This window comes from Hoyosella altamirensis, from assembly GCF_014191505.1.
In the GTDB taxonomy this organism is placed as follows: Bacteria; Actinomycetota; Actinomycetes; order Mycobacteriales; family Mycobacteriaceae; genus Hoyosella; species Hoyosella altamirensis.
This window is the reverse complement of the sequence record NZ_JACHWS010000004.1, coordinates 56,399-171,741: the sequence shown is the minus strand read 5'-3', so window position 1 is coordinate 171,741 and position 115,343 is coordinate 56,399. Positions and strand designations below refer to the sequence as shown.

102 protein-coding genes (2 of these 102 running past the window's edge) are annotated in these 115,343 nt (G+C 62.1%); 57 read left to right on the top strand and 45 right to left on the bottom strand.

Annotation, left to right across the window (positions count from 1 at the left end; translation table 11 throughout):
• Positions 1-177, bottom strand: partial view of a hypothetical protein gene (locus tag FHU29_RS19935; RefSeq protein ID WP_064438389.1) — the 5' portion only. The gene continues 90 nt to the left of window position 1, outside the view; 177 of the gene's 267 nt are visible here — the first part of the coding sequence; it begins with the start codon at positions 175-177; the stop codon falls past the left edge of the window.
• 201 nt (positions 178-378) lie between these two features.
• Between FHU29_RS19935 and FHU29_RS19930 the strand changes: the two genes are divergently transcribed.
• The 4 genes from FHU29_RS19930 (at position 379) to FHU29_RS19915 (ending at position 4,744) form a co-directional block, all read left to right on the top strand.
• Complete coding sequence (locus FHU29_RS19930) at positions 379-1,560, top strand: hypothetical protein (RefSeq protein WP_341478985.1); 1,182 nt, start codon at positions 379-381, stop codon at positions 1,558-1,560.
• 192 nt (positions 1,561-1,752) lie between these two features.
• A complete protein-coding gene (locus FHU29_RS19925) occupies positions 1,753-2,214 on the top strand; it encodes a hypothetical protein (protein ID WP_157094859.1) in 462 nt (153 codons plus the stop codon).
• 152 nt (positions 2,215-2,366) lie between these two features.
• Positions 2,367-2,951: an MmpS family transport accessory protein gene (locus FHU29_RS19920; RefSeq protein WP_064438390.1), complete on the top strand. Its 585-nt coding sequence runs from the start codon at positions 2,367-2,369 to the stop codon at positions 2,949-2,951.
• A gap of 407 nt (positions 2,952-3,358) precedes the next feature.
• Entirely contained in the window at positions 3,359-4,744 is a 1,386-nt protein-coding gene (locus FHU29_RS19915) for a hypothetical protein (protein WP_064438391.1), read from the top strand.
• A 30-nt stretch (positions 4,745-4,774) separates the two neighbouring features.
• On the opposite strand, the gene dcd is transcribed toward FHU29_RS19915, so the two are convergent.
• Positions 4,775-5,338, bottom strand: coding sequence for a dCTP deaminase (gene dcd / locus FHU29_RS19910; RefSeq protein WP_013808885.1), 564 nt, complete (start codon positions 5,336-5,338; stop codon positions 4,775-4,777).
• Positions 5,339-5,455: 117 nt separating this feature from the next.
• Positions 5,456-5,689: an endonuclease domain-containing protein gene (locus FHU29_RS19905; RefSeq protein WP_083962062.1), complete on the bottom strand. Its 234-nt coding sequence runs from the start codon at positions 5,687-5,689 to the stop codon at positions 5,456-5,458.
• 103 nt (positions 5,690-5,792) lie between these two features.
• On the opposite strand from FHU29_RS19905, the gene FHU29_RS19900 reads away from it, so the two are divergent.
• The 6 genes from FHU29_RS19900 (at position 5,793) to FHU29_RS19875 (ending at position 12,615) form a co-directional block, all read left to right on the top strand.
• The gene (locus FHU29_RS19900; RefSeq protein WP_064438393.1) at positions 5,793-6,032 is read left to right on the top strand and encodes a lipopolysaccharide assembly protein LapA domain-containing protein; all 240 of its coding nucleotides are present in this window, start codon (positions 5,793-5,795) and stop codon (positions 6,030-6,032) included.
• Between the two features lie 58 nt (positions 6,033-6,090).
• On the top strand, positions 6,091-6,336 hold the full coding sequence (locus FHU29_RS19895) for a hypothetical protein (protein WP_064438394.1): 246 nt from the start codon (positions 6,091-6,093) through the stop codon (positions 6,334-6,336).
• Positions 6,337-6,394: 58 nt separating this feature from the next.
• Positions 6,395-7,741 (top strand): lipopolysaccharide biosynthesis protein, encoded by a 1,347-nt coding sequence (locus FHU29_RS19890; RefSeq protein ID WP_157094861.1) that lies wholly within the window; start codon positions 6,395-6,397, stop codon positions 7,739-7,741.
• 140 nt (positions 7,742-7,881) lie between these two features.
• Positions 7,882-9,717, top strand: a complete 1,836-nt coding sequence (locus FHU29_RS19885; RefSeq protein WP_064438396.1) for an acyl-CoA dehydrogenase — start codon at positions 7,882-7,884, stop codon at positions 9,715-9,717.
• A 135-nt stretch (positions 9,718-9,852) separates the two neighbouring features.
• Positions 9,853-10,581, top strand: coding sequence for a P-loop NTPase family protein (locus FHU29_RS19880; RefSeq protein ID WP_064438397.1), 729 nt, complete (start codon positions 9,853-9,855; stop codon positions 10,579-10,581).
• A gap of 21 nt (positions 10,582-10,602) precedes the next feature.
• Complete coding sequence (locus FHU29_RS19875) at positions 10,603-12,615, top strand: YhgE/Pip domain-containing protein (protein WP_064438398.1); 2,013 nt, start codon at positions 10,603-10,605, stop codon at positions 12,613-12,615.
• Positions 12,616-12,621: 6 nt separating this feature from the next.
• Here the strand turns inward: FHU29_RS19875 and FHU29_RS19870 are convergent, their stop codons facing one another.
• From FHU29_RS19870 to FHU29_RS19860, 3 genes are all read right to left on the bottom strand, one after another.
• Positions 12,622-13,629, bottom strand: a complete 1,008-nt coding sequence (locus FHU29_RS19870; RefSeq protein ID WP_064438399.1) for an oxidoreductase — start codon at positions 13,627-13,629, stop codon at positions 12,622-12,624.
• 7 nt (positions 13,630-13,636) lie between these two features.
• Positions 13,637-15,484 carry a VanW family protein gene (locus FHU29_RS19865; RefSeq protein ID WP_064438400.1) on the bottom strand — a complete coding sequence of 616 codons (1,848 nt, stop codon included), beginning with the start codon at positions 15,482-15,484 and terminating at the stop codon, positions 13,637-13,639.
• Positions 15,485-15,757: 273 nt separating this feature from the next.
• Positions 15,758-17,068 carry an acetyl-CoA C-acetyltransferase gene (locus FHU29_RS19860; protein WP_064438401.1) on the bottom strand — a complete coding sequence of 437 codons (1,311 nt, stop codon included), beginning with the start codon at positions 17,066-17,068 and terminating at the stop codon, positions 15,758-15,760.
• A 222-nt stretch (positions 17,069-17,290) separates the two neighbouring features.
• On the opposite strand from FHU29_RS19860, the gene FHU29_RS19855 reads away from it, so the two are divergent.
• Both FHU29_RS19855 and FHU29_RS19850 read left to right on the top strand, forming a co-directional pair.
• Positions 17,291-18,631, top strand: coding sequence for a 3-oxoacyl-ACP reductase (locus FHU29_RS19855; RefSeq protein WP_064438402.1), 1,341 nt, complete (start codon positions 17,291-17,293; stop codon positions 18,629-18,631).
• Positions 18,631-19,509, top strand: a complete 879-nt coding sequence (locus tag FHU29_RS19850) for a MaoC/PaaZ C-terminal domain-containing protein (RefSeq protein WP_064438403.1) — start codon at positions 18,631-18,633, stop codon at positions 19,507-19,509. The genes FHU29_RS19855 and FHU29_RS19850 overlap by 1 nt, the downstream gene beginning before the upstream one ends.
• 119 nt (positions 19,510-19,628) lie before the next feature.
• Here the strand turns inward: FHU29_RS19850 and FHU29_RS19845 are convergent, their stop codons facing one another.
• Positions 19,629-20,225, bottom strand: a complete 597-nt coding sequence (locus tag FHU29_RS19845; RefSeq protein WP_064438680.1) for a TetR/AcrR family transcriptional regulator — start codon at positions 20,223-20,225, stop codon at positions 19,629-19,631.
• Positions 20,226-20,313: 88 nt separating this feature from the next.
• Positions 20,314-21,531, bottom strand: a complete 1,218-nt coding sequence (locus tag FHU29_RS19840; protein ID WP_064438404.1) for a glycoside hydrolase family 3 N-terminal domain-containing protein — start codon at positions 21,529-21,531, stop codon at positions 20,314-20,316.
• Between the two features lie 148 nt (positions 21,532-21,679).
• Between FHU29_RS19840 and FHU29_RS19835 the strand changes: the two genes are divergently transcribed.
• The 4 genes from FHU29_RS19835 to FHU29_RS19820 all read left to right on the top strand — a co-directional run bounded on the left by FHU29_RS19835 (position 21,680) and on the right by FHU29_RS19820 (position 27,848).
• Positions 21,680-22,162 carry a universal stress protein gene (locus FHU29_RS19835; RefSeq protein WP_064438405.1) on the top strand — a complete coding sequence of 161 codons (483 nt, stop codon included), beginning with the start codon at positions 21,680-21,682 and terminating at the stop codon, positions 22,160-22,162.
• 53 nt (positions 22,163-22,215) lie between these two features.
• The gene (locus FHU29_RS19830; protein ID WP_074390679.1) at positions 22,216-23,325 is read left to right on the top strand and encodes an isochorismate synthase; all 1,110 of its coding nucleotides are present in this window, start codon (positions 22,216-22,218) and stop codon (positions 23,323-23,325) included.
• A 105-nt stretch (positions 23,326-23,430) separates the two neighbouring features.
• Complete coding sequence (locus FHU29_RS19825) at positions 23,431-23,601, top strand: DUF2613 domain-containing protein (RefSeq protein WP_013808901.1); 171 nt, start codon at positions 23,431-23,433, stop codon at positions 23,599-23,601.
• A 59-nt stretch (positions 23,602-23,660) separates the two neighbouring features.
• The gene (locus FHU29_RS19820) at positions 23,661-27,848 is read left to right on the top strand and encodes a DUF3367 domain-containing protein (RefSeq protein WP_083962063.1); all 4,188 of its coding nucleotides are present in this window, start codon (positions 23,661-23,663) and stop codon (positions 27,846-27,848) included.
• On the opposite strand, the gene FHU29_RS19815 is transcribed toward FHU29_RS19820, so the two are convergent.
• The gene (locus FHU29_RS19815) at positions 27,767-29,035 is read right to left on the bottom strand and encodes an acyltransferase family protein (RefSeq protein WP_074390681.1); all 1,269 of its coding nucleotides are present in this window, start codon (positions 29,033-29,035) and stop codon (positions 27,767-27,769) included. The genes FHU29_RS19820 and FHU29_RS19815 overlap by 82 nt on opposite strands.
• A 175-nt stretch (positions 29,036-29,210) precedes the next feature.
• Between FHU29_RS19815 and pgfA the strand changes: the two genes are divergently transcribed.
• Positions 29,211-30,422 (top strand): cell envelope lipid trafficking protein PgfA, encoded by a 1,212-nt coding sequence (gene pgfA / locus FHU29_RS19810; RefSeq protein WP_064438409.1) that lies wholly within the window; start codon positions 29,211-29,213, stop codon positions 30,420-30,422.
• A 35-nt stretch (positions 30,423-30,457) separates the two neighbouring features.
• Here the strand turns inward: pgfA and FHU29_RS19805 are convergent, their stop codons facing one another.
• Entirely contained in the window at positions 30,458-31,678 is a 1,221-nt protein-coding gene (locus tag FHU29_RS19805; RefSeq protein WP_064438410.1) for a polysaccharide biosynthesis protein, read from the bottom strand.
• Between the two features lie 58 nt (positions 31,679-31,736).
• Between FHU29_RS19805 and FHU29_RS19800 the strand changes: the two genes are divergently transcribed.
• Positions 31,737-33,494 carry an MmpA family trehalose lipid delivery protein gene (locus FHU29_RS19800; protein ID WP_064438411.1) on the top strand — a complete coding sequence of 586 codons (1,758 nt, stop codon included), beginning with the start codon at positions 31,737-31,739 and terminating at the stop codon, positions 33,492-33,494.
• Here the strand turns inward: FHU29_RS19800 and FHU29_RS19795 are convergent.
• Positions 33,462-34,658: a glycosyltransferase family 4 protein gene (locus FHU29_RS19795; RefSeq protein WP_064438412.1), complete on the bottom strand. Its 1,197-nt coding sequence runs from the start codon at positions 34,656-34,658 to the stop codon at positions 33,462-33,464. The genes FHU29_RS19800 and FHU29_RS19795 overlap by 33 nt on opposite strands.
• 166 nt (positions 34,659-34,824) lie before the next feature.
• Between FHU29_RS19795 and FHU29_RS19790 the strand changes: the two genes are divergently transcribed.
• Positions 34,825-35,619, top strand: a complete 795-nt coding sequence (locus tag FHU29_RS19790; protein ID WP_064438413.1) for a class I SAM-dependent methyltransferase — start codon at positions 34,825-34,827, stop codon at positions 35,617-35,619.
• Here the strand turns inward: FHU29_RS19790 and FHU29_RS19785 are convergent.
• Positions 35,616-35,831: a dodecin gene (locus tag FHU29_RS19785; protein ID WP_064438414.1), complete on the bottom strand. Its 216-nt coding sequence runs from the start codon at positions 35,829-35,831 to the stop codon at positions 35,616-35,618. The genes FHU29_RS19790 and FHU29_RS19785 overlap by 4 nt on opposite strands.
• 264 nt (positions 35,832-36,095) lie before the next feature.
• The gene (locus tag FHU29_RS19780) at positions 36,096-36,281 is read right to left on the bottom strand and encodes a hypothetical protein (RefSeq protein WP_083962064.1); all 186 of its coding nucleotides are present in this window, start codon (positions 36,279-36,281) and stop codon (positions 36,096-36,098) included.
• Between the two features lie 45 nt (positions 36,282-36,326).
• On the opposite strand from FHU29_RS19780, the gene FHU29_RS19775 reads away from it, so the two are divergent.
• Both FHU29_RS19775 and FHU29_RS19770 read left to right on the top strand, forming a co-directional pair.
• Positions 36,327-36,737, top strand: a complete 411-nt coding sequence (locus FHU29_RS19775; RefSeq protein ID WP_083962065.1) for a hypothetical protein — start codon at positions 36,327-36,329, stop codon at positions 36,735-36,737.
• Positions 36,701-37,012, top strand: coding sequence for a hypothetical protein (locus FHU29_RS19770; RefSeq protein WP_083962066.1), 312 nt, complete (start codon positions 36,701-36,703; stop codon positions 37,010-37,012). Before FHU29_RS19775 ends, FHU29_RS19770 begins: the two co-directional genes overlap by 37 nt.
• A 91-nt stretch (positions 37,013-37,103) precedes the next feature.
• Here the strand turns inward: FHU29_RS19770 and FHU29_RS19765 are convergent, their stop codons facing one another.
• The 4 genes from FHU29_RS19765 to FHU29_RS19750 all read right to left on the bottom strand — a co-directional run bounded on the left by FHU29_RS19765 (position 37,104) and on the right by FHU29_RS19750 (position 42,323).
• Positions 37,104-38,936: a phosphoenolpyruvate carboxykinase (GTP) gene (locus FHU29_RS19765; RefSeq protein ID WP_064438415.1), complete on the bottom strand. Its 1,833-nt coding sequence runs from the start codon at positions 38,934-38,936 to the stop codon at positions 37,104-37,106.
• Positions 38,937-39,257: 321 nt separating this feature from the next.
• Complete coding sequence (locus FHU29_RS19760; RefSeq protein WP_064438416.1) at positions 39,258-39,566, bottom strand: DUF6802 family protein; 309 nt, start codon at positions 39,564-39,566, stop codon at positions 39,258-39,260.
• A 115-nt stretch (positions 39,567-39,681) separates the two neighbouring features.
• Positions 39,682-41,298, bottom strand: a complete 1,617-nt coding sequence (locus FHU29_RS19755) for a hypothetical protein (protein WP_064438417.1) — start codon at positions 41,296-41,298, stop codon at positions 39,682-39,684.
• Positions 41,295-42,323: a hypothetical protein gene (locus tag FHU29_RS19750; RefSeq protein WP_064438418.1), complete on the bottom strand. Its 1,029-nt coding sequence runs from the start codon at positions 42,321-42,323 to the stop codon at positions 41,295-41,297. Before FHU29_RS19750 ends, FHU29_RS19755 begins: the two co-directional genes overlap by 4 nt.
• Positions 42,324-42,435: 112 nt before the next feature.
• Between FHU29_RS19750 and trmB the strand changes: the two genes are divergently transcribed.
• The 11 genes from trmB (at position 42,436) to FHU29_RS19695 (ending at position 53,884) form a co-directional block, all read left to right on the top strand.
• Complete coding sequence (gene trmB / locus FHU29_RS19745) at positions 42,436-43,194, top strand: tRNA (guanosine(46)-N7)-methyltransferase TrmB (RefSeq protein ID WP_064438419.1); 759 nt, start codon at positions 42,436-42,438, stop codon at positions 43,192-43,194.
• Positions 43,191-43,889: an NYN domain-containing protein gene (locus tag FHU29_RS19740; protein WP_064438420.1), complete on the top strand. Its 699-nt coding sequence runs from the start codon at positions 43,191-43,193 to the stop codon at positions 43,887-43,889. The genes trmB and FHU29_RS19740 overlap by 4 nt, the downstream gene beginning before the upstream one ends.
• 82 nt (positions 43,890-43,971) lie before the next feature.
• Entirely contained in the window at positions 43,972-46,194 is a 2,223-nt protein-coding gene (locus tag FHU29_RS19735; protein WP_064438421.1) for an MMPL family transporter, read from the top strand.
• A gap of 2 nt (positions 46,195-46,196) precedes the next feature.
• On the top strand, positions 46,197-46,637 hold the full coding sequence (locus FHU29_RS19730) for a fluoride efflux transporter FluC (RefSeq protein WP_064438422.1): 441 nt from the start codon (positions 46,197-46,199) through the stop codon (positions 46,635-46,637).
• Positions 46,634-46,978 carry a DUF190 domain-containing protein gene (locus FHU29_RS19725; protein ID WP_064438423.1) on the top strand — a complete coding sequence of 115 codons (345 nt, stop codon included), beginning with the start codon at positions 46,634-46,636 and terminating at the stop codon, positions 46,976-46,978. The genes FHU29_RS19730 and FHU29_RS19725 overlap by 4 nt, the downstream gene beginning before the upstream one ends.
• Positions 46,975-47,346: a fluoride efflux transporter CrcB gene (gene crcB, locus FHU29_RS19720; RefSeq protein ID WP_064438424.1), complete on the top strand. Its 372-nt coding sequence runs from the start codon at positions 46,975-46,977 to the stop codon at positions 47,344-47,346. Before FHU29_RS19725 ends, crcB begins: the two co-directional genes overlap by 4 nt.
• A 202-nt stretch (positions 47,347-47,548) precedes the next feature.
• The gene (locus FHU29_RS19715; RefSeq protein WP_064438681.1) at positions 47,549-49,060 is read left to right on the top strand and encodes an adenylate/guanylate cyclase domain-containing protein; all 1,512 of its coding nucleotides are present in this window, start codon (positions 47,549-47,551) and stop codon (positions 49,058-49,060) included.
• 51 nt (positions 49,061-49,111) lie between these two features.
• Complete coding sequence (locus FHU29_RS19710; RefSeq protein WP_083962067.1) at positions 49,112-50,341, top strand: lysylphosphatidylglycerol synthase transmembrane domain-containing protein; 1,230 nt, start codon at positions 49,112-49,114, stop codon at positions 50,339-50,341.
• Between the two features lie 21 nt (positions 50,342-50,362).
• Entirely contained in the window at positions 50,363-51,895 is a 1,533-nt protein-coding gene (locus FHU29_RS19705; protein ID WP_083962068.1) for an adenylate/guanylate cyclase domain-containing protein, read from the top strand.
• Complete coding sequence (locus tag FHU29_RS19700) at positions 51,892-53,430, top strand: adenylate/guanylate cyclase domain-containing protein (RefSeq protein WP_083962069.1); 1,539 nt, start codon at positions 51,892-51,894, stop codon at positions 53,428-53,430. The genes FHU29_RS19705 and FHU29_RS19700 overlap by 4 nt, the downstream gene beginning before the upstream one ends.
• A 46-nt stretch (positions 53,431-53,476) precedes the next feature.
• The gene (locus FHU29_RS19695; RefSeq protein WP_064438683.1) at positions 53,477-53,884 is read left to right on the top strand and encodes a DUF3054 domain-containing protein; all 408 of its coding nucleotides are present in this window, start codon (positions 53,477-53,479) and stop codon (positions 53,882-53,884) included.
• On the opposite strand, the gene FHU29_RS19690 is transcribed toward FHU29_RS19695, so the two are convergent.
• Positions 53,865-55,778, bottom strand: coding sequence for a penicillin-binding transpeptidase domain-containing protein (locus FHU29_RS19690; RefSeq protein ID WP_083962071.1), 1,914 nt, complete (start codon positions 55,776-55,778; stop codon positions 53,865-53,867). The genes FHU29_RS19695 and FHU29_RS19690 overlap by 20 nt on opposite strands.
• A gap of 104 nt (positions 55,779-55,882) precedes the next feature.
• Here FHU29_RS19690 and FHU29_RS19685 point away from each other — a divergent pair, with 104 nt between their 5' ends.
• The gene (locus tag FHU29_RS19685) at positions 55,883-56,920 is read left to right on the top strand and encodes a hypothetical protein (protein WP_064438427.1); all 1,038 of its coding nucleotides are present in this window, start codon (positions 55,883-55,885) and stop codon (positions 56,918-56,920) included.
• 4 nt (positions 56,921-56,924) lie between these two features.
• Here the strand turns inward: FHU29_RS19685 and FHU29_RS19680 are convergent, their stop codons facing one another.
• Positions 56,925-57,779: an alpha/beta hydrolase gene (locus tag FHU29_RS19680; protein WP_064438428.1), complete on the bottom strand. Its 855-nt coding sequence runs from the start codon at positions 57,777-57,779 to the stop codon at positions 56,925-56,927.
• A 168-nt stretch (positions 57,780-57,947) separates the two neighbouring features.
• Between FHU29_RS19680 and FHU29_RS19675 the strand changes: the two genes are divergently transcribed.
• Positions 57,948-58,715 carry a pirin family protein gene (locus tag FHU29_RS19675; protein ID WP_064438429.1) on the top strand — a complete coding sequence of 256 codons (768 nt, stop codon included), beginning with the start codon at positions 57,948-57,950 and terminating at the stop codon, positions 58,713-58,715.
• 11 nt (positions 58,716-58,726) lie between these two features.
• Here the strand turns inward: FHU29_RS19675 and FHU29_RS19670 are convergent, their stop codons facing one another.
• On the bottom strand, positions 58,727-59,338 hold the full coding sequence (locus tag FHU29_RS19670; RefSeq protein ID WP_232322834.1) for a Crp/Fnr family transcriptional regulator: 612 nt from the start codon (positions 59,336-59,338) through the stop codon (positions 58,727-58,729).
• 405 nt (positions 59,339-59,743) lie between these two features.
• On the opposite strand from FHU29_RS19670, the gene FHU29_RS19665 reads away from it, so the two are divergent.
• Both FHU29_RS19665 and FHU29_RS23890 read left to right on the top strand, forming a co-directional pair.
• On the top strand, positions 59,744-60,223 hold the full coding sequence (locus tag FHU29_RS19665) for an RNA polymerase sigma factor (RefSeq protein ID WP_232322835.1): 480 nt from the start codon (positions 59,744-59,746) through the stop codon (positions 60,221-60,223).
• A gap of 5 nt (positions 60,224-60,228) precedes the next feature.
• The gene (locus tag FHU29_RS23890; RefSeq protein ID WP_221195250.1) at positions 60,229-60,513 is read left to right on the top strand and encodes a zf-HC2 domain-containing protein; all 285 of its coding nucleotides are present in this window, start codon (positions 60,229-60,231) and stop codon (positions 60,511-60,513) included.
• A 5-nt stretch (positions 60,514-60,518) separates the two neighbouring features.
• Here the strand turns inward: FHU29_RS23890 and FHU29_RS19655 are convergent, their stop codons facing one another.
• On the bottom strand, positions 60,519-61,169 hold the full coding sequence (locus FHU29_RS19655; RefSeq protein WP_083962072.1) for a class I SAM-dependent methyltransferase: 651 nt from the start codon (positions 61,167-61,169) through the stop codon (positions 60,519-60,521).
• A gap of 149 nt (positions 61,170-61,318) precedes the next feature.
• Here FHU29_RS19655 and FHU29_RS19650 point away from each other — a divergent pair, with 149 nt between their 5' ends.
• Together FHU29_RS19650 and FHU29_RS19645 are read left to right on the top strand one after the other, a co-directional pair.
• Complete coding sequence (locus FHU29_RS19650) at positions 61,319-62,767, top strand: dihydrolipoyl dehydrogenase family protein (protein ID WP_083962073.1); 1,449 nt, start codon at positions 61,319-61,321, stop codon at positions 62,765-62,767.
• 120 nt (positions 62,768-62,887) lie between these two features.
• Positions 62,888-63,178: a hypothetical protein gene (locus FHU29_RS19645; RefSeq protein ID WP_064438432.1), complete on the top strand. Its 291-nt coding sequence runs from the start codon at positions 62,888-62,890 to the stop codon at positions 63,176-63,178.
• Between the two features lie 36 nt (positions 63,179-63,214).
• Here FHU29_RS19645 and FHU29_RS19640 read toward each other — a convergent pair whose 3' ends face one another.
• The 3 genes from FHU29_RS19640 to FHU29_RS19630 are packed head-to-tail and all read right to left on the bottom strand — an operon-like array spanning position 63,215 to position 64,830.
• Entirely contained in the window at positions 63,215-63,520 is a 306-nt protein-coding gene (locus FHU29_RS19640) for a hypothetical protein (protein WP_064438433.1), read from the bottom strand.
• A 22-nt stretch (positions 63,521-63,542) separates the two neighbouring features.
• On the bottom strand, positions 63,543-64,178 hold the full coding sequence (locus tag FHU29_RS19635; RefSeq protein WP_232322836.1) for a CDP-alcohol phosphatidyltransferase family protein: 636 nt from the start codon (positions 64,176-64,178) through the stop codon (positions 63,543-63,545).
• A complete protein-coding gene (locus FHU29_RS19630; RefSeq protein ID WP_064438434.1) occupies positions 64,147-64,830 on the bottom strand; it encodes a TVP38/TMEM64 family protein in 684 nt (227 codons plus the stop codon). The genes FHU29_RS19635 and FHU29_RS19630 overlap by 32 nt, the downstream gene beginning before the upstream one ends.
• 144 nt (positions 64,831-64,974) lie before the next feature.
• Here FHU29_RS19630 and FHU29_RS19625 point away from each other — a divergent pair, with 144 nt between their 5' ends.
• Genes FHU29_RS19625 through FHU29_RS19605 form a run of 5 tightly spaced genes read left to right on the top strand, consistent with a single transcriptional unit; the run spans position 64,975 to position 70,342 of the window.
• Complete coding sequence (locus tag FHU29_RS19625) at positions 64,975-66,207, top strand: ABC transporter substrate-binding protein (protein WP_064438435.1); 1,233 nt, start codon at positions 64,975-64,977, stop codon at positions 66,205-66,207.
• On the top strand, positions 66,207-67,046 hold the full coding sequence (locus FHU29_RS19620; RefSeq protein WP_064438436.1) for an ABC transporter permease: 840 nt from the start codon (positions 66,207-66,209) through the stop codon (positions 67,044-67,046). Before FHU29_RS19625 ends, FHU29_RS19620 begins: the two co-directional genes overlap by 1 nt.
• Positions 67,037-67,813, top strand: coding sequence for an ABC transporter permease (locus FHU29_RS19615; protein WP_064438437.1), 777 nt, complete (start codon positions 67,037-67,039; stop codon positions 67,811-67,813). The genes FHU29_RS19620 and FHU29_RS19615 overlap by 10 nt, the downstream gene beginning before the upstream one ends.
• On the top strand, positions 67,810-68,877 hold the full coding sequence (locus FHU29_RS19610; protein WP_183377626.1) for an ABC transporter ATP-binding protein: 1,068 nt from the start codon (positions 67,810-67,812) through the stop codon (positions 68,875-68,877). Before FHU29_RS19615 ends, FHU29_RS19610 begins: the two co-directional genes overlap by 4 nt.
• A gap of 52 nt (positions 68,878-68,929) precedes the next feature.
• Positions 68,930-70,342 carry a hypothetical protein gene (locus tag FHU29_RS19605; protein WP_064438439.1) on the top strand — a complete coding sequence of 471 codons (1,413 nt, stop codon included), beginning with the start codon at positions 68,930-68,932 and terminating at the stop codon, positions 70,340-70,342.
• On the opposite strand, the gene FHU29_RS19600 is transcribed toward FHU29_RS19605, so the two are convergent.
• The 7 genes from FHU29_RS19600 to FHU29_RS19570 all read right to left on the bottom strand — a co-directional run bounded on the left by FHU29_RS19600 (position 70,339) and on the right by FHU29_RS19570 (position 82,758).
• A complete protein-coding gene (locus FHU29_RS19600; RefSeq protein WP_064438440.1) occupies positions 70,339-71,799 on the bottom strand; it encodes a type III PLP-dependent enzyme domain-containing protein in 1,461 nt (486 codons plus the stop codon). The two genes, FHU29_RS19605 and FHU29_RS19600, sit on opposite strands and share 4 nt — an antisense overlap.
• On the bottom strand, positions 71,796-73,376 hold the full coding sequence (locus FHU29_RS19595) for an FAD/NAD(P)-binding protein (RefSeq protein WP_064438441.1): 1,581 nt from the start codon (positions 73,374-73,376) through the stop codon (positions 71,796-71,798). Before FHU29_RS19595 ends, FHU29_RS19600 begins: the two co-directional genes overlap by 4 nt.
• Positions 73,367-74,365 carry a pyridoxal-phosphate dependent enzyme gene (locus FHU29_RS19590; protein ID WP_064438442.1) on the bottom strand — a complete coding sequence of 333 codons (999 nt, stop codon included), beginning with the start codon at positions 74,363-74,365 and terminating at the stop codon, positions 73,367-73,369. The genes FHU29_RS19595 and FHU29_RS19590 overlap by 10 nt, the downstream gene beginning before the upstream one ends.
• 118 nt (positions 74,366-74,483) lie before the next feature.
• On the bottom strand, positions 74,484-75,104 hold the full coding sequence (locus FHU29_RS19585; protein ID WP_064438443.1) for a DedA family protein: 621 nt from the start codon (positions 75,102-75,104) through the stop codon (positions 74,484-74,486).
• 25 nt (positions 75,105-75,129) lie between these two features.
• Positions 75,130-80,091 (bottom strand): DNA repair ATPase, encoded by a 4,962-nt coding sequence (locus FHU29_RS19580; RefSeq protein ID WP_064438444.1) that lies wholly within the window; start codon positions 80,089-80,091, stop codon positions 75,130-75,132.
• On the bottom strand, positions 80,088-82,088 hold the full coding sequence (locus tag FHU29_RS19575; protein ID WP_064438445.1) for a flotillin family protein: 2,001 nt from the start codon (positions 82,086-82,088) through the stop codon (positions 80,088-80,090). The genes FHU29_RS19580 and FHU29_RS19575 overlap by 4 nt, the downstream gene beginning before the upstream one ends.
• Positions 82,089-82,101: 13 nt before the next feature.
• Positions 82,102-82,758 carry a hypothetical protein gene (locus FHU29_RS19570; RefSeq protein WP_064438446.1) on the bottom strand — a complete coding sequence of 219 codons (657 nt, stop codon included), beginning with the start codon at positions 82,756-82,758 and terminating at the stop codon, positions 82,102-82,104.
• A 146-nt stretch (positions 82,759-82,904) separates the two neighbouring features.
• Between FHU29_RS19570 and FHU29_RS19565 the strand changes: the two genes are divergently transcribed.
• Positions 82,905-84,863 carry a M13 family metallopeptidase gene (locus FHU29_RS19565; RefSeq protein ID WP_064438688.1) on the top strand — a complete coding sequence of 653 codons (1,959 nt, stop codon included), beginning with the start codon at positions 82,905-82,907 and terminating at the stop codon, positions 84,861-84,863.
• Between the two features lie 72 nt (positions 84,864-84,935).
• Positions 84,936-85,496 carry a hypothetical protein gene (locus FHU29_RS19560; RefSeq protein WP_064438447.1) on the top strand — a complete coding sequence of 187 codons (561 nt, stop codon included), beginning with the start codon at positions 84,936-84,938 and terminating at the stop codon, positions 85,494-85,496.
• Between the two features lie 9 nt (positions 85,497-85,505).
• Here FHU29_RS19560 and FHU29_RS19555 read toward each other — a convergent pair whose 3' ends face one another.
• The 3 genes from FHU29_RS19555 to FHU29_RS19545 all read right to left on the bottom strand — a co-directional run bounded on the left by FHU29_RS19555 (position 85,506) and on the right by FHU29_RS19545 (position 89,274).
• Positions 85,506-86,438, bottom strand: a complete 933-nt coding sequence (locus FHU29_RS19555; protein ID WP_074390702.1) for a L,D-transpeptidase — start codon at positions 86,436-86,438, stop codon at positions 85,506-85,508.
• 86 nt (positions 86,439-86,524) lie between these two features.
• Positions 86,525-87,733, bottom strand: coding sequence for an acyltransferase family protein (locus tag FHU29_RS19550; protein ID WP_064438449.1), 1,209 nt, complete (start codon positions 87,731-87,733; stop codon positions 86,525-86,527).
• Between the two features lie 146 nt (positions 87,734-87,879).
• Positions 87,880-89,274 carry a WS/DGAT/MGAT family O-acyltransferase gene (locus tag FHU29_RS19545; protein WP_064438450.1) on the bottom strand — a complete coding sequence of 465 codons (1,395 nt, stop codon included), beginning with the start codon at positions 89,272-89,274 and terminating at the stop codon, positions 87,880-87,882.
• A 154-nt stretch (positions 89,275-89,428) separates the two neighbouring features.
• On the opposite strand from FHU29_RS19545, the gene FHU29_RS19540 reads away from it, so the two are divergent.
• Positions 89,429-90,496: an alpha/beta hydrolase gene (locus tag FHU29_RS19540; protein WP_064438451.1), complete on the top strand. Its 1,068-nt coding sequence runs from the start codon at positions 89,429-89,431 to the stop codon at positions 90,494-90,496.
• Here FHU29_RS19540 and FHU29_RS19535 read toward each other — a convergent pair.
• From FHU29_RS19535 to FHU29_RS19525, 3 genes are read right to left on the bottom strand one after another with little or no spacing between them, the layout of a single operon-like run.
• Positions 90,460-91,488 (bottom strand): DNA polymerase domain-containing protein, encoded by a 1,029-nt coding sequence (locus FHU29_RS19535; protein WP_064438452.1) that lies wholly within the window; start codon positions 91,486-91,488, stop codon positions 90,460-90,462. The genes FHU29_RS19540 and FHU29_RS19535 overlap by 37 nt on opposite strands.
• Entirely contained in the window at positions 91,485-92,543 is a 1,059-nt protein-coding gene (locus FHU29_RS19530) for an ATP-dependent DNA ligase (RefSeq protein ID WP_064438453.1), read from the bottom strand. Before FHU29_RS19530 ends, FHU29_RS19535 begins: the two co-directional genes overlap by 4 nt.
• Positions 92,544-92,584: 41 nt before the next feature.
• Entirely contained in the window at positions 92,585-93,292 is a 708-nt protein-coding gene (locus FHU29_RS19525; RefSeq protein ID WP_064438454.1) for a KOW domain-containing RNA-binding protein, read from the bottom strand.
• Positions 93,293-93,401: 109 nt separating this feature from the next.
• On the opposite strand from FHU29_RS19525, the gene FHU29_RS19520 reads away from it, so the two are divergent.
• A complete protein-coding gene (locus FHU29_RS19520; protein ID WP_157094863.1) occupies positions 93,402-94,841 on the top strand; it encodes a glycosyltransferase 87 family protein in 1,440 nt (479 codons plus the stop codon).
• On the opposite strand, the gene FHU29_RS19515 is transcribed toward FHU29_RS19520, so the two are convergent.
• Positions 94,838-97,090, bottom strand: a complete 2,253-nt coding sequence (locus FHU29_RS19515) for an ATP-dependent DNA ligase (protein WP_064438456.1) — start codon at positions 97,088-97,090, stop codon at positions 94,838-94,840. The two genes, FHU29_RS19520 and FHU29_RS19515, sit on opposite strands and share 4 nt — an antisense overlap.
• Before the next feature lie 52 nt (positions 97,091-97,142).
• On the opposite strand from FHU29_RS19515, the gene ku reads away from it, so the two are divergent.
• Genes ku through puuE form a run of 4 tightly spaced genes read left to right on the top strand, consistent with a single transcriptional unit; the run spans position 97,143 to position 101,082 of the window.
• Entirely contained in the window at positions 97,143-97,928 is a 786-nt protein-coding gene (gene ku / locus FHU29_RS19510; protein ID WP_064438457.1) for a non-homologous end joining protein Ku, read from the top strand.
• Positions 97,925-99,133, top strand: a complete 1,209-nt coding sequence (locus FHU29_RS19505; protein ID WP_064438458.1) for a DUF6986 family protein — start codon at positions 97,925-97,927, stop codon at positions 99,131-99,133. Before ku ends, FHU29_RS19505 begins: the two co-directional genes overlap by 4 nt.
• A gap of 19 nt (positions 99,134-99,152) precedes the next feature.
• A complete protein-coding gene (alc, locus tag FHU29_RS19500; RefSeq protein ID WP_064438459.1) occupies positions 99,153-100,160 on the top strand; it encodes an allantoicase in 1,008 nt (335 codons plus the stop codon).
• Between the two features lie 7 nt (positions 100,161-100,167).
• Positions 100,168-101,082: an allantoinase PuuE gene (puuE, locus tag FHU29_RS19495; RefSeq protein WP_064438689.1), complete on the top strand. Its 915-nt coding sequence runs from the start codon at positions 100,168-100,170 to the stop codon at positions 101,080-101,082.
• A 6-nt stretch (positions 101,083-101,088) separates the two neighbouring features.
• On the opposite strand, the gene FHU29_RS19490 is transcribed toward puuE, so the two are convergent.
• Positions 101,089-101,727 carry a DUF5701 family protein gene (locus FHU29_RS19490; RefSeq protein ID WP_083962074.1) on the bottom strand — a complete coding sequence of 213 codons (639 nt, stop codon included), beginning with the start codon at positions 101,725-101,727 and terminating at the stop codon, positions 101,089-101,091.
• A 171-nt stretch (positions 101,728-101,898) separates the two neighbouring features.
• Between FHU29_RS19490 and FHU29_RS19485 the strand changes: the two genes are divergently transcribed.
• Positions 101,899-103,320, top strand: coding sequence for an NCS1 family transporter (locus FHU29_RS19485; RefSeq protein WP_064438460.1), 1,422 nt, complete (start codon positions 101,899-101,901; stop codon positions 103,318-103,320).
• Complete coding sequence (locus FHU29_RS19480; RefSeq protein WP_064438461.1) at positions 103,317-104,048, top strand: aspartate/glutamate racemase family protein; 732 nt, start codon at positions 103,317-103,319, stop codon at positions 104,046-104,048. Before FHU29_RS19485 ends, FHU29_RS19480 begins: the two co-directional genes overlap by 4 nt.
• A 99-nt stretch (positions 104,049-104,147) precedes the next feature.
• Here FHU29_RS19480 and FHU29_RS19475 read toward each other — a convergent pair whose 3' ends face one another.
• Positions 104,148-104,507, bottom strand: coding sequence for an Rv2640c family ArsR-like transcriptional regulator (locus FHU29_RS19475; RefSeq protein ID WP_064438462.1), 360 nt, complete (start codon positions 104,505-104,507; stop codon positions 104,148-104,150).
• Positions 104,508-104,606: 99 nt separating this feature from the next.
• On the opposite strand from FHU29_RS19475, the gene FHU29_RS19470 reads away from it, so the two are divergent.
• Complete coding sequence (locus FHU29_RS19470) at positions 104,607-105,041, top strand: ArsI/CadI family heavy metal resistance metalloenzyme (RefSeq protein ID WP_064438463.1); 435 nt, start codon at positions 104,607-104,609, stop codon at positions 105,039-105,041.
• Between the two features lie 205 nt (positions 105,042-105,246).
• Here the strand turns inward: FHU29_RS19470 and FHU29_RS19465 are convergent, their stop codons facing one another.
• Positions 105,247-105,696 carry a hypothetical protein gene (locus FHU29_RS19465; protein ID WP_157094864.1) on the bottom strand — a complete coding sequence of 150 codons (450 nt, stop codon included), beginning with the start codon at positions 105,694-105,696 and terminating at the stop codon, positions 105,247-105,249.
• On the opposite strand from FHU29_RS19465, the gene FHU29_RS19460 reads away from it, so the two are divergent.
• A complete protein-coding gene (locus tag FHU29_RS19460) occupies positions 105,683-106,411 on the top strand; it encodes a MerR family transcriptional regulator (RefSeq protein ID WP_232322838.1) in 729 nt (242 codons plus the stop codon). The two genes, FHU29_RS19465 and FHU29_RS19460, sit on opposite strands and share 14 nt — an antisense overlap.
• A gap of 370 nt (positions 106,412-106,781) precedes the next feature.
• Here the strand turns inward: FHU29_RS19460 and FHU29_RS19455 are convergent, their stop codons facing one another.
• From FHU29_RS19455 to FHU29_RS19440, 4 genes are all read right to left on the bottom strand, one after another.
• Positions 106,782-109,418, bottom strand: coding sequence for a molybdopterin-dependent oxidoreductase (locus FHU29_RS19455; RefSeq protein WP_423785894.1), 2,637 nt, complete (start codon positions 109,416-109,418; stop codon positions 106,782-106,784).
• Positions 109,418-110,218, bottom strand: coding sequence for an FAD binding domain-containing protein (locus FHU29_RS19450; RefSeq protein WP_064438467.1), 801 nt, complete (start codon positions 110,216-110,218; stop codon positions 109,418-109,420). The genes FHU29_RS19455 and FHU29_RS19450 overlap by 1 nt, the downstream gene beginning before the upstream one ends.
• A gap of 4 nt (positions 110,219-110,222) precedes the next feature.
• Positions 110,223-111,578 (bottom strand): 8-oxoguanine deaminase, encoded by a 1,356-nt coding sequence (locus FHU29_RS19445; protein ID WP_423785892.1) that lies wholly within the window; start codon positions 111,576-111,578, stop codon positions 110,223-110,225.
• Positions 111,579-111,644: 66 nt separating this feature from the next.
• A complete protein-coding gene (locus FHU29_RS19440) occupies positions 111,645-113,048 on the bottom strand; it encodes an MFS transporter (RefSeq protein WP_064438469.1) in 1,404 nt (467 codons plus the stop codon).
• Between the two features lie 69 nt (positions 113,049-113,117).
• Between FHU29_RS19440 and FHU29_RS19435 the strand changes: the two genes are divergently transcribed.
• Entirely contained in the window at positions 113,118-113,981 is an 864-nt protein-coding gene (locus FHU29_RS19435) for an SDR family oxidoreductase (protein WP_064438470.1), read from the top strand.
• Positions 113,982-114,021: 40 nt separating this feature from the next.
• Positions 114,022-115,343 carry the 5' portion of an amidohydrolase family protein gene (locus tag FHU29_RS19430; RefSeq protein ID WP_064438471.1) on the top strand. The gene runs 94 nt beyond the window's last position, so the window shows 1,322 of its 1,416 coding nt (coding positions 1-1,322); it begins with the start codon at positions 114,022-114,024; its stop codon lies off the right edge, out of view.

Sequence of the window (115,343 nt, the reverse complement as noted above, 5' to 3'; positions counted from 1 at the left end):
GGCATCGGCATGGATCACCGTGCGCAGGTTCACGTACGGGTTGCCCACACTGTGGCAAAACGCCACGACGTCTTCCCGGGTGAGTACCGGCAATTCAGGATCATAATTCGGTGCTCGCATTGCGGCTAGAGGCACCGCGTCCTCGTGCGGCACCAGCGCAGGATGTACACGTCCCATTTCTTCCCTCTCTTTATCTGGAATCAAGAAAGGCCACAATTAGCGCAGGAGCGGTAAGTGTGGCCACCCATCAAATTACACCCACTGGCACAGAATTACCACCGTTTGTTTATTGATGGCGCTAAATGGTGTACGCAACCCTCATTGCCGCGTTTTCGGGAATACAATGAATGCAAACAGATAACGCAATAAGGGAGTAATATGATGCAACTAGACGCGAATTTTCTCAGCGCTGCACTCCGCCCCATTTACGGCGGTGACAGCGGCTACAACGACCAGGGCGACGTACTAGTCAATCAGACCGCGGACGGCGTTGATCTCAACACTATCTGGGCGGAAATCGCGCAGGTGCTCAACTTGTTCAACAAAGAGCGCAGCACACTCGCCAGCCTTATCAGCCATCCCACTATCGCCGTGGCCGAGCCGATCCCGCAGGCCCTGCATAGCGAGAGCTTCGACCTCGCCAGCGAATACGGCGAACCTACTGGCGTGCGCGAGCCCGCCAACGCGCTGTTAGTCGGCTACGACTTTAAGGATTTCGATAAAGCTAGCCGTTTCACGTGGAGATTCCTGCGTGACGCCACTGCCGAGCAGGTTACCGCCGTATTTACGCGCATAATGGAAGCCGACAATAAACTGGTCAACACGACGCTTTTCGACCGATTGTTGAATCCTGAAGAACGCCGCAACGAACATCAGCACCGCGTGTTCGGCCTCTATTCCGGCGACGATGGTGTCACTCCGCCGCCCTATTTGGGTAAGACATTCCCGCAAACCACCACGCACTACCTGGCCAGCGGCGCGAGCGTGATCGACAGCGACGACCTCGAAACACTGATCCGCCTCGTCACCGAGAAGGGCTACGGGCGCGGCACCGGCAGCCAATTGCTGATACTCGCCAATCCCCAAGAAGCCGAAGCGATCACCACGTTTAAGGCCGGAGAGCAATCCCGCACCCCCGAAGGCGCCGAACCCAGCGGCCCCGTCGCCAAGTACGACTTTGTGCGCAGCGCTTCGGCTCCGGCGTACCTGACGCAAGACAACATAGTCGGCAAGGTTGCCCCTGGCGAGTTCCACAACCTGCCCGTGCTGGGCAGCTACGGCCCCGCGTGGCTGATCGAAAGCGAATTCGTGCCCGCAGGCTACGTGGCCGTGATCGCCACCGGCGGACCAAACTCCACAATCAACCCCGTTGCGTTTCGGCAGCACCCCAACACCGCGTACCAGGGCTTGCGGGTTATACCCGGGCGCGACCAGCGCTACCCCCTGCAAGACAGCTTCTTCGCGCGCGGCTTCGGCACCGGAGTCCGGCACCGGGGCGCGGCGGCGGTCGTCCAGGTCACTACCGAAACCACCTACACCCCGCCCGCGTTCAACTGGTAACGGCGAAAGCCCGAGAGAAGGGACCCGCCGTGACACCACACGAACACCTAGACCGCACCGCCGCACCTGGAGAATCGGAATACAGCTGGGGCGCGGGCCTCACCCCGTCAGGGCTCCAAGACGCTCCGCCAAGCCAGGGCGGACGATACGCCCCGCTGTGTCCGCCTGTAACCAATGTGCACGGGGATTTCCATGGCACGTAGACGGCACTGGCGCACGCAGCCTCGCGACCGCTTTGGCCGTTGGGCACGCAGCGGCGCACTAGCAGGTGCCGCCGCCGGTGCAGCCGTAGGCGGCAGCCTGGGCAGCACCGCCGCCCGCAAGAGGCTCGTTGCTGGCTCCATCCGCAGCGAAAGTCACATCGGCAAAACACGAGACGGCAAATGGAACGGAGTAAAAGTCGGCGCGCGCTATCACGCCCCTGGCGGGCGGCAAGTAGTGGTTAAGGGCATCGTCGGGGTTTCTGCCACGCCTACGGCACACACAACGCCACCCAAGGCGGCACGCAACGCCGCCCAACGCGCACAAACCAGCACGGGCACACGCGCCCGCAGCAGCGCCACAGCACGCCACAAAGCCAGCGCTGGCACACCAGCAACCCGTAGCAAAGCTCAGGCGGCACATCGGCACACAAGCCGCAAGATCACCAAATAATCCCAGCAAACAAAGTGCGGTAAACCTGCCTGCATCACAACGTCTCTGGCACGGCCCTGTAATGAATCGATCACTCGTGTCGATTTTGTCGTAAGCGTACGAACGCCAATGTCATACTCGCGTCATTTCCGTGAACGAAAGGGCCATCCCCAGTGTCAGATCAGCCCCCACCCCAGCAACCCAATCCCGGACAACCCAATCCCGAGCAGTATCCGCAGGGCGGCCAGCCGTACCCTCCGCAAGGCGGGCAGTCCGGCGGGTACCCGCCCCAGGGCGGGCAGTACGGCCCACCACCGGGGTACTACCAGCAGCCACCCAAGAAAAAGAAGAAGTGGCCGTGGATTCTCGGCGGAATCATCCTGTTCTTCGTGCTAATTTTCGGCGGCTGCATGGCACTGATTGGTGGGGTCGCGACCGAACTCGACAGGGAGTCGGAACGCGAAGTCACTGTCACCTACGAGGTCGAGGGCGACACGCAAAGCGCTTCCATCACCTACTCGGGCCGCGATTTCAACACCGCGCAAGACACAAACGTCGCCCTCCCGTGGACGACCGACGTAACAATCGCTGGCCTCGGCAAGACTGTTTCGCTTTCGGCGAGCAATGATTACGACACGGGTGGGCAGATCACCTGTCGCATCCGGGTGGGCGAACAGGTCATTTCAGAGCAGACCTCCAGTGGACCCTTCGCTACCGCAAGTTGTATCGGCAACGCGGGCGACGCAACCGACGAATAGCAGGCACGCCCTGGGGCTGCACCAGCACCTCCAGGGCACCTCCACTTTCTAACGGGTAGCCACGTAGCGAATCCGCACGCCACAGGGTCGCGGGTCGACAAAAAACAGGCTCTAGCAGCGGAAATCCTATCGACACGCAAACCCGCTACCAGCGCGTTCGCACACCTGTTCGCAGCCAGAAACACCTTCCCAAGCTGAATACGCGGGTTCGATTCCCGTCATCGGCTCAGATACATAACCCCAGCTCAGAGCGCGTCCCTGAGCTGGGGTTCGTGCATTGTGGCCACAACACTCAGACCAATCCCCCTTCTGCCTATTCACCGCCAGAATTTGCTTGAATGGCGTGACCGGTGCGGCCGCAACGGCGCGAAGACAGCTAGCCCGGAAGGTCAACTGAGGGGCATTTCATGACGATGATCGACGTGGTTCAACGGATCCCACTGTCGGCCGGATCCAAAGCGGAGCGGCTCGCTGAACGACAGAGCACACGCCTGACTGAGCTTGTTGGATTCGTGCGCGAACACTCGCCGTACTATGCCCGGCTGTACTCGGGACTTCCCGAGGTGGTGACAGATCCAGCAGTACTCCCGATCACGGACAAGATCGCACTTATGGAGAACTTTGACGATTGGGCGACCGATCGCGAAATCACCCGGGAGTCGGCGGACACCTTTCTCAAAGATCTAGACAAAATTGGCTCCAAATATCTTGGCAAGTACAGCATTTCGTCAACGTCGGGCACGAGCGGATACCGCGGGATATTCCTCATGTCGAGTGAAGAGATCGCGACTGCTCGGAAGCTCAACGCGCTTCCACACGTGATCGATTTCCTCAAAAGCGAAGCATTATCGGGGGGTGTGTGGCGCCTAGTGCGCGGTCGCATGCGATCAGCATCAATCCTCGCCACCGGGGGTCACCACATCCTGAATTCGCTACGGACACAGCATGAAAGGGACAGCGGAAATCAGCCCGAAAACGGCCGCAACAAGGTGCTTTCTGTGTTCCAGCCGGTCAGTGAACTTGTCCGCGAACTCAATGCTTTCCAGCCCGTCATGCTCAACGGTTACGGCAGCGTTGCCTCGATTCTGGCTTCTGAGCAAGAGAAGGGAACCCTGTCGATCAGACCGGCGATCGTCGCGACGACTGGCGACGGCTTGCCGCGCAACGAATATGCTCGCATCGAGAAGGTCTTCGGTGCGCGGGTCGTCGATTCGTATGGCTGCAGCGAGGCCATAACCATGACCCGCTACTGCACGCACGGCTGGCACCACGTCCTGAGTGACTGGATCATTCTCGAACCTGTTGACAGACACTTTGAACCAACACCGCCAGGGACACTGTCGCATACGACACTGCTGTCGGTGCTTTACCGGAAAGCGCAGCCCATCCTTCGCTACAACCTGGGTGACGCGGTGATCCAACGGCCTGATCCGTGTCCATGCGGCAACCCCCATCCGGCGGTACGTGTGCAAGGACGCTCGGCTGACCTGCTGCATTCGCCGGATGGCGAGCCGAAAACGACTGCTGCACTCATTGTGGAATCCCTCGCTGCAAGAGCCGAAGGGATTCAGCAACTGCAGTTAAAACAGTCGGGCCGGTATTCCCTCCTGGTGCGACTGGTTCCGGCCTGTGACCGGAATCCCGAGGAAGTCTGGAGCAACGCCCTCCGCGTCCTCGGCCAGCTGCTCGTCAGCAACGGGCTGGACGGCTACAGCGTGGAGCGAGACACCGTGCCGCCAGAGATTAGCGCGGGCGGTAAGTTCCGCCAGTTCATCCCCCTCTCTCAGCGTTAGTCGGGCTGAACCTTCCCGTGCCAGAGGGCGTCACTGAAAGTTCATGTACGCCTTCGACGGTGTGGGGCCGCGCTGACCCTGATACTTAGACCCGGTTTTCGCACTGCCGTACGGATGCTCTGCTGGACTCGAAAGACGGATTAAACACAGCTGCCCGATCTTCATGCCCGGCCATAACGTGATCGGCAGATTCGCGACGTTGGACAGCTCAAGAGTGATGTGGCCGTTGAAACCAGGATCGATGAATCCTGCGGTGGAGTGCGTCAGAAGCCCCAGCCGCCCCAGGGATGATTTCCCTTCAAGCCGACCAGCAAGATCGTGCGGCAACGTACAGATTTCGAGTGTCGAACCGAGAACGAACTCGCCGGGGTGCAGTACGAACGGCTCATTATCAGGCGCCTCGACCAGCGATGTTAACTCGTCCTGCCGCAATTTCGGGTCGATGTGCGTGTACCGGGTGTTGTTGAAAACCCGAAAGTACCGGTCGAGTCTTACATCGACGCTCGAGGGCTGCACGAGCGAATCGTCGTACGGTTCGATTTGGAGGCGGCGAGCGGCGAGTTCAGCTCTGATATCGCGGTCAGAAAGCAGCACCGTTAGAGGGTAGCGGGGATTCGCCCGAAGTCCATGCCCCGGGTTTCCGGCAAGTGGGCGGTTATGCGCGAGTTTCGGCGCCAGAGTGACTACTTAACTGCCCACTCGTGCCCTACTTCATACGGGTGCCCCTGCTTTCCCGAGGGCGGCACGCACCTGGGTGATCAGCCGGGAGGGGTCGGGCACCAACTGCGCCTTTGTTACCCGAATGACGGTCCAGCCTTCGTGGAGGAGCGCATTCCACCTTTCGACATCCCGTGTGCACTGGCCCCGATTGGTGAAATGATGCTCACCGTCGTACTCCACCGCCACCTTCCATTCCGGCCATGCGAGGTCCGCGCGCGCCCGCAGTCAATGGCTCCCGCGAATTCCTCGAACCGTAATCAGCCGGAAGCCCACGACGTCGCGGATTCGTAATACTATGTGGCTAATACGCCGCGCGAAAGGACTGAATATGACCGCGCCAGGCAAAGAGAAAACTTCCCTGTTCACCGCGAAGCGTGTTGCGGCGCTAGTACTCGCCATCCTCGCGCTGATCTTGATTTTCCAGAACACAGTCCGTGTTTCGATAAGCGTGCTGTGGCTCAGCGTGGAATGGCCGATGTGGCTCGCACTCTCGATCATCTTCATCCTCGGACTTGCGGTCGGCATGTTAGTGGGCCGGAGTCGCACGAAGCGCAAATATGGCCGGTAAAGGCGATATTCGTGCCGCTGATGCGCCGTTCCCGGTAGTAGTTCTCTAGGATGCTCCTATGGCATCTAAGGGTCCCCGCGCTGGCGACGTAGTGCTCTACGTCGCCATTTCCGCGGTATTCCTAAGTTCTGTCACCGCGATCGCAGTGGTCTTTCCCGAGGTGCGGCAGCCCCTGATTTTGCTGGTAGCGATCCCGATGTGCATCGGTTTTCTTGTCCTGTACGCCTTCGATGTGTGGCGCGACCGTGACGGGACTGACAATGACAGGCGCGTTATATCCCGAAAGGCACGCGACGAAAACTGAGGCGATCACAACACCCGTCTGCGGCCTTCAGCCTTAATGCTGCCCCTAGACTCAAATAGTGCAAATCGCTGGGTCCGCAGACTGGGAGCCGTCGTCCTCCGTGGCAGCGGGGGCACTCCCATCACGGCGCGTCCTCGCTGCGGACTCTCTTGTATCCCTGGCGTCGAACGTCTTCGGCGCGATCTCGAACCTTATTTTCTGGGTGGTTGCGGCTTTCCTTTACAGCGCGGCGGACGTCGGCTCGGCGGGCGTCGTCATCGGTGCTGCACTCGGCCTGAGCACACTTTCCAATTTTGGGATGGGGACGCTCGCTACGCAGTATCTGCCTCTGTCGGGATCTTTGGCGATGCGCTGGTTCTTCCGCAGTCACTACGCGGTGTTCACCGCGAGCCTTGTTACGGGTACCGCGTTTGTGATAGTTGCACCGCGGAGTCTGCTTTTTGGCAGCCCGACTGAAGTCGCTATGTTCCCGGTCCTCGTCGCGATTCTCTCGATCTCGATGCTGTATGACCCTGCCGCTTCGGGACTCGGCCGCGCACGATGGGGTGCTTTGGCAAACGTCAGCCATGCGACGATGCGCCTGCTGCTGCTTCCGCTTTTCGCGTTTGTACCGTTCGGGACGATTGGTGTGGTTCTTGCCTGGTTCTTGCCGGTGATGTTCCTGGTACCGATTCTGAGCGTCGCGATCATGTCGCGCATCGGCGAGACGAAACTGACTGAAATCGCTCCGCGTCAGATTCGCCGCGGCCAGTTGTTGCGTGATTTCCGCAAGTCTTATGCTCCAGCCCTGCTCGCGGCCATGGTTCCGGCGCTGCTGCCGCTGATCGTGATCACGGCCCTAGGACGAGACCAGGCGGGGTATTACATCGTGACGTTTTCGTTGATCATGATGCTGGCTGTTCTCATGTCGGCGACGGTTGGGCCGTTCGTGACAGCAGCGGGTGATTACGCAACGGACCTGGCAGGACTCACCTACCGGTTCGGCTTCGTCCTTGTCTTGGCCACCCTGGCTAGCACGATGTTCCTCGCGGTTATCGCGCCGACCGGACTGGGCATCATCGGTGAGGACTATCGCACCTACGGGGGGCCTCTGCTGGCTCTGGCCTCGGCAGCCATCCCTTTTCTTGCGCTGCAAGCCTTCTACGGGGCGTTCGCGCAGCTCCGTAAGGACTACCGGAAGGTAATCGCAAGCCAGTTCTTGAGCACCTCGACGTTGCTGCTCGGAGCGGCCATTTTCGCTGGTCAGTACGGGCTTGTCGCGGTCGGCTGGTCCTTCCTCCTCGCTGAAGCAGTGGTTGCGGTGGTGGTGTTCGTTCCCACGGTGCGTGCGATCCGCGCAGCGACGCGCACGCGTCAGCCCGGACGGGCCTACCGGGGCGCTGCGGGGAGCACAGTCGCTACCTGATTGTGAACCACTTCGCAAGATGGCGTATTGGCAGCGGCGGATCTACCACGTAAACTGAGCTAAGTTACTGGCGAGTAGTTACAGAATGACTAGCCAAGCCGGTATAGCGACCGCATCAATCTCAACGGAGAGAGCTAAGAATGGGCCACTACAAGAGCAACGTCCGTGACCTGGAGTTCAACCTTTTCGAGTTCCTGCAGCTGGACGATGTCCTCAAGTCCGGTGAGTTCGGTGACCTCGATACCGACACTGTCCGCGACATGCTGACCGAGGTTGCGCGACTGGCTGAGGGTCCTCTTGCGGAGGCCTACGCCGACGCAGACCGTAACCCGCCGGTGTTCGACCCCGAAACTCACGAGGTCACTCTGCCTGAGTCGTTCAAGAAGTCCTTCAAGGCTCTCTGGGATGGCGAGTGGTACCGCATGGGGCTTGCCGAAGAAATCGGCGGCATCCCCGCTCCGCGCACTGTTGTGTGGGCCATCGCTGAGATGCTCCTCGGATCGCAGCCTGCAGCGTTCATGTACCAGGCAGGTCCGTCGTTCGCGAATGTCTTGTACCACCTCGGCACCGAAGAGCAGAAGAAGTGGGCCGAGCACGTCGTCGAGAGCGGCTGGGGCGCCACGATGGTGCTGACTGAGCCCGACGCTGGTTCCGACGTAGGCGCCGGCCGCACGAAGGCTGTGCAGCAAGAAGACGGCACCTGGCACATCGAGGGCGTCAAGCGCTTCATCACCTCCGCGACCTCCGATGACCTCTTCCCCAACATCATGCACCTCGTCCTCGCCCGCCCTGAAGGTTCAGGGCCAGGCACCAAGGGACTGAGCCTGTTCTTCGTACCGAAGTACCACGTGGACTGGGAGACTGGCGAATACGGCGAGCACAACGGCGTTTTCGTAACCGGCGTCGAGCACAAGATGGGGCTGAAGGCTTCGTCGACATGTGAGCTGACATTCGGCCAGCACGGTAAACCAGCTGTGGGCTGGCTCGTCGGTGAGGTTCACGACGGTATCGCCCAGATGTTCGAGGTGATCGAGCATGCTCGCATGATGGTCGGCACCAAGGCCATCTCGACGCTCTCAACCGGCTACCTGAACGCTCTTGAGTACGCGAAGGAGCGCGTACAGGGCGCGGACATGACGCAGATGACTGACAAGACGGCCCCGCGCGTGCCGATCACCCGGCACCCTGACGTTCGCCGCAGCCTGATGACGCAGAAGGCGTATTCCGAAGGCCTTCGCGCTGTTTACCTCTTCACCGCTGCCCACCAAGACCTTGAAGCCGCCAAGATCGTCTCCGGCGCCGACAAGGATCTCGCATTCCGCATCAATGACCTGCTGCTCCCGATTGTCAAGGGTGTCGGCTCAGAGCGTGCGTACCAGTACCTCACCGAGTCGCTGCAGACGCTCGGCGGCTCTGGCTTCCTCCAGGACTACCCGATCGAGCAGTACATCCGTGACGCGAAGATCGACTCGCTCTACGAAGGCACCACGGCCATTCAGGCCCTAGACTTCTTCTTCCGGAAGATCGCGCGCGACAAGGGTGTTGCACTGACGCATGTCGCTGGGGAGATCAAGCAGTTCATCGACAACCCGAACGGTGATGACCGCCTGAAGAACGAGCGGGAGTTCCTCGGGGCCGCACTCGAAGATGTTCAGGCTGTGCTAGGCACTTTCTTCGAGCACCTCATGGGCGCTGCTGAGGACACCAAGGAGCTGTACAAGATTGGCCTTGGCTCAGTCCGGCTGCTCATGTCCGTCGGTGATCTCCTTATCGGCTGGCTCCTGCTCCGCCAGGCAGAAGTGGCACTTGCTGCGCTCGACAAGGGCGCCAGCGACAAGGACAAGGCCTTCTACGAGGGCAAGGTGGCCGTGGCGTCGTTCTTCGCCAAGAACGTCCTTCCGGAGATCAACGCGGTCCGTAAGGTTCTCGCGAACATCGATCTCGACATCATGGAACTCGACGAGGCCGCCTTCTGATCGCCTCTAGCTAGAGTTTTCTGTCCACTGACCGGGGTGTTGCTGCGTGCTAGCGCAGCAACACCCCGGTCGCGCTTCATCCGAGGATGCGGACTACGCTGCCGAGCAGTGCTCAACGTGGAAAGATCACCAAACATGACTGACGTGGACGATTCCCAGCGCGATGATGCGGGCGGAAGTGAGCCTCCAGTCGTGTCCGCACGCGGGATTGAGCTGAAAGGCGCCCGGGGACGGGTCTACGGCCCTTGCACTTTCGACGTTCCTTATGGGGAGCTGACGGTTATTCAGGGCCCACCCAAGTCAGGGCGTACGTCCCTGCTTCTGACCGTTACTGGCCGTATGCGCCAAGCCAGCGGAGACCTGACGATTCTGGGTCTGCCCTATCCGAAGAAGGGTCACCGTATCCGGTCGTACACGGCGATCGCGGGTTTCGCCGGAATCGATGATCTCGACGAGGCGGTGACCGTCGGTGAAGCGATCCGGGAGCGCCGCACCTGGGCTGCACCCTGGTATCGGCCGGTGCGGAAGGTGAAGGACAATGCCGTAGCCGACGTGTGCGACCTGGTGTTCGGCGACCGGACTATTCCTTCCGCAAACACGGTCATCTGGGAGCTGGGCCAACTCGATCGTCTGCTACTGCAGGTTTCGATCGCGCTGATTCGTGACCCCTACCTGCTTGCCGTCGACGATTTCGAACAGATTGAAAGCAACGCGGACAGGATCTACTTCACGGAACGACTCAGAGCCATAGCACCAACATGCACAGTCGTCACTACGGCAGTGGATAGCGTCGGTGACCCGCACACGATCTGTCACCTTGACCCTGGTACCGAGACTCGCCGCGCGCCACAGGCTGCCCGCTAAGGCTATTCGGGAGACTTTGACATGGTTGCTGCATTCTCATTCGGCTCAGAGCTTCGGCGGTTCAGCCGGGAACGTCTGCCACGCCTGGCTCTCGTCGCGATCATTTTCCTGCCCCTGCTGTACGGCGCGATGTATCTCTGGGCGTACTGGAACCCGCTCGACAACGTCGACCGGATGCCTGTGGCGATTGTCAACAGCGACTACGGCGCGCTAGTCGACGGAGTGACCGTGCGCGTTGGCGAGCAAGTGACACGCGAACTGGTTCGTCGCGGAGACCTCGGCTGGGAACGCGTATCTCTTGCGGAAGCGCAGGCCGGCGTGGAAGACGGACGATACTACTTTGCGGTTGAGTTCCCCACAGATTTCAGCGAAGCGGTGACTTCACCATCAGGTGAGAACCCACGCCGCGCGGTGATCAACGTGACCTACAACGACGCAACGAGCGCGATCGGCACGACAATTGCTGAAACGGCGATGTCCCGGATCCTCAACGTACTTTCCGAACAAATCGGCGCTCAGGCTGTTGATCAGGTTTTGTTCGGCCTGCAAACCGTGCGGGGCGGTTTAGTCGAAGCTGCAGACGGGGGCCGCCAGCTCGCAGGGGGCACTGGCGAACTCCGTGCTGGCGTTGCGGAACTCGATGATGGCGCGAACCTCCTCGCGACGAACCTGCGAACGGCGAGCGACGGAGCGGCAGCACTCGCTGACGGCACCGGCCAGCTCAGCAGTGGGGTCGATCAACTCACGGAGGGTGTACTGCCCCTAGCTGGAGGGCTGCGAGAACTCCAGGATGGCGCCCGGCAACTCGGAGATGGAGCTGTGCAGCTGAGTCAGGCGGTGAGCCTGCTCGTTGACCAGCTGGATGTCCTCGGTGCGAGGCAAGCCGAAATTACTGGACTCATCCAACTCAAGGCGGACCACCTGTACGCGGTCCCCCACCCTGCTGTGCACGACGCCGCTAGGGAGCTCGAGAACTTGCGGGCGCAGATCGACCGCGAAGGTTTGGGGCCGAATGCGTTGAGTGATCTTCGCAGGTTGCGGGACGGGGCGGCGCAACTCGCATTCCAGCTCGGAGATCCCAATAGCCCTTTCCGTACCGGACTAGCACTCGCTGCTGACGGTGGTGGCGAGCTGACCGACGCGATCATCCAGTTGAGAGACGGAGCCAATGAGCTCAACGCAGGCGCAGGCGAACTCAGCGCTGGCCTCCAGCTACTCGCCACGGGCGGCGACGCACTGGTAGACGGGGTCGGGCAACTCGGTGCCGGCACAGCGCAGCTTGATGATGGTGCGAACGCGCTCGCCACGGGCCTCGCGCAGGGAGCTCAGCAGATCCCCGAATGGGACCAGCGGGAGCGGGCCGGGCGCGCTGAAGTCATCGGTGGGCCTCTGGAACTGGACCAGCGCAATCTGGCGTCCGCCGCGAACTTCGGTACCGGCGTCGCACCGTTCTTCATCTCGCTCGCGCTGTTCATCGGCGGGTTCATCATCTGGATGGTGATGAGGCCAATTCAGACTCGTGCGCTCGCGGCGGGCCTGGGCGGTCTGCGGACGGTTCTGGCGTCGTACTGGCCAGCTGCGGTGATCAGTGTCGCGCAGGGCGTCGTGATGTATGCCGTGATCCGCTATCTGATCGGTCTTGAACCCAGCAACGGCCCCGGGATGCTCGCGTTCCTCGTACTCACAGGCCTTTCTTTCCTGGCGTTCACTCAGGCAGTGTTCGTGGTTCTCGGCTCGTCCACGGCGCGGGTCGCTGTTCTGGCACTCTTGATGATCCAGCTGGTGTCCGCGGGGGGCTTGTACCCAACGGAAACGACGGGGCGGCTGTTCGAGGTGATACACCCGTACATACCAATGAGCTACTCGGTGAGTGGACTGCGTCAGCTGATCATCGGCGGCGCAGACGGCCGGCTATGGACTTCCGTCGCTGTCCTCATGGGACTTCTCGTCGCGTCGATCCTGGTCGCGGCAATCGCTGCGCGGCGACAACAAGAGTGGACGATGAAGAGACTGCACCCAGCCCTCAAGGTCTAAAGAGGATCAGAATCCACCCTGGATCTGCACCACGGTCCGGCCCGTGACCCGCCCTTTGATGATGGTGCCGAGGACGTCGCTAACGTCGCGCGCGGCAACTTCGTTCGTGATGAGTTCGAGGTGCTTCGGGCGAAGGTCCGTCTGCAGCCGCACCCACATGTCGCGCCGGCGTTCGATCCCCAGTTGCACTGAGTCGATACCGAGTAAGCGGACGCCTCGAAGTATGAACGGCAATACCGTCGTGTTGAGCCCTGGACCACCGGTGAGGCCACTTGCCGCGACGACACCGTCGTACCTCATCGTGCTCAGAACGTGTGCGAGTGTCGCCCCACCCACGCAATCGACTGCGGCAGCCCATTCTGACCGGCCGAGGGGGCGCGGCTTGGCGTCGGGGTCTTCCGGAAGCCGGCCGATTACCCGAGCTGCACCGAGTTCACGTAACAGGCCGTGCGCGTTGGACTTACCCGTTGACGCCACAACGTCGAACCCCAGTCCAGCAAGCAGGTCCACACCGACGCTGCCCACGCCTCCAGTCGCGCCGGTGACCAGCACCGGACCTGAGTCGGGCGTCACGCCGTTGTCCAGCAGCGCAGCAACACTCAGCGCAGCGGTGAATCCGGCGGTGCCAATTGTCGCGGCCTCCCGAGGTGACATGTCGGTGAGCTTCACTGCCCAATCAGCCGGTACGCGGGTGAGCTCCGCGTATCCGCCGTCGCGGCTCACCCCGATGTCGTATCCGTGGGCGAGCACCAGGTCACCAGGGGTAAAGCCTGAATGGTCTGACGCGACTACCTCGCCCGCTAGATCGATGCCCGGGATTATCGGGTATTCCCGAACGACCCCTCCCCGCGGAGTCACCGCAAGCGCATCCTTGTAGTTCACACTCGAATAATGGACCGCAATGGTGAGTTCGCCCGAGGGCAGCTCCGAGACGTTGCGCTCTTCCGCAGCTAGGACTACACCATCGCCCTTCTCACGGGCTACGAGCGCTGAGTACGTTTCATCCACTGTCATTCGGTCCTCACTCCCCCTCGGGCTCAGCTGGTGGTTCGTCCCCGTTGTCGGCGGGAGGCGGCTCGGGTGCCGGGTCGTCCCGCGGGACACTCGGGGCACCGTTGTCATCATCGTCGTCATCGTCGCTGTCACGCTCCCGCGCGGGCGGCGGTGTCGGCTGTTCACAAACAACGACGGGCTGCGCCTCGTACGTCACTGTTCGAGTCTCTCGGGAGATCTCTTCATTGGTATTCGCGTCGGTGATCACGCGCGTATCGCTTGTCGTGAAGCCCTGACCGCCACTACTGGCCTGGCAGTTCGGCCCAGCTGGGAGCACGATCCGCCGCGGCTGCGTGTAGTCCCAGCGTCCACCATTGATGGATTCCACGTTTACTGTTTTGGTACCCCATACCCGGACAGTCACCGAGGACATGTCTCCGTAAGCTTCGAGCAGTACGCCGGTGTCGTACTGGTTCTGGAACTGCAGGTCGATCGAGCCTTCGAACACCGTTGCTTCCCGGCCGGCTGGATATCGCGAAATGTAATAGCTGTGCTCGGTGTGTTCGACGTCCTCGAGGCCAGCGAAATATCCCGCGTTGTAAAGAGTTGTCGCGAACTGGCTGACGCCGCCTCCAACAGCTGTCGACGGCCGCCCGCTGTAGATGATGCCGGAGTCGATGTAACCCTGCGCGTAACCGCGCGGGCCAGTGTGATCATTGAGTGAGAAAGTCTCCCCCGGCTTGATCACGGCCCCGTTGACTTGCTCCGCCGCGCGCCGGATGTTCACACCAGAATTCGGAGTGAATCCACCCGTGGTGAACTCCGCGATGACTTCGTTGATGCCCAGCTCTTCAGCTTCTTCAGTCGTGAATTGAGCGTCAGTGGTCCTGTACGTGGCGGTCACGGTTCGGTTGGACGTCTCACGCATCAAATCGTCGATATCGGTGAACGTCTCGTCCCAGTCCACACCGCGCCCGTCCTGGTGCGGCACGACGACCGGACCTTCCGAACCGATCCGCACAGTCGCGTCAATTGCTGGAGATTCGGTGTCCGCGAGCTGAGGCGAGAGAATCGTGGAGGCCGCATTGACGTCATAGAGCGGTTCGAGACCACCATCCTGATCAGGCTGGAAGCTGAGGAACTCCCCTACGTCCTCAGGCTCGAGGACAGCCTCCGTGTCATCTTCGCCGATGACGACGAGCGATGTCGCGACAGCGGGCTCCGCGATCTCAGTCATCGCGCTTTCAACCCCTTCCGGGGTGACCGTGACCGCGTCCACCTCAACAGGCAATTCGATCGGTTCACGAGCAAGCCAGTTCTCGACGATCACCTCGCGCGCTCGTTCCGGCTCGACGATAAGGCCGTCTCGCGGTTCAACCGCGACTGGCGTCGCACCGTCAAATTCGATGTCCCCTTCGACAGCCTCGCGGTCGATCTCTACGCGCAGATCATCAATTGCGGCGTCGAGTTGTGCGTCATTCACTGCGCTGACATACCCGATCTCGCGCTCACGGAACAGCGCCACCAAACGAGTCAGCGGGTTGATCGGCTGACTGCTGGCCCTCTCGACAGTCGCGTCCCAATCCAGGTTGAGTCCCGACTCGGACGGCAGCAGCTCCACTTGCACGTCTTCGCCGACCACCGTGAACGGGTCGTCGATTCGAGGCTCGATCTCGGTTCGCAGCCGGGTCTCAGCTTGCTCCGGTGTCAGGCCCCCAATGGAGACGGCAGCGACCGCCACGCCTCGCGGGATTTTGCCGCTCGAGGTCACCCAATCGAGGATGTACGCGACGGCGGCGATAACGATCAGCCCAGCGACGGTGACGACAATCGTGCGGAAACCTCGTTTTGATCCACCTTGACCATTGCCTGCCACAGTGCCTACCCCTGCCTCCCCATACGGGTGCCGCTGAAGAACATGCGCTTTGTCCCAGTTTCGCTATAGCCTAAGCGCTGCCCGGGACAGCCCGCGAATCGGCTCCCGGTGTCACACAACGAAGAATCCCGCGCTTCCACCGGGTCGGGGGTCGGATGTCAGCGCGGGACTACTTGCGTATCGCACACCACCGCAGTCGCGTTACTCACAAAAAATCGTGAAGGATTTTCCCTCCACGCGAGGGAAAATCCTTCACGATCCAGGGCGAAACGCTTACCGTTCGATGATGGCGACTGCGCCCTGCCCACCTGCGGCGCAGACGGAAACCAAAGCGCGGCCGGAGCCCTTCTCAGCAAGCATCTTGGAAACCGAAGCGACGATGCGGCCACCGGTAGCTGCGAACGGGTGTCCCGCAGCAAGCGACGAGCCGTTGACGTTCAGCTTGCTCCGGTCGATCTTGCCGAGCGCACTGTCGAGGCCGAGCCGCTCCTTGCAGTACTCATCGGACTCCCACGCCTGCAGGGTGCAGAGCACGACCGACGCGAACGCCTCATGGATCTCGTAGAAGTCGAAATCCTGAAGTGTAAGGCCGTTACGTGCAAGCATGCGGGGCACCGCGTAGGTCGGCGCCATGAGCAGTCCATCAGGGCCATGAACGAAGTCAACCGCGGCTGTCTCGTAGTCACGGAGGTACGCGAGTACCGGCAAGTTTCGTTCCGCGGCCCACTCGTCGTTCGACAGCAGCACCGTTGACGCACCGTCGGTCAGGGGCGTCGAGTTCCCTGCGGTCATCGTCGCGTCGCCGAGCCCCACACCGAAGACCGGCTTCAGTTTCGCGAGCCGCTCCACGGACGAGTCCCCACGCATGTTGTCGTCGCGAGCAAGACCGAGGAAAGGAGTGACGAGGTCGTCGAAGAAACCCTTGTCCCAGGCCGACGCCATGTTCTGGTGCGAGGCGACCGCTAGCTCATCCTGCGCCTCACGGCTGACGCCGAACTCCTTGGCAGTGATCGCGGCGTGCTCGCCCATAGACAGACCAGTGCGAGGCTCACCGTTCTCGGGGATTGACGGCACAATCTGGCTCGGACGCAGACTGCCGAGCAGCTTCAGTCGCTGGCCAGCGGTCTTCGCACGGTTGAGGTCAAGAAGAACCCCACGGAGTTCCTCGTTGAGCGCAATGGGAGCGTCGGAGGTCGTGTCGCTGCCACCGCCGACGCCAGCGTCGATGCGACCTAGCGCGATCTGGTCAGCGACGATGCTCAGCGCGGTGAGACCAGTGCCACATGCCTGCTGAACGTCGACCGCAGGCGTGTAAGGCGACAGCGCGGAACCGAGCACCGATTCGCGCATCAGGTTGAAGTCGCGGCTGTGCTTGAGGACGGCACCGCCCGCGACAAGTCCCAGGCGCTCACCTTGCAGGCTGAACCGGCTGACAAGACCATCAAGTGCGGCGGTGAACATGTCTTGGTTCGAAGCCTTGGCATACGTCTTGTTGCTCCGGGCGAACGGAATACGATTGCCGCCGATAATCGCGACGGGCTTGGTCTGACGCCCTTCGGGAGCGTTAGCCTTCGAGGTTGCCACTTTGCGTCTCCATACAATTCGGGAGTGTTGGACTACCGCGTATTCTTACTCACCGGTAAGTTGGTTGTCGATACCGCGTACTCCGCCGTACATTCGTGCAGGATACAACGCGTCAGGGGGTAACCGGCGAACGCCATGCATAAAGGCGTTTACGGCGGCGATCCGCGCGGTAGTGAAACTGCAAGATGGCAACAGAGTGACATCACTCACGAGAGGTGGCCCGTGTCTAAAAAGGGAAGCTCCGATCTGTACTCAACACTGATTTCGTCCGCTCCGGGGGCATTCCTCGCGAGCAAGGTTGGCCTGCCGCAGCCTGAAACGCTGCGTCGCTACAAGGAAGGCGAGCCGCCACTCCCCGGCCCGCTCCTGGTTGGCGGTTCAGGGCGTCTCGTCGAACCGATCCGCGATCTGCTTTCCGATTACGAATTCGCCGGTGACGACACCGACAAGTTCGGCGGAATCGTCTTCGATGCAACAGGCATCACAACGATCGAGGAACTGAAGCAGCTTTACACCTTCTTCCAGCCCCTCATGCGGAAAACCGCACCGTCGGCTCGTGTCCTGGTTGTGGGTACGACGCCCGAGCTGGTTCGTAAGACCGATGAGCGCATTGCGCAGCGCGCCCTCGAAGGGTTCACCCGTTCGGTGGCAAAGGAACTCCGCCGGGGCGCCACGTGCAACCTTGTCTACGTTTCACCGAAGGCGAAGACAGACTTCTCGGGCCTCGCGGCGCCGCTGCGCTTTGTTCTCTCCGCGAAGTCCGCGTACGTGGATGCTCAGGTTATCCGTGTCAACGAGAAGCCCGCCACAGCTCCCGCGAACTGGGACAAGCCCCTCGACGGGAAGGTTGCGCTCGTCACTGGCGCCGCCCGGGGCATTGGCGCAACAATCGCAGAGGTCCTCTCACGCGACGGCGCCAAAGTGATCGTTGCTGACATTCCGCCTGCCGGTGACGCGCTCTCTGAGGTCGCTAACAAGATCGGGGGCGTAGCACTGGCCCTCGATGTCACGGCAGCCGATGCGGCGGAGAAGATCGCGGAGGCCGCGGAGCGGTTCGGCGGTCTCGATGTCGTCGTTCACAACGCCGGGATCACACGCGACAAGACGCTGGCGAACATGGACGACGCGCGCTGGGACTCCGTAATCGGCGTTAACCTGCTCGCGCCAAAACGCATCACTGAAGCCCTCTCCGCGAACGGCGGCCTCAAGGAAGGCGGCCGGGTCGTCGACGTCTCGTCGATCGCGGGCATTGCCGGCAACCGCGGGCAGACCAACTACGCAGCCTCGAAGGCCGGGGTCATTGGCATGGTCGACGCTGAGGCAAGCGACCTTGCCAAGAAGGACATCACTATCAACGCGGTAGCGCCAGGTTTCATCGAGACACAGATGACAGCCGCGATTCCGCTTGCGACACGCGAGGTCGGACGCCGCCTCAACTCGCTCCTCCAGGGCGGCCAGACTGTGGACGTCGCAGAAACGATCGCGTTCTTTGCAAGCCCCGCTTCAAGCGCGACCACCGGCAACACGGTACGCGTCTGCGGCCAGAGCCTCCTTGGTGCATGATGGCGGAAAAGAACATTCAGATCCTCGACCAGCAGGGCATGCTGCAGAATTACGCCAAGGCAGTTCTTGGCATGCTGCCGCTCCCCGGCGCGAAGGCGGAAGGGCTCCCGGACCGGACTCTTCGCATCGCTGACGTGAAGATCGACGCGAACAATCTCGCCGAGTACGTGAAGGTGTGCCGTCTGCGCTTGCGCGACACTCTGCCAATCACCTACCCGTTCGTGCTGAGCTTCCCGGCTGTGATGAATCTGCTCGTCTCGAAGGACTTTCCACTGCCCGCCATGGGCATGGTCCACATGTCGAACAAGATCGAGCAGATCCGCCCGATTTCCGTGAGCGAAACCCTCACCATCGACGTGCACGCCGAGAACATGCGTGAACATCGAAGCGGCCTGCTCGTCGATCTCGTTACCGAGATCACAATCGAGGGCGAACTCGTGTGGCGTCAGTTCAGCACGTTTCTCCGCAAGCAGCGGACGAGCCTGAGTGACGAGCCGCGGCCCGAGAAGGTCGATGACTCACCCGGTTCTGCCGGTGAACTGCCCACCACCACCCTCAAGGTAACGGGCAAGCAGATCGCTAAGTACGCGGACGTATCCGGCGACCACAACCCGATCCACGTGTCGAAGATTGGGGCGAAGGCGTTCGGCTTCCCCACCGTGATCGCACACGGAATGTGGACTTGCGCTGCGGCACTCGGAATCCTGGAAGGCCGCCTTCCCGATGCAACGACGTACACCGTCGACTTCGGTAAGCCGGTGCTGCTTCCCGCTAAGGTCGCAGTCTTCACGAGAAAGACCGACAGCGGCTGGGAACTCGCGCTGCGCCATCCGAAGAAGGAACATGCTCATCTGACCGCGAAGATCGAGGCACGGTAGTTCTACGGCGCATCTGGAGCGCCCCGGCACCCCTCGCGGGAGCCGGGGCGTTCTGCGGTCAGTTCAGGCACGTATCACCTGATGTAACCGAATCCACCGAGGAGGTGGGTACGGCTACATCACTGCGGCTTCTTCCCCGCGAGACCACGCCAGCCGAGGTTGACGAGAAGATCCACGGCAGCCTCTTTGTCAATTGACCCATCGGCGACGCGATCAGCCACCGCTTCACCCGCACCGATAAGCGCCGTCGCCATCAGCCGGAACTGCTCATTGCTGTGCGGCTCCCGACTGCTGGACCGCAGAATCAAAGCGGTGAGTTCGACCGCGCGCTCGCGGCTGCCCGTGACTAGATCAGCAAAGCTTTTCTGATACATCGCCTGGCGGTACATGACATGCCACGACTGACGGTTCTGGTGCACAAAACCTAAGAAGGCTCTGATTCCGTGTGTGAGTTGCTCTCTCGGCGACAGACTCGGATCGGCCGCACCGGTGAGCGCATCGAGGAATCGCGTGCTCTCACGCCGGATACACGAAGCGAAGAGTTCATCCTTTGACCCGTAGTACAAATACAGCATCGGTTTGGATATCTCCGCGCGCGCAGCGATCGCGTTCATCGAGGCCGCGTGGTACCCATGCTCCGCGAAAACATCGATCGCTGCGTCAAGCATCTGCTGCTCACGGATCGCTCGCGGCAACCGCTTCGGCCGTCCAGTCATCGATGTGCCACCCACACTTCCTAACTTACCCGGGGGTAAGTTTACGGGGTGGAGCGGATCACGGCAGGGGGACGTGTCCAGTCAGACTTCAGCAGTCTACGCGGCCCTTCGCAACACCGACACGAACCGCTGACTGTTCAACCTGGTCAAGCGGAAGTTCGCCGGTTTCGACGGCATCCTCCAGGCGATCGAGAACGTCGGTCACCGCGTCGGTAGATATCCAGAGGGCAACATCGGCTCCGGCCTGCAATGAACGAAGCACTGACTCGGTGATGTCGAAGTGGTCGGTCACCGCTCGCATGCTTCCCAGGTCGTCAGTGAAAATCAACCCATCGAAAGGCGCAGCGCCATATCCCTCGCCGTCGCGGAGCAGCGACATCGTCGCCGGGCTCAGGCTCGACGGCAGTCCCGTTTCGGTCAGTCCGGGCACGGTGAGATGGCCAACCATCACGGCCGCACCCACGTCAATGAGGTTGCGGTACGGCGCGAGGTCCCAATCTATAAGGTCATCGAGCGGCGGGGTGGTCACACCTTCATAGTGCGAGTCGCCCGTCCCGCTCCCGTGTCCCGGGAAATGTTTGAGGACTGGAAGGACGCCCGCGTCACGCAGGCCACGGGCATATGCTCCGGCGTAATCCGTGACGACTTCGGGCGTGGCACCGAACGCACGGTCGCCAATCACCTCACTGTCAGCCTGATCGGTCACATCCACGACAGGGGCAAAGTCGGCAGTTACTCCCAGGTCGCGCAGCGCCCCACCGCGTTCCCTCGCGAGTTCGTAGGTCTCATCAACCGTCAGCGTCTGCGCAATTTGGCGGGCCGAGGGCGCCTGGCCAATTACGTGCGAGGCGCGGCTAACGCGCCCGCCTTCCTCATCGATCGTCACCATGAGCGGTACTGCTGATTCCGCCGCCACGTCGCGGACTTCGCCGCTGGCGAGGAAGTTCGGGTCGGCCCAGCTCGTGACGAAGATTCCTCCGATGTTCTCGCCGTTTACGACGCTCAGCGCGTCTGCCTTCCCGGTGACACCGACGTTCAGCAACTGTGCCAGTTTCTGGCGCGTGGTGAGTTGGGCAAGGAACTCGTCCCTGGATGAACATGCCGATACCGCAGGCGGTTCCGACGTCGGCGCCGGTGACGCATTGCCTGTTGTCAGCGCTGCGGGTGAGGTGTCCGCATCCAGCGCGCCACCATCTTCGGTGTCCGATGCCGTGCACGCCAGCGTCGACGCAGCCAGGGCCGATGCAATTGCAGCGGCGGCGACGGGTCGTGCGAGCGCTCGCGTTGCCCGGCTGTACAGCTTCATCCGTTCTCCCTTTCGACCGACTGCACCGAATCCTACCGGCGCGTGCTGAGGTTGCTGCCGAACGACGGCTGTGCGGGGTAGGCTCGACTGCATCGCCGGATTCGTCCGATAGCTGCCCGCGAGGCACCATGTTGTTGGGAGGGAAGCGATGGCGCCCAGCTCGGCTGATCTGATCCTTGTCGCATACGACGGCTCCGAGAACGCGCAACGCGCGATCCGATATGCCGGACACTTTCTCAGCGCGGGACGCGCGCTTGTCGTGACCGCCTGGGAACCGTTGGCGCGGCAGGCTGCACGTATCTCTGGTCTCAGCGGTGTGATGCAGCCCGGCTGGGTGCCCGACATCCAGCAGGAAGACGCTGCCCTCACCGACGCGAAGGCCATCAACGCTGAGGGTGTGCGGCTCGCTGAAGAGGCCGGTCTGCAGGCCGACGGACGCTGCGTCGAAACGGAAACCACCGTCTGGGCGGCGATCGTCGACGCTGCGGACGAACTGGATGCAGCAATCATTGTCACGGGCACGCGCGGCGCCACGGGGATTCGCGCACTGCTGCACAGCAGCGTCGCTGACCAGGTGCTGAAGCATTGTCACCGCCCGGTTCTCATCGTTCCACCTAACGAAGAACGCTGAGCTCACCGGACCCGGCGCCCACGCCGCCGAGTGGTCACGCGATACTCACCATTGTGGATCACGCCGGATTTGTACTCTCGCGGCCGCACCGAACCCTGGTGGCATCTGGGGTGCGCGCCACTTATGGGGATATCGCCGCAGCCCAGTCTGCGCTGCGAACCGGATCAGCCACGATCGTTGTCGGTGCGATCCCCTTCCGCGCGGAAGATCGCTGCGCTCTGATTAGCCCTGAGCGGCACGAATTCCACAGCGGCCCGTGGCAGGCTCCGCCTGACCTGACGCCACTTCCGCGCGGGCAGGTCGTTGCCGAAAGCCCCGCGCCCAGTGAGCACATCCGAGTCGTTGAAAAACTTCTGTCGATGGTTGATGCGCGAATACTGGAGAAGGTGGTGGCGGCACGATCTGTGCTCGTGAGCTGTGATGCCGACATTCCACCGCTGTCGCTGCTCGCTCGTCTTGTCGAACTCGACCACGTGGGGAACGGGTTCTGCGCTGATCTCTCGCCCGCAGGTGCGCCGTACACCGACAGCTACCTGGTCGGAGCTAGCCCCGAAACTCTGATTCGCCGCGAAGGCATCACCGTTTCGTGCTGGCCGCTCGCAGGGACGGCGGCACGTTCTACAGATCCGGCCGTCGACGAAGCACGCGCCGCGGATCTGCTCGCTTCAGTGAAGAATCAGCACGAACACGCGTTCGTCGTCGACTGGATGCGTGCCCGGCTAACCCCGCTGTGCAGGGAACTCACAATCGGGAGTACGCCCGCCCTCTTCGCCACTCCCGACGTCTGGCATCTCGGCACCCCCATCACAGGTGAATTGCGCGACAGCGGAACCACGGCGCTCGACCTTGCCCTGGCGGTTCACCCCACACCGGCGGTGTGCGGTACCCCGCATGAGGCCGCGATGCGCGCGATCAATGAGCACGAAGGCAGTCGCGGCTTCTACGCTGGGGCCGTCGGGTGGTGTGACGCGGCCGGTGATGGCGAATGGATGGTGGCCATCCGCTGTGCGGAACTTCGGGGCGACAACGCCCGTGCTTTCGCTGGTGGGGGGATTGTCCGAGGTTCGAAACCGCACGACGAACTCGCCGAAACAACGGTGAAACTGCGCACACTGCTCAGCGCTTTCAGCGCCGAGGGTGAAAAGATGCTAAAAACTACCTAAGGACACGCTCGACACGTCTATGGGTTACATCACAGCAATGCTGGGCCATGCTAGTCGAAGGCACTACTCTGGATTTGGTCAGGCAGAGCAACGAGGAGAGTTGATATGAGGTTTTTGATCCCCGGGGCAATTAGTGCCTTCGCGGGCACGACTCTCGCGTTCGCTCTGGTGATCACGGGCACGACGTTTGCCGAGCAGAGCGCGCGCCCCGATATTGACCGTGTCGTGCAGGAACAGGACAGCCTGCTGAACCAGCCCGAATACGGAACGCGCTAGCAGCGGCCGGACATCCAGGGGTTTTGATACCCGAACTCTCCCGTCAATCATGCAGTCCATTGCCGCGGCGTGGGCTGCTTCTTGCGTTCGGTATTGCTCTGCTGCTGAGTTTCGCGCAGTCTCCTGGCCTGATTGTTGCGGACACCAAGCTTGATCTTTCGGTCGATCCGCTGGGCTTTCTCGGTCGCGCGGCACACTTGTGGAGCAGCCTGTCCCCCTTCGGGCAGGTACAGAATCAGGCTTACGGCTACTTCTTTCCCCACGGTGCATTTTTCGTCGTCCTCGACTCCGTGGGCATCCCAGCCTGGGTAGCGCAGCGACTCTGGTGGGCACTCCTCCTGACTGCGGGGTTCTGGGGCATCATCCGTGTCGCGGAAGCCCTGGGAATCGGCAGCCGCCCCTCTCGCATCATCGCCGCGACAGCGTTTGCACTGTCACCCCGCGTGCTGACGACGATCGGAGCGATCTCGTCGGAAACCACACCGATGATGCTCGCGCCCTGGGCGTTGCTCCCCGTGATACTCGCACTTAGTGGGACATCACGCCGTCCGCTCTGGCAGCTCGCGGCTGGGTCCGCCCTCGCGGTGGCATGCATGGGCGCGATCAACGCGGTCGCGACGGCGGGCGGCGCCGCTGTTGCTCTGCTCTGGTGGCTTGCCCATCGCCCGAACCGGCGCTGGCTGGTATTCACCGCATGGTGGGTTCCGTTCGGTCTAATAGCAACCCTGTGGTGGGTGATCCCGCTCTTTCTCATGGGGGCTGTCAGTCCACCGTTCCTGGACTACATCGAATCAGCAGGGACGACGACACGCTGGACGTCGCTGGTCGAGGTGCTCCGCGGAACCGACAGCTGGGCACCGTTCGTGTCACCCGACCGAGTCGCTGGAGCGGCCCTTGTGACGCAGCCGGTGACCGTGCTGGCGACCGGTGCTGTCGCAGCGGCCGGGCTCGCTGGCCTGTGTATGCGAGGTATGCCAGCGAAAGGGCGGCTCGTCTTCATCCTTGTCGTCGGCCTCGCCGGTATCGGGGCGGGTTACGCCGGGGATCTGGGCTCTCCGATTGCGGAGCAGGTTCGCGCATTCCTCGATGGCAGCGGGGCGCCGCTGCGGAACGTTCACAAGATCGAGCCGCTGATCAGGTTACCGATCGTGCTCGGAATTGCGCACCTGCTAGGACGCGTGCCGCTCCCCGGTGCGGTCCGGAGCGATGAGTGGCGGACCGCCTTCGCCCGCCCTGAGCGTCATCCCCTTGTCGCTGTCGGCACGCTGACAATCCTTGCTCTTGTCGTGGCCACTTCTGTGGCGTGGACGGGCAAGCTCGCACCACGGGGTGCTTACAGCGAGATTCCGGACCATTGGGAGCAGGCGGCCGTCTGGCTGGCTGACAACGCAGGAGACGGTGCTGCAGCGGACCGCGCGCTGGTTGTGCCCGCGTCACCGTTCGGGTCGCAGACGTGGGGCCTGACGCGTGATGAACCGCTCCAGCCGCTCGCTCAGACCCCATGGGGGGTGCGGGATGTGATCCCGCTGATTCCGCCCGGTGGCATCAGGTCGCTCGACGCGATACAGCGCGTTCTGGCCGACGGCCGGTCATCCACTGGGCTTGCTCCGGCACTGCTCGCACAAGGGTACCGCTACCTCGTCGTTCGAAACGATCTTGATCCGGAATCTTCGCGCGCTGTTCCGCCACTTCTGGTCAGACAGTCGCTGCAAACTTCTCCGGGCTTCGAGAAGGTCGCCGAATTCGGTGACTCTGGTGACTCTGGTGACTCTGGTGACTCTGGTGACAACGCGCGAAACTCAGCGGTCCGGGGCGCGGGCTTGCGTGTGCCGCTCCCCGCGGTGGAGATTTACCGCGTCACAGTGGGGAAAGAATGGCCGTCAGGGCCCTACCTGACCGAAATCGATTCCATCCCAGTCGTTCAGGGTGGCCCCGAGAGCCTCGTCCGGATCAACGAAAGACCCGAGACCGACGGCGCGCCGATGCCCATTCTGATCAGCAGCGACGCTGAACATGCCGAGCTTCCGATCGGCGGGGTGACGGTGACCGACACCCCAAAAGCCCGAGAGACCGACTTCGGCAGAGTCGACCACCAGCGCTCGGCGGTGCTCGCGCCTGAGGACCCGCGCCGTACCCAGAACCGGGTCCCCGACTATGCCGCGAGTGCACCGCTCATCGTCGCCGAGTCCGACGGAGCGAGTGTCACAGTCTCCTCCTCAGCGGGGGACGCCGCCCAGCTTGGTCCCGTGCGACCCGGCCGCGGTCCCGCATCTGCTGTGGACGGAAATCCCGATACTTCGTGGCTGAGCACCACTTTTCAGGCCGCAGTGGGACAGTGGCTGCGCCTGGACTTCCCCGAACCTCTGGAGAGGGTCCTGTTGCGAGTTACGACCAGCCGGGACGCGATTGGTCCGACGGTACGGGTACTCGACGTGACTACCCCCAACGGGTCGACAACCGCGATCGTCGAATCCGCAGGTGAGCCGGTCACTGTCGCTGTCCCCGCGGGCCCCACTGACTGGATTCGGATTACTGCGCGAAGCACCGACACTGGAACACCGGGGGATCAGTTCGGCATCGCCAACGTCGCAGTAGAAGCGAACGGCCGTGAGGTCCCCGTTCGCCGGATCCAGACGCTGCCGCCACTAACCACTGAAGCACCAGTCACCGCCTGGGAATTGGGTCAGGAGTTTCCGGGAAGACGCGCCTGCGTCGATGGTCCAGACCAGGTTCTTTGCACGCCAGACTTAGCCCACGCCCCCGAGGAAGCGGGCGAGTTGAACCGCCGCATCGTCGTAGAACAGACTGCCGAAGTGACCCCCCAGATGACGGTCCGCGCTGTCCCCGGTGGTGAACTAGATGAGCTTCTCACCGATGAGAGCGCCCTGTCCGTCGAGGGCACCAGCAGCATCAACGATCCACGCGGGAGCGCGTTCGCTGCGGCAGACGGCGACCCGGCCACGGTGTGGTACGCGCCTCTGGGCTCGACTCCCGACGATGACACGCGGCCCAGCCTCACGCTGCGACTCCCTGAGCCTGAGATGGTGCGCGCCGTCAGGATCACACCCGCTCCCGGACCGGCGCCAGCACGACCGACAGAAGTCCGGGTCAGCAACGGGAATAGCGCTGTCACAGCGAGTCTGCGCGCTGGTGAAGACACTGTCGTCGAGATGGAACCACGCACCACAAGCAGTGTGACTGTGACACTGACCGACTGGGAACAGGTCCGCACACCGGATCTGTTCGGCTGGTCCCCCGTCATGCCACCAGGGCTCGCTGAGCTCGCGATTCTTGGTGAGGGCAACGAAATCGCCGTCCAGCGAGCTGACGAAGACCGGATCATCGAAATCGGCTGCGAGAACGGGCCCGAAGTAAAGGTCGGCACCGCCAGTGTCCGGATGTCAATTGCGGCCAGCGCTTCCCAGCTTCGCTCCGGAGCCCCAGTACCCGCCGAATTGTGCGGGGACGAAGCACTGCCTTTGCCCGCAGGCCAGGTAGAAATCACCGCCGACCCCGGGTCGCCTTTCATCGTCGATACCCTGACGCTCGCTGCCGAACCTTCGGCACCAGTCGCGGCCACGGCGGTCGCACCTGACGTTGTGAAATGGGAAGAAACGCAACGTACCCTAGCGATCCCGGATGCCGACACAGACCGGATCCTCGGTGTGCCGGAAAGCTACAACGATGCGTGGACAGCCACAGACTCCAATGGGATGGTGCTGACGCCGGTCCCCGTTAACGGGTGGCAGCAAGGCTGGATCGTGCCGTCCGAAGTTTCCGGCGAGGTCACGCTGACGTTCGGCTACGACCAGATGTACCGCACGGCGCTATTTGGCGGTCTCCTCCTCATTGTGCCGCTCATCTTTCTGACAGTGATACCCGCGCGTTCAGGACGCCCCAGGGATGCGGCGACTCCGTGGACGCCGCACCTACTCGCCCCACTCGGCGCACTCATCGCTGTTTTCGTCATTGCGGGCCCGGTTGGTGCAGCCATCGCCGCGCTCCTCGCGGCCACCACGGTAGCCGTGAGGAAGCGCTGGGGACCCGCTACCGCTTCTCGCCTGCTGACAGGGATCTCCGCTCTGGCAATGGGCTCGGCAGCAGCGGCACTCTCCACCGGCCCGTGGCGTGCCCCTTCAGGCTATCTGGGCCATTCAGGATGGCTTCAGCTGCTGGCTTTCTTGGCTGTCACAGCTGTAGTGATCGCAGCCTTGCCACCATGGAGGCGAGGTTCCGGCAGCACGTGAACAGTGTGCACGACCGAGGGCCGCTCACCGAGTTCCTTCTTGCGCGCCTCCCACCCCCGCAGCGCGCGGCGGGACGGCTCCTCGACCAGCGCATAGCTCACCGACGCCACCGCCAGGGACAGCACCACCGTCACTGCGAGGACGGGAATCATGTACCCGGAGAACGCGGGGACGCCCAGAATCGGGAACGCCACCATCAGAATCGCGACGTGCCAGAGAAAGATCCCGTAGGACCACCGCCCCACCATGAGCCCGGCAGGGCTCGCGAGTATGCGATGCCTGTGGCCAGGTTCCGCAAGAGCGATCGGCGCAAGCAGCGCGAAACCGAGGACTGCTCCGCAGAAGATCTTCACCGCGTACTCGCGGGGGTGCAGTTCCACCAGACCAGGTGGACCTGCAAGTGGTGAGACCGACACCGCGAAAGCGGTAAGCGCAGCTATCGGCATCACAAACCGAACGCGAACAATCCTGACAACCGCGGGCGCGGGCGCCACGGCCAACTCGGCCAGGATCATCCCCGCGGCGAACCAGGACAAATAGCCCGGAAGCCAATTGTCGTGGTGCACGCCCGCGGCTGTTTCGATCGGCACGTACTTCCACGCGAGACTGGCGACTGCCGTGAGAAGAATCACGGGTATTCGCCAACCCGCGTACCGTCCGCGCAGGCGTGCAAGCAGGACAGCGATGAGGGGAAGCGCGAGATAGAACGCCATCTCCACTGACAGGCTCCACATCTGTGTGAGGCCCTCGACGAGAGTGAAAGGCGTGTACACCTGAGTGAGCGTCAGGTTGGCAAGCCACACCTGCGCGTTCGACGCGCGCGCCTCGGGGAGCAGCAACAGGACCAAAATGACCACCACGAGATAGGCAGGCATAATGCGCACCAGCCGATGGCGGACATATCGGGCAATTCGCGGCGGGTCCGAAAAACCCCGCGCCGCACGCGAATGCGGCCGCCACAGCAGGTAACCCGAAAGCGCGAAGAACAGGGCGACCGAAAGATCGAATCTTCCCCACACGCGACCCAGGACCGTATCGGTGACTTCACCAGTCTGGAATGCAACGTGGGTGAGCATCACGCCGAGCGCAGCGGCACCGCGCATCCCTTCGAAAGCGGGCAAGAAACCCGCTGACCCCGCGACCGCAGGCCGGATATCGGGGCTGCGGTCCTGCTGCTTGACGTTCATTTCCCATCCAGTGTGCCGGGGAACAGCAGATCATACACATACGCGGCCACCGATAGGTATCGAATTGAGTCCAACATGCAGCCCTGATGTGCTTTCGTCTGGACGTTTACTGCTGGGAACCTGTTAGGGTCGGGGCGCGCTCGACTGCGCTGAACGATTTCAGAGGAGAAACCGAATGACATCACGCCTTGGGGGCTCGCAGCGTTTGATCGCGTCCGTGCTCGTAGGCCTCGGCGTTTTCCTCCTTGTCAGCGCTGTACTGCTTCCGCTCTACACGATCCCTAAACTCAAGAAGCTGCCCCTCGACTACGAGGCGGTTCAGGTGTCAGAGGGGACGGGGGCGTTCCTCGACTCGGCCGCGTTGCTGTCGGGCGACGGGGAGGACGCAGTCGACGCGGATATCCCACTCCGTCAGCAGTTGTATGTCACGGTCGAAGACCCAGCGGACAGCGATGTCGCGACGTTACAAGGCGGCCTGACCCTTCTGCGCGCAGACACGACGCCCGGGCGGGGACTTCTCAACGCGAGCATCGACCGCGTCACTGTGGATCGCTCTACTGCACTGCCGACCAATGACCCTGCCGGTTCGCTCCAGACAGACCGGGAGCGCCCCGCCGAGCAGCTTCCGCGCGACGGCCTGCAATACAAGTTCCCCTACGGCGCGGGAAAGCGCAGCTACCCGTTTTTTGATGTGATGTCACGGTCAACCACCAACATTGACTTTGTTGACGAAACGTCAATCGACGGTGTGACCGTCTATCACTATCAGCAGGAACTTGAGCCGGTAGATCTCTTCCGGGCAACGAGAGACCAGACGAACCGGGTCGGGCTAACCCGCGATGTGTGGGGTGTCAGCGAAGAGGGCGACGCTGATGGCAGTGAAATCCTCTTTATGAACCGGTTCTCCACCACCACGCGCGATCTGTGGGTTGAGCCGGCGAGCGGTGTCATTGTCGATTCGCGTGAGCAGGTCACTCAGTTCTTCGGGACCGGCCCGGACGATGTCGCGGTACCTGTCATTTCTTACGACACCCGGTATACCGACAACACGGTTAGCAGCATGCTCTCGATCGCGCAGCAGGAACGTGACCGGGTGGGGCTGGTGTGGAGTGTCGGCCCAATCTCCATTGCCGCTCCATGGCTTGTTGGTTTCTTCGGACTGCTGACGGCGGGCTTCGGAATCCTCATGGGCATTTCCGCGTCCCGCCGCGACGAGTCCGCCGCGGAGTCCGGGGAGACTGCCGGTGAAACAGCAGTCGAAGATGAAGCCGCCGCAGACGACGATCCTGCTGTTTCGCTGTACATGCCGCATGAGGACACACAGCATCGCGAAATCGACGATATCGACACCGCTGAATTCGAGTCTTCAAGGCATGACACCCCCTGAATTCCTACTGCGGTGGCAGCCCGGCCAGTTACCTGTCACCGCCGGAGCGATGCACTGACGGTGGCGAGTGCAACCCCAGTTGTCGCTGTGGCACAGCAAATCGCGACGATCAAGAACGAGGTGATCGTGAGCGGCAGAGTAAGCAACAGGATCGCCTCGATCCCAAGGCCTGCCCACGCAACGAGGGACACTGCTGTGCGGTCACGTGCGATAGCCGACAGCAGAACCCCCTGCAGGATCGCGAGGACCGCGCCCTGGGCCGCGAACAGCCACAGCAGACCGACTATCGGCCGATAATCTTCCCCCACCAGGAACGGGACTACCGGAGCCAGCACTGCCGCCCCAACGACCATCGCAACTCCGAGCCCCGCGAGGACGACCACGATGAAGCGCACAGCCGATTTGGTCAGAGCAGGGTTCGCCATTCGCGGGAAGATCACTATGCCCACCGCGTGGGGTAGCCAGAACGCCACTTTCGCCGCAACCGCCCCCAGCGCGTATTGGCCCGCGAGTGTGTCCTCGAAAACTACCCTGGCGATCACGAGGTCCAGCGAGGTGAACACGACGATTGCAAGCTGGATGTGCGATGCGCGCAGCACTGTCATCACGCTGAGACGGCGCGTGTCGCTGTCTCGAACCGGTCCGTTCGACTCGACCGCAGTAGCTCTCCGGACCAGCATATTCGCGCCTGCTGCCGCAACAGCGGCTCCTAGCGCCGCGGCGGCAAGCGCGACCGCTGGCCCGCCCCCTAGAGCGAGCGCCACCACAGCCGGTGAAACCCGTGCTATGCCCGCGCCTGCCAGCACAACCGCGAGTTCACCGAATCGCTGCTGGCCTTGCAGGAGGCCCTGCTCAGTTGCCAGCAGCACCAGGACCGGCGCCGCAAGCAGAGCCGCCGCGGCGGCCGCGACCGAGGTGTTAAGGACAGCGGCGGTCACTGGAACCAGCAGAACTGCGATTGTCGCCACCAGGACGGCGTTCGCATAACCGAGCCGCCGCAGCTGAGCAGTGCGGTCCCGGCCAGCGAGTCTCGAGGTGACGACCTCACGAGCGATGACCATCTGCAGAGCCAGGGCCGGCACCGCGATGATGAGCTGCGCCGCGAGCAGGCTCGCGAATTCGCTGTATCCCGCCGGGCCGAGCCATCTGCTCGCAGGCAGATGCAGAAGGTAGGCGGCAGCATTCGCCGTCATTGAGCCGGCTGCGACAACGGACACCCCAGCGACTACCGCGCTTCGCTGGGACGCCACATTCATCCCACCATCATGGCGTGTTGTCGACTTAACTACGACATTGGCGGTTTATGGTGCCGCAATGCAGGTAGCGAAGCGTCACCAACTCATCGCACCCGCATATAGCGCGCTTCTCGCTCTGATCATCCTCGCTCCGCTCCTTCGACCCGGCTACCTGCTGTTTCGTGACGCCGTCAGCACGCCACGGTCGTACCTGACCGATTCCGCACTCGGTCTCGGCGATGCGGCGCCACGGGCAGTTCCGCAAGACTGGCTCCTGAGCACGCTTTCACGGTTCATCGACGGTGGCCTGATAGTCGTGGCGATATTGTTCCTCGCGCTTATGCTCGCTGGCTGGGGCGCTGCCGCACTGGTTCGTGCGGTGCTGACTCGTCCGGATTCCGGGCTCAGCGCCGGGCCTGGTGCAGAATGCGCCGCGGTCACGGTGGCCATCTGGAATCCCTACGTCGCTGAACGGCTTCTGCAGGGACACTGGAGTCTGCTGGTGGGCTACGCGGCCCTCCCGTGGGTTGCGGTGGCAGCCGTTCGCATCTCGCGCGGCGACAACGCTGCGTGGCTCCTGCTCGCTTTCAGCATCGGTTGCGCGGCACTGACCCCGACGGGTGCAGTCCTCGCGCTCGTGCTCGCTTTGAGCCTCATTGTGGGCGACTTCCGGAACCACCCGGTGCGCGTCGTGGGCGTGCTCGGTATGGGTGCTATCGCCGCGCTGCCCTGGCTCACCGCCGCGCTCGTCAGCGGGACACCTGGTGTTTCTGGTCGAGCCGGGGCGGAAGCATTCGCTGCGCGTGCGGAACCGGGTCTGGCGACTCTCGGCAGTCTTGCCGGTCTTGGCGGTATCTGGAATGCGGAATCCGTGCCGCTCAGCCGCACCACCCCAGTCGCCCTGCTAGCAACCGCTTGGTTACTGGGACTCGTCGCACTCGGCGCCTGGCAACTGTGGAAGGCCCGGGCTGCGGAGGCACGGCCCTTGGGTATCGTCGCCGGGCTCGCGGTTGTTATGCCCGCGCTAGCGGCCACTCCGGCTGGCATTTCCGCGCTCGCGGCAGTGACGTCGACACTCCCTGGCGGCGGCCTTCTACGTGACACACAGAAGTTCGTCGCACTTGCGATGCCGTTCTACGCCCTGTGCGTTGCGGCGACCGTCATCTTCCTGGCCCGCGCTGCGAGCAGCGGCCTCGCCGTCGCTGTGCCAGCCCTCGTCAGCGGCATCCTCATCGCTGTGCTGCCAGACCTGGCCTGGGGCGCGGGTGGCCATATCCGCCCGGTCCACTACCCGCCCGGCTGGGAGGCCGTCGCACAGCATGTCAGCACTGGACCACCGCACGGGGCAGTCGCGGTTCTGCCCGCCGGGATGTTCCGCGTCTTTCCCTTCGCTGGCAACGTGGTGGCGCTCGATCCTGCGCCACGCCTTCTGCCGCGCGACGTTCTCAGCACCGGCGACCTCATCGTCGGCGGCGAAGTCGTTCGTGGTGAAGGTGAGCGTGGCCAGCGCGCACAGACCGCACTCCTCGAAGGAGAAGGCCCCGGGAGGCTCCTCAGTCTCGGCGCCGCCTGGGTACTCGTCGAGCACAACACCCCCGGACTCCACGGCGCTGCCAGCGATACGCTGGCGCAGCTCGAACAGGTTTACTCAGATGATGACCGGACGTTGTACCGCGTGCCTGGTGAACCAGCGGACTTCTCGGCGTCCACCGCCCAGCGGAACACCGTCGTCGCCGCACACTGCGCCTGGCTGGTGCTCACACTCGGCAGTGGTCTGATCCTGCTAGCGCAGCGGCGCCGAAGTTCACGCGGAGCGGGCAGCGTCAGCGAACTCTGACGGAGCGGTGTTGACGAGGCCTGCTACAGGCTTGCCTGCAGCTGCCGACTCGAGCACTGTTCGAACACCTTCTGCGCACAGATCCCAGGAGAATTCAGACGCCCGGATCCTCGCTTTTTCACCCATGAACAGTCGCCGCGGAGCCTCGGCGAACAGGCCTTCGATGGCCTCGGTCAGCTCCGCCGGTGTCGCCACCAGATGACCAGTCACCCCGTCGATCACCGAATCTGTGAGGCCCTTCGACGTTGCGTACCCCACTGTAGGCACGCCGTGCTGTGCAGCTTCGATCACGGCAAGCCCCCAGCCCTCCTTGCGGGATGGCATCACGTGTACCCAGCTCCGCGAGAGCAACTCATGCTTACGTTCTTCGCTGACGTGCCCGTGGAAGGTAACTGACGACTCGATTCCGAGTTCGCGCACTGAATCGCGCAGCGGCTGCATCCACCATCCGTCCCCGATCACATCTAGCTGAACGTCGGGATGCGTTGCCCGCAAACGGGCGACCGCATGCAGCGCGTCCTCGATCTGCTTGTGCGGCACCAGCCTGGACAAGACGCACAGCCGAGGTTCAGCTGAGCGTGTCCGCACGGAACCTATCTGGACGCTTGGCGGAATCGCGTCCGCACCTGCGCGGACAACCGCGATCCGGTCAGGACTGACGCCGAGCCCGCCGAGTTCCTCTGCCGATGGCAGCGAAACAGTAAGGTACTGGCTTGCCTGATGCACTCGCGGCGAGAGCCACGATTCGATCCACCACCCAAGTTTGCCCAGCAATTTGCCCGCCACGGGCCATTGCTCACGGTGGCAATGATGCACAAGCAGAATCACCGGGACTGCGGCGATGAGGCGCGCAAAGAACGGGACACCGTTCTGCGTGTCGATCACAACATCCGGTCGTACCGTCTTGAGGGGCCCAAATCCGAGTCGTCCCGCGAGGATCGCGAGCAACGCGCGAGGGTAAACAGTCAGGCGGCCACCGCCACGGCTGATGAACATGCCGTCGCGGATCTCAGAGCGAGCGGAACCTCGATACCGTGAGGTGCGCAGCGTCACGCGGACCCCCTGCGCGGCGAGAGCGGCGCCAACTTCTTCGAGGTAGCGTTCGCTCCCCCCACCCAGCGGGTGGCGAGTGTCTCGCCAGCACAACAGCAGTACTTCCCGCAATCGTCGCTCCCAACATCACGACCGCCTGCTCCCTTACCACGGCGCCTCCCCAGGCGCTGTGAAACGTACAGGGCGGTTCTGCCACACAATAGACCCGCTGACCATGCTCACGGAACGGCTTAGGACGGGGTGTCCCAATCCGTAACAGTCCGTAGGCTGTATCGATGTGCGCAAGCTAGTCGTTACCAGTCCCGCTGCCCGCCAGTTCGCCCGCCGCGCTACTTTGCGCCGCTCAGTCGGATTACTCAGCGATTTCAAGTATGAGCAAACTCGGCCCGACGTCTTTTACGGGGCCATCGCTCGCGACTCAGCGGACATGCTCAGCGACCTGTATCAGCAGGTCAACCGTAAAGGCATCGCTGGAACGGTCGTACTCGACGTCGGCGGTGGCCCCGGATACTTCGCCGACGTCTTCGCCGAGCGCGGCGCGCACTACCTCTCAGTCGAACCAGATCCGAGCGAAATGCACGCCGCTGGAATTCAGTTCTCAGGTTCGGCTCGGGGTTCGGGCATGGCCTTGCCCATCCGGACATCGAGCATCGACATCTGCTTCTCTTCCAACGTCGCCGAGCATGTGGCGACACCGTGGGACCTGGCCGGCGAAATGTTGCGTGTCACCCGTCCGGGAGGGCTGATGGTGCTGTCATACACACTCTGGTGGGGGCCGTTCGGCGGTCATGAGACAGGCCGTTGGCACTATTTCGGCGGCGAATTCGCGGCACGCCGATACCGCCGTCAACACGGCAGGGAACCGAAGAACCGATTCGGCGTTTCGCTCTTCCCGATCACTGCCACCGCGGGTCTGCGGTGGGCAAGGTCAGTGTCTTCGGCTGATGGGCAAGCTGATCTTCTCGCCGCGTTTCCCCGCTACAACCCGCGCTGGAGCTGGTGGACGACGTCAATTCCCGGTCTGCGCGAACTACTCGTCAGCAACCTGGTGCTGGTTCTGCGTAAACGCTAGTTCTCGTTCTCGAGCCGAAAACCCACTTTGAGCCCAACCTGGACATGGCCAACTTGACCGTCGGAGATGTGGCCGCGAATTTCCGTCACTTCGAACCAGTCAAGCCCCCGCAATGTCTGCGAAGCCCGGTTGATCGCGCCCTTGATTGCGTCGTCGATGCTATCGGGCGATGAACCCACGATCTCCGTGACGCGATACGTGTGGTCGGACATGAATCCTCCTCCGTGCCGGGTTGATTGCCTGTCCCATTCTTTCGTTGTCTGCGCGGCCTTGTGCTCGTTTCCGCACACCTGTATGGATTCACAGGAAACGAGACAGGCTCACAGGAAACGACTTGTGAGCCTGTCTCGTTTCTTATGAGCCTGTGAGCAGCATCGATCGATGTTATCCACAGCTGTGGATAACATGACCAGTGTGCGCTCGATGTCATGCAGAATCTCGGCATGCATTCGCTCCCCACGGCCCATAGACACCTGCTAATCCGTGACCTTTCCGCCAATGAGAGGCGTCAGAACACGCGGTCCGGAGAACTTTTCCGCGTTCGCCGCGGGACCTACATACCCAGCGACGTATGGAAAACACTGAACCGTGAAGAACGGCACCTGCTGCGAGCGATCGCGGTTGCCGCCGATCAGCAGCGCAGTGATTGTGTACTCAGCCATGTCTCTGCTGCACTGGCGCACGGACTACCAGCATGGAATGTCTCGTTGAGCAAAGTTCACCTCACGCGGGCGTCCTCAACCGGCGGAGGGGGTAAAAACGAACTGTTCGTGCATTCCGCGTCTCTCGATTCTGGGGAGATCGAGGTGGTCGACGGCATCCCAGTCACGTGCGCCGCGCGCACCGTCATTGACATCGCCAGAAGCGTGCCTTTCGAACAGGCGGTCGTGGTTGGTGACGCGGCGCTGCAGCGTGAGATCGTCAGCAAAAATGAACTCGCGCTTACGCTCGAGCGAGCGCGCAACATGAAGGGGATAGCGGCAGCCCGCAGAGCGGTCGCGTTCATGGATAGCCGTAGCGAAAGCGTCGGTGAGTCACGCAGCCGAGTGCTTTTTCACACGCAGGGCGTTGCGAGCCCACAATGCAGACTGAAATCTACGACGCGGAGCATACGCTGATCGGACGGGCGGATTTCATGTTCGACGACGGACTGATCGGGGAGTTCGACGGTCAAGTCAAGTACGGGCGATACCTGCGGCCTGGGGAAACCATCGCCGATGCTGTGCTTCGCGAGAAACGACGAGAGGATGCGCTCCGCGAACTCGGCTGGCTTGTCATCCGGTGGATGTGGGCTGACTTGAACCGCCCGGTGCACCTAGCGCGCAGAATACTCGAGGCGCTGTCGCGTGCCCGGTCAAGCCGCCGCCCGTCAGGAATCTGGCTTCCGGCTTGAACCCTCGCAACAGGCTCACAGGAAACGGGACAGACTCACAGGTTGTTTCCCTGGAGTCTGTCCCGTTTCTTGTGAATTTGCGCCTCGAGGCCTAGCTGTTTAGACGGTTCTTCAGCGCCTCGAACTCGTCGCGGATGCCGGTCGGCAATTTGTCACCGACGAACTGCAGCCACTCCTCGATCAGCGGAATCTCGGCTTGCCAGTCCTCCTTGTTGACCGCGAGCGCTTCATCAACATCATTGGGGTCCACATCGAGACCCTCAAGATCGAGATCACTGGCGGTGGGAACGTAGCCGATCGGGGTGGACTGTGCGTCGACCGTCCCCTCGATCCGCTCGACGATCCATTTCAGGACACGGCTGTTCTCACCGAAACCTGGCCACAAGAATCGCTTGTCGTCACCGCGGCGGAACCAGTTCACGTAGAAGATTTTCGGCAGCTTCGACTCGTCTGCGTTTTTACCCACGTCGATCCAGTGCTGCAGGTAGTCGCCCACGTTGTAGCCGAGGAACGGAATCATCGCCATCGGGTCACGGCGAACCGAACCGACCTTGCCTTCTGCCGCGGCGGTCTGCTCGCTCGACATCGTGGCACCCATGAAGGTTCCGTGCTGCCAATTGAACGCCTGGTTCACCAGCGGCACCGTCGACTTGCGGCGGCCACCGAAGAGGATCGCGGAGATCGGAACACCCTGCGGATCATCCCACTCAGGCGCTAGGGTCGGACACTGCGACATCGGCGTGCAATACCGTGAGTTCGGGTGTGCCGCCTTTCTGTCCGAATCCGGTGTCCACGGCTGGCCAAGCCAATCCGTGAGGTGATCGGGCTGGTTCTCAAGATCCTCCCACCACACATCCCCGTCGTCAGTCAGCGCGACATTGGTGAAGACGGTGTTGCCTGCCTCGATGGTCTTCATGGCGGTAGGGTTCGAGCTCCAGTTCGTGCCCGGTGCTACCCCGAAGAATCCGAACTCAGGATTGACCGCGTACAGGCGGCCGTCCTCGCCGAACCGCATCCACGCGATGTCGTCCCCGAGAGTCTCGGCACGCCAGCCCGGAACCGTGGGGTGGATCATCGCGAGGTTTGTCTTGCCGCACGCGCTCGGGAATGCCGCCGCGATGTAGTAGACCTTGTCTTCCGGAGAGATCAGCTTCAGGATGAGCATGTGCTCGGCCAGCCAGCCCTCGTCGTGGGCCATCGCAGATGCGATACGCAGCGAGTAGCACTTCTTACCCAGGAGCGCATTGCCGCCATAACCTGAGCCGAAGCTCCAGATCTCACGGGTCTCGGGGAAATGCGTGATGTATTTCGTGTCGTTGCACGGCCACGGCACATCCTTCTGGCCAGGCTCGAGCGGGGCACCAACCGAGTGCAGCGCCTTGACGAAGGGCATGTCGGTGCTCATTTTGTCGAGCGCGGCCTGCCCCATGCGGGTCATTACGCGCATCGACACCACGACGTATTCCGAGTCGGTGATCTCAACCCCGAGCTTCGGCTGTTCAGCACCGAGTGGACCCATACAGAACGGCACCACGTACATGGTGCGTCCGCGCATGCAGCCGCGATAGAGCTCGTTCATGATCGAGCGCATCTTGTCAGGCGCCATCCAGTTGTTGGTGGGGCCTGCGTCTTCTTCACGCTCACTGCAAATGAACGTCCGAGACTCCACACGAGCAACGTCGGAGGGGTCCGACTGTGCAAGGAACGAGTGGGGCTTTTTCTCCTCGTTCAGGCGCATGAACGTGCCAGCCTCGACAAGCTGGTTCGACAGACGCTCGAACTCAGCGTCGGAACCGTCGGCAAACACGACACGGTCAGGCTGGGTGAGTTCAGCGACTTCCTGCACCCAAGCGAGAAGTTCTGCATGCTTTGTGGGGACCGTGTCGTCCGTTCCGTTCAGCCCTGGAATGGTCGCTGCTGTCATCAGCCTCTCCTGGTATGGGAACCGGCCGCGTGCTCGCCGTCTCGGGCGAACAGAAAGCGAACCTGACCGGATCCACTCAATTGGTGCTCACGCTGTGCTCGTTCCCAAACCCTAACCGAATTCGGGGCAACGAAAACACAAGCACCAGGTGTCCTGAATAAGAGATTAGCGCTAACGCGTGGAGTCATGCGGCGCCGGCCTTGTTGGATACCGCACAGGACCGATTCAGAGCCCACCCGGAAGGGGGCTACCCGACGGTACCTCCGCACTGCAGCCTCGCCCGGAGTCCGGATGCTTGACGCGGACCGCTGTATCACACTCTTAGGCTAGCAGCCCGCCGTCGTCGAGCCGCCATTGCGCGGTACCGCTAGCTGCGGATTCCGATACCTGCCACACCTCGTAGGTGCCATCTGGCCCGATTCGGGTCACTGTGTCTGCAAACCCATCACCGGTGCGGTCTGTCGCGAGGAATACAGTATCGCCTTCCACCATGCGTCCACTATCGAAAACGCCGTCACCGGTCATGTCGATCGTGGGATTCAGCAGCTCCGACCTGCAAAGCTCCAGGGAAGCTCCGTCTGCCAGCGAGCTCAGGCACTCCGCGCCGCCCAATTCATCCGGTGTCCACATCAACTACACTCCCGCCCTGATCACTGCTCGTACCGCAGCACGCTTACCCGGGGTACGACGCATTCCGCGCCGCCCCGGTTCCAGTGGCGGCGGAATCAACCGGCATCAGGCGGAATCAATCAGCCGGAGGGCGCTCGTCTTCGAGGAAGCGCAAACCGCGATCCATCGCCTCAGAGATATGGCTTGCCTCACTAGCGAGTGTGGCGAGTTCGCGGTCTCTGTGGTTCGTGAGTTCCCGAAGCTCACCTTCGATCTCACGGACGTCGCTGTCCGTCGCAGCTACTTTCTCGTCGAAGCGCCCCCCAATCGCTGCGGCAAGCTGCTGTTCGGCGTTCACGATGCGCGTGCCTACCGAGCGTTCCATCTTTCCCCGTGCGTCGAGAAGCTGCTCGGTACTCCATTCGCGGAGACGCGCACGCGCTGCGATCTGTCGCCGTATCCGCATCATCCACACCGCGACCGCACCACCGAGTAGCAGCGTCAACGGGATCGTCAAAATGTCGAGAACAGGCACGAGAGACAGCGGTGACACCACGAGCCGACCGAGTCCCACTCCGACGGAGGCACCGATCAGCACCATGACGTAGTCTTCCGCACCTCTGCGCGGTGCTGCGAGCAGCGCCGCGCCGGAATTGGCAGCGCTGGCACTGGTGGCGTCAGATGTATCAGACTCCTCCGCAGCGGGCTCCGCTACCGGCTGCGAGATAGACCGGGCCGACCAGAGCGCGTCAATCCGGTCACCGACCCGCTGTTCATTCTCGGCAAGGCCGGTCCTGACCAGCGAACGGACCCGCACAGGGTAGCTCTCGATCGCGCTGCCACCGAGCGCGTCGATTTCCGCGCGCGTCGCGGCCGAAGTTGCTCGTGCCCACTCGGCGACATCGTGCCCGAGTTCAACACGAGCGAGTTGCACATCCGACCGGAGGCTGCCAAGTTCGTCGCTGCGGCCAGCGCCCCGGTTCCGGAGAAGTTCGGCGCGCACACGGTGCAGACGGTTGATCTCGGGATTGTTTTGCACTTCACGGCTGAGCCGTTGCCGGTGCGCGCGGGCTTCCTGCAGGGCCCCTGTCACCGACCAGAGCAGGTTCCGTGCGACGTAGTCGGCGCCAGGGGCGGGGAGCTCCGCCCGGATCGCGTCGTACAAGGCTTCAATTCCCGCCGACTCGGCCAGGGCACGCGCCGCGTCCGGGTCCGTGTCGCGGCGATCGTTGGAAGCCTGGACGAGGGGGGTCGCGATGGGGTGGATCTCCACCGCCGTAAAGCGAGGTGTGTGAATAGCCAGCAACTGCGCGTCCCGGTCGCGTACTTGCCGCCAGTTCTGATGCATGTCGGTCTTCGTGATCGCGAAGACCACTCTGTCGACGTTCGCGTTGAGCCGCCGCAGTTCGCCTAGCTCCGTGCTGCCCATCGATCCAGCGGCATCAAAAACCATGACGACGACTGCGAGCTGAACCCCATCGCCGTCCTCCTCTGTCCATTCACGAAAGGACACAGGCCCCCGTGGGTCTACCGCATTGAGTGCGTCGACCAGAGCACTCTTTCCGGCATTTTCGCGCCCGGTGATCACCACGTCGACCACGTCTTGGCCGCGGGGGGTGCGAACCTTGCTCCGCCCAGACAAGCGGGCCGCAGCCGCAGGCTCGTGACGCTCCAGGGCGCGCAGTAAGTCATCGCACAGGATCCGTGCGGCATGCCGACTCTGGACCGCCCGCGCCGTGTCATGCGCGCTCACGCTGCATCTCCGTCGGTCATGAGGTTCTCCGCTACCGCCAGCAGATGCCGGTAGCGGGCCAGCGCCGCGTGCGCCTGATGTGACGTCCGGGCGCTTGCCGCCTCTCTGCGCGCGACAGCTGCCCATTCGAGAACACTGCTGCGGGTTATCGCACCCGCGGCCAGGCGTTCCGCGGCCCAGGGCACACCAAGCAGAGCGGAACGGCGCAGCAACCGGATTCCGGCGGCAGCACGACCGCGCCCAGCCGCCATTTCCTGCACGATGCGTCGTTCTAGCGAAATTCGCGCCTCACCAGCTCGCGCGGCAGCCGCGTCCCAAAGCGAATCCCGCACCCAGGTATCGATTACGGCGATACCGCTCGCTTCGCGCATCAGCTCCCCCATCTCGTCGAGCGTCATCTCGGGGCTGTCCCGCAGTGCACCCACCGCCAGTCCGATTCCTGGCAGATCAAGCAGCCCTAGCAGCCGTTCACGCTGGCTGCGCTCGATCGAGATCGCCCGCTCCATGAAGAGTCCAGCGGAGTACCACCAGACCTCATCCAGCCGCGCGCATCCCTGATCGGCTCGCAAGCTAGCAATGCGACGCAGCGACTCCATGTCGGACATGGTGAGCAACCGCGACGCCCGCGCTAACAATGCACTCACGGGAACCACCCCTATTGTGAGAGCAAGGCCGGCCGAATCGGCGTGAGGACGCGCCGCGTCAGCAGAAACTGCCCGCGGACTTCCTGGAGTCCACTCGAGTAGGTCCGCGCGGCCCAGCGCAACAAGCAGCCTCGGTTTTCCTCGGCCGCCACGTCCTTCTTCGCGGAGACCGCGTACCGCACGAAGGTCCTCTTCGCGCGGATACGCTGCAGATACGTAGACGATCGCATCTGCCTGCACAGGCTTGCAGGGCGCCTCGATATCTACGGTGATTTCTCGGATCTCGACCCCTGTGAGCGTCTCGCCGAGGTAATTCGCCAGCGTCGAAACCCCAGATCCGGCGCAGCCCATTATGACCACGCGATACGCTTCTTCGCCCACGTGAGAACTCCCCTCCCCACCTCGCCCCGCCGGAATTGTCGCACTTCAGTGCTGTTCTACGCACATCGTGAGCGCTGTCCGGCCACCTCAACTATGACGACGAGGAAGAATCGTGGACCATAGACAGGTGCTGAGCGACCCTGAACGTGACACCGGACCCGACGATGCCGACGGAGATAGCGGCGGACGGGAGACCTCCGGGCTATTCCCCCGCGTGACGAGCTACCGCACTCGGACGGGTGTACTTAAACCCTCGCGGCAAAACGCATGGGACCGTATGTGGGACACATTCGGACGGGATGCCGGTGACGAACGGATCGATATCGACGCCTGGTTCGGCCGCGAGGCGCCCACCGTCGTGGAAATCGGTTGCGGGATGGGCACCGCCACAGCGGAAATGGCTCTCGCCGAACCCGACGTCAACCTCATCGCGATCGATGTCTACAAACCCGGGCTAGCGAAGCTACTTCAGCTGATCGAGGAGAACGGCATCACCAACATTCGCGTGATGCGTGGTGATGCGGTGGAGATCTTCGAGAAGATGATCGCTCCCTCGTCGCTGACGGGAGTGCGTGTCTACTTTCCCGACCCCTGGCCCAAGAAACGCCACCATAAGCGGCGTCTCCTCAAACCCGCGATGTTTCATCTGCTCGCCACCCGTTTAGTACCTCAGGGGATTCTGCATGTTGCGACGGATCATGCCGAGTACGCTGAGTTCATCGAAGAATCCGGGAATTCGGAACCGATGCTGGGCCCGGTCACGTGGCCGTGGCCCATCAGCCGCAATCGTCCCGAAACTAAGTTTGAGGGCCGGGCCGCGCGCGTCGGTAGCGCGATTACTGACCTCGCATGGGGGAGAATCACGGGATGAGCGTCAGCCAGGAAATACCTGAGACAACGGATCGGGACGCGTTCGATGTCCCCAGCATCAGCGGCCGACGGTCGCGGGTGCTCCTCGTGTGGGATGCCCCGAATCTCGATATGGGTCTCGGCGCTATTCTTGGCGGCCGCCCGACAGCTGCCTACCGCCCGCGGTTCGATGCACTTGGCCGTTGGTTGTTGCAGCGCACAGCGGAGATCGAGCAGTCACGCGGACTCGCCCCTGGCAGCCTGGAGCCCGAAGCTACCGTCTTCACCAATATCGCGCCCGGCAGCGCCGACGTTGTTCGCCCGTGGGTCGAGGCGCTGCGGAACGTCGGTTTCGCTGTATTCGCCAAGCCGAAGATCGACGAAGACAGTGACGTCGACTCCGACATGCTCAGCCACATCGAGCACCGTCACACAGGGGATGGCCTCGCTGGTGTGATGGTTGCCTCCGCGGATGGCCAGGCCTTCCGTGAACCGCTCGAGGAACTCGCGGCCGCCCAGGTACCGGTGCAGGTGATCGGGTTCAGGGAGCACGCTAGCTGGGCAGTCTCGTCAACGACCCTCGATTTCGTCGACCTTGAGGAGATCCCTGGGGTCTTCCGCGAACCACTGCCACGAGTCAGCCTCGACTCGCTGCCTGAGGAAGGGGCATGGCTGCAACCGTTCCGTCCGCTTGCGGCGTTGCTCACCCTGCGCTGACACGGCCGAAACTTTCTGCCACTGTTGATTGCGGTGCGCGCACCGCCGGTCTGGTCGTGCGCTGATACGTGAGGAGAACAGATTGTTCGCGACGTTGGGACGCTTCGTCTATCGAGCGCGTTTCACCGTGCTTGCTCTCTTGGTGGCTATCTTGGCCGCGGCGGGCGCTTTCGGTCTCGGGCTCGGTGACCGTCTCAGCCAAAGCGGCTGGGATGACCCGGGCAGCGAATCGGTTGCCGCTGAACGGATCGTCAAAGATGCGTTCGGCCGGGATAACGCCGGGGACGTCGTCGTACTCTTCACCGCTCCCGACGGATCAACAGTCGACGACCCCGAATTCGCGGCGGACGCCCGTCAGCTCCTCACGGAGATCCGTGACGACAACCCCAGCGAAGTCGACTTCGTGCGCAGCTACTGGGATTCAGACGCCCTGCATATGCTGGCAACGCCTGACCGCCAGCATGCGATCGCGAGCATAGGACTGCTCGGCGAGAACGACACCGAGGTGCTCGCTAGCTTCCAGACCATCAAATCGCAGTTCGACGCGAACGACAGTAACTTGCAGCTCGCCGGGCTGCAGCCGGTCGCGAACGCGCTCAGCCAGGGGATGGAAGACGACATCAAACGGATGGAGCTGATCGCGCTTCCAGCGGTTGCGGTTCTTCTGTTCTTCATTTTCCGCGGTGTTGTGGCCGCCGCGCTGCCGGTGATCATTGGCGTCCTGACCGTAGGTGGCGCGTGGGGCGTCACTCGGCTGCTCACCGGCGTCGTGGAAGTGAACGTCTTCGCGCAGTCGGTGATCTCGCTCATCGGCCTAGGTCTCGCGATCGATTACGGCCTTTTCGTCGTCAGCAGGTTCCGGGAGGAACTCGCCGAAGGATACGACGTGCCAGACGCGGTGCGAAGAACGGTCGCGACCGCGGGACGCACCGTTGTATTCTCAGCGACCATCATCGCGATCAGCCTTGGCGGTTTGCTGGTGTTCCCGCAGGGCTTCTTGAAGTCGGTGGCATACGGCGCGATCGCCGCCGTATCGATCGCGGCACTTCTCGCAGTGACAGTACTGCCCGCACTCTTGAGCATTCTTGGCCGCAAGGTCGACGCGCTGGGCTTCGCGAAACTTCGGCCGACCAAACCCGCCGCCGAGATGCAGCACACGTTCTGGGGGCGTATCGCGGGCTGGTCAATCAAGCGTCCACTCCGTGTTGCCGTTCCCGTCACCATTGGCCTGCTGCTTCTGGTGATCCCATTCGGCAACATTCAGTTCGGCGGCATGTCCGAGAACTACCTGCCCCCGGATAACGAGACGCGCATCGCGCAGCAGCAATTCGACGATCTGTTTCCCACTTTCCGTACGAAGCCAATCAAAGTCGTGATCACCGGCGATATCTCCGCAACCGGTGACGTGCTCCGGCAGGCGAACGAGGTTCCTGGCTTCACCGGCGCATTTGAGCTCGAGAGCCGGGCTCAGAATGTCGTCGTGCTTTCCGCTGGCCTTGTTGACGAGGCGACGGCAGGGGACGCGATCGGGGGTCTCAGAGCGATCGACGTTCCAGCCGGTACTGAGGTGCTCGTGGGCGGCGGTCCGGCCATCGAACGTGACAGTATCGATGCGATGATCACGATGATGCCGCTGATGGCTGTCGTGGTTGTCCTGATCACGACACTGCTGATGTTCCTTGCCTTCGGCTCGCTCACACTGCCAATCAAGGCCGTCGTCATGACCGCTCTCAGCCTTGGGTCCACGCTCGGCATCCTGACCTGGATCTTTATCGACGGCCACGGAGCGTCACTGCTGAACTTCACTCCTGGCCCGCTCATGGCTGCGGTTGTAGTCCTGATCGTGGCGATCATTTACGGCTTGTCGACTGACTACGAGATCTTTCTTGTCTCACGCATGGTCGAGGCCCGCGCCAAGGGTGCGAGCACAAGTGAGGCCATCAGAATGGGCACCGCGCAAACAGGTCACATCATCACTGCCGCAGCGCTCATCCTGATTGTGGTCACTGGAGCGTTCGGCTTTTCTGAGATCGCAATGATGAAGTACATTGCGTTCGGCATGATCGCGGCGCTCATCATCGACGCCACGGTCATCCGAATGCTTCTCGTGCCCTCCGTCATGCGCCTCCTGGGTGAGGACTGCTGGTGGGCGCCAGAATGGATGAAGCGGATACAGCGCAAGATCGGCCTGCAAGAACACGAACTCGAGGATGAGCTGCGGCCAGGCAGCACCGGTGCGCCACGCCTGACGTCTGAAACCTTGACACCAGGTGGTTCCCGCGAGGAACTGGCTCAGCGGCCGTAACCATGTCTCGAGACACCCGCCACGCCTCGGTTTTTCGCGGGCAGTGGGGTGTGCTCGGCGTGGTGGCGTTCGGTGGCGTGCTCGGCGCTTTCGCGCGGTACGCCCTCTCTCTGGCCTGGCCCGCACCGCCTGCCGCTATCCCCTGGCACACCTTCATCGCGAATGCGACAGGATCCGCATTGATCGGCGTCACCATTGTGCTTGTCAGTGAAGTGAGGACAGCGCACCGGCTGATGCGGCCTTTCCTGGGCACCGGCGTGTTAGGTGGTTTCACCACGTTTTCGATATATACCGCCGAGATAGTGGAACTCATGGAGCACGGCCGCATCTTCGCCGCTGCGGGATACTTGTCGCTAACACTTGCAGCGGCACTGGCTGGAGTGTGGGCGGCGATCCGCGTCACGCGGACGATAGCCTCACGACCGCGCGGAGGGAACGAATGACACATCACCCCGCTTCGGCGCTGCGCGTCATGATCCTCCTCTCAGAGAACGACACCTGGCACCACAAACCTCTTTATTCCGAAGTAGTCCACCGGGCTCGCGCCGCTGGTCTCGCCGGAGCAAGCGTTTTCCGCGGGATTGAAGGGTTCGGCGCGTCCGCCCTCGTTCATACGTCGCGGATACTTTCTCTCAGTGAGGATCTGCCGATCGTCGTTGTGATCGTCGACAGCGAAAGCAAGGTGCGCGCCTTCCTTCCCGAGCTCGATGAGATTCTCAGCGATGCCGTCGTCCTTGTTGATCCCGTTGAATTCATCCGGTACCAGACGGAGCCTCACCGGTGACGTGGCTGCTCATAGCTGCGGGCGCCGCCGTGGGAGCGCCCCTGCGCTATCTCACTGATCGCTGGATTGCCCTACGCCACGATTCGGTCTTCCCGTGGGGCACCTTCGCCGTCAACGTGGCTGGCAGCGCACTTCTTGGCGTCCTTGTCGGCGCTATCACCGCAGGCTTGCTGCCTTACGAACTACAGCTTCTCTTAATCACTGGTTTTTGCGGCGCGCTCACCACCTATTCGACATTCTCGTACGAGACGGTTCGCCTCGCGGAAGATGGAGCTGCCGCGTTTGCAATTGCAAACGTCGTGGCCACCATCGTCGCCGGCCTGCTCGCATTTGCTGGCGGTGCTGCCCTAGCGGGCATGGTCTGGTAGCTCAGCGCGCGAGCAAGCTTACGGGCTTGTACTCGGCACCTCTCGAGTGAGGAAGTACGGCCGATATCCGCGCCTGGAGTCCCGCGGATTGTCCAAGGTGTGAAATCCCGAGCGTCGTGCCAGTACCGTATTAGCGGTGAGACTCATTCCGGGTTCGCTCTCGCGCACACTCAGCACGCGGTGGGTGTTCTACGTAGTCTCCATGCTGGCCGCTAATGGAATCGGCGCGCTTTTCGTACTGACCTTCATCCGGTATGGCCTTCCGGTGTCGCCAGGGCCAGGGCTGATCGTGCGTGATCCGGTCAGCGAATTGGTCCTTGCGATTTACCTCGGTTTCGCCAGCGTCGCGATCATCGGTTCAGCAATCGTGATGCTGCGCTTCGCTATCCGCTGGTATGTGCGCGGGGGTCCACCAACACGGCGCGAACAGATAATGGCGGTGCGCGGGCCGCTGATCCAGTCGTTCGTGTATCTCGCCCTGTGGCTGATTGGCGGCACGCTCTTTGTGATTCTCATCGGACGTGAGATGCCGGAACTCATGTCCACCACGGCGGTCACAGCAGCTCTCGCAGGTGTGGTGACCTTCGGTTTCACCTATCTCCTCGGTGAGCGGATCATGCGGCCTGTCGCTGCGCGCGCGCTCTCTGACGGTAACGTCGACCCGCGCATCGCACCCAGCGTGCGGCTCCGGATGGCGATCGGGCTGGTCTCGGGGACGCTCGTACCGGCTATCGGCATCACTCTTTTAAGCTTCACACAGTTGTCCACGCATGCATATGCTCCCCGCTCGTTCGCATGGTCGGTCCTGCTCGTGGCGATCGCGATGATCCTGGCCGCTCTCGTGACGACCGTTCTCCTTGCGGGCCAAGTATCGACACCGCTGCGGCAGTTGACCCGCGCCGTCACGGAAGCGCAGCGCGGTGACGACGCACAAGTGGAGGTCTATGACGGCAGCGAGGTCGGCCTGCTGCAGGTCGGGTTCAACCAGATGATGGCTGACTCTGCGGAGCGGCGTGTGCTACGGCAACTGTTCGGTCAGCACGTCGGTGAAGACGTCGCCCGTCAAGCACTTCAGTTTGGGACCGAACTCGGCGGTGAAACACGCTTTGTGGCAGTGCTGTTCGTCGACATGGTCGGTTCCACCGCGGTCGTTTCGACAAAGCGCCCCGCCGATGTCGTCGCGATGTTGAACCAGTTCTTCAATATCGTGATAGGCGTGGTGAAACGCCACGGCGGCTTCGTCAACAAGTTCGTGGGCGACGAGGCGCTCGCGATTTTCGGCGCTCCGCTGTACCGGGCAGACGCTCCCACTGCTGCGCTTTCGGCTGCCCGCGAACTCCGCGCGGAACTCGAGGCCATGCCGGAAATCTCCGTGGGCATCGGTGTTTCCTCCGGGACGGTTGTCGCGGGCAACATCGGATCCGAGGAGCGATTCGAATACACGGTTATCGGCGACCCTGTTAATGAAGCAGCACGCCTTACCGAGCTAGCGAAGTCACGGCCCGGCAGTATCCTCGCGTCGAGTTACACGGTCTACTTCGCTGGCGAGGAAGAGCAGGAATATTGGGAGCTCGGCGAACTGGTAGCCCTAAGGGGCCGAACGAAGCTGACACAACTAGCCTGGCCGCGGCCACCGGGACAAGACGGAGATTCATCCGGACACGATGATCAGCAAGAACCGAACGAATCCGGCATCGATGCGGAGATGCGGTAACAAACGACCTACGCTGCACCACGACTTCGGCCCAATGGTTACTCTGGCGACGTGACACCGTCCGCGCCGAAGCAGCCCCGGGCAATGCCTGGTGACGAAAATTCTGCTGCTACCGGTGCTGCACGGAACGATTCGGGCGATCCGAATAGAACCAAGAAGCAGAAACGGCTGCGCTGGCTGAAGATCATCGGCGGAATTATTGTCGTTGGCCTGCTGATCTTTCAGGGGGTCGTTCTGTGGCCCACATTCGCTGACTCTTTCCGCGCCCTGCGTGAACTCCACATCGGGTGGTTCATCGCCTCACTCTCGGCGATGGCGCTGTCAATGTCGGGCTTCGGCTGGGTCCAGAAAACACTGCTGCACTCTGGAGGCGTCGAGGTCACCCAGCGGAGGTCCGTGGCGGTCGTCTACGCCGCTACCTCGATGACGCTGACGCTGCCAGCTGGCCCGGTCTTCTCGGCCGCGTTCACGTATCGGCAAACCAGGCGCTGGGGTGCGAATCATGTGGTCGCCTCATGGCAGCTGGCGATGGCTGGGGTTACCGCCACCACAACGCTCGCCGTAGTCGCAGCGATCGGCGCGCTCGTCGTCGGAACGACGGTGAGCCCCGTGATGCTCATCGGTTCTTTCGCGGGACTCATCGCGCTTGCTGTGGCCGGGCGCTATGTGTCAAAGAACCCCGAGACGCTGGAGACGTTCGGGCGCTGGGTACTTCGATTTGTCAACCGGATCCGGCGCCGCCCACTACAGGAGGGCCTCCATCGCGTCGATACGGTCCTTCAGCAGATCGAAGCAGTTCAAATGAACCGCTGGGATGCATTGAAGACCTTCTGGTGGTCCGCGGTGCACCGGAGCTCGGATGTCGCGTGCCTGGGCCTGGCTGCGTACGCGGTCGGCGCGGAGCCACGAATTTCCGGAATCCTCATCGCTTTCGCCGCGAGCAAAGCTGTCGCTTCTTTCCCACTAGCCCCAGGCGGCCTGGGCACAGTTGACGCGACGCTGATGCTGACCCTCACCATCTCCGCGGGCCTCCCTGCGTCACAAGCGCTTGCGACGGTATTCGTTTACCGACTTGTCAGCCTTGTCCTAGTTAATATCGTAGGCTGGATCGTGTTCTTCTTCTTGTTCCGCGCAAGACAGGCGGATGACGCTGAACTCGACCGAGAATTCGCTGAGGGCGATATCTTCCATGCCGAAGACACACAGGATGAGCACGAGCATCCCGATCCGCCACCCCAAGGCGACCAGCAATCTCCGCCGGGCCCGGATGCTCGTCAGTAGACCCAGAAGAGCGACGCCACGATGAATCCATGGGATGTGCTCCGGCAATTAGCGCACCCCATCGTGCTGACCTACGTTCTCACCATTCTGATGATCAACCTGATCGCCGCGATGACGGCCCTGATTCTCATCGGTGCCGTTATCCCCATTCCAGTGCTTCAGGATCCCGAGGGAGTGTGGGAACGCAACGTCGGCTGGTTCCTGATTGCGGTCCCGCTGGCTGCGGCATCCTTCGCCGGGGTCCACTTACGGTACGCCTGGCCGAATCTCGAGTGGCTAGCGCGAGGCGGCACGCCCCGGTCGTACGAGGCACACGTCGCGCTCGGACAGACGAAGCGACAGGTTGCCATTGAGGCAAGCGCCTGGATTGTGGCGTCCTCCGGTTTCGTTCTCGTCAACCTGGCCGCGCAGTCAACCGAACTCCTGGTCCTCATCGTCATCACCACCGCGATGGTCGGCGCGGTGTCTGTCACCCTGAGCTACATAATCGGCGAGCGCATGCTGCGGCCGCTCACCGCCGTGGCGATGTCTGTGCGCTTCCCGTCTCAGCAGATCGCACCTGGTGTGGGCATTCGCATTCTGCTGATCTGGGGCCTGACAACTGCGGTACCCGCCCTGGGGGTAGTTCTGATCTCCCTCTCACAGATCACGGACCATGCGGGACCTGCGGCTACCGAAATGGATACCGCCGTGCTGGTCCTTTCCGTTCTGGCAATGCTGATCGGTTTCGTCGGTATCGCCGTCGTTGCTCGTTCCATCTCGGATCCGCTGCAGCAGGTAAGCGACGCCATGCGCGGTGTCGAGGGTGGCGACCTCACCGCGCGTGTCTCTGTCTATGATGGCTCCGAAATCGGTCAGCTTCAGGCAGGCTTCAACAGCATGGTGAAAGGGCTCGCCGAACGTGAACGCCTGTCCGATCTGTTCAGCAAACACGTCGGGGAAGAAGTAGCACGCGCTGCCATCGAACAGGGGAACGTCCGCGGCGGTGCGCTACGAAAGGTGTCGGTACTGTTCATCGACCTGACCGGCTCGACCACGCTCGCAGCGGAACAGCCGCCCGAAGTCGTTGTTGCGGTGCTCAACGAGTTCTTCGAACTCGTCGTTGACGCCGTGTCCGCGCACCAGGGGTTCGTCAGCAAATTCGAGGGTGACGCCGCGATAGCCGTTTTCGGGGCGCCTTTGGACGTTCCCGAAGCGATCAGTCACGCGCTGAGCTGTGCGCGGCACATGCGGGAGACGCTCAGCGGAAGAATCGCGCTTGATTTTGGCATCGGAATCGCCGCCGGAAGCGCGCTCGCCGGAAACATCGGCGCCGCCGAACGTTTCGAGTACACGGTGCTCGGCACTCCGGTCATCAAAGCGACGGAACTCAGCGACTATGCGAAGACCCGCCCCAGCAGAGTTCTCACGACCGCGGAAGCAGTGAGCGCCGCGCTTCCTGAGGAAGCCCAGCACTGGCAAGTAGTCTCAGTCGGTGAGCGAAAGCTCGCCGAGCCAGCGGTTTCCGTTCCCGTGAACCTTTCGAAGCGAGTTTCAGGAGGTGAACAGTCATGACGCGCCCGGTTCGCCTGCCAGAACTGCCGGAATCGGTAGTCCCGATTTTCAATCAGTTCACCAAGCCATTCACGCTGGCTTATGGCGCGTCACTGATCTTCACGAACGGTCTCGGGGTTCTCCTGAGTTTTGCTCTGCTCCGGTACGTTCTTCCGCATCCCGCGAATGCCGTCATCACTCCTGACATTCGCAGCTCGAATACTGTGTTGATCTCAACACTTCTGCCACTCGCGCTTGCTGTCGGCGTCGCGGTTTCAGCCTGGGCCGGGCGGCCGATCTTCCGGTGGATGGAACAGGGCGGAATGCCCAATCCGCGTCAGCACGCTCTCATCGTGAGCGCTCCAGCCCGCCAGACAGCTCTGATCGCATCGCTGTGGATCGCCGTCACCGTGGCATTTGCCATCAGCGTCGCACGAATCAACAGCCCACAGTTGACACTGATGGTGATCCTGACATTTCTGTCGGTGGGGCTCACATGCTGCGCGATCAGCTACTTCATCGCCGAACGCATTCTGCGGCGATTGATCTCGGATGCGATGCACGGTGTCAGCATCGACGCCCGGTCGGCCACCTCGGTCACCATGCGGCTTCTCACCATGTGGATAGTCACGGCAGCACTGCCACTATTCTGGATCGTTCTCGTCGTGAGCTTCCGGTTCTTGTCGTCGATCTTTCCTGACACCGACCAGACAGCGACCGCGGTCGCGATACTTGGCATTCTCACCATCGTGGTCGGGTTCCTTGGCATGGCGGTAGTAGCGCGGTCGATCTCGGATCCAGTGAAGCAGGTCAGCGCGGCGATGGAAGCTGTTAAAAGCGGCCGCTACGACATCTCAGTGCCGATCTACGATGGGTCGGAGACCGGCCGCCTCCAGTATGGATTCAACCAGATGGTTCATGGCCTCGCGGAACGCGAGAAGCTCTCGGACATGTTTGGGCGTCGTGTCGGTACTGATGTTGTCCGGGAGGTTCTGGACCGCGGCGGGTCGCTAGGCGGCGAGTCACGGGAGGTGGCGGTGATGTTTGTGGACCTTGTGGGTTCGAGCAAACGCATCGACGCGCTGCCACCCTACCGAGTGGTCGCGATGCTGAATGAGTTCTTTGAGGTCGTCGTCGATACTGTGCATGCCCACGGCGGAATGGTGAACAAGTTCACAGGCGACGCCGCGCTCGCCGTTTTTGGCGCGCCCGTCGCCCTCCCCAACGTTGCGAGTGCCGCGCTGGCTACTGCTCGAGAGCTGCGGCCCCGCATCCACGCCACCACGACGCTCAACTTCGGAATAGGCGTATCAGCCGGACGTGTGGTCGCCGGCAACGTCGGCGCGCGCAACCGCCTGGAATACACGGTGATCGGCGATCCCGTCAATGAGGCTGCGCGGCTCAAAGAGCTGGCGAAGACGTGGCCTGGGCGTGTTCTTGCCTCGTTCGAGGTGTTGCAGAAAGCCGACGCATACGAGTCGTCGCGCTGGCTTCCCACGACGTCGGTCACACTGCGCGGCCGACTCACTCCGACCAGGCTTGCCGTACCGCGGTAGCTTCGCTCGACTGGGCAGCAGCCGCTGCCGGGATTACGCTGTGGTCGTGCAAACCAAAAGCCCTGCCCGCGTAGTCACCATCGCCGTCATTGTTGACGTCATCGCTGTCGTCGCTTTCGCGATCGCCGGGCGTCTCCATCATGAAGAAGCAGCAAATTTTGCCGGCGTCGTGAGCACCGCGCTGCCGTTCCTCGTGGGGCTCGCGGCTGGCTGGATTACTGTTCTGAAAGCGCTCGAAAATGCCCACCCGCTCGCGGTCTTACCGACGGGCGTCGCTCTGTGGGCCTGGACGATGGTCGGCGGGGTCATCATTCGCCTGCTATCGGGCGAGGGCGCTGCGCTGGCGTTCGTACTCACTGCAACATTGGTGACCGGAGCATTGCTTGTCGGCTGGCGGGGAATCGCGCAGCTGGTACTTTACGTCCGCCGCAGGGCTAGTTCTGCAGCGGTCTGAGAAACCGGCCGGCGGAGTCGACAGCCGCGTGAGCGGTTCCCGCGTCCCCGACGAATACCGCGAAAGCGAGGTCACCGTCGATTCCGATGAACCAGCCGTGCCGTTCGTCGCTCCTGTCGCCTTCGGCAGTTCCCACGGCGCCGATGAGCCCCGGCAAGTCCCCCAATTCCGCCGCGCTCCCCTCAGTGACCACCTCACGCATCATGTGTTTCAGCGCGTTGGTCAGCGCGAGATCAAGCGGCACGACTTCTTCCACATCCTCCGCGGTCTCAGTGGTCGCTGACGGACTCGAAACGTCGCGTGCTGGCCCGTTGCTGGGCGCGACTAAAACTGGCTCGGGGACGGAGCCACGAGCAATTGAGGCCGCTACGAGCGCCATTCCGAACGGACTTGCACGGACTTCGCCCTGACCGATCGACGCTTCAACACGCTCCGTGCCCGAATCTGAGAACGGGACCCTGCCGGTGATTGTATTGAGCCCCGGCGTTTCGAGGTCGAGGCCCATTCCGAGGCGCAGCGCCATGTCATGCAGTGCTTCGTTGGATAATCCGAGCGCAATCTGCGCCAGCGTCGTAATGCATGACCGAGCAAACGCACTTGAAAACGGCAATTCTTCAGGAGTGACTTCTCCAGGATTGGCGACACGACGTTCGTCGTAGATCCCTTCCTCTGGGCAGAGGACGGTCTCGTCGGGCATTATGACTCCCTCTGTCATCGCCGCCAGCGCGGTTATGGCGGTGAAGGCAGCGCCGGGAGGGAACAAACCGGTGAGCGCAATCGGGCCGGCCTCGTTCGCGGCCTCGTTCTGTGCCACCGCGAGGACCGCCCCCGAACTCGGTTTCAGCGCGACAATCACAGCCGGTTCGGCGACGTCAACGATTGCGTCCTGTGCTGCCATCTGGACTTCGAGGTCGAGTTCAGTCTTCACATCGCTCAGTGGAATACCCGGCTCGGAAGCGAGGACTGTCGCGGATCCGCTGACATCAACCAGTTCAACAGTCCAGCCTGCAGATTCTTCCTGTCGCGCTTCCCACGAGTCCCGAAGAACACCGAAAACGGGAGAGTTGAGCGCGCGAGTCGCGGTCAACAATCGGGCCTGGTCCGACACTGTCGTGCCCGGGATAGCCGCGAGTTGATCCTGGATACCGGCATAGTCTTCGTCGCGCAACGCGGTAACAGTGACGGGGTTGCCCCGACCGCTCGACAACGTGTCGAGGATCTTCGCGCGAGTGAGGCGTGCATCGAGCGGCCGTAGCAGCGGCTCGAGCGCATCGGCTGCGGAGCCTGGACTGGTCACTTCCGTAGGGTCCAGGGTGATCATCTTGACCGTCTGCTGTGCCATCACGGTCTGGCCAGCCCTGTCACGGATCTCGGGCGGGTCGGGTGGCTGCGGCCGGAAGCGAACCTGTTCGCCCTCCTGCAGCCCGGGCACAAGGATGTCCGGGCGCCACGCTATCTGCCAGTTTTGCCCATCACGCACAGCGGTGCCATTGGTGGAGAACACCCATTCGCGGGGCCCGTACGCGCTGCCACCGAGATTCCAGACGGCGCCCAGAGTGAAGTCCGCACCGTTGCGCCCCGCCGAATTTTCAACTGTCAGTGCCTGCACCACGAACTCTGCCCCGTCCCGATTAAGCGCAGCAAAGACCTGTTCTATGTCGTTTCGCGCCTGCTCGGGACTGTCCGTGTAGCCCGCGGCGAGTGCGGCGTCGCCCTCCGAAAGAGCATCAGTGAATGCCCGCAACGTAACCAGTGCATCGGGTCGCGCCGGGGGCGCCTCACACCCGATCAGAGCCGTCGCACCGAGCACTGCGGCGAGCAGCAACGCGACCGCCGACGAGCGGTTACGCGCGACTGCGGCGCGGCGCGGCGGACGGGCTGACTGAGGGCACACAGCCCCGATTGTGCCCGCAGATTGGCAGCCTCCGCAGCGAGGGCCACGATTCTTAGCGGAATCCCAGCAAGACGTACGGCCGCGACGCTTCTATCCTGTCAAGCGTGACCCCCGCAGAATCAGGACCAACCGGATCCAGCGAACAGGCTAAACTCCTCGACGCGCTCACGAAGTATGTGATGACTGAACTATCAGGCGACAGGTTCGTCGCCGCCGTGGAGCGTGAGGTTGACTACGGACTGGAGTCGGCGCGGCGACTCACCCTCGGTGATGTCGTCACGCAGGAGCAGGTCGTGGCGGTGGCGCTAAAGTACGCGAGCGACTGGCGCATCGCTGGGGCAATCCCCGAACTCGCGGGTGAAATCGCGCATCGTGTCCATATCCGGACGCTCGGGCAGGTGGGCGAGGAGCTCAGTGACGTGGTGCCAGAGGACAGCGTCGCGGAACTCTCCGAGAAGATCGCCACGATGCCTGCTTTCCACCGCGTGGTTGACCGGGTTTATCACAGCCCGGTCAGCGCCCAGCTGGCAGCATGGTTTGTCTACCACGTGGCTGTCGACTCACTGCGCCGGAACAGAGCTCTCGCGGACAATATCCCCGGCGTCGGGACGCTGCTGCGTCTGACCGGGTCAATCAGCAGTCGACTCGCGCCTTCGCTGCCTCAGATCGTCGACGTGCGTTTTCGGGAAGTGACGGAGCGGATCACTCACTACCTTGTCGCGCACAGTCACAGCCTCAGCGATGAGGAGACACCTGAATCTATCGTTGCGGCGGCGATGGAACTCTGGGACGAGCACGCTCACAGTTCACTGAGTTCGCTGGGCTCTGCCATCACCTCGGAAGATATCGAAGACTTCCTTATTCTTGCGTTCGAATTCTGGCGCGATTTCCGCAAGACGTCCTACTTCAAAGCGATCGTGAGCGAAGGTATCGGGTTCTTCTTCGAAAAGTACTCCGACCAGACTCTCGCCGAAATCCTCGACGAGGTCGGAGTCAGCCGCGAGGACATGATCGAGGAAGCGCTCCGGTTCGCTCCCCCGATCATCGGCGTCATCTCAGAGAACGGCATGCTCGAGAATTTCGTCCGGCGCCAGTTCGAACCTTTCGTCAATTCCGAGCAGGTGCGCGAACTGTTCAGCTAGTTTCTCAGCTCGGCGTTTGCGCCTTTGAGAGCCTCGGTTCCAGCCACTCGATGACGTCATCGAGTACTTGCTTCTTCTCAGGCTCATTGAATAGTTCGTGGTAGAGGCCGCTGTAGACGTGCAGGGTGCAGTCGGTCTCCGAAATCAAGTCCGGCACCGATCGGCTGCCTGCCACAGCCGTCAGTTTGTCCTCGCTGCCGTGCAATACCAGCAGCGGCACGCGGAGCCGGCTGAGGCGCAGTGGCAGTGCTTCCATTGTGAGAACGAGATGACGGGCGAGTCCCGCGGGCACAAAGCTGTGGTGAACGAGGGGATCGTTCTTGTACTGCTCGACGACCACCGGATCACGGGAAACATCGTCGGCTGAGATCTTCTCGACAGGGACGAACGGCAGGTAGCGTCCGAGCGTTTTGCCGAGGGCGACGATGAGCTTTGGCGTGCCAGTCGCGAGCTGGATGGCCGGGGCGGACAGAATGACCGCGGAGAGTCCCTCTGGATGGTCCAGTGCATAAGTCAGCGCGATGGTACCGCCCATGCTGTGCCCTAGTAGCACTGCAGGCACACCGGTGTGATGCCGCCGCGCGATCGCGAACATCGTGTGGAGGTCCGCGGTGTAGTCCCGCCACGTCCGCAGCCCCAGGCGGCGGCCACCCGAGCGCCCGTGCCCGCGGTGGTCAGGCGCATATACGACCAGGCCGAGCCGGGTAAACTCTTCAGCTACATGCGCATAGCGTTCGGCGTGCTCGCCGAGCCCGTGCGAAATGACAAGAATGCCGACCGGATCCCGATCCGGCTTCCACACGCTGTAGTTGATCCGAGTGCCGTATACGCCGCGAAAGAACGATTCCGAGTGCTCCACGCCGCCGATTCTAAGCCCCTCCCGCGCGATACACCGCTCACGACGACCACTCCGCACGTTGCTCCCGTCACAGCACACGATTATTCGCGAGCGTGAACCGGACATTGCCAGTAGCATGCATTTAACTTTGACTCCGGCGAAATCGGCAGGGGCAGGAGGTGACGGTTCGTGCGCATCTTGAATCCCCCACGGGCGGAGGTCGTCCCGTCGAGCGCCCGACCCCGCACGCACGTCTCGTGGCTCGAATCCCGCCACTCCTTCTCGTTCGGCCCGCACTACAACCCTGAGAACACGCATCACGGCGTCCTCCTGGTCAACAATGAAGAACTCGTCACCGCCGGTTCCGGGTTCGACACCCACCCGCACCAGAACATGGAAATCCTGACCTGGGTGCTCGAGGGGTCGCTATTGCACCAAGACTCCATGGGGCACGCGGGCGTGGTCTACCCTGGCCTCGCGCAACGCATGAGCAGCGGCACCGGCATCATGCACTCCGAACGCAACGATTCGTGGCGTCTCGCCGGCCCCAGGCACGACAACCCCGTCCACTTCATTCAGATGTGGGTCCTCCCCGACGAGACCGGCGATCCGCCCGATTACGACCAAACCGAAATCGACACCGACCTCGCGAGCGGGAGCCTGGTCCCCGTGGCATCCGGCATGCCAAAATACCGCCACGGCTCCGCGCTTCGCATACGCAACCGGAACGCCGCGCTACACATTTCCAGGCTGCAGCCGGGCTACCCCATCGTGGTGCCTGACGCGCCGTACGTCCACGTGCACGTCGCCAGAGGCAGCGCAAATATGGAAAGTATCGGCGATCTGGGCCCCGGAGATTCAGTGCGGCTGACCAGCACCGGAGGTCATCGGATCAGCACCACCAACGACGCTGAAGTGTTGATCTGGGAAATGCACACCAGCCTCACCGGCCGCTGAGCCCCGGTACCTCAGGCCGTCACCGCGGCGGCGAGTCCGTGCATGTTCAGTATGTCTACAGCGCTGTAACGGACCCTAACGAAGCCCGCCCGCTCAAACTTCTTCAAGACGCGATTCAGTGACTGCCGCTGCACGCCGAGCATCGCCGCGAGCGTCTTCTGCGGTAGTTCGACGACGCCATCGACCGCTTCATCGATCAGCATCCGTGCTACCTGTTCGACCATCCCGCACCCCAGGAGGCCGATGATCCGGTCCTGGCTGGTCGCAACACGCTGCGCGACGGTCTGCAGCCAGCGGCGCGCCACCGTCGGGTGCCGGGAAAGTAGATCTTCGAAGTCCCTGACCCCGAGAAATAGCAGCGTCGCGTCTCCGAGCGCGTGGGCCGAGTACGGCATCGGGTGTCCGAGGAAATGCTGCACATCCCCGTCAACGTCCCCACCACGCAGAATCTGCACCACCACTCGCCGCTTGCCTGATCCGACAGTCAGCTCGACGCGGCCACTCTTCACAATCCAGACCCCGGCCGAAGCCTCTCCACCAGTGAAGATGCGTTCCGCGAAATCGTAGGAGCGAGCCTGTATGCGAGCCGCCAACGCGTCGACGTCATCCGGCCGCAGAGGCACCAGGTCCCCCTGCCGACGCAGCGAGTTACCCAGGCCGCATGCCGGAGTGCGGCATCGGCCTCCGGGTCGCTCCCCAGCAGCGCTGCTGCCCGACTAACGAACCAGCGGTGATGCCCGAAATCCCCATACGGCCATCGTGCCCGGTTTAACCGGATTTTGCTTGCACCGCGACATTGTCACTTCGGTGACAGTCACGCTGTGCGCATTGCCCACCCTGCATAGCGTGACCGATGTACCGACTACGCCGAATGCCCGAAAGGTAACCATGGCACTCTCGGAAAGCACCGCTGGTGTGGTGAAAGACGCCGGTGAACGGCGCCCGAGGTTCCGTCATGGCTACTGACCCGCCGCAGGCAGCGGCCTTCCGCGCCTACGTCGAACCCCGAGATTGAGGTGCTACTCCGCGTGGGGCGCACGCTCACCGGCAATGCGATTGATGCCGAAGACCTCGTACAAGAGACCCTGATCCGGGCGTGGCGTGCTGTAGAGCAGTTTGATGGCAGGTATCCACGCGCGTGGCTCTTCACGATTCTGCGCCACACGCACTCCAGCATGCACCGTCGAATGAGACCCGACATCATCGAGGATCCGGCAGGTGCGACACGCGCTCGGCCAGCGTTCGGTGCACGGCCGAGCGAATCTCCTGAGGACACGTTCATAGACAACACCCTCAGCGCGGAAGTCGATGCTGCGCTCAGCGGCCTCGATCCGGTATTCCGCACCACCTTGCTGCTCATCGACGTAAATAAACTGACGTATGCGGAGGCGGCCGAAACCCTCGGGGTACCGGTGGGGACCGTCATGTCCAGGTTGAGCCGAGCTAGAGACCGGATGCGCAAAGCATTGCGGTCACGAGGACTGGTCAGGCAAGGGGGTGCAGCGTGATCGGGATGCTTCGGACGATGGTCACCTGCCACTGGTCTGCGAAACGAATACAGCATTATCTTGACGCTGACGCCGCCTCACCATTGGGTCCCAGTGACATTCAGAGACTGGAAGCGCACCTCGCCCAATGCGACAAGTGCTGGGCTCTTGCTGAGGAACACCGCCGCCTGCGGAGCCTCCTTGACAATTGGGCTCAGCGAACGCTGCCCGATGCGGCCACCGTGCAGCGGGTCCACGGTTTCCTTGACGATCTCACGGTCCGTGATCCGCGCGAATTCCCAAACAATTGACCAGCCTAATCGACTCTGCCCGCGCGGACTTGAATGTGACCGCCCCGCAAACTTGCCGCTTCCACATCAACGCATCGTTCCTCCACGAGCGTCCAAGGCCGGGCTGTGATGTCCGCGCCACCGAGGTAGCAGGCGAGGCGAGCCAATGGGGCAAAGACCCTCGCGAGCCCATTGGGAAGCTGCATATCAGCAACAGCGATCCGGGCACCGGACCGTGATGCGGCTACCGCGACTTCGAATCCCGCACGCGGTTCGCGCATCAGTGACAGCGCGTAGGTGGCGATGACGGCGTCAAAGGCTGCGCCATCGATAGCGTGAGTGAGTTCATCTGACGTCACTTCCATTGCATCAGCCTCCAGCAGCGAGACGTTACTGAGCTCCTGCCGCGAGGCTTTGCGCTGCGCCTGTTCCAGCATCTCAGGGCTCCTGTCGAGCCCCACGTAAACCCCGTGCGGACCAATCTTTCGGGTGACTAAAGGGAGATTCAGTCCGGTTCCGCAGCCGATATCAAGAACCTTCATCCCCGGCTGGATCCGAAGCATCTCGACCGCAGCTATCCTGCCCGCCCGATAGACCGGCCACTCCGCCGAGATTGCGTCGTATACCCGTGCCGACATCGTGTATTTCGTCTGGCCCAAGAATTTGTCTGGCGCCATCGTTCTCCTCGAGTTGGGAAGCATTCACAGCACCTACCCAGTTCCTCAGGTCTGTGCCCGAACGTTAGCCGAGTCCACGCTTCCGGGGGAAGAATCCTTACAGCACATGCACAAACCGCTCACCCGCTTGACACGAGGAGAATTCGGTAGTGAAGAACGTGGAAACCAAGGTGTGGGATCTGCTCGTGGTCGGCGGCGGATCAGCAGGGATCGTGGCAGCGAAGACCGCCGTCAAGCTTGGTGCATCTGTCCTCCTGGCCGAACACGAACGTCCCGGCGGCGACTGCTTGTGGACCGGTTGTGTCCCCTCAAAATCGCTGCTCGCCGCAGCTCATCACCGTGCTGGTATCCGAAAATCGGCCGCCCTGGGCGTGCATGCCGAGTCCGTGACGGTTGACTTCGCCGCGGTCAGACGCCACATCGACACAGCAATCCGCACAATCGAGCCAGTCGATGCCCCAGAAACGCTGCAGGCGGAAGGGATTCACGTTGTGAAGGGCGCCGTGACGTTCATCAGCGACGGAAAAGCTGCGATAGGTGGTGACCGTGTGGCGTACCGCCAGGCGGTCATTGCTACGGGCGCATCACCCATCGTTCCCGGTATTCCCGGTCTGCGTGACTTCGTGACCAGTGAAACGATCTGGGATCTCCGTGATCTCCCGTCCCGACTCCTCGTCCTCGGCGGTGGAAGCGTCGGCTGCGAACTCGGGCAGGCTTTCGCCCGACTGGGTTCTTCGGTGACACTGGTCGAAGCCACTGACCAGATTCTCCCAGCGGAATCTCCGGATGCCGCGGCAATCATCGCTGATTCACTGAGACAAGACGGTGTGAACATACTGACTGGGCGTGCGCTCACGGAGGTGACTGGAAACAACCCCGGAGTCCCTGGAAACACTGCTGTCCTCGCCGACGGCACCCGCGTCGAGTTCGATCAGCTCCTTATCGCTGTGGGGCGCCGCGCGCGAACAGCCAAGCTTGGCCTCGAGCACGTCGGCGTGGCTGTCGATGAGCAGGGACGCATTGTCGTCGATCGTTCGATGCGAACATCGAATCCGCGAATCTGGGCTGCCGGAGATGTCACGCCGTTGCCGCAATTCACGCACACCGCCGGCGCTTTTGCGAGCATCGCCGCGAGCAATGCGATTCTCGGATTACGTCGCAAAGCAACGACTTCGGCGATCCCGCGAGTGACCTTCACCGACCCCGAGGTTGCCTCTGTGGGCAACACCAGCGCAGCTCACGGAACTCGGCAGCAGACGATCACACATGATCACCTTGATCGCGCGGTGACCGAGGACGAACGACGCGGCTTTTCGCGGCTCCATTTCGATCGGAAAGGTCGCATAGTCGGGGCCACGGTGGTCAGCCCACGTGCCGGGGAAACCATCGGAGAGCTGACATTAGCGATCCGGCTAGGCCTGCGCGGGCGTGAACTCGCCGGCACGATCCATCCCTACCCCACGTTCTCCGACGGCGCATGGAACGCGGCGATCGCGGATACCCGCGAGCAGCTCAATGCACGGTCAGCGCGGCGTGTGATCCGGGGACTCACGAGCGCAAGAAGTATGTGGCTGCGCCTGCGGCCGCACCGGCATTAGGGACATTCCTCGCAATTTCGGGAATGCCTCGTTCCTGCCACCGGGTTGCCTCCACGTACGGATACCGGCTCCATTTATCAGCAGTCAGCTGACCTGGACGCCTGAACCAAGGAGATAAACATGAGCACGAGCGCAGCCAATGCTTCAGGTCACGCAGTCCAAACCTCGAACTGGACCCGTTGGGGGGTGGCGGGGGCAGTCGCAGGCGCGGTGTACGGGTTCCTCGTCTTCGTCGTGAGTTCCTGGGTGCTGCTGCCCCTCACCGCCTCGATCCTCGGTGGCGGAGATCCGATTCGCGACATGCCGACCATGGTTGGCTACCCCACCTTCATCGCCGAACACATCCTGTTTGGCCTCGTCGTCGGGCTGCTACTGATTCCAGTGGTCCGCAAAGCGCACCCGCGTCGATAGCGCGGGCTACGGGGGTACATCCGCCGACTCCCCCCGTCAGTCGGCGGATATGTCCCGCGCCGCGCGCACCGCGTCAAAGAAGTGGTGTACCGATGCCTTCTCACCAGCCGTGACGTGAATCTCAGCGTAGCTCCCCTGACCGCTGATCTTTCCGTCCTCAGTTCGCAACCCGATCCGTACCAGCAGACCCTGCGCCTCAGGCTGTGCCTCCACTCCCACGTGGCTCACGTGCCAACGCTGCGGAGAACTCCCCTCGGACTGTCTATCGAAGACCTCGAGCGTTCGATGGTCGAGGACCAAGATGTAACGGTTCCCAATCGAACACTCGCGGTAGCTTCGCATCTCAGCAGAGTAGCGACCGGGGCTAGCTCAGCGCCCGATATCCCCCAACGATCCGCTGCGCCGCACTCACCCCAACAACAACTGACCACACCAGCGCTATCTGCCATCCGAACATCGGAAACAGCAGCCAAAGACTATGCACAAGCACCGTTTCGGCGCCTTCGGCTAGGCCACCCAGAAACGATAGCGACCTTCCATCATCAAGCGTCCGGCCAGTCTTCTCTGCGATCGACGAAAACGCGAGAAACGCTGCCCCGTTGATGTAATAGGCGAGCAACACGAGCAGAAATGGCCACTGAGGCGCACCGAATGCAGCCGAGACACCCACGGCAACGCCAACGACGGTGCTTCCGTACACGATGAAATCAGCAGTGATGTCGTAGAAGCCACCGGCACCGGACTGCGCCTGGCGGTGACGCGCCAGGGGCCCATCTAGGCCATCGGCACACCTGGACAGCAGCCACAGCACCAATGCGATGTACCACCACTGCAGCCCGGCAGTCACCGCACTGCCCAGCCCGAGGACCAGTCCAGATGTCGTCAGCCGATCCGGCGTGACCCAGCGTTTGTCCATCGCCGCAGCAACGCGCGCGAGCGGGGCTTCGAGAACCCTGCGCAGTGGCGCGTCAAACACGATCAGCGAGCTCCGGCTCGGCATTTCTCATGCGTCGAGCGTAGTAGGCACCCCCCGCGGTCAAAAGGACAAACGCCGCGATAGCGGCCGCGAACGGCCATGAGAGCGGCTGGGTTCCGAATGCGCCAAGAGCGACGTAGCTGAGCACGCCCGGAACAATGCCGAGCGCAGTGCCAAGGAAATAGTCGCGCGCCTTGATTCCGCTGATCCCACCGGCATAGTTCACGAGCCAGAACGGAAACAGCGGTACAAGACGCACGAGCAAGACAGCCACAAATCCGCGTCTGCGCAAGAAATGGACAACACGTCTGGTTCTCGTACCGCCGTAACGGACTACAGCTTCCGCACCCAGATATTTGCCGAGCAGATAGGAAACGGTCGCCGCCATCATCGCGCCCACAAACACTACGGCGGCTCCGCCAACGAACCCGAACAGCACACCGCTGGCAATACTCAAGACACTCGCCGGTGAGGGGATCGAACTCAGCGCCGCGTAAACAAGCACGAAAACTAGCGCACCCAGCAATCCTGCGCTGGCGACCTGGGAACGAACTTCCGCGACAGTTGGGACGTCGATGATGATCGCGGCTAATGCTCCCACGATGATGATGCACGCAAGCACCGCGAGCTTCACCAAGGGAGTGAAGAACTTCCGGCCGGTCTCGTCCTGGTGCACAGAACCTCCATCAGAGCTGGTGGTCACAAAGCTGTCACGTCAGGAAGGCTTTGAGTCACCACCAGTGTTCCCGCTGCAGTCTGGTACCGCCACGAAGCGGCCAGAAACTGTGCGAAACTTCGAACTCTGAATGAGGGAGATGTGATGGCAGCGAGACGGATCGGGCGCCCGCTTGGCGCTGTGGCAGTGGCCGCTGTGATGGCTCTCGCTGGGTGTTCAGCACCCTCTCCGGATGCCCCGGAACCAGCTGAAACAACCTGGACGGAGGTCGAAGAGGCGGCAGTCGGCCAGACAGTCTCGCTGTGGATGTGGGGCGGGGACGAGCAAGGTAACCGCTACGTCGATTCTGTTCTGGCACCGGCAGCAGCAGAGGCTGGAGTGACCCTGCGGCGCGTCCCGGTCGCCGACACCGGAGAGGCAGTCAATCGGATCCTTGCTGAACGTCAGGCAGGCATCACCGACGGTGACGTCGACCTCGTGTGGGTGAATGGCGATAACTTCGCAACCGGGAAGCAGGCTGGCGCGTGGCTGTGCAATTGGACTGACCAGCTGCCGAACATGCAGTACACCGATCCGGAGGATCCGTTGTTGCTGTCCGACTTCGGTACACCAGTGGATGGCTGTGAAGCGCCGTGGCACAAGGCGCAGTTCACGCTCGTCTACAACGAAGCGGCGATCCCCGACCCGCCAGCCACATTGGAAGGCGTCCTTCAATGGGCGGAAGACAATCCAGGCCGGTTCACATACCCCGCGCCCCCGGACTTCACGGGGTCGGTCTTCATCCGGGAAGTCCTCACCCGAGTCGCCAGTGACGTGCCGCTCGAGTACAGCGATGAGGCGTATGAGCAGCACAGCGGGCCCTTGTTTGACGCTCTCAATGACCTCGCTCCCGCCCTCTGGAGATCAGGGCGCACCTACCCACAGAGCGTCGAGGAGCTGAACCAGCTCTTTGCGGACGGCCAGGTCGACATGACGATGACGTATGGTCCGGCGACCCTCACGGATCTTGTGGCGCGCGGAACGTTCCCAGAAACCACGCGGGTACTGCTTCTCGATGAAGGTACCGTCGGCAACGCCAGCTTCCTCGCCGTACCGTCGACCTCCGGTAACTCGGCCGGGGCCCGTGTCGTCGCGAACATCGCCCTGTCGCCGCAGCAACAACTCGAGAAGGCGAAACCGGATGTGTGGGGACAGTTCACCGTCCTCGACTCAGATCGGTTGAGCGACGAAGACCGCGCCCTTTTCGATGCGCTGCCAGAGTCACCGGTCGTTCCGGCCTACGAGGACCTTTCCCGAAACGCGCGTCCGGAACTCGAAACTGCGTGGGTTCCCGCACTAGACGAAGGCTGGCGGCGCACAGTCCTCGCGGGACGCTGATGTCAGGGCGGACGGCACGGTTACGAGCGACAGCGCTGCTCCTCCCTGCACTCGTCCCAACTGCAATCGTGCTTGTCGCAGGGCTTGGCACCGTTGCCCTACAGGCATTCGGATTGATGCCTCTTGTCGGTGAACCGGCGTTCAGTACCCAGACGTTCACGGCACAGAGCGATGACCTGATCACGGCCACTCTGCTGTCACTGGCGATAGCCGCATCGTCGACAATTCTGGCGTCCCTCATAGGGCTTGCCGCCGCCCTGGCGATCGTCGCGAATGGAAGGGTCGTCGCGGCGCTCGCGACGTTGACCATTCCCATCCCGCACCTGATCGGTGCCGCCGCGATCGGACTGCTCCTTTCCGACGCCGGACTCCTTGCCCGCGTATTCAGGATGGACTCTGCAACGTGGCCGCAGCTGGTCGGCGGGCGCTGGTGGATCGCTGTGATCGCGGAGTTCACGTGGAAGGAATCCGCGTTCATAGCGCTCGTTGTTGCTGCAGCGCTCGCAACGCGCGTGACTGGCTATTCGGAGGCAGCCGCGGTGCTCGGCGCTGGTCGATGGCAACGGTTCCGGCTCGTCACATTGCCCCTCGCGACACCCGCGCTTGCCGCTGCAGCCATGATCACTTTCGTCTATTCGTTCGGCTCATTCGAGGTGGCACGGCTGCTCGGCCGTCCGCACCCTGAACCGCTGCCGGTGATGGCGGTGCGGCTCTTCTCCGCTATCGATCTGGCCGCGCGACCCAATGCTGCTGCGGCCGCCAGCGTTTCGGTTGCACTCTGTCTGATGATGCTGGCTGCCGCGCTGTTCGTCCTCAGGAGGTCGTCGCTGTGGCGGTAGGGACCGTGGCGAGGGCCGGGCGAGTGCTGCTCGTGCTGTGGTTCTTGCTGCCGCTCGTCCCGATTCTTTTGTGGTCAGTGGCGAACCAGTGGCGATTTCCCGCCCTGTCCCCTCAGGAATGGGGACTTACGGGACTCCGGAGCGCCCTGTCAGCGGGTGCCGTCGACGCCTTCGCGACGTCGGCGGTACTTGGCGTGAGCGTTGCCGGGCTGGCTACGCCGGCGGGTGCCCTGGCAGCCAGGGCGCTGGTTCTGCACAGGGTGCACTTCCGCGGTGCTGCTGCTGTGGTGCTGGTAGCGCCCCTCGCGTTCCCGCCGTTCGCGGTCGCGATGGGACTGGACGTTCTGATCCTGCGCGCAGGAATCCCTAATCTGATCGGGGCCGTGCTGATCCTGACAGTGGTGGCGATCCCGTATACGACCTACATCATGCGCGTTGGCTTCGGTGCCTACGACATCCGCTTCGAAGAGGAGGCCCGGACTCTCGGGGCATCTGGCTGGGTAGTGTTCTGGCGGGTTCAGTTGCCTCTTCTGGCGCCCGCGATCGCCACCGCAGGCTTCCTCGCATTTCTCGTTGGGTGGACTGACTACATCGTGACGCTCCTAGTCGGGGGAGGCCGGCTGGTTTCCGTCCCTGTTCTTGTGGGTGCATTCGCAGCCGGATCAGGCAATCAGCCGGTGGTGGCGGCGCTGTCTGTCGCTGCGATCGCACCGCCACTCGTATTGTTGCTCCTGTTATGGCGCCTGCGAGGAAGGAGAGCCCCATGAGTACGCTCTCGCTTCACTCACTCACGAAAGCCTTCAATGAAAGTGCCGTGATCCGGGACATCGACCTCGAAGTCGCCGCCGGTGAATGTGTCGCCGTCCTCGGACCTTCCGGTGCTGGTAAGAGCACGATCCTGCGCCTCATCGCAGGACTGGAGCCAGCTTCTTCAGGCACGGTTGCACTCGGTGACCGCAATGTCGATGGAGTTCCCGCGGAACGACGCGGTGTCGCCCTGATGTTCCAGCGGCCGTTGCTTTTCCCACACCTCAACGCTCTGGACAATGTCGCATTCTCGGCCCGGTCGTCCGGGAAGTCGAAACGTTCCTCCCGACTGCACGCGCAGTCCTACCTCGAGCTGGTACAGCTTGGCGATTTTGCGTACCGTCGCGCCACGGAACTCTCCGGTGGTCAGGCCCAGCGGGTAGCGCTCGCGCGTGCACTCGCCGCCGAACCTCGCGTTCTTCTGCTGGACGAGCCGTTCAGTGCACTGGACCCTCAGTTGCGAGGCGAAATGCACAGCCTCTTGCGCCAGATTCGCCGCGAGCTTTCGCCGACCATTCTCCTCGTCACCCACGATCAGCATGAAGCCGCGGTTCTCGCCGACCGGATGGCGATTCTGCTTAACGGCACCATCGCGCAGATCGATACCCCGCACCACATTTACACCCGTCCCAGGTCGCTCTCTGTGCACCGGATGATGGGCGGTATCAACGAGATCTTCGGTGACGTCCGAGACGGTAAGCATCACTCCACGGCCGGTGTCTTGACCGTCAGCCACAGTTCGGGAGCCGGCACACTCGTGTTCCGCCATGAAGCTGTGGGCGTCACCGAGGCGTCAGAGCCTGGGGACCTCGCCGGAGTCGTCGCCGCGATGGAAGTCATCGGCGCACGGCAGCGCCTGCACATCAACATAAACGGCGGGAACGTGACTGTCTGCGCGGAAGCTCCTCCAACGCTGCATCTGCCACCGGGCTCACGCGTTTCACTGCACATCCCGCAGGCGGCACGACACGTGATTCCGGAAGAAGCCCCAGCGACGATGTCCAAAATCCTGAAAAAGGGCTAGCCCAAAAGCCGCATTTTGGGCGCTTTCGCGCTTAGGCTCGTAGGCGCCGCTCATGCGGCCACTAATCGCGACTTTCCTGCGAAGGGCTTCCATCGTGTTCGCTTACACCCGTAAGTCAGGCGCCGTTATCACCGCCGTCGCCGCAGCTTTCTTTCTCGCCGCCTGCCAGTCAACCCCTGTGGATGATGAGACCGCTCCCTCGCCTGCGACTGGTCCTGCTGACGAGGTAACCGCCGCGAGCTTCGAAGTGTGGGCACTCGACCAGGCTGACACCGTAGAGGACGGTGGCGGCCTGCTGTACATCTGGAACGGGGACGAACTGGGCAGCGATGCGCCCTCAGACGCAACCGCTGAAGTCATCGATCTTGGGGCCGCCGCGGAGGCCGCGGGGTGCGAACTCGCACAGCGGCCGCACATGGTTCTGCCAAACAATTCAACGCCACCGACGCACATGATCATCTCCAATGTGGCGTCCGGTGATACTCACTTCATGGACATCGAGACCCGCGAAATCACCGGCTGTGTCAACACGGCGGAAGGGTTTGACGGTGCGGGCGGCTCGCACGCGGCGCATGCGAGCGTCGCGAGCCCAGATGACAGCTTCGTCATCGTTGCTGACATGAATCACGGTGACGACTCCGGCTTTCTCCACAAGATCCAGACGGACTTCAGTTCGGACTCCTACGAACTCACCGAAACACTTGTGCTGGAGGATTACGCGGCTGAACTCGACAGTGACTTTGTTCGTCCGATCTGCCACGAGTTCACCTCCGACGGGCGTTTCGCCTACGTCACCCTGGCTCAGGGCGGCCTCGTGATTGTGGATACCGGGACTGCTGACGGAAGCACGCCCATGGAGGTCGTGCAAGTACATCCGGCGGACACGATGCCGGGCGCCGGGTGCGGCGCGTTCCCCGTCTCTGATGACTTGATGCTTACCAACGGTGAGAGTGGCGCGTCTGGAGGCGACGATTTCCTGTTTTTCCACGACACCAGCGGAGTCAATGATGGTGCGTTCCCGGAACCTTTCACTCTCGAGTTGCCCGGTGAGGATACGCACGGCACAGCCTTCTGCACCGACGAGGATGAACGGGAGTACGCGCTCTCATTCATGCGAGTAAGCAATGACATCAATGTCATTGACATCGAGGCACGCGAAGTTGTCGCGACGGAATCGATGGCCACTGAATTCAGCCCCAATCCGGCTCCGGACCTCGCTTATCTCAGGGACGGAAAGGTATTCGTCAGCCTGCGCGGTGCGGAGCCGCTGACAGCCATCACAAGCCTGGTCGACGGTGATCGGACGCCGGGTGTCGCGATCCTCACCGTCAGCGACGATTGCCGCGCCTTCACGTGGACCGAAAGCGATTTGCTCGTCATGGAAGACAATCCGAATACGGTCGACATCGACAGCAGCGGCGTGTCGGCAGCAGATCCGCACGGGCTGGCGGTCATCGAACGCTAAAGCCGCGGTTCGCGCGTAGCCGCACCCCCGAGATCATCCTCGACGAAACCGCCGTCGCGGGCCACCACGTTGTGTGCCAATGGAAGCTGATGCGATTCACTTTCGAGAATGTGCATCAAGTATCCGGCTGTGTTGGGCAGTGCCACAATGTCTCCCACGGCGACTCCATGGGGAAAGCTCAGTTCCCGCCGCAAAATCAGCTCATCCTCGACACAGTACGCACCGACCAGGTACCCGGAGAACGGTTGATTCGGGTGGCCCGATCGTGGGCCTCGCACGAGAACAGGATCTAACAGAAAATCCGCTGACGTCGATCGGCATTGCGTGCGGTTCATCTCCAAGCCGACCAGCGGAATGCCATCGCTGGTCCTCTTGCGGAACAGCACCCGTGCGAACGTCACACCACACCCGTCGAGCAGTGAACGGCCAGGTTCGCACCGCAGATGCAATCCGCGTTCCCGCAAATCGGACGCAAGCGTGCGGGGCCGATCACTCGAGTTCGAATACGCGTCGACCAGTGCGCTGAACCAATCCCCCCGGACAGGTGCCTGGTAGTACGGGTATGTATTTCGGGTACCCACCAGAGCACCGGCCTCCGCACGTCGCCCAAATCCATCGTTCCGCCACGTCAATGGAGGGCCCTCACCGAGGGTCGCGGCCTTGTGTGCACTTTCGAAAGCGTTCCATTGGGCTTCGTCATTGAGGTAGCTCATTGGGATGCCACCGCCCATATCGATGAACGTGGGACTGTGCCCGCGCTGCCGAAGGTCGTCTATGGCCGCGACAGCCTCGCTGAGAACCAGTGCACGATCACGCGCGGAGTATCCGTGGAGGTGAAAGTGAATGCCGTCGATGCGGAACCCGGCAGTATCGCGCGCATCCAGCCACTCAAGCCAGTCCGGCACCGAGAGACCAAAGCGTGTCGGAGCGATGTCTCCATTCTGAGACGCGATACGCAGCGCGACCGGTGCCGGTCCTCCGCCAGCGCCCAGCGCAGCTGTGAGGGCGAGATACGCGTCCGCTTCGTCATAATTGTCGAGGGCTACCGTTACGCCCGTCGACAGGCTCAGCTCGAGCAGTCGCGGTGGTTTCACGGCGGCCGTGACGATGACGTTCTGTGGCGGCACTCCCCGTTTGAGGACCTGACGTAATTCACGCTCAGAGGCGACGTCGACGCCAAGGCCAGCCTGGTTGGACGCATCGACAAAGCTCAGTGCTTTGTTGGCTTTCCGCGCGAAAAACACCCGCAGATCGACTCCGTGGAATGCGGCTGCATCGGTGAGCTCAGCAGCGTTTCGCCGGAGAGCCCCCGTGTGGATCACATTGACCGGTGAGCCGTATTCATTCACTACCCGCTCGGTCGCTGTGGGATCTGAAAGCAGTTCGCTCATCCAGTTTTCCAGCCGCGCGGTGAGCGGTGGGAGCCCGACGCACATCTTCCGGATATCGCTGTTCATGCGGTCCCCTCGATTCGCCTTATCACTCGGGCTGCCCATCGTTCAGGATGATCATGCAGCCCGCGATTCAGCGTGTCATTCCCGATCACCGTGTCTTCGGTGGGGCGGCCCAGCGCGGACAGCCCGGCCGTAGCGCCCCGCAGCCCCAACACTTGCGCGTCATCCGTGATCATGACGCCCCGGCGCCCGTCTGGAATCCACACGTCACCGGACGCAAGCAAGGACTCAAACAACGGGTCGACAATCTGGCGCCAGCCAGGCGGGGGCAGGACCGCGTCGACATGGTGATCGTACGGTCCACCCTCATCCAGTTCTCCTATGATGAAGTCTGGTACAACAACACCCGAGTCAATCAGCGCCAGTAGTTTCTCGGCGTTCACCAGCGGCGGCCCGAATGCGAAACGCTCTAGCGTGGTGGCGAGCGACATGAACACCGCCCAGTCCCGAGCCTGCATGTCGGGCCCCGGGTACCGGTCGACTACCGTGCGGTAACCAATCGCCCACGCGCGTCCCAGCGCATACGCGGGACCAGGTAATTTCTCGCCACGGCTGACCTCCACCGAGTCACGGAATTCGGCGACCGCTCGAGCACCCGAATCCCTCGCTCGGGATGTTTGCGCGGGGTCCCGGCCGGTCCGCAAACTTTCCGAAATCCGTCCTCGGTCGACAGGCGTACCCAATTCCCAGAGAATCGCGTGAGCCGCGCCGACGATCGCTTCCTCCAGTGACCCCACGTCACCAACTCCGACAGCCGCCCACTCCTTGGACGCCGCCTCAACTGCATCCCGAGGCAGGGTGATCTGTGGTTTAGCGTGCAGAAAACCGCCCGAACGTGAACTCGGGAAGAGAGCACGCGGCTCCCTCCCACTGGGAACATAACGGCAATTCGCACCCCGCCCCTCGAAACGGCCACCACGGCCCTCTGTCAGAACCAGCGCCCCATCGATGAAAGTCAGTGCCGCGCCGCGGAACCGAACCCGGGAGTGCGGCGCAATCACATCGAGGTTCTGGATCGGGTATACGGAACTGACCGTGCGACCCGCACCCCTGGCGAGCGCTCCGTCCCATGATGACCCGTGGCCCACAGTCAGCAGCACCTCGTCGTACGGCCCGAGTTCGCTACCGGATATCACGTGCCATTTTCCGTCCTGAGCTCGTCTCAAGCCGGTGACAGCTGATGCTACGTGGCGCACCGTTACCCCCGGCGCAGCGGAAACCATGCGGTGGAACGACCTCTCGAGATACGTGCCGACGGCGGCACGGGGCGGGAAACGCTCGGAAGCGATCAGCGGTTCAGCTTCCCGGGCCCACACTCGCCATGTCGGCCGACTCATACTCGTCCGGTGCTGCGGCCAGACTGAAACAATGTCCGCATCGACGTTGAGACGCAAATACTCCGGCAGCGAAGGCTGGTACGCAGCACCGTGACCCGGCGGCTGCGGATCAAAAAGGTCGACGCGCAGCTGCCCTTGCGTACCACGCGAATGCGCCAGGATGGACTCAAGCGCGAACAGGCCCTTCGGGCCGGCACCAACGATGGCAACTGCGAACGCAGCCCCACGAGTGCTTACAGCCATCCTTCGGCCTGCTCCCTCGTGAGCCCGAGCACCTCATGGACCCACGCATCGTCGTACACGGTTTCGGCGTACGGCATGCCGCCGTCATGGGCGATCAGCACGACCGTATCGGACGGATCGAGTCTCGGCAGTCGGCTGCGCACGGCAGCAACTACTCCTCCCGTTGACGCGCCCGCGATGATCGCTTCGCGCCGCGCCAGTAACCTGCAGCCGCGTACGCAGTCAGCTTCGGAAACCCGCATCACTTGGTCCGGGCGTGCACGAGTGGAAAGGTGTGTTTCCAATCCCGCACCTAAACCCGGGAGATACCGCGTGTGCGGGCTCCCGCCGAAAAGCGCACTACCCTCCGAATCGACCGCCGTAACGCGCGTTTTCAGGCCTTTTTTGTCTATATAGTTGCGGCATCCGGTCAACGTACCGGTCGTGCTTGTTGCGACGAAAAGCTGATCGATCCTGCCATTTGCTTGTTCTGCGATCTCCGCCATGGTGCCGAACTCGTGAGCCTGCGGATTAGCTGGATTTTCATACTGATTGAGATTCACTGCGCCGGGAATTGAGCCGACTATCCGCCTGACTTCCTTCAGACGAGCAGCAAGCAAGTCTGATCCACCCGCTTGGTCAATCTCCACAATTCTGACATCGGCCCCCAGCGCGCGCATCATCGCGATCGTGGCCTTATTCGTCCGCGAATCGGCGACGCAAATAAACCGGACTTCCCGCTGCAGGCAAGATCGCGCGAGCGCGAGGCCAAGATTCCCCGAGCTCGACTCGACCACCGTGCCTCCAAGCTGGAGTTGGCCGGCCGCAAAGGCGCTTTCAACCAGGGAGGCCGCGGTACGGTCCTTCGCGCTGAAACCCGGATTGAACATCTCGAGTTTCATCAGAACGGTCTGGGGTGCTTCGGGAAAAAGCCGCGCAAGATTTACCAGGGGTGTTCGCCCCACTAGCTCCGAGATATTCGAGGCTACTGCCAATGCCGGATCAGCCATGCGAGAGTCCCTTCCCGGACCGGCATTCACGACAAGTCGAATGCGCAGCTATTTTACAAACATGCCAGGATAGGTGTTGTCTGCTCAGCACCACTTTCCTACAAATCCGTAACGGCAGCTAGTCGGCCAACCTGCGCTGCAACAACGTGTGAATTCCGAGCACCACCGCGACCACAACCGCCGCAACAATGCCCGCAACCGCGGCTGCTGCCCCTGGATCGCTGCGCACCAAACCACCCGCGATCGCACCGAAGGACGCGAAAATCCCGATCCACACTGCTGCACCGATAGCCCACCACGCGATCACACGCCGATAGGAAATTCCGTGCGCAGCGGCGATGAAGGGCGCGAAACAGTGCATCAGAGGAAGCACGATCGCCAGCGCGATGAGCGGGCCGCCGCCACCGCCATGAAGGTATCTTTCCGTGCGTTCCCACGCTCGATGCCAGCGTGGGTGCCTAGCTGCCCACTCCTTGATCCGGCTGCCAAAAACAGCACCGAGGAAGAAGCCGGATGTCGCGCCCAGCAAACATCCTGCGATGCCCGCGAGAATCACGGAAATCAGCTGCGCTGGGTGGTCGATACTGACACCCGCGATGAGAACCGTGATGTCACCAGGAACGAACGGGCCCACGAAGGCGGTGGTGTGCACCATCATTAAGGCAGCGAATATTACCGCTACAAGGCCCGGGTGCTGCGCCGCTAGCCCGTGAAACAGCTCAACAATGTGAACTTCCACCCGGCAATCGTGTCACAGCGCCAACTCAGCGTTCCCGCAGGGCGGATTCAATTCCCCCAACGCGATCCGCGAGGAGCCCCACTGCGCCGACAGCACGGGCCATGGGATCGTCCTCCGCACCGCCCAGCGCTTGGGCTCGCCGGAAGCCTGCCTTCACTTCCTCCCAGCGTTGTTGCTGCTCAGGGGCGAGTCGGCCGCGGAGTTCTGCCAGCTTCAGCAGATTCGATTCCGCACCGGAGGTGAGAGTTTGCGCCTCGCCGAGGTAATGGTCGTCGATGACCGCTTCAAGCTCCTCATCATTCATCACCGGCGCGATTCGTTCCGCGAGGCGGCCCATGTTCCGGTACGACCCCTGCAACTGGAATGGCGGCTCGGTCCGGTTCGCGTCGGCTGTCGCCGCGGACGCGATGTAGGCCTGGTTGACGGCAAGCACAATCTCTTGGACCCGGATCATCTTGCTCATCACCGCGAGCACCTCATCGAGTTCCGCGGCTGAATACGGGTGCGACAATTGATCGGGGCGGACTGTGCTATCCCCACCTGCGAGGCGTACGAGGAGGTCAATGTCCGATCTGTCCCGGGCGGCCAGCGGAGCGAGCACTGAGTTTGAGGTCAGCGCGTTCTCTATGTAGCTGAGGGCGAAAAGATGCTCTCGCCCAGAGAGCACGTCACCCAGGTTCCAGACGTCCGCACGGTTCGCCAGCATGTCGGGCACCCGAAAGCGCTTGCCCTGCTCGGTGTACGGGTTACCGGCCATGCACACCGCGAACCGTTTCCCACGCATGTCGTACGTGCGCGTCCGCCCGTTCCAGACGCCTTCCATTCGCCGTTGCGCGTCACAAAGGGAGATGAACTTCTGCAGCAGTTCCGGTGAAGTGTGCTGGATGTCGTCGAGATAGAGCAAGACGTTATTGCCCATTTCCAAAGCAAAGTTGATTTTCTCAACTTCCTGACGTGCAGTCGCATTGGGCGCTTCAGCCGGGTCGACGGAGGTGACGTAGTGCCCTAGCGCGGGACCGTTCACCTTGACGAAAACAACGCCGAGGCGATTCGCTACGTACTCCATCAGGGTCGTCTTACCGTAGCCCGGAGGGGAGATCAGCAGAAGCAGCCCTGACTGGTCGGTCCGGCGACTGTCGCCAGTGGCTCCCAGCTGCTTTGCGAGGTTGTCACCAATCAGCGGTAGGTACGCGTCGTCGAGCAGTCTGTTGCGCACAAACCCGCTCATCACCGTAGGCGTGTACTCGTCGAGGCGCAGCTTTTTCCGTTCCGTCCCGACGAGGGCGTTCCGCTGCTGCTGGAAGGCGCGGAACCCCGGTACCCGGACCGCGCGATAGTGACGCGTATGTGACAGCAGATCATCGAGCCGGAACGCGAACTTGCGGTCGTGGATGCGCGGATGCGATCCGAGCATCGGCTCAGCCACGCCGGTGAGAGATGCGGAGGACTCATACCGGTCGACAGCGCTACCACACACTTCTATCGCGATAGCCTCAGCGAGATCAGCAACCATCTCGCCAGCGTCCTCAGTCGCCAGATACGCCGACAGCCACGCGCGCACAAGCTGATATCGGGCAGTCACGTCATCGGCAAGCGAACGCAGATCCTCATCGAAGTCCAGGCGAGACTTGGCGACCGAACCACCGAGAGCCCGATGAAACCGGTCAACCAGGGTGCGCGCACCAGAACTCGTCACAAAGCGTGGCGCACCCGTTGCGAGCTCTTCGAACAGGTATTCACCAACAAGTTCGAGGTCTGCATCAGCCACGGGGATCCGGCGCTCCTCGACGAAAGCAGCCACCGCGCCGTTCAGTTCCCTCGCCAGCGCGTCGACCGCGTCCGGGCGACGGAACGATGAGCGAGCTCGCGCCAGGGACGCGGCGCGGGTAGTCCACGCGGCGCGGCGGTCGGGGCGTGCATCAAACGCCCAGAAAAGCTGTGCAGCTGATCTCGCTCCGGGAGGGAACCGCAGGAGCCCGGCACCGGCGTGCAGGCGCAGCAACTCGCTGAGAATTGCGGTGGCGTCGTGGTCGTGTACACCACGCTCGTAGCCTTCGTTATATCGAGATTCCGCTGCCCTGCGCACGTAGGCGGCGAGTTCACCCTCCGCCACGAGCGCTTCATGGAGTTCGTCGAGTTTGCCCTCGCGCTCCGCGTCAGCCAGCAACGAGGTCGCAAGGAACTCCGCGCGGTAGACGTCGCTGGTTTCCGAGACGAGCAGCTGATTCCAGTAGGGAGCAGTGGCGGCGAACTCGGGGTCAGCCACAAGAGACCGGTAGTCCGTGCCCGTAATAGCGAAGGACATCCGAGTCTCGCCGTCCACCGAGTGTGGAACGAGGGTCAGGTCGATTGCCTGCGTGTTGACCGCGAACCGGTGCTTCCCGAGCCTGATGGTTTCGCCACTGTCGCCATACAGATCCTGCCGGTCACGAAGGGCACGGCCAGCTTCCTGGCGCGCTGCTTTGATTCGGCCATCAATTTCCTCAGCACGGACCGAATCGCCGATACCGCGTAACTCGTCGGCGAGGCTGCGCAGCTTCGCCACCATCGGGTCAGACGCAAAATACGTGTTGACCTCGTCGACAGTGTCCATGCCAGCGACGCGGCGGCTGACCGACGCGAGGATGCGCTGCGCCGAGTCCACCAGCCGGTCCGCGCGGCGTGAGCGCTCGTCCAGAAGCGCCTGTTTCCGCGAGGAGAAAGCCTCATAGACGTCTTCGCGTTTACTGCTGAGCTCGTCGAGGAAGTCGTCGAACTCGCTGAAACGCGACTCGAGATTTTCGAGCTGCAGCAGGAGGCGGCCGAGCTGTTCATCACACGCGTCGGGTGTTTCAGCTACTGCGAGCGCCCCGGTGATTGCTTGCCCGAGCAGTCCAAACTCGGCAGCGAATTCCGCACGGCCTTCGCGCGTCAGCAGATCCTTGCGTCGCGATTCAACGGTCGCACGCGCCCGATTCACTCCACCGAGTACTTCACCGATGCGCTCCAAAATGTGGGTGCGAACCACTGCGTCCCCGATATCCAGGGAGGAAACAATCTGGGTCACTACCTGCAATCCGTCGGCTTGCTCAGAGAGCCGCTCCGTCACAGGCTTGGCTTCCGCGACAGTTTCGATGCGGTCCGCATCGTCGATCAGCTGCTCAATGTCTCGGTGGAAACTCTCAAACGCGTCCTCGCCGCTCAGGAACTCCACAGCCCGCCGGCCTGAGCCGTCGAGAGCTTCAGAGAGCTGCTCATCGAGTGAGTCCAGTCGCTTCTCATCGACGTAACGCAGGTCCCGCAATGTGACGATGTGACCCTGTTGTTTCCGCAGATCCGCGAGGAGCGATACCCAGCCATCTGCCGAGCGCGGTGCACTGCCCCTGCTCATCCGGATCAGTGATCCGATTTCGGCTTCCGATTCGTCGACAGCCTTCGATGCCTGCACTGTCAGCGCGGAGACCTTCTCGAATTCGTCTATCACCCGTTCAGCAGTGGACTGGAGGTCCGACAGCGGCTCAAGGAGATCCCCAGCGCTCTCATCACCCAGCCAGTGGTAGCTATCTGCAGTGCGCCGGCATGCGGCAATCATCGCTTCGAAAACAGCTGTCGCAGGCGCCATCTCGTCCACCATGCGCGCAACGGACAGGCAATCCGAAATACCGCGCACAAGGTCCGCATTGCCGATGCGTTCAAGCGGTCCGGAACCCGCGGGCTGAGCCGCCGCGTACACATCGGATTCATACGGCGTCTGCCAGACCTGCATGGGATGCACACGGGTTGGCTCGTCTGAGTCGGCACGGAACACGACGGCTGTGCCGTCGTCGAACAACGAATAGCCGTGGCACGGGACCGGATTCGCGACTTCCTTGCGGATCACGTTGTACGGCAGCAGGAGGGTCCGCCCCTCGCGCCGAGCGTGGAAAGCGTACAAGACGTCCTCACCGTTACTCGAGCGAACGACGCGCTCAAACTCGAGGTCAGCGGTGTCAGTATCGAACGTTCGCGCAAGGCCGGTCTCGAGATAATAACCGCCCGGAAAGATCAGGCCCTGGTCCTCCGGGAGCCGTCTGCAAGACTGCCCAATGCCGTCAAGCCTGGCGATATCGTGCGTCCGTGTGTTGAAAACCAGATAGCGCCAGTCTTTTTCATTGTATGGCCGGATCTTCAAGATGATGAGTGGCCCGACTTTTGCGAAATGCACGTCCGCGTCGGCAAGGCTCTGCAGCGGCTCGTCAACTGGCTCCTCGTAAATTCCTTCGCCCGTTGCCGTGTTGTCTTCGACCTTGATAGTGAGGTTGCCGCGCACGGTCTCGACGAAGACCTCACCGAGAATGGAAATGTGTGGGTGGCGGCCAAGCACATGATCGTCCCGGGTTGTCTCAACCCACTCGAAATCATGCTGGGCTGGAAAAACGTGGTCACGCTCGCCACGGTTATCGATATAGGTGACTGACCCGTCGGTGCTGATGCGCCACCGCAGTACCTTGACGTCCTCAGTCCGCACCCCGGTCTGAAAAACAGCGAGCAACTTGCCTTCGACCCTGCGTAGCTGCAGCAGGCGTGTCTCTCGGTAGTAGCGGTACAGTTCGGCGAAGTGACGCTGAAAGGTGCTGTCACTCAGCAGCCCTGGCATCTCACCTGAAGCGTCCTCGAAGCGGAACGTGTCGCCTTCACGGACGAACCGATGTAGCGAGAACACGTCCTCCACTGTGGTTTCTGGCTTCAGACCGATGAAGACGTTATAGCCGAAGAGCATCAGCCCGCCCTCGTCGCTCCCCGCCGGCAGCGCGACAATGTCGCGCGGAACGCAGTTGTGCTCCGTTCGGATGCGTTCCGTCCCGATCAGGCGGAGTTCAGAACCGCCAAACGCCTCGACTCGCTGCGCATTGAGCGACTCCGCTCGGCGCGCGAGTTCTGCAGCATGCTGGGCGAGGCGGCTACGGAGCACTTCGTAGGTGCCGCCATCGAGGTCCGCCTCGCCGGTGGATGATGCAGTGGCCGTCATGGGTTGACTTGCGTCACCGGGGTGTCGGCAAGACCGAGCTTGCGCGCGTTGCCGAGTAGTTGACGCAGCTTGTCAGACTGCGGGCTCCCCTCATTGATCAACTTCAGCAGCAGAGCCGAGACGGTGAGATTCTTGACGTCCTCCGTGCCCGCAGCTGCCAGCGCACGCGAAATGTCTTCGGAGAAGCTCTGGGAGCCGTCGAACCAGCCCTGACCGAGTGTTTGCGCAACCTCGGAGTTGTTCACGAAACCGTCGACTCCCTTACCAAGCGCGATCGAACCGATGAGCCGGTCGAAGAACACACTTTCGCCACCGACGATATTGATGTCCGCTTCCTTGAGCCCCGCAGAGAGAACGGCTGCCTGATGCTCGGCGACCTGACGGTGAACGTCGATGCCCGCGAGGCGGATGTCCTTCTCCATCTCGAGGCGCAGCCGGTACTCTTCGTGATCCCGGGTAGCGTCGTCGAGCTTCGCCATGGCGTCAGCCTTCTCGGTGAGTCCCTCAGACTCCGCTTTGAGCTTCTCACGAATGGCGTCAGCACCGGCAAGCGCTTTCTCACGCTCGACCTGCGCCTCGGCGCGACCAACCTTTTCGATCGCTTCGGCGTTGCGCTCCCGGACCTGTACGTCAGCGAGACCCGATGCGGCTACCTCGGCCTGCTGCCCCTCCGCGAGCCGGATCTTCGCACGCGCATCAAGTTCCGCGGCCTGCTGTGCTGCTTCGGCGAGTGTGAGCCGTTCTTTGGCCTTGTGCTTAGCTGCCGTCTCGGCGGCCTCGGCGGCCTTGATGTCTTTGACGAGGTTCTCCTGCGCCTCACCCTCGGCCCGAATCACCACAGCCTGGCGGTCCCGCTCAGCGGCCTCGACCGCGCGCAAGCGATTGATACTCTCTTCCTGCTCAGCGACGGTCTTGTCGACCGCAATGCGCTCGCGGGTTGCTTCCGACACCGAGCGGCGCTCAGTCTCCACTTCGCGATCCTTCGCGATCCGCTGCAGTTCGGTCTCACGCTCGCGGTTGATGACCTCGAGCAGGCGATCCTTCTCGATCCGCTCCGTTTCAACCGCGATCACACGTTCACGGTTCTTCTCTGCAACGGCGATTTCGCGCTGCTGGTTCTGGGCCTGCACACCAATCTGCTCTTCAGTGCGCAACCGTGCACTCTCCGACTTGAGGCGCTCTTCTGCCTGCACGCGCTGAGTTTCCGCGGTCTCGCGTGCCTGTGCGGTATCTACCTCGCGGCGCTGTTTGGCTTCCGCATCAGCCTGTTGCCGCTCGAGTTCAAGGATTGCCTCACGCGCCTCGACGTTCTGCCGGGTAATTTCCTTCTCTTCGTTGCGCCGGTAGTCGTTGGTGCGGACGTTCTCTATTGCTGTCAGCTCGGTGATCTTGCGAATACCCTGCGCGTCGAGGATGTTCTTCGCATCGAGCTGTGACATGGGTGTCTGCTCGAGGTAGTCGATCGCTGCGTCCTCGAGGCTGTACCCGTTGAGATCAGTTCCGATGACGCGGACGATCTGATCACGGAATTCATCGCGTTTGGTGTAAAGGTCCTCGAAATCGAGGTGCTTACCGACAGTCTTGAGCGCCTCAGAGAATTTGGCGTTGAACAAGACTTGCAGCGTCGTCTGATCGCTTGCCCGCTCAGTGCCGATCGCTTGCGCGACCTTGATGACGTCCTCAATTGTCTTGTTGACACGCACGAAGAACGTGATGCGGATGTCTGCGCGGATGTTGTCGCGGCAAATCAACCCGTCATGACCGGTTCGTTCGATGTCGATCGTCTTAACCGAGATGTCCATTGTCTCGGCTTTGTGCAATATCGGCAGCACAACTGTGCCGGTGAAGGTGACGTCCACCTTCTTCAGCTTCGAGACGATCAGAGCGCTGCCCTGATGAACCTTCTTGTACAGCCTCGTAACCATGAACAGGACCGCCAAAGCGGTCAGCAGGATAGCGGCAAACACTATCCCGAAGCTGGTGGCGATCGTATCCACGGTGTTCCCTTCCTCAAGCCTGTCCAGGTGTGAAGTTGTCGAGAGCGGGATCCACCGGCGCCACCCAGAAGAACTCGCCGTCAGCGTCGTAGTCGTAAATCAAAGCAGAAGTCCCCGCCTTGAGCGGGGTTTCCGCAGCATGCTCAGCCGTCTGCCGAACCTGCACGAGAGCGGACGAACCATCGGGCGATGTGACTTCGGCCTGCCCGAAGTCCGGCCCCACCGAACTGGTCCGGATGATGCAGATCTTGCCGACGAAATCCGAACGGGACTGTGCCGGAACGTGCCGGAAGACCCGCTTGAGCGGGGAAATGAAAAGCTTTGTGGTGATCGCACCGATCGCCACGGCCGCAATAAGCACACCGATGAGCGCCGCGGCGGCAGCGGCGCCCGCCAGGTTCACGCCTCCCAGCATTACCGAACCGATGATGCTGACCAGCCAGGCGAATGCGACGAACAGAGAGAGCGCGACCGTCAGAGGAACCCCACCGAGGTCCAGCCCTTTCATCCAGCCAGAGGGCTCTGCTTCCGCGGCCTCCGTGTCCCCCTCGAAGACGTCGAGGCCCAGACCGCCTACCAGAACTAGAAGCCAGTAGCCGATCACAACCACGAAAGCGAACGTAAAGAGCACCGCGGGAAAGCTCAGCGCAGCATCAAGAAGGTTGCTCACCGTCGTCTTGCCCCCTCCAGCATCATGCGCGCACGCTCAACTTCTCCCCCGATCTTGGATCGTTCCATACTCGCAGAAGGCTCACAACTGGAACGGAAAACAGCTGGGCGGTGCGGCTTGACACCACAACAGGTATAGATGAGGGGGTGAGTAGCACAGCTAAATCCGGTATCGATCTGGCCCACCGTGATGTCGCAACGCGGCCGCAAGATGACCTGTTCGAGCATGTCAATGGGAAATGGCTGGCAGAACACGAGATCCCGGCCGACCGGGCGCTCGATGGCGCCTTCCGCAAGATCTTCGACGAAGCAGAAGAGAACGTACGCACCATCATCGAAGAAGCGTCCGCGTCTCGCGCCGATTCTGGTTCGGATGCGCAGCTGATCGGCGACCTCTACGCCAGCTTCATGGACACCGACCGGGTCAACGCACTGGGGCTCACGCCATTGCAGGATGAACTCGCCGCCGTCGCCGCGGCCGCTGATCCCGAGGAACTCGGCCGGCTTATGGGAGAGATGCAGCGGGCAGGCACCGGCGGGCCGATCAGCTACTACATCTACACCGACGCGAAGAAGAGCGATCGATACCTCGTGCATCTGTCGCAGTCCGGCATTGGCTTGCCGGACGAATCGTATTACCGGGACGAGCGGCATGCCGATGTGCGAGACAAGTACATCGCGCATATCGAGCGCATGTTCGCACTGTGTGACGCGGACCAGAATGCGGCCGACGTGTTCGGACTCGAGCGACAGCTCGCCGGTGGTCACTGGGACGTGGTGAAACGCCGCGACGCTGAGCTGAGCTATAACCTGCTTACTCTGGACGAGCTGCGTGAACTCGCACCCTCGTTTCCCTGGCAGGCCTGGATCGCCGGGCTGCATGCCACCGACACGCAGTTCGCCGAAGTCGTGGTGCGGCAGCCTGACTTCCTCCGAACTCTCGGTGAACTCTGGTCCGCGGTGCCGCTCGCGACCTGGAAGTCGTGGATGATGTGGCGGATCATCAACACTCGGGCCCCGTACCTGACTGACGAGATCGTCGAAACGAACTTTGACTTCCATGGCCGCACACTGAGCGGCGCGGAAGTTCTCCGAGATCGCTGGAAGCGCGGGGTTTCCCTGGTTGAGCACCTGCTCGGCGAGGCAGTGGGCAAGCTGTACGTCGACCGGCATTTCCCGCCGGCCGCGAAGTCCCGGATGGAGCAGCTCGTCGACAACCTCATCGAGGCCTACCGGCAGAGCATTTCCACACTCGAATGGATGAGCCCAGAGACCCGGAAAGCCGCGCTGGGCAAGCTCGAGAAGTTCACTCCAAAGATCGGCTATCCAGATGAGTGGAAAGACTACTCCAGCATCGTGATCGAGCGTGCCGATCTTTATGGGAATGTTCGTCGCGGTAGCGCCGCCGAACACGACCGAGAATTCGAAAAGCTAGGCGGGCCCGTTGACCGTGGCGAGTGGTTCATGACGCCACAGACAGTGAATGCGTACTACAACCCTGGGATGAACGAAATCGTCTTTCCCGCAGCGATCCTTCAGCCGCCATTCTTCGACCCCGACGCTGACGACGCTGCGAATTACGGTGGAATCGGCGCGGTGATCGGCCACGAGATCGGGCACGGTTTCGACGACCAGGGCTCGAAGTACGACGGTGACGGCAACTTGGTCAACTGGTGGACCGACCAGGATCGCGAGGAGTTCGGAAAACGGACCGCGAAGCTCATCGCGCAGTACAGCGAATTCGAACCCAAGGCACTGCCCGGAAAAAAGGTCAACGGCGACTTCACGATCGGCGAAAACATCGGCGACCTCGGTGGGCTGGCAATCGCGCTCAGAGCGTACAAGATCGCAACCAATGGGTCCGATGCCCCGACCCTGGATGGCCTCAGCGGACTGCAGCGCGTGTTCTTCGGCTGGGCGCAGGTCTGGCGCGCGAAGGTACGTAACGAGGAAGCTGAGCGCCGACTCGCAACTGACCCCCATTCCCCACCGGAATTCCGGTGCAACGGCGTCTTGCGAAACATCGAAGACTTTTACGAAGCATTCGACGTCACGGAAGCTGATGGACTCTTCCTGGAAGAATCCGAGCGGGTAAAGATCTGGTAGGCCCTTGCACTACGCTTGCTGCGTACATGGCCCCGGCCGACTACGGCCATAACACCGGCACCCGGAGTGACAATGTTTGGACTACTCACCGCGCCGATTCGCGTGGTCGAATCGGTGACACGTGCAGCCCGGGAAACCGCGTCCAGCGCGGTGTCGGATTTTGGGAATCGTGCATCCGAAACCGCCAGTGCCGTCGATGTTCGCGGACAGCTTTCCGTCCTGCAACACATCATCCAGAGCGGGATGCTCGACCCCAACGGTCCACTCGACCGGATGCTGCAGCGCGGCGGCCTGCTCGAGCGACTCGCGCACGAAGACGGTGTGCTCGAGCGGATCATCGAGCACGACGGCCCTCTCGACCGTCTGCTTGAGCGGGAAGGTCTTCTGTCGAAGATGACTGAGCGTGACACTCTTGAGCGCCTTATCGCCTTGACAGACACGCTCGACAGACTGGGACCGGCCCTCGACCGCATCGGCCCCGCACTCGATGCGCTCAACACCCGGATCGCGACGCTCCAGGAGCTTGTCGCGCCAGGCGGCGCTGTTGGTGATTTCGTCGCGCGGTTCCCGCTGCGCCGCCGCAAGTCTTCAGGGTCCGCTTCCTCCCCGGAAGCAGGCCCCGAAGAGGCGTGACTGGCCCGGCTAGAGCATCCAGTCTCCGAGGCCGTCCCAGCCGTTCAGTCGTCCCCCGATGGTGTTGCGGACAATCACCGGGTCACCTTTACGCGTGTTCTCGTAGAACCAGCGGGCATCATCTGTCGACACATTCAGGCAGCCAGCGCTGACGTTGCGAACCCCCTGGTGCTGGAGTGACCACGGCGCGGCGTGCACGAAGATGCCGCTATTCGACATTCGAGTGGCGTACTCGACATCGATGCGGTATCCGTCCGGCGAATCAACTGGCACACCGTACGTGGACGAGTCCATCACCATGTGGCGATGCCGCTCACCGATGATGTAGGTGCCATTCGGAGTGGGGGTACGGTCCTTCCCAAAGGAGACCGGCATGGTCCTGACGACCTGACCATTCCGCGTGACAGTAATGGTTTTCGTGACGTCGTCGGCAACGCTGATCGTGGCGTCACCTGTTCTGAAATTCGAGCGCGACGGCCCCGCGACCACGCTTACCTGAGCGTGTGCCGGCCAGAATTCGTGCGGGCGCCACCTGACTTGAGAGTTGGAGAACCAAATGAAACGGCCGCTGACGGGCGGGGCCGACGTCACGCTGATCGCCCGCTCCGCTGCGGCCCGGTCACTGATCGGCGCAGGAAAATTGATGATGACCGGCTGGGCAACGCCCACCAATTCGCCAGCGGCTGGATTGATCCCCGCCGATGTGAACGGTGCGGGAGCGACCGGTCCGGGAACGTGCGGCGCACCTGGAGTCTGCGGTGCAGGTGGTGGCAGAAGTCCTGGCGGTAGCGCCACATCTGGGGCAGGGCCCGGGAGTCCGAGTTCGGTCCACCAGTCGGCGAACCCATTTCCACCTGGGTTGGCGTGCGCAACCGCGGCCGTTCCCCCAGATATCCCGACCGCTAGCGCCACGCCCAGCCCAAGGGCCGCAATTCTGCGCATCAGTTTCACCGGACTCCCCTTTCCCACAAACACCGTGAGGCTATTTAACCCCACGGTGAATCCGGCGAATACGGCAGCCTGGGCGCTTAGCTAGGCGATTTGACCGCAGTGCCCCGCAGTCGGGGCGGCAGTTCGAAGAGCCAGGTAAGGCGCAGTGCTATCAGCGCCTTGTGGACGTACAGCGCGAGGACCACTGTGCCGATCACGACGAGCAGCGGGGCGATGACCTGGACGGCGGGGAGGTTGGAGACGACGGTGATCTTGACCAGCGCGTAGACCAGGATTGAAATCATGATGTCCAGCATCAGATAGACCGGCAGGGTGTTTCTGCCGATCGTGTTCAGGACACCGCCGAACCAGGTGCCGACAAGCCTCGAGGCGACGAGGACTCCTGCGATCAGGCCCGCGGTCGAGATCATCACCTGCAGTCCAGGAACGTCGATCGGCGTCGCCCCGCCGAGAATGTAGTAAACGCCAGCGTAGAGGGCGGCTGCACCGGCGATCCAGAGCACCGTGTTGCGGTTACTCATCTTGATGATGATTGTGCGAGCGTGCAGGCCGAGCAGGAAGTACACAAAGTATTCAGCGAGGTTGTTCCATGACCAGCTGACCACTGGGAAGTACTGCGAGTACACATTCAGCGCGAGCGCAAGGCCTAGTTGAACTGTGATGGGCAGTTTCAGGATCAGCTTTGCGGTCACCGCAAAGACGGCCAGACCGTAAATGAACCACAGTGCGCTATTCGGGAGGTATAAGCCATTGATGACGTTCGAGAATGTCGCATAGCCGCCGTGACGCACCTCAGCTGGAAGTACGTTGTGCACGGCAAAGAAGATGACCAGCCAAAGCGCATACAGATAGAAGAGATGGGCGACGCGGCTGCGAAGCATCTTCGGCCAGGTCATCGAGACCATACCCTGCGCGAACAATCCTGAGGCCACGAAGAACAGCGGCATACGGATCGGCTGGAGCGCACCGTTGACTGTTCGCCAGAAATCAGGCGCGAGATCCTTCGTGACGAGCATGTTGACCGCGTGCAGCAGGACGACCATGACGATGGTCATGCCCTTCGCGATGTCGACCCACTCGACTCGCGGCTTAGCTGCCTTCTTCACGGGCTCGGCCGGGACTGGCTCCGCCTTGACAGGCCCCGCCTTCGCGGGAGCAGGCTGGACGGGCGGCCGCCCGACTACGGCCGGGGACATCGGCCGACGGGAGACCGAGTGCGTCAACTCCGGTTCAGGCGCCGCGACTGGTTCTGCCAGTGCGGTACCCCTCTGCGGTGACGCCAGCATTCCATCATCTCCCTGGGTGAGCTGCTTGTGGCCGGGCGAGTTGCGCCTGTGCGGTCCGGCCAGCCAAAATCGAGAATTAGCGGCGCTCCGACCTGAGGAAAGACTAAGATCCCAGGCCGCTCAAAGGAAGACGAGTGAAACCAATCTCACAAAAGCGACGTTGCTGAACTGTTATCTACTCGTTGCTCAAGTGACACGAGTGCATCCTCGAGGTAGGTGAGGATGCGCTGCAGGTGCGGCACCGACTTGCGGCAACCGACCACGCCGAAGTCTAGGTTGCCAGCATTGCTGGTCAGAGTGATGTTCAGGGCCAGGCCGTCCATCGCGATCGACAGTGGGTAGATGCCGTCGAGGCGAGCGCCGTCCCAGTGCAACGGCACCCGGGGTCCTGGAACATTCGAGATGACCACGTTGAACGGCGGAGGCGCGTGCGTTACATAGCCGGGAAGTGGCGCGAACGCCAGCGGGGCCACCATGAATGCACCTACTGCCATTGCCTGCAATGGACTCAATCCGGTAAGCATTCGCTTTGCCTGCCGCATCGAATTTGTAATGCATTCGAGACGGTCGATCGGATCATCAAGATGGGTGCCCAGGTTCGCCAGGACACTCGTCACGGCGTTCCCGCCGGAATCTTCTTCCACAAGACTATGCAGCGAAACGGGGACCATGGCGATGAGCGGGTCTTCGGGCAGCGCATTCTGACTGAGAAGATAGTCACGCAATGCGCTTCCGCACATTGCCAGAACGACGTCGTTGAGAGTGCAATCTGCCGCTTTGCCGACAGCTTTGATCCGGTCGATCGGCCACGACTGTGCGGCGAATCGGCGTGCACCGCCGATCGGTACGTTAAGCATTGTCCGGGGCGCACGCAGCGGCAGAACCATGTCTCGCTCGCGCACAGCCTGCCAGCCGATCCGTGCTGCGGCGGGCACTCCGCCAGCCACATCGCCAACAAGGTCGGCCCCTGATTTCGCCAGGCCCAGTGGGTTGAACATCGACTTTTTACTCAGAATGGACTTCCGTGGCCGCTGCGCAAAGGGCGATGGCGCTCCGGTGGCATCCGGATCTTCCAGGAGCACTGACTGCAGCGTTTTCAGGGCGGACACACCGTCAATGAGCGCGTGATGCACCTTCGTGTAAACCGCGAACCGACCGTCCTCGAGCCCTTCCACGACGTGGGTCTCCCAGAGCGGGCGATGCCGATCGAGCAGCTGACTGTGCCAGCGCGATGTCATGGCGAAGAGCTCCCGCATCCGGCCCGGCTGCGGCAGCGCGGAAAGCTGGACGTGATAGTCGAGGTCGATATCGCTATCAGTTGCCCAGAAGAGATTACGGGGAGTGTTGAACGGAGTGCCGGGCCGCCTCCGGAATTTCTCCGCCACTTCCGGCGTGTCGAGTAGCTGCTGATAGCGATCACGGACAAACTCTGGCCCAGCACCCTCCGGCGGCGAAAAGAGCTCGAGTCCACCAACGTGCATTGGATGTTCACGGCTCTCAATAGCGAGGAACATGAAATCTTGCGGCAGCATCAGAGCCATACGTTCGCCATCCCCCCGGGGCGCAACAGACGATCATTCGTCCTAGTGGAAACTTTAATGAAACAAGTGTGTAACAAAGTGGCGTGTTTCACGATTTTTCGTTGTACATTACTTCGACCTGAACCCGTACAAAGACGAACGGAGGCGAGCGACGATGTCTAACACCATGCGACACAACCGCCCCCTCCGTCTCGTGGGAAACACTGCTACAGCGCAAGCGTTTCCACAGCACACCACGGTGGTGCGCGAGAATTACGTCGGCGCAAGCCTACAGGCGACAGCACTCGCGGCATCGCTGCGACTCACAGTCCGCCCCCTGCTTTCCGTGTGGGCGAAATGGCCTCATTTACCGTGGCCCACCGGTCTCGTTGATCTGGCAGGTTCCGCGCTTCCTCCGGTACCGGGCACGCGCTACCGGCCGGTCCAGCTGCCGCAGTGCAAAGCCGAATGGATCCGCGCGGAAGATGTCACAACCCACCGCGTCGTCCTCTACCTCCATGGCGGCGCCTTCGTGACGTGCGGACTGCGCACACACCGCCGCATGGTTTCCCTGATCTCCGCATCGGCGCAGTCACCCGTACTCAGCGTTGACTACCGGATGCTGCCAAGGCACACGATCAATCACGCGATCGAGGACGGCGTATCCGCCTACCGTTGGCTATTGCGCCGCGGCTACCGCCCAGATCAGATCGTCATCGGCGGCGACTCCGCAGGCGGCTATCTCACATTCATGGTCACGCTGGCTCTGCGCTCGCAGGGCCTTCCAGTCCCAGCAGGCCTCGTGGCACTCTCCCCGCTCACGAACTTGAATCCAGCGTCCAAGCTCGCGCACGAGAACGCCAACAAATGCGCTCTTTTCGCCGCTGACGTCCTCAATGTGTTCACGGAGTACGCTGATCGCGTTGAGCAGCGCCTCCTTATCGATGGCACACCCGGGCCCCGAGTATGCCCCGTCGAGAGTGACCTGTCGGGTATGCCCCCCACCCTGCTGCAAGTCGGTTCGACGGAGATGCTTTTCTCCGATTCCGAAATGATGGCCGATCGCCTGTCGCATTTCGGTGTGCCATGCCACCTGCAGGTGTGGGAGCGGCAGGTGCACGTTTTCCAGGCCGCTGCTGGCCTGGTGCCCGAGTCATCCCGCGCCATCCGAGAGATCGGACGGTTTGTCCGCGACGCGGTACCGGTTCAGTCCCTCAACCGGTCTCGGTCTCGGCTCGGCTGAACTCGTTTCGGTTCGCCAGGCATTTTCGGATAGTTCGGCGGATACGGCAGTTCCCCCTCGCCCTGCTCCTCGTCACGGGCAAACCAGTCAAGCAGTGTTTGTATCGAGTACGACGTCTTGTGGAGGTCCGCATGCGGATCACCGCGCTCACTGAGCAGGGCGGGAACAGTGGCGATCGTGAAGTCGTCCGCGTCGGCATCGTCGAGTTCGTCCCACGTCAGTGGAGCTGAAACAGTCGCGATCGGGGTTTTACGCGCCGCGTTCGCTGACGCGACTGTCCGGTCCCGAGCGTTCTGGTTGTAATCGAGGAATATCCGTTTCCCGCGTTCTTCCTTCCACCACGCCGCTGTGGCTAGGTCCTCGCTCCGGCGCACAACCTCGCGCGCCAGCGCGATACCTGCCCGGCGCACTTCGATGAAGTCCCATTTGGGTTCGATCGGAATGGTCACGTGGAGCCCACGTCCGCCCGAGGTTTTGACGAAACCCTCGTACCCAAGTTCATTGAGTACCGGCAGCAGCGCGTCGCGCGCGACGACTCGGGCTTCCGCGAAGCCAGTACCCGGCTGAGGATCGAGATCGACCCGAAGCTCATCAGGACGGTCGGTGTCTCTACACACGACCGGCCAAGGATGGAACGTCACGGTACCGAGATTGGCCGCCCACACGACATCAGCGGCACTCTTGACGCGTAAGGCCTCGGCCGTCCGGCCGGACGGAAAAGTCACCGTGCACGATTCGACATGGTGCGGCCGTCGCGCCGGGACCCGCTTCTGATAGATCTCTTCCCCCTCGACGCCGTCCGGAAAACGCTGGAGGTTCGTGGGCCTGTCAAGCAGGACCGTAAGAATCGCGCCGCGCTCCGCTACCGTGCGGTAGTAGTCGACGAGGTGGCGTTTCGTCCCGCCCTTCGATCCGAGCGCCGGATAGTAGATCTTGTCCGGATTCGACAACCGGACTTCGATACCGTCAATATCGAGCAGTTCAGCCGTCACCGGGCGCTCCCTTCGAGGACGTCAGCCAAGTCATAGCGAACCGGCACCTCCAACTGGTCATAGGTGCACGATCGGGGATCCCGGTCTGGCCGCCATCGCAAGAACCGCACCGCATGCCGGAATCTATCGCCCTCCATCTGGTCGTACGCAACTTCAGCCACTCGCTCAGGCCGCACCGGGACGAAGCCCGCGTCAGCGGACGCACGCCAGCGTGAAGCCTCACCTTCCGCGCGGTCCGCCGAGCGGATCACGTCAAGATCCTCTTGAATTTTGATTCGCTTGGCATTGGTGAAAGCAGACATTCCGCCGACCATCTTGAGCTCGTCTCCGTCGTACAGGCCAAGGAGGACCGACCCGACGCCCGGCTGGCTTTTGTGCGGCCGATACCCGATCACGACCGCCTCTGCCGTACGGGAATGCTTGACCTTAACCAACTCCCGCTTGTTAGGCAGGTACCGCGACGCCAGCCGCTTCGCGATCACGCCGTCGAGACCGGCGCCTTCGAATGTCTCAAACCAGTGCTGCGCGACCGCGGCGTCATTAGTTGCCCTGGTCACGTGGCACCTAGCCTGACCGATCTCGGCTGCGGCCAGTTCGGTCAGCATCCCCCGCCGTTCGCCGAAAGGGGCGTCAAGCAGCGAGCGATCGTGATGCGCGAGAAGGTCGAAACTCACGAACAAGGCCGGTGTCTCAACGGAAAGCTGCCGCACCCGGCGTTCAGCGGGATGAATGCGCGCCGAAAGGGCTTCCCAGTCCAGTCGCGCGCCCCCTTCGGCGCTCTGCGGCACGACGATTTCGCCGTCGACGACGCACCGGCCTGGCAGCTCGTCACGAACAGCAGCCACGACCTCGGGAAAGTAACGGGAGAGGTCCTTCCCGCCACGAGAGCCGATTACTACGTCGTCTCCGTCCCGGAACACGATCGCACGGAAACCGTCCCATTTGGGCTCATACAGCCAGGTGGGTTCGGCCGCGGCATCGTCCGCCTGTTCAGGGACGGCACCGGCGGCCTTGGCCAGCATCGGCGCGATAGGAGGCATGACCGGAAGATCCACATTGCCAATCCTTGCATCAGATGCGTGGCCACGTCAGCGAGTTACTTCTTGTCCTTGAGGGAGTGCAGCGCCGACTCGGCCTCCAGCAGCTTCTGTTTCAGCTCTTCAACGCGCCGTGCCGCCGCGTCGCGCGCCGCGTCGAGAGCGGTTTGCGCGGTTCTTAAAGCGGCGGGGTGCCCCAGTGCCTCGACAGCACGCAAGACCGCGTCCGGCGTCACAGACGCGGGTTTGAGCTGCTGCCCACTGGGGCGTTCCACCTCGACCGTCCACGAGCCAGTCTCGTCCGCGCGCAGAGTAATCGCGCATGCGGCGGATTTTGGCGCAGACTTACGCCGGGGGGCAGCCGATGCTCGCGATGCTCGCGATTCCGTGGGCGCCGCCTCCACTGCTTCTTGCTTAACTGGGGCTGACTTCCCGGGCGCTGCTTGCGCCTGAGTTTTCTGCGCACGCTTGCGCGGTGCCTGCGACTTCGCCGGTTTCGGGGGTTCAGGTGGGGCCGCTTTCGTCCGTCGCAACTCTTCGGCTTCGAACGGAATTTCATCGTCCACGCCGCGAGGGCGCACGATCACTGTGTTGCCGTCTATCGAGACGACGCGGGCTGACGCACCCGCTTCGAGACCCAGCCCCGGCAATGGCTCGCGCAGGTAGACCGTGGCACGTTTGCCTTCCTTCAGCGCTTCGGAGAGCTCAACGAGCTGATCATCGGTGAGGTGCCGTGTCGCTTTCGCGGCTTTTCGTGTCGTTGCCATACCCCACATTGTGAATGCGAAATTCAAAACTCACGTCGCCAGGTTCGGAATTGTCACATCCAGGCGCTAATCTGCTATCGAGCGCGGGATGCTCAGTCCAGGGGGTTCGATGGCAGTCGGAATGGCAGATTCTGCCCACAGCAGCGGTGGTCTAAGGCGCTTTCGCCTGCCCTGGTGGGCGCACGCCGGGCTTATCCTTGCGGCCCTGTTCGTCGTTGCTTTCCATATTCGCGTAATTCCGGTCGGCGCCCCGCACTGGGGCCTGTTCCAGAACATGGTCGACGTTCAGGTGTACGCGGCTGGCGGCTCCCTGGTTCGTGAAGGGCAGGCTCTTTACGAGGGCAACGTCATCGGTAATCTGCCCTTCACTTATCCGCCTTTCGCCGCGGTGCTCTTCACCGTCCTCGCCGGGCTGAACAAGGCCTGGCTGGTTGGCGTGTGGGCCGGCGCGACGATCGCGGCATTGTGGCTCACTATTGTTCTCTCGTGGCGCGCGCTCGGCTACCGGGCAGGCTGGCAGTTGCTGGTCATCAGCGCGTATCTGACGGTGATTGCGACGTGGCTCGAACCTGTCCGCACCACGATCTGGTACGGACAGATCAATATCTTCCTGATGTTGCTTATCGTCTGGGATCTCACCCGCCCGAAAGGCAGCGTCTTGCGCGGATGGACCGTTGGCATCGCCGCGGGGATCAAGCTGACACCAGCCTTCTTCTTTATCTACCTGCTTCTTGCGAAGCAGTGGCGTGCGTTTACTACGGCGGTTGTCGCTTTCCTTGCCACAGTGGCAATCGGGTTTGCGGTGATTCCCCGGGATGCGCTGACATTCTGGCAGGGCAAGTTGTTCGAGGCAGAACGGGTGGGCAGAATCGACTCCCCCGCGAATCAATCAATAACAGGAGCACTCGCACAAATTCTCGGCACACCCGAGCCGTCACGTCTCGGCGTCGCAGCAGTCACGATGGTGGTACTTGCGCTAGGACTCACCGCGATGTGGCTCGCTCATCGGTCAGGCCAAGAGCTACTTGCTGTGACGCTTACCGGACTCACCGCCTGCATGATTTCGCCATTCTCTTGGGGCCACCACTGGGTGTGGTTCATTCCGCTGCTCGCAATTCTGTGTCACTACGCGGCGACCTCGCGCCACCGCGTCATGTGGGCGCTTCCTGTCGCGTTGTTCCTCGCAGTGGCCTGCTGGATTCAGCGGTTCATCGATATCACGCAACCGGCGGGCGTGTTCTACGCCATCGGTACTTTCATGCTTCTGCCTTCCAATCCTGCCCTCGTCACGACCGTTCGCTTGGCGTACCCCCTGATCTACCTCGTCATCGTCGTGTCCGTCCTCGCGATCCTCGGTTCGCGCGCATTTCGCTCGCGCCACAATGCAAAGAGACACCCGCAACGAGGCAATCTGGCTATCCCTGCCGACGGTGGCAATGTCGTTCCGCCTTCCGCCCGCAGCGCGTCTCGAACAGCGCGGGCGATCAGGCACCACCGGCACGAAAAGTCCGGGGCAACTGCTGGCTTCGGGGCGTCAACCCCAAGTTAGCTACGCATCCACACGGGGTGGCGCAGCCGTCGCGCGCTGGTCCACTCCTGGAACCGCACGGTCCCCTCCATCTCGGGCCTGACCCATACAACATCACGCAATTGTGTTTCAGACGACTCAGGTTCGCTTGCCCAGTCGGCGAACGGACTCTTTTCCTGCACCAGAAGCGTCAGCCGCTCAAGCAGTTCGGCGCGCTGTTTCTCCGACCAACCCGTTCCTACGCGTCCCGCGTAGCGAAGCTTCCCATCCCGCATCACTCCCACCAGTAGGGCGCCGATGCCGCCACCATGGCCTCCTTCGCCTGGTTTCCAGCCACCCACGACGACGTTTTGGGTCCGCCAGTTCTTGTGCTTGAGCCAGGCGGTGCCTCGTTGACCGGGCAGATAAATCGAGTCGCGGCGCTTCGCGATCACGCCTTCCCAGCCTCGCTGAACCGACTCAGCGATCGCTTCCTCGGCCGAACCCGTGAGCAGCGGCGGAACACTCGCACACCGCAAGAGACCAGCAATGGCTTCGAGCACCTTCCGCCGGTCGGACCAGGGTTTGCGCGTCAGCGAGGTGCCGTCGAGATAAAGCACATCGAAAACCAGGTAGGTCGCCTCACGTGGTGCTTCCCTGAGCCGCGCGAAGCTCGTCACCCCCTCTTCGTCGAAACCGACTAGTTCGCCATCGAGGACCACCTCATGACCACCCAGGCCCTCGCTGAGTTGCCGCAGTTGTGGGTAGTCGCGCGTCACATCAATCCCGCTGCGGCTCAGCAGCCGCACCGTGCCCTCGCTGATCTCAGCGATCGCCCGGTAACCGTCCCACTTGCCCTCGAATGCCCACTCCCCGGCATCAAGCCGCTTTATCGGCGCCGACTTGGCAAGCATCGGAGACAAGCCCCGCGGTATGCCGCGCACGCGGCGAGTCGCGTCTGGCGCCTTCATCTTGTGCATCAGCCAGTTCTTGCCGCCCGTTTTGATCAACGCATATCTGCCTTGGGCGCGTTTCCCATGAAGTTCGACGATCACCTCATCGTCGCGCCACTTTTCCAGCGTGTATGTGCCGCGATCCCAGATCTCCACCTTGCCCGCGCCGTACTGGCCACGCGGAATCTCCCCCGCGAAGCTCCCGTACTCCATCGGATGTTCTTCGGTCTGCACAGCAAGGTGGTTGACATCCGGGGTGTCGGGGATGTTCTTCGGCACCGCCCACGAGACGAGCACACCGTCGCGTTCGAGCCTGAAGTCGTAGTGCAGTCGGCGCGCGTGATGTTCCTGGATGACGAATAGCGGCTCGCTTTCGTCATCTTTCAGATTCTCTCCCGGGTCCGGGACTGGTTCCGGGGTTAGCGCGCGGTCGCGTTTCGCCCGGTACAGAGCAAGCCGATCGGGGCCTGACTCGCTTGGCCGTGGTCGCTCAGGCGACAGCAGGTCCCCGAATTCATCGACTCGGCGCAGCACCTCCGAAAACGTCAGGTGTTCGATGTGCGGGTCGTCGAGTTCTTCCCAGGATCGGGGGGCCGCGACGAACGGGTGCGGCTGGCCCCGTAGTGAATACGGCGCAATCGTTGTCTTCGCTGCTGAGTTCTGGCTCCAGTCGACGAAGATTTTGCCGGGACGCGCCGCTTTGGACATGGTGGCGGTAACCAGTTCGGGGAGCGCACGTTCGAGACTCGCCGCAACGGATTGCGCAACACGGGACGCCTGCGCGGAGCTCACGGGATCTACGAGCGGTACATAGAGGTGCAGTCCCTTACTGCCTGACGTGACCGGATAGACAGCCAGGCCGATCTCGCGGAAGATCTCCCGAATACGTTTCGCGACAACCGCGCAGTCCGTCAGCGTCGTGCCTGGCCCGGGGTCGAGGTCAAACACGATCCGGTTAGCTGGCCCCGGCTTTCCCGACCGCGCGATCCACTGGGGCACATGCACTTCCAGTGCCGCCTGCTGACCAATCCACACGAGCGCGGCAGTGGAATTGAGCAGCGGATACGTCACCGTGCGTGACTTGTGCTCGAGGGGAAGACGCGGAATCCAGTCTGGGGCGGAGAACGGTATGTTCTTCTCGAAAAATGGCGTCGCAGTCACCCCGTCCGGCCAGCGCTTTCGGGTGGCTGGGCGGTCGCGAATGTGGGGCAGCATCACCGCAGCTATCGCCTCGTAATAGGCGATAATCTCACCCTTGGTGGTTCCGGTTTCGGGGTAGAGCACTTTGTCGAGATGCGTGAGTGCAACGGTATACCCGTCGATGACCAGTTTCGACATACAGGCCTTCCGTTGGCTACCCCCGGAACAGGTTGTCGGCAATACTAAGATCATGCGCTCAATATGGAAAGGTGCACTCACTTTCGGGCTCGTCAACGTGCCCGTGAAGGTGTACGCGGCGACAGAAGACCACGACATCAGTTTCCACCAGGTTCACGCAGAGGACCGTGGGCGCATCAGATATCGCCGGATTTGCGAAGAATGCGGAAAGCAGGTCGAATTCCGGGACATAGCGAAGGCGTACACCTCCGATGATGACGAAATGGTCATCATCACTGATGAGGACCTGGCGAGCATACCCAAAGACATCACCCGCGAAATCGAAGTCGTCGAGTTCGTACCCGCTGACCAGCTCGACCCGGTCATGTTCGATCGTGCGTACTATCTCGAACCCGACGGCAAATCAACCAAGGCATATCAACTGCTGCAGAAGACTCTCGCCGGGACTGACCGCATCGCGATCGCGCATTTCGCACTGCGCAGCAAGACACGACTTGCCGCATTGCGCGTCAAAGGAAAAACGCTGATGGTGCAGACGCTGCTGTGGCCCGACGAGATCCGCGATCCCGAATTCTCCTCACTCGAGAAAGAGGCGAAGATCAGCAAGGCCGAACTCGACATGGCCAATCAAGTCGTCGACTCTATGACGAAGGATTTCGAGCCCGACCAGCATGCCGACGAATACCAGGAAAAGCTGCGTGAACTCATCGAGAACAAACTCGCACAAGGCGAGTCCTATACACCACCTGAACCCGCCGGTGAAAGTCTCGATAAGGACGTCTCCGACCTTCTCGCTTCGCTAGAAGCGACGCTGAAGGCGAGCAGTCAAAAGAAATGATCAATCTCGACGCTTTGCTCGCCCCTGTTGACCAATTTCTCGACCAGCACTACCCCACCCCTTTTCGCCTGGGCCAGCCGCCGCACACCGTGTATGTCAGCGGCGCGGACGCATCCGAAGCCATCACACAAGCCTGGGCGGCACAGGCTCTTGGCCTGGTCGAGACGCACCACGATCTGCTCCAAAAGCTTGATGCACATGGGGTACTCCCCCGTGTCATTGACCGATTGAGCGAAAGACCCATTCAGGATTTACGGTTCGACTTTGAAGACGGATACGGCTGGCGTGATGATGCAATAGAGAATCGGCATGCGTTGCGCGCCGGGGAAGTGCTGCAACGACTCTCGCGCCAGGAAGATGGGCCGCAGAGCTGCGGTATTCGCCCGAAAGGACTCGCTCCCCACGAACGTCACCGGCTCGTCCAGACGCTTGAAGCAGTTCTCGCTGGCGCAGGCGGCGTGCCGGCCGGGTTCGCCTTCACCGTGCCCAAGCTTCGTCACGCTGACCAAGTTCCTGCTGTTGTCGCACTCTGCCGCGAGTTTGAGCGGGTTCACGGCCTCAGCGACGGAGCGCTGAAGTTTGAGCTGCAGATTGAGTCGCCGCAGGCCGTGATCGCCGCTGACGGCGCCGTTCCACTCGCCGCCGCGCTTCACGCTTCGGAAGGCCGCTGCACCGGACTGCATTTCGGCACATATGACTACAGCGCTGCCTGCGGGATCGCCCCGCAGCACCAGTCGCTCGACCACCCGGTCGCTGACCACGCGAAAGCAGTCATGCTCGCTGCTGCTGCTCAAACGGGGGTTTGGGTGTGTGACGGATCGACTCAGATCGTCCCTGCAGGCGACGAGAAACAGCAGGAGTCGGCTCTCCGCAATCACCATCGGCTGGTGACACGGTCCCTCGCGAACGGTTTCTACCAGGGCTGGGATATGCACCCCGGTCACCTCGTCACCCGTTGGCTTGCCACGTTCGGTTTTTACCGTGAATCACTAGTCGTGGCGGCCCCGCGGCTGGAGAGTTACCTGCAGCGCCAGTCAGGCGGAGTTGTCGACGAACCCGCGACCGCGCAGGCGCTAGCCACAGTGGTGCTCCGGGGTCTTGACTGCGGCGCGTTCGAGGAGGCAGACGTTGTCGCGCTGAGTTCTCACAGCAGCACGGGGATACTGGAGGAGCTAGTGCAGCGAACGCTGCCCGATATTCCCTGAATTGTTATCTGGAGGCCCCGTGACTGACGCGCCGAAGTTCACCCAGCTGCCAGATCTTGCGGTTCGCAGCTTAGGAGGCTCGGTGGTGTGGGCGAACGACGAGTCGTTCGCTGAGAAAGAGAATCTCATTCGCCCGCTGCCGCCTGGCTATAGCCCTGCAACGTTTGGCCATAAGGGGCAGGTGTACGACGGGTGGGAGACGAGGCGCCGTCGTGAACCTGGATGTGACGAAGCGATCGTGCGCCTCGGTGTGCCTGGAGTGATTCACGGCGTCGTTGTGGACACCGCATTCTTTACCGGTAACTATCCTCCCGAAATCTCTCTGGAGGCGGCGGCGGTCGCCGGTTATCCGTCCCCCGAAACGCTGCGCGACGAGGCTAAGTGGGAGCCACTTGTGTTGCGCACCGCCGTGACTGGTGATTCCGCGAACATGTTCCCCGTCTCAGATGAGCGGCGCTTTACGCACGTCAAGCTGACTTTGCATCCAGATGGGGGCGTCGCCCGACTACGCGTCCATGGCTACGGGGCGCCCGATCCCGAGTTTCTTACCGCGGGCCCCGTCGATGTCGCCGCACTCGAAAATGGCGGACATGTCACTGGCTGCTCCAACTGGTTCTATAGCTCACCGCACAACCTGCTGATGCCGGGCTACGCGCGGGTGATGGGTGATGGCTGGGAAACCTCCCGCAGGCGGTTTCCATCCGGTGAATGGGAGTCGAGCAACGACTGGGTTGAGGTACATCTGGCTGCGGAAGCCGCGCTTCGCGTCGTAGAGCTGGACACCACCTGTTTCCTCCACAATGCGCCGGGGGCCGCGTCGGTACGAGGCCGTGTCGGAGACGAGTGGGTGGAGTTGTTGCCACGCACTGCTCTTCAGCCTGATACCCGGCATCGGTTCCGTGTAGACGACGAAGCTGGCGTGACGGATCTTCGGCTGGATATCTACCCGGACGGTGGGCTGAGCAGGCTGCGCGCATGGGGGACGCTCACTCCCGCAGGTCTTGCCGCACTGACGGAGCCGAGGTGAGATGGACATGACTTACCCGCGTGATTTGATCGGCTACGGCAAGAAGCCTCCCGACCCGCAGTGGCCGGGTGGCGCGAAAGTGGCTGTCCAGTTTGTCCTCAATTATGAGGAAGGCGGCGAGAACTCCGTGCTCGATGGTGATGCCGGTTCGGAAACATTCCTGTCGGACATCGTTTTCGCGCAGTCTTATCCGGACCGGCACATGAGCATGGAGTCTCTGTACGAATACGGTTCCCGGGCTGGTGTGTGGCGGATTCTGCGCATCTTCGAGCGGCGCGGACTTCCTCTGACCGTCTTCGCGGTTGCCCGCGCTCTTGAACGGAATCCCGAGGCAGCAGCAGCCTTCGGTGAACTCGGCCACGAGATCGCCAGCCATGGACTGCGCTGGATCAGCTACCAGCAACTCGACCCCGAAATCGAACGAGCCCACATGGCCGAGGCAGTCGGGATCATTCGCGACCTCACGGGTGCGGCACCGCTTGGCTGGTACACGGGGCGCGATTCGCCAAACACCCGGCGGCTTGTCGTGGAGCACGGTGGCTTCACCTATGACGCCGATTCCTACGCGGACGACCTTCCCTACTGGGTAGATGTTCCCCTGGGTGACAGCCTGGTCAAACACCTGGTTGTCCCGTACACCCTGGAAACGAACGATATGCGTTTTGCCTCACCTGCAGGTTTCGCGAATGGCGAGGAGTTCTTCGCGCACCTGCGCGACGCGTTCGACGTGCTGTACCGGGAGGGCCGCGAGGGTGCACCCAAAATGATGTCCGTGGGTTTGCATTGCCGGATAGTTGGGCGCCCCTCTCGCGCGGCGGCCCTGGAACGCTTCCTCGACTACGTGCAAGGCAATGAGGAGGTGTGGGTGACCCGGCGCATCGATATCGCGGAGCATTGGCGTCGGGTACACCCAGCGAAATAGGCGCCGTCAGATCCGGCTGGCGCAGGACGCGATCCCCAGCCATGTGTGCCGGTTCCCCGCCCAGCAGAAGCCCAGTTTCGGCGCTCTGTTGCTGATCCATATTCCCGGTACACGGCGATCGCCGCAGCGCGAGCCGGGGGTCTGGATACAGTTGTTTTTCTCGAGCGACTCTGGGTAGTGGAGCAGGAACGCGGCTCCTTCCTCGACGGTGAGCGGACTGCGATCTTCATTGGCGAATTTCGACATCGCTTCGTCTGGCGTCCAGTTCCGGGTAGCGCCCCCTCGATCGATGTCGATCACCGCATACAAGTGCGTGTCAGGAATGTCGAGGTCAGTAATCGCTGTGAACGTGTCAATATCGGCCGTGTCGGCTGAGATGAACCCTGGCCGACTCCCGAAGCGAAGCGAGGGAACGACCTCGGACACTGGAAGTACGCTGCGGTGCAGCACCAGCGCGAACGGGACGCGGGCTGGTTCGGGCAGCGCGGAACCGGTTGTTTCTCTAATCAGTGCATCCCGCAGATCTTCGGTTTCGGCGAGCACCTCATCGGAACGCCCTGCGGCGGTGAGGGCAAGCCGGAGATTATCAATCTGACGGTTGACCTCTGCTTCAGCGGCTTCCTTGGTCAGTTCAGCGGTCGTCATGTGAGCCCCACTTTCTGTCGCGACCCCCAATTAACGTACATCGTACGAGAAATGTTCCCGCGAATATATTCGTGCCTTCATCAGCTTGTGACGCGACGGCACATCGCTGCAACAGAGTCTTCCTACTGTTCTGGGTCAGGCCGATCATCGTCCCCCGCAGGCAGGTGCACAATGCTGACTTCACATGACCCTGGTACCGGAAACCCTGCCGGGTCTCCGCCCGAAGTACTGCACACAAAAACAGCTGGTCAAGAGTCCCTGGGCCCGCAAAAGGTGCGAATCGTGGGGCGCACGTCCTACCTCCTGATGTGGATGGGCGGTTGTGTCTCGATAGGGACATTTACCATGGGCTCCAGCCTCGTCGGCACTCTCAATCTCATCCAGCTGCTCGTGGCGATTTCGATCGGATGCTTGGTCATCGGTCTTGGTTTAGTCCTCAATGGCGCTGCCGGGTATAAGTACGGCATTCCGTTCATGGTGCAGGCGCGCAGCTCGTTCGGCTTCACCGGAACGCGCATTCCCGGTCTGGTGCGCGCGGTCCCGGCTCTAGTTTGGTATGGCTTTCAGAGCTGGGTTGGAGCTGCCGCGATAAATCAGGTCTCCGCAGTTCTCTTCGGATTCGACAACCTCGTCCTGTACTTCATCGCATTCCAGTTCTTGCAGATCGCGCTTTCGATCTTCGGATTCAAGGGAATCAAATGGCTCGAAAACGTCGGTGCGATCTTCATCCTTGCGGCGCTGGTGTACATGTTCGTGAGCGTTCTCAATCGCTACGGCGCCGAGATTGAAACCAATCTGCTTTCCGTCGACGGAACATGGGGCACGCCCTTCTGGGGTGCGACCATGCTCTTCCTCGGTATTTACGCGACCATGATGATCAACGTCAGTGATTACTCACGTGAGCACACACCTGGCTCACGTCCCGGTCTACTCCTCACGATCTACACGGCCGCGATCCTCCCAGTGACCGTATTTATGGGCTTGATCGGGCTGATGGTGTCAGGTGCGACGGGTGTAGTCGATCCGATTCAGGTGTTCTCCAACGCTGTCGACAACACTCCCTTGCTTGTGATCACCCTCGTTTTCATCGCATTCGCGCAGGTCACCACTAACGTTCTCAATAACGTCGTACCGCCGACCTATGTCCTCATGGATATCTTCAAGGTCCCGTACCGGGTCGCGACAGTCCTGGTCGGGCTGCTGGCCTTCGCGACTTTCCCCTGGCTGCTCGTCCGGGAGGAGTCAGCTGATGGGCTGCAGATCTTCGTGCAGACGTACTCAGCGTTCTTGGGCCCTATCTTCGCGGTGATGGTCGTTGACTACTACTTCGTGCGGCGACGAGCCCTGAACCTGATCAAGCTCTACGATGCGTCCGGAGCGTACCGAGGTGTCAACTACACAGCGTTGATTTCGGTAGGCATCGGCATCGCTACTGCCTTCACCTTTTCGGATATTTCGTTCTACGCGGGCTTACTGCCAGCAGGGCTGTGTTACTACTTGCTGATGAAGTTCTGGCCGTCGTCTCGACGGTTCCTGCCCGCCGCTGACGACGCTGCAGGTACCCGTTCCGGGGAACGTGCGGAGCGGCGTTGAAGATCCTCGTTGTCAATGTCAATACCACTGACGCGATGACCTCGTTGATCGGCGCCCGGGCGGCCTCGGCAGCGGCTAAGGGCACCGAGATTGTCCCGCTGACTCCGTTCTTCGGAGCAGAATCAGTGGAGGGCAACTTCGAGAGTTACCTGGCGGCAGTCGCAGTGATGGACCGCGTCGTCGCGTACCGCGAGAAATGCGGGGATGACTTTCACGCCGTCATCCTGGCTGGGTTTGGGGAACACGGCCGCGAGGGCCTGCAGGAACTGCTTGACGTCCCCGTGCTTGACATCACCGAGGCGGCGGCGCACGTAGCTTGCCTGGTAGGTCGCACTTACTCGGTCATCACGACTCTTGATCGGACCGTGCCCCTGATCGAGGGGCGGCTGCTGCTCGCCGGATTGCACACCCAGTGCGCGTCCGTTCGTGCAAGCGGGCTATCGGTACTCGAACTCGACAAATCTCCTGACCTTGCGATCGATTCGATCGTCACTCAGGCGACGCACGCCGTTGAACTCGACGGAGCGGAAGTCATCATCCTTGGCTGCGGCGGGATGACCGGGCTCGATGAGGCTGTACGAGAAGCTACTTCTGTCCCGGTGGTCGACGGCGTGGCCGCGGCGGTGAAGCTGGCGGAATCGCTGGTCTCGCTGGGACTGTCGACGAGCAAGGTGCGAACCTATGCGACGCCCCGGCCGAAACAGCTACGGGGCTGGCCCTTGCGATAGTGCCGATTGGCAAATCCATCTGCGCAGGTAAACGGAAACGCTCCCCAGGGGGCCATTCTGTTGACATGTGCAGATGGATTTGTGCTGAGAGGCACGGCGTCACCCGCAGCAGTTCGGGTCCAGTACGAAGCACAGCGCAGCCAGTGACTCTCTCCGTACCCGGTGGTAGACGTTCATGCCTCGCCGCTCCGATTCGGTGAGTCCAGCGCGGCGGAGCTGACCCAGGTGGTGACTCACGGTGGACTCACTCAGACCGACCGCAGTGGCGAGATCGCAGGTGCATTCCGCGCCGTCGGGGCTGGTGAGCAGCAGCGACAGGAGTTTCACACGCGCAGGGTCCGCGAGTGACTTCAGCCGGAGTGCCACGTGCAGTGCGTCTTCGTCGCTGATGGCGCGAGCAGCGACAGGGTCGCAGCACACCGGTCTAGACATATCAACAACGGGCAAGGCCTTGGGCATAATCCCATAGTGCCAGACTTCTTGACATATATCGAAAAGGTGGGAGGATCGACCTTGTCCAAGTAATTTGACATATGTCTCACAGGTGGAGGTTCTGTTATGTCACGCATCCAGCTCGCACTCAACGTTGACGACATCGACGTCGCGGTGGCGTTCTACTCGAAGCTCTTCGGCACCAGCCCCGCTAAACGCAAGCCGGGTTATGCAAACTTCGCTGTCGCGGAACCGCCCCTCAAACTTGTGCTGATCGAGAATCCCGGCAGCGGTGGCACGCTCAACCATCTCGGCGTCGAGGTGGAATCGAGCGACAAAGTGCACAGCGAAATCGACCGACTCAGCGAGGCGGGCTTCTTCACTGAAGAACAAATCGGCACGACGTGCTGCTACGCCACACAGGACAAGGTGTGGGTCACCGGTCCCGGCGGTGAAAAGTGGGAGGTGTACACCGTGCTCGCCGACACCGAAAAATTCGGTACAAACGCCGAGTTGCTAGCCGACGATCCCGTGCACGGGTGTGCCTGCGAATCAGCGTAGAACCGCAGCGACGGGCAACTACTCGCCAAACCTCGGTCTATGCCGCCATCCCACAGCATTAGCGGTTAGGCGACGAGTGACGCAGCGTGATCGCGCAGTGATTCATCCAGACAGGGTCGAGCAGGTTAAGGCCCCACCGTAAAAACAAATGTAGGTAAGGACGTCGTTGCGCTCGTCCGCGCCCACCAGTTGCGACACAGCAAGCTCACCCACGCCGCTGAGACCGGCGCCGTTCACGCCGATGCGGATGGCGCTGTCCGGGCACTCCTAGGTGCGCGGCTTCGCGAAGTACACCAGGGTGTCGGCCGAGTCGGCAGGCGGCCACCGACCCGGCTTCGCGTCGCCGCGACAGGTGACATCGGGCTACTCCCTGGATGATGCGGTAGCGGCCGGGGATCTCTTGAAACTCGACGGCGGCCCGCGATGGTGTCGACGTCCGGGGGGTCGGTGCCGACGGGATGAGGAGTCTGTGGTCGTCATCAGCGACGATGCGGCGGGCGAACCGAATTCTCAGCTGATCCGGCGCATTCTGCTTGACCTTCACGTAACGGCAACTTTTACGGTCGAAGACGAGGCCGGACGGACCGGCCTCACGGAAGATGGGAAGCACCATGAGCTGGTCGATCGCGGATGTGGCGAGGATGTCGGGCGTCACCGCCCGCACCTTGCGGCATTACGACGACATCGGATTGCTCGCGCCCGCCCACGTGGGCACCAACGGCTACCGCTACTACGAGGATGCGCAACTGCTGCGGTTGCAGCAGATCCTCGTCCTGCGCGAACTCGGCCTGGGCCTCGCCGAGATCGCCGAGGCGGTGGACTCCGAGCCGGACACGCTCGCCGCCCTCAAACGCCAGCACGTCCGCCTCATTGGAGAGCGCAACCGACTGACGCGGATGGCCGACACCGTGGCGCACACCATCGCCGAACTCGAAGGGAAGACGGATATGACAGTCAAGATCAACCGCCCGGAGAACCTGTTCGAGGGCTTCGACCACACGCAGTTCGACGACGAGGCCCGCGAACGCTGGCCGGAGGAGTTCGAGCAGTCTCAGCGCAACACCGCAACAATGACCTCCGAGGACGTCGAGCGTATGCAGCGTGAGCTGACCGCGGCGATGATCCGTATGGCCGAGTTCATGGCCGCAGGAACCCCGGTCGGTGACCTGGCGGTCCAGGCAGAGATCCACCTGCAATACCAGGGCATATGCCGCATGTGGACCCCCAACCGGGACGCGTACAAATGCCTGGGGCAGATGTATGTGGATAACGAGCGGTTCAAGGCGAACTACGAGGAGATCGCCGAAGGCCTGGCCGAGTATCAGCGGGACGCGATGGTCGTCTACGCGGACGAGCGGCTCGGCGAATAGTCCTCGGCCCGGAACCCGGGTATCCCGGATAATGGAGCTTCCCCTCCGCGGCCAGTGCGGAGGGGAAGCTCCGAAGCCGCAGCAGCGCCAATGCGGTACCCGGCTAGCGCTCCAGATCCTGCCGAGACACCACACTAAACCGGCCGAGCCCTTGCCGCTGAGCTCGCCGCCGACGCCGACGCCGACGCGAGCGTTGCAGTAGGTAGCATTCACCAGAATCCGGCGCTAAGCGTGTTGTTCGTCGAGCGATGTCGTAGCCCCCTCACCGATTACCACGACAAGAAATCACCCGCAGCCCAACTCCCCTTCCCCAGCCAGCTACCTTGTCGGTGCCGGCGAGCTCATCTGACTCGCCTCTCATGCAGCCTTGTCAGTATTTCTGGACTGTGGCAATCGCTCGCCACACGCGCACCGCGTTCATTGGCAGCTCGCGCATCCGCACTCCCACGGCGTCACGAATGGCATTGGCAAGCGCTGGCGCGACGGGATTGTAGGGCGATTCGCTCATCGACTTCGCACCAAGTGGGCCCAGATCATCGTAGGTATCGGCGAAATACACCTCGGTCTCCGGAACATCGGCATACTGCGGAATGTGATAGTTGCGCAGTGTGCTGACCTGGGGTTCACCGTCCTGCACCGGGATTTCTTCCCACAGTGCTGAGCCCAGCGCCTGCGCTACACCTCCTTCGATCTGCGCTCGGCATTGTTCCTGATTGAGCACCGTGCCCGCGTCCGCGCTGTGCACAGACTTAAGGATGTCAACCACACCGGTTCGGGTGTCGACGGCAACCCGGAATGCGTGCACGTTGAACGCGACAGACCTGGGCGTCCCGTCGTGCTGAGCGGATGCCTCCAGTGGACCGGCGTGCGCGGCGATCTCGCTAAACTGGACCTCCCGCCCGCCACACACCACGACGCCGCCTTCGAGCCTGAGGTCTTCCGAGACGTTCGGACTCGTCAGGTCCCGAGCGACAGCACGAATTCGCGCAGCAAGACCGCGTGCCGCGTCGTATACCGCCTTTCCGGCGACCACGATGCCTGCTGACCCGAATGCACCGGTGTCATGCTCAACCAGGTCAGTATCTGACTGCAGGATCCGTACATCAGCGACAGCAATCCCCAGCACGCGCGCAGCGAGTTGTGCATGCACTGTGGTCGTGCCGTTCCCGAATTCTGCGGTACCCACTCGCACTGTCACGCCACCGGTTTCGTCAAGAGCCACCGTTGCGTGAGCGATGTGCCCGCGCGGGGGAATAGTCGCGATCATTGATGCAGCCATGCCCTCGCCCACCCGAACATGCCGCGGCACGTCGGGCACTGGTTCGCGACGCAGCGCCGCCTCTGCGAGGTCAAGACACTGATCGAATCCGTAGCTCCCGAACGTCAGGTCATCCTCGTGCAGCGCAGCATCCACAAAAGCATCACCGGGACGGACGACGTTGCGGCGGCGGAACTCGAACGGATCGATCCCGAGTTTTCGCGCGAGGTCGTCGAGTGCACTCTCGATCCCGAACATCAACTGCCCCAGTCCGTAACCGCGAAACGCGCCCGATGGCGGGTTGTTCGTATAGACAGCGAGGGCGTCAACACGTTTGTTTTCGCAGCGGTACTGCGCAACGGACTCACTGCAGCCGTGGAACATCACGCCGGGACTGTGATTCCCGTAGGCGCCAGCGTCGGACAGCACATCCACCGATAATGCTGTGAGCGTGCCAATCTCGTCCGCTGCGGCTGTCACCCTGATCCGCATCGGATGCCGGCACGCCGCCCGGTAAAACTCCTCAGAGCGAGTGTATTCATATTGCACCGGTCGTCGCGTCTTCAAGACTGCAAGGGCAACAACATCTTCCGTGAACATTTCTTGCTTCGCACCGAATCCTCCGCCTACGCGAGCGGTGAAGACACGGATCGATTCCTTGGGACGGCCAAAAATGCGGGCTAGCTCATCGCGAGTCAGAAACGGCACCTGACTGCTCGTCCGGATGACCAGCCGATCGTTGGCGTCGATCCAGCCGATGCTTGCGTGAGTCTCCATGTGGACGTGCTGCACGCGCGCCGTGCGCCACACGCCGCTAACGACAGCACCGTCGCTCTCAGCCCGAGCGACGGCGGCGGCAACATCACCGGTCTCTCCGTGCAGTTCCGCGACAATGTTGAGCTGTGAGACATCAGGGTGCAGGACAGGAGCATCCGCTGCCGTTGCCCGTTCAGCGTCAAAAACTGCCGGGAGAAGCTCATACTCGACGTCGATTGCCGCGCACGCGCGCTGAGCCTGAATGCTCGACTCGGCGACAACGGCTGCAACCCGCTGGCCGACGTGACGGACGACGCGGTCGAACACCGTCGCGTCCTCCGGGTCGTCGGTATAGAAGTGGTGGCGCGCACTCGAGTACTTCGTTGCGGGACTATCGGTATGCGTCAGAACCGTGACCACGCCCGGCATCATCTGGGCACGCGACGTGTCGATCCGCGTGATCCTCGCATGCGGGTGGGGACTGCCGAGAACAGCAACATGCAAGAGCCCCTCGACCTGGGTGTCGAGTGTGTACGGCTCCGTTCCGCGGACCACCCGATCCGCTGCGGGCGGGCGCACCGATTCCGTTTTCTCGCCGGCGAAGGCGGCGCTGATGGATCGATATCCAGTGCAGCGGCACAAGTTTCCCTTCAGCGCACTGGGCAGGTCGTTGCGCTGCTGATCTGTGAGCGCGCTTCCGGTCACCACCATGCCGGGAGTGCAGTATCCGCACTGGAAAGCCATCGCATCGACGAATTGCTGCTGGATCGGATGATCAAGACCGGACGCGGTCACGACATCCTTGCCCGCTACGCGGTAAGCAGGTGTGATGCAGGAATGCACGGGGTCACCGTCGACTAGCACTGTGCAGGCGCCGCAGTCGCCCGCGTCACAGCCCTTCTTGACGTCGAAGCAGTGCTGTTCACGCAGGAAGCTGCGCAGACACTGCCCCGGCTTTGGCTCGTCGGGCGCGACAGATCCATTGACGGTAATCATGTGGGACTGCCGATCTCAGCCAGCGACTCTTCCACGAGCAGTGCTGTGACGCTCCGGCGCCAGTCGGCCGTGCCGTGCGCGTCCGTGTACCAGGCGGTCTCCGGAATCGCCTCGTAAAGGGACATGCTCGCGGGAACGATGTACGGCCGGTCAGTCGCGCCCGATACACAGATCTGCGGACCGCTCGCCGTCACACGGGCAATCACCAGTGATCCGGAACGTCCAAGAGGCGCGAGTGAAATACGACGCAGAACTGCGCGACTCCGTAATGCCGCCGCAGGGATGTGGATACTGCGCAGCACCTCACCGGACCGCAGGGTGGTGCGGTTGTCACCCACGACGAAGTCCAGTACCGACGACGTCCGTTCCGAACCATCAGGACACCAGATGAGCAGCGTCGCATCAAGAGCGGCGGTGAGCGAAATCATCGATCCAGCAGGCAATCCCATACAGATGTTGCCCCCGACGGTCGCTGCTTTCCACACCTTGAACGAGGCCAGAAGCGACTCCGCGCATTGGCGGAACAGTGCGGTCGCGACCCAGTCCCGCGGGTACTGGTACGAGATCAGCTCTTCGATTGTGCAGGTCGCGGCGATTTCGAGACCCTCAGCGTCCCCGGGGGTGACTGTCAGCGGCGTCCAGCCCATTGTTGTCAGGTCGACCAGCCGTGTCAGATGGTTCTGCGGTTCGGAGAATATCCATGTGCCACCCGCGACTATGCCGTCGCCCTGCGCCATTCCGCGCAGGTCGTCACGAGAACGCGCGGTCACAACCGCTTCGATTGTCGGCAAATCCACTACGTCACCCCGTCCGCTGCCCGAGAACGCGCTGTGCGGTGAGCACCACCTTCGCCGCTTTCTCGGCATCAGCGGTGACCACGTTGCCTTCTTCCACGATGACACGGCCATCGACGATGAGCCTTTCGACGAGCGGCGGGGCGCCCATGACTAGCGCGACAACCGGATCGTCGATACCGGAGTGAGCGAGGCCGTCGATTCGCCACAACGCCAAATCCGCCAGCTTGCCCGGCTCGATTGATCCGAGTTCGCTCGATCTGCCCAGGACCGCAGCGCCCCCGATCGTTCCCAGCTCGAGAGCCTGCCGCGCGGTCATCGCATCAGCGCCGTCGCGTGCGCGCGCGAAGAGCAGAGCGTGCCGCAACTCTTCGACCATCGAGGTGCCTTCGTTGCTCGCGGCACCATCCACACCGAGCCCCACGTGCACACCGGCGTGAAGGAGGTCCCGGACGCGCGCTATGCCCGCGCCGAGACGGGCGTTCGACGTCGGACAGTGGGCTATGGACGTGCCCGTTTCAGCCATCATTGCGATCGCATCGTCATCCAGATGGATGGCATGCGCGAACCACACGTCCGGACCGGTCCAGCCCAGGTCCGCGACATACTCAAGTGGACTTCCGCCGAGGTGCGTCTTGCAGAACTCGACCTCCGCCGCTGTCTCCGCGAGGTGAGTGTGCAGCCGCACGCTCCGTTCGCGCGCAAGCACAGCAGATTCGCGCATCAGGTCCGCACTGGCAGAGAACGGTGAGCAAGGCGCGAGACCGATCCGCAGCATCGACGCCGGTGAGGGGTCGTGCCACTCGGCGATGGCCTTTTCACTCGCCTCGAGAATCTCGTCCGTCGACTGGACGATTTCATCTGGGGGCAAACCACCGTCGCTGCGGCCGAGATCCATGGAGCCACGCGTCGGGTGGAATCGCATGCCAACTGCTGCGGCAGCGGTGATTTCACTGCCGAGAATGTCTCCAGATTGCCCTTTGGGAAACACGTAATGATGGTCCGTCGTCGAGGTGCATCCGGTCTGCGCGAGCTGCGCAAGCGACGCGACAGCAGCTGTGTACACCATGTCCGGGTCGACACCCTTCCACACCGGATACAACGCGACGAGCCAGTTGAACAGGTCCTGGTCCACCGCGTGCCCACGCGTCAGCCACTGATATAGATGATGATGCGTATTAACGAGCCCAGGCGTGAGCACGCAGCCACGTCCGTCGATGACGGTGACACGGTCGGGCAGTTCAGGCTCGTCACCTACCGCGGTGATGAGGTTGCCCTCGATGACGACACTGCCCGACAGCTCACGCCGCTGGGGGTCCATTGTCACGATCCGAGCGCCCCGGATTACCTTCGTCACCGCCATAGTCATGAATCTAGTGATGCTGTATTACACGCTGGTGACGTTTCCCCAGGAAAGTCTGATCGCCGCCTACCGCGCGACTCCGACACCAAGCTGATCGGGCTTCTTCACTGCCAGCAAAAGCGCAAGGCCGGCGGCAAGGACAAGAATGATGCCAAGGATGCCGTAGCGGTCACCTGCGAATAGCCACACGAACAGGCCGAACAGCGCAGGTGTCAGGAACGAAACGGCGCGTCCCACCATCAGGTACAAGCCGAACATCTGCCCTTCCAGGCCAGGTGGGGTGAGACGAACGAGGAAAGTTCGGGAAGCGGACTGGATCGGACCAACCCAGAACGTGAGAACGAGACCAAAAATCCAGAACATCATCGGGCCTTCAGCGAACAGCAGCACCACACCGGCCGCGATCATCGCGGTCAGACCCGTCGCGATCACCGCTTTCGGCCCGAACTTGTCGTCGAAGAAGCCTGCAGACACCGCGCCGATACCAGCGACGATGTTCGCCGCCGCACCGAACAGCAGCACGTCAGACTCGGTGATGCCGTAGACAGTAACCGCGAGAATCGCACCGAAGGCGAACACCCCAGAAAGCCCGTCCCGGAAAACACCTTGCGCAAGCAGGAACAAGACGGTGCGGCGGTCCTCCCGGTACAACGTTTTCACGTCGCGGAAAACCTTCGCATACGACTGCTTGATGGATGCCCGCTTGGGAGCTCGCGGATCGGGTGGCAACTCGGGAATAGTCAGAAAAAGTGGGACAGCAAGGACCGCGAACCACACTGCCGCCATGATCACGACCATGCGGACATTGAAACCCTCGTCGGTACTCAGCCCGAAGAATCCGCGAGTGTCACCGTCGCCGGAAATGAAACCGAAGAATGAGAAGAGCAGCAGGAAGATCCCACCGAAATAGCCAAGTGACCAAGCAAAACCGGAAATTCGGCCGATTGACTCGGGACGCGAAACCTGACGCAGCATCGCGTAGTACGGGACGTTGGCGAGTTCCGAAAACGCGGCGGCGAGCGCCAGCAGAATCAGGCCGAGCCAGAAGTAATAGAACTCAACCTGGAACTCGGTGAAACCCAGATTGACGGTGAACGGCGCCTCACTATTACGAACAAAGAACATGCCGAACATGCACACGACGGTTCCAATGGTGAGGAACGCGAGAGTTCGCTTGCGCCGCCCAGTCGCATCGGATCGCTGCCCTGTCACGGGCGCGAGCACGGCGATGATGATTCCGCCGACCGCCATCGACCACGCCAGCCAGGTTGACGCTGCAAACGGGCCTGTGATGTTCTCACCAACCGTGTTCACCAGGTACACGGCGAACACGAAGGTGACGATCAGAGCATGGAACGACGAGTTTCCTGCATCCCATAGGCCCCACGAGATGACCTGCCGTGGCTTGTTGGCTGTCCCGACGAGTTCGTCGTTGCGACGTCCGTGTCCCTGAAGCGGGCTCGCTGTCATGGACTGAGCTTATCGGCGCGTGCCAGATTTCTCTCATTAGCTGAGGTCCAGGTCGCGTAGAGTTCAGGAATGTCAACTGGAAAGACCGCCCTGATCACTGGTGCGTCCCGCGGAATCGGGGCGGCGGTTGCTCAGGAACTCGCCGCCCGAGGCTGGAATGTCGCGCTCACGGGGATCGAACCCGAAGAACTGGCCTCGTTAGCGCGTGAAATCGGGCCGAACGCTGCGTCCTTCGTCGCTGATGTCACCAGCCAGGAACAGCTGGAGGCTGCTGTCACCGGCGCAGTCGAGCGCTTCGGTGGGATCGATGCGGTCATAGCGAATGCCGGTATCGCGTCGTTCGGTACGGTGCGCGTCACTGATCCGGAAGCCTTCGCCCGGACTATTGATATCAATCTCACCGGCGCCTTTCGCACTGTGCGCGCAGCGCTGCCAGCGATCATTGAGCGACGCGGATACGTTCTGGTGATCGCGTCCGTAGCCAGCTTCGCGCCGATTGCTGGCCTGGCTGCGTACGCCGCGAGCAAGGCGGGCGCGGAAGCGTTCTCGTCCGCGCTGGCTACCGAGGTTGACGGCTTGGGCGTCCGCGTCGGCTGCGCGCATCCGTCATGGATTGACACTGACATGGTCCGCGACGCGGAGTCTGATCTCAGCAGCTTCCAGCAGATGCGACAGGTCTTGCCGTGGCCCCTGCACTCCACCACCACGCTGGAGACCTGCGCGAAAATGGTTGCCGATGGCATCGAGAACCGGCGCAGACGAATCTATGTGCCTGGCTCCGTCCGCCTCGTGTACTGGATGCGTGCACTACTGCAGTCAGGCCCCGGACTGGCCCTTGCCAGCAAATTCGCGCGTCCGATGATCTCCCTGATCGAAGAGGAAGTGCACCAGCTGGGACGGTCAGTGAGCGAGCGAGTGGAACGGCTGTTGTAGTCACGCTGCCGAACGCTCCGCAATGTGCGACTGTTTGTGAGTGCACGTCCACCGTGGGCATCTACTTCACATCACAGGCAGCCCAGCGATCAGGAAAGCCCGTGACGCTCTCGTCTGCGAATCCGATGGCGCCCTCGTGGTCGACGCGCTCGGTCGCATTCTCTACTCCGGCCCTTACCGCAGGCTGCCAGACCGGTTCCGCATCGCCGTGGTGCGCGACCATCGGCCGGCGTTTCTGATTCCCGGCTTCGTCGACGCGCACGTTCATTTTCCACAGGTCTTCTCGGTCGCAGCATATGGCGGGGGAACGCTGCTGAACTGGTTAGATCGCTGCATCTTCCCGGCTGAGTCTCGTCTCAGTGATCCCGCGTTTGCGCGCCGGGCGGCGCAGGCGTTTTGTTCGGCGCGCATCCGCGCCGGGACAACGGCTGCAATGGTGTTCGGTTCCGCTTTCCCCGAAGCACAGGATGCACTTTTTGAAGAAACGGCACTATCCGGGTTGCGGATGGTCAGTGGTCGCGGCATTCAGACGCGTGGGCCGGTGACGGCGGCACCGCTGATGACCGGCGAGCGCGAAGCTGAGGACATGTGCCGCGCCGAGTTCGAACGTTGGCATTGTGCCGATCAGCCGGATCGTCCTGACCACGCCCGCCTGCAGGTGGCTCTGGTGCCGCGATTTTCGCTGTCCGTGACCACCCAGACCTTGCGGTGGCTGGGGGACCTCTACGACGAATTGCGTAACAAGGGGGTGTACTTCCACTCGCACCTGAGTGAGAATGACGCGCCTGGCACTGGGGAGGTTGACGCTGTCTGCCGCGATTTCGGCACCGCACGCTACCTCGACACGTATGACGGTGCCTTTCTCCCGGGCTCGATTCCTAGTGGACGATCGTTGCTGGGGAGGCGGAGCATCCTCGCGCATGCCGTGCATTGCACCGACAGCGAACTTGCGCGCCTCGCAGACACTGGAACGTCTATTGCCCACTGTCCCACGTCCCAATTGTTCCTCGGCTCCGGCACGATGCCATGGCTCAGAACGGTCCGTAGCGGGGTGACAGTGGCGTTGGGTTCTGATGTCGGCGCTGGTGACGAATGGCTGATCAGCCGCGTCGCCAATGATTGTTTCAAAGTACACATCAGCGAGAAGGCCCCTGCCGCAACAGCAATCGATCCAGCAGCGCTCCTGTTCACGGCAACTATCGCGGGCGCAAGAGCGCTCGATATGGAAGCCCGATTCGGCAACCTCGATGCGGGGAAAGATGCTGACTTCCTCGTTGTCGATCCGCGCAGGTGGGCGCCGCTGTCCAAGTCGCTCGATTCGGCCGGCGGTTCCGCGGAATCTCTTGCGTTCGCCCTGTTGAT

Excerpts from the sequence above, each read along its gene's own strand:
- FHU29_RS19740 (WP_064438420.1), top strand. The coding sequence starts at position 43,191 with ATGAGCGTCAGCCAGGAAATACCTGAGACAACGGATCGGGACGCGTTC.
- FHU29_RS19930 (WP_341478985.1), top strand. The coding sequence starts at position 379 with ATGATGCAACTAGACGCGAATTTTCTCAGCGCTGCACTCCGCCCCATT.
- FHU29_RS19705 (WP_083962068.1), top strand. The coding sequence starts at position 50,363 with ATGAATCCATGGGATGTGCTCCGGCAATTAGCGCACCCCATCGTGCTG.
- FHU29_RS19560 (WP_064438447.1), top strand. The coding sequence starts at position 84,936 with ATGTTTGGACTACTCACCGCGCCGATTCGCGTGGTCGAATCGGTGACA.
- FHU29_RS19800 (WP_064438411.1), top strand. The coding sequence starts at position 31,737 with ATGCAGGTAGCGAAGCGTCACCAACTCATCGCACCCGCATATAGCGCG.
- FHU29_RS19850 (WP_064438403.1), top strand. The coding sequence starts at position 18,631 with ATGGCGGAAAAGAACATTCAGATCCTCGACCAGCAGGGCATGCTGCAG.
- FHU29_RS19815 (WP_074390681.1), bottom strand. The coding sequence starts at position 29,035 with ATGAACGTCAAGCAGCAGGACCGCAGCCCCGATATCCGGCCTGCGGTC.
- FHU29_RS19595 (WP_064438441.1), bottom strand. The coding sequence starts at position 73,376 with ATGGCTGTAAGCACTCGTGGGGCTGCGTTCGCAGTTGCCATCGTTGGT.
- puuE (WP_064438689.1), top strand. The coding sequence starts at position 100,168 with ATGACTTACCCGCGTGATTTGATCGGCTACGGCAAGAAGCCTCCCGAC.
- FHU29_RS19640 (WP_064438433.1), bottom strand. The coding sequence starts at position 63,520 with ATGCGAAGCTACCGCGAGTGTTCGATTGGGAACCGTTACATCTTGGTC.
- FHU29_RS19840 (WP_064438404.1), bottom strand. The coding sequence starts at position 21,531 with ATGAAGCTGTACAGCCGGGCAACGCGAGCGCTCGCACGACCCGTCGCC.
- FHU29_RS19550 (WP_064438449.1), bottom strand. The coding sequence starts at position 87,733 with ATGCTGGCGTCACCGCAGAGGGGTACCGCACTGGCAGAACCAGTCGCG.
- FHU29_RS19835 (WP_064438405.1), top strand. The coding sequence starts at position 21,680 with ATGGCGCCCAGCTCGGCTGATCTGATCCTTGTCGCATACGACGGCTCC.
- FHU29_RS19610 (WP_183377626.1), top strand. The coding sequence starts at position 67,810 with ATGAGTACGCTCTCGCTTCACTCACTCACGAAAGCCTTCAATGAAAGT.
- FHU29_RS19780 (WP_083962064.1), bottom strand. The coding sequence starts at position 36,281 with ATGGCTGAGTACACAATCACTGCGCTGCTGATCGGCGGCAACCGCGAT.
- FHU29_RS19490 (WP_083962074.1), bottom strand. The coding sequence starts at position 101,727 with ATGACGACCGCTGAACTGACCAAGGAAGCCGCTGAAGCAGAGGTCAAC.
- FHU29_RS19900 (WP_064438393.1), top strand. The coding sequence starts at position 5,793 with ATGACCGCGCCAGGCAAAGAGAAAACTTCCCTGTTCACCGCGAAGCGT.
- FHU29_RS19545 (WP_064438450.1), bottom strand. The coding sequence starts at position 89,274 with ATGGCTCTGATGCTGCCGCAAGATTTCATGTTCCTCGCTATTGAGAGC.
- FHU29_RS19435 (WP_064438470.1), top strand. The coding sequence starts at position 113,118 with ATGTCAACTGGAAAGACCGCCCTGATCACTGGTGCGTCCCGCGGAATC.
- FHU29_RS19645 (WP_064438432.1), top strand. The coding sequence starts at position 62,888 with ATGAGCACGAGCGCAGCCAATGCTTCAGGTCACGCAGTCCAAACCTCG.
- FHU29_RS19765 (WP_064438415.1), bottom strand. The coding sequence starts at position 38,936 with ATGACAGCAGCGACCATTCCAGGGCTGAACGGAACGGACGACACGGTC.
- FHU29_RS19925 (WP_157094859.1), top strand. The coding sequence starts at position 1,753 with ATGGCACGTAGACGGCACTGGCGCACGCAGCCTCGCGACCGCTTTGGC.
- FHU29_RS19525 (WP_064438454.1), bottom strand. The coding sequence starts at position 93,292 with ATGGCAACGACACGAAAAGCCGCGAAAGCGACACGGCACCTCACCGAT.
- FHU29_RS19460 (WP_232322838.1), top strand. The coding sequence starts at position 105,683 with ATGTCGGGCGTCACCGCCCGCACCTTGCGGCATTACGACGACATCGGA.
- FHU29_RS19730 (WP_064438422.1), top strand. The coding sequence starts at position 46,197 with ATGTCTCGAGACACCCGCCACGCCTCGGTTTTTCGCGGGCAGTGGGGT.
- FHU29_RS19760 (WP_064438416.1), bottom strand. The coding sequence starts at position 39,566 with ATGTGGACACCGGATGAATTGGGCGGCGCGGAGTGCCTGAGCTCGCTG.
- FHU29_RS19620 (WP_064438436.1), top strand. The coding sequence starts at position 66,207 with ATGTCAGGGCGGACGGCACGGTTACGAGCGACAGCGCTGCTCCTCCCT.
- FHU29_RS19770 (WP_083962066.1), top strand. The coding sequence starts at position 36,701 with ATGCAGACTGAAATCTACGACGCGGAGCATACGCTGATCGGACGGGCG.
- ku (WP_064438457.1), top strand. The coding sequence starts at position 97,143 with ATGCGCTCAATATGGAAAGGTGCACTCACTTTCGGGCTCGTCAACGTG.
- FHU29_RS19520 (WP_157094863.1), top strand. The coding sequence starts at position 93,402 with ATGGCAGTCGGAATGGCAGATTCTGCCCACAGCAGCGGTGGTCTAAGG.
- FHU29_RS19590 (WP_064438442.1), bottom strand. The coding sequence starts at position 74,365 with ATGGCTGATCCGGCATTGGCAGTAGCCTCGAATATCTCGGAGCTAGTG.
- FHU29_RS19580 (WP_064438444.1), bottom strand. The coding sequence starts at position 80,091 with ATGACGGCCACTGCATCATCCACCGGCGAGGCGGACCTCGATGGCGGC.
- FHU29_RS19445 (WP_423785892.1), bottom strand. The coding sequence starts at position 111,578 with ATGGCGGTGACGAAGGTAATCCGGGGCGCTCGGATCGTGACAATGGAC.
- FHU29_RS19870 (WP_064438399.1), bottom strand. The coding sequence starts at position 13,629 with ATGACAGTGGATGAAACGTACTCAGCGCTCGTAGCCCGTGAGAAGGGC.
- FHU29_RS19880 (WP_064438397.1), top strand. The coding sequence starts at position 9,853 with ATGACTGACGTGGACGATTCCCAGCGCGATGATGCGGGCGGAAGTGAG.
- FHU29_RS19470 (WP_064438463.1), top strand. The coding sequence starts at position 104,607 with ATGTCACGCATCCAGCTCGCACTCAACGTTGACGACATCGACGTCGCG.
- FHU29_RS19700 (WP_083962069.1), top strand. The coding sequence starts at position 51,892 with ATGACGCGCCCGGTTCGCCTGCCAGAACTGCCGGAATCGGTAGTCCCG.
- FHU29_RS19895 (WP_064438394.1), top strand. The coding sequence starts at position 6,091 with ATGGCATCTAAGGGTCCCCGCGCTGGCGACGTAGTGCTCTACGTCGCC.
- FHU29_RS19805 (WP_064438410.1), bottom strand. The coding sequence starts at position 31,678 with ATGAATGTGGCGTCCCAGCGAAGCGCGGTAGTCGCTGGGGTGTCCGTT.
- FHU29_RS19605 (WP_064438439.1), top strand. The coding sequence starts at position 68,930 with ATGCGGCCACTAATCGCGACTTTCCTGCGAAGGGCTTCCATCGTGTTC.
- FHU29_RS19655 (WP_083962072.1), bottom strand. The coding sequence starts at position 61,169 with ATGGCGCCAGACAAATTCTTGGGCCAGACGAAATACACGATGTCGGCA.
- FHU29_RS19515 (WP_064438456.1), bottom strand. The coding sequence starts at position 97,090 with ATGTCGAAACTGGTCATCGACGGGTATACCGTTGCACTCACGCATCTC.
- FHU29_RS19915 (WP_064438391.1), top strand. The coding sequence starts at position 3,359 with ATGACGATGATCGACGTGGTTCAACGGATCCCACTGTCGGCCGGATCC.
- FHU29_RS19885 (WP_064438396.1), top strand. The coding sequence starts at position 7,882 with ATGGGCCACTACAAGAGCAACGTCCGTGACCTGGAGTTCAACCTTTTC.
- FHU29_RS19625 (WP_064438435.1), top strand. The coding sequence starts at position 64,975 with ATGGCAGCGAGACGGATCGGGCGCCCGCTTGGCGCTGTGGCAGTGGCC.
- FHU29_RS19600 (WP_064438440.1), bottom strand. The coding sequence starts at position 71,799 with ATGAACAGCGATATCCGGAAGATGTGCGTCGGGCTCCCACCGCTCACC.
- FHU29_RS19875 (WP_064438398.1), top strand. The coding sequence starts at position 10,603 with ATGGTTGCTGCATTCTCATTCGGCTCAGAGCTTCGGCGGTTCAGCCGG.
- FHU29_RS19845 (WP_064438680.1), bottom strand. The coding sequence starts at position 20,225 with ATGACTGGACGGCCGAAGCGGTTGCCGCGAGCGATCCGTGAGCAGCAG.
- FHU29_RS19440 (WP_064438469.1), bottom strand. The coding sequence starts at position 113,048 with ATGACAGCGAGCCCGCTTCAGGGACACGGACGTCGCAACGACGAACTC.
- FHU29_RS19715 (WP_064438681.1), top strand. The coding sequence starts at position 47,549 with ATGCTGGCCGCTAATGGAATCGGCGCGCTTTTCGTACTGACCTTCATC.
- FHU29_RS19485 (WP_064438460.1), top strand. The coding sequence starts at position 101,899 with ATGCTGACTTCACATGACCCTGGTACCGGAAACCCTGCCGGGTCTCCG.
- FHU29_RS19785 (WP_064438414.1), bottom strand. The coding sequence starts at position 35,831 with ATGTCCGACCACACGTATCGCGTCACGGAGATCGTGGGTTCATCGCCC.
- FHU29_RS19540 (WP_064438451.1), top strand. The coding sequence starts at position 89,429 with ATGTCTAACACCATGCGACACAACCGCCCCCTCCGTCTCGTGGGAAAC.
- FHU29_RS23890 (WP_221195250.1), top strand. The coding sequence starts at position 60,229 with ATGCTTCGGACGATGGTCACCTGCCACTGGTCTGCGAAACGAATACAG.
- FHU29_RS19555 (WP_074390702.1), bottom strand. The coding sequence starts at position 86,438 with ATGCGCAGAATTGCGGCCCTTGGGCTGGGCGTGGCGCTAGCGGTCGGG.
- FHU29_RS19635 (WP_232322836.1), bottom strand. The coding sequence starts at position 64,178 with ATGCCGAGCCGGAGCTCGCTGATCGTGTTTGACGCGCCACTGCGCAGG.
- FHU29_RS19505 (WP_064438458.1), top strand. The coding sequence starts at position 97,925 with ATGATCAATCTCGACGCTTTGCTCGCCCCTGTTGACCAATTTCTCGAC.
- pgfA (WP_064438409.1), top strand. The coding sequence starts at position 29,211 with ATGACATCACGCCTTGGGGGCTCGCAGCGTTTGATCGCGTCCGTGCTC.
- FHU29_RS19725 (WP_064438423.1), top strand. The coding sequence starts at position 46,634 with ATGACACATCACCCCGCTTCGGCGCTGCGCGTCATGATCCTCCTCTCA.
- FHU29_RS19475 (WP_064438462.1), bottom strand. The coding sequence starts at position 104,507 with ATGCCCAAGGCCTTGCCCGTTGTTGATATGTCTAGACCGGTGTGCTGC.
- FHU29_RS19825 (WP_013808901.1), top strand. The coding sequence starts at position 23,431 with ATGAGGTTTTTGATCCCCGGGGCAATTAGTGCCTTCGCGGGCACGACT.